The sequence below is a fragment of the Leclercia sp. GLN_9 genome (genome assembly GCF_043105735.1).
In the GTDB taxonomy this organism is placed as follows: Bacteria; Pseudomonadota; Gammaproteobacteria; order Enterobacterales; family Enterobacteriaceae; genus Enterobacter; species Enterobacter adecarboxylatus.
In genome coordinates this window covers 1-115,003 of the sequence record NZ_JBICLV010000016.1, presented here as the reverse complement: position 1 = coordinate 115,003, position 115,003 = coordinate 1, and the positions used below count along the sequence as shown (strand labels likewise).

Genomic DNA, 115,003 nt, shown 5'->3' with positions numbered 1-115,003 from the left:
TGGGGGAACTGATGGCTCAGTCACACGCCTCCATGCGCGATGACTTCGAAATCACCGTGCCGCAAATCGACACCCTGGTAGAGATTGTCAAAGCGGCGATTGGCGAACAGGGCGGCGTGCGCATGACCGGCGGTGGTTTTGGTGGCTGCGTGGTTGCGCTGGTGCCGGAGGCGTTAGTCCCGGTTGTTCAGCAAGCCGTTGAGCAGCAGTACGAAGCCAAAACCGGTATCAAAGAAACTTTCTACGTCTGCAACGCCTCACAAGGAGCTGGCCAGTGTTAAACGAAACCCCTGTTCTCGCCCCGGACGGCCTGCCGTACCGCCTGATTACCTTGCGCAATAGCGCAGGGATGGTGGTGACGCTCATGGATTGGGGCGCCACCTTACTCTCAGCCCGCGTCCCGATGAGTGACGGCAGCGTGCGCGAGACCCTGCTCGGCTGTGCATCGCCTGAGCAATACGTTGAACAAACCGCGTTCCTCGGTGCCTCTGTGGGCCGTTACGCCAACCGTATCGCTAAAAGCCGCTTTGAGCTGGACGGCGTGCCTTATGCGCTGCTGCCTAGTCAGGGTGAAAACCAGCTGCACGGCGGCCCGGACGGCTTTGATAAGCGTCGCTGGCGCATTATCAAACAGAACGATGGCGAAGCGCTACTGTCCCTCGACTCGCCGGATGGCGATCAGGGCTATCCGGGTAATTGTGCGGCGACCGTGCATTACCGCTTAACGGATGATAACCGGATCGCCATTGAGTATCGCGCCACGGTAGATAAACCCTGCCCGGTCAATCTGACCAACCACGCTTACTTCAACCTCGACGGCGACTGTAGCGACGTGCGCAACCACAGACTGCAACTGCTGGCGCAGGCGTATCTGCCGGTGGATGAGATGGGGATCCCGCATGAAGGGTTAAAAGCGGTGGCGGGCACCAGCTTTGATTTCCGCACCACCAAAGCCATCGCCCAGGATTTCCTGGCAGATGACGATCAGCGCAAGGTGAACGGTTACGATCATGCGTTCCTGCTTGATGCAGAGGGCGATGTCAGCCAGCCAGCGGCGCACCTGTGGTCTGCCGATGAGAAGCTGCAGATGACGGTTTATACCACTGCCCCTGCCCTGCAGTTCTACTCCGGGAACTTCCTCGAGGGTACGCCCGCGCGTGAAGACGGAGAGTACCGTGCCTGGCAAGGCCTGGCGCTGGAAAGCGAGTTCCTGCCGGACAGCCCGAACCATGCAGAATGGCCGCAGCCCGACTGTATTCTGCGCCCTGGCGAAGAGTATGTCAGCGTCACGGAATATCACTTTATTGCTCAATAAAAACTGGCCCTCCCCCCGGAGGGCTTTTTTTTGCCCAGCTTGCTGAAAATAGCGCCACTCACCGACAAAATCACAACCCCTCATTCACAAGCATCTTACACTGAGACACTATTTTCGCTATGGTTAGGGTTAAGCGTTGCCCGCGGCTTCCCCGCGGCAATATAATGAGAATTGTTATCATTCAAATAATGCTTGTTCTGGAGGAGTAAAATATGGCTGTAACTAAGCTGGTTCTGGTACGTCATGGCGAAAGCCAGTGGAACAACGAAAACCGCTTTACCGGTTGGTATGATGTTGACCTGTCCGAGAAAGGCGTTGGCGAAGCAAAAGCGGCGGGCAAACTGCTGAAAGACGAAGGCTTCAGCTTCGATTTTGCTTATACCTCCGTGCTGAAACGTGCCATCCACACCCTGTGGAACGTACTGGACGAACTGGATCAGGCCTGGCTGCCGGTTGAGAAATCCTGGAAACTGAACGAGCGTCACTACGGTGCGCTTCAGGGTCTGAACAAAGCCGAAACCGCAGAAAAATACGGTGACGAGCAGGTTAAACAGTGGCGTCGCGGCTTCGCGGTAACCCCACCAGAGCTGACCAAAGATGACGAGCGCTACCCGGGCCACGACCCGCGTTACGCGAAACTGACCGATGCTGAACTGCCACAGACTGAAAGCCTGGCGCTGACCATCGATCGCGTTGTGCCTTACTGGAACGAAACCATCCTGCCACGCCTGAAAAGCGGTGAGCGCGTGATCATCGCGGCTCACGGTAACTCCCTGCGTGCGCTGGTGAAATACCTGGACAACATGGGTGAAGATGAGATCCTCGAACTAAACATCCCTACCGGTGTGCCGCTGGTTTACGAGTTCGACGAAAACTTCAAACCAATCAAGCACTACTATCTGGGTAACGCTGATGAGATCGAGGCTAAAGCTGCGGCCGTTGCGAACCAGGGTAAAGCCAAGTAATAAAAAAGCCCGGTCGCGATGACCGGGCCTTAGATACAGAATGCCGGATGCTAATCCGGCATTTTTTTAGCCGCGACGGGCTTTCACGGCATCAGCCAGCTGGCGCAGGACCGTTTCGGTATCGTCCCAGCCGATGCAGGCATCGGTGACGCTCTTACCGTAAACCAGCGGCTCGCCGCCTTCCAGATTCTGATTGCCTTCCACCAGGTGGCTTTCAATCATCACCCCGATAATCGCCTTTTCACCGCCCGCAATCTGTTGGCAGACATCGGTGCCGACATCCATCTGCTTTTTGAATTGCTTACTGGAGTTAGCATGGCTGAAGTCGATCATGACCTGTGCAGCCAGACCCGCTTTGTCCAGACCCGCCTTCACTTCCGCAACATGTGCCGCGCTATAGTTAGGCTCTTTGCCGCCGCGCAGAATGATATGGCAATCGCCATTTCCGCTGGTGTTAACAATGGCGGAGTGACCCCATTTGGTCACGGAGAGGAAGCAGTGCGGCGCCCCGGCAGCATTGATAGCGTCAATCGCCACTTTGATGGTGCCATCGGTGCCGTTTTTAAAGCCGACCGGGCAGGAAAGCCCTGATGCCAGCTCACGGTGAACCTGAGATTCAGTGGTACGTGCGCCAATGGCACCCCAGCTCATAAGGTCTGCCAGATACTGTGGGGTGATCATGTCGAGGAACTCACCCGCCGCAGGCAAGCCGCTGTCATTGATATCCAGCAGCAGCTTACGGGCAATGCGCAGACCGTCGTTGATCTGGAAGCTGCCGTCCATATGCGGATCGTTGATCAGCCCTTTCCAGCCTACAGTGGTGCGTGGCTTTTCAAAGTAGACGCGCATGACGATTTCCAGCTCATCCTTCAGCGTCTCGCGCAGCGTCAGCAGACGCGCTGCGTACTCTTTCGCCGCTGCGGGATCGTGAATGGAGCATGGCCCGATCACCACCAGCAGACGATCGTCATTACCTTTCAGGATCTTGTGGATCGCTTTGCGGGCATGAGAAACGGTGTTGGCGGCTTTTTCAGTGGCAGGAAACTTCTCAAGGAGTGCGACAGGGGGTAATAACTCGTTGATCTCTTTAATACGTAAATCGTCATTCTGATAATTCATGTTCTTTCCAGCGTTGCCATATTTTTATAAACGAATGCAATCCCTTCAATCTATCTTGTCAGTCAGGAAGTGTAAACTGGCTTTTACACTTCGCACAGATAAATCCTGGAATTCGCTTAAAAAACCCCACAAAGTAGCGAAAAGCAAGATACAACCTAAACTTTTTAACTGTATGCACTGCATTTATTACGTTTATCACGATTCCATACTGATCTAAGTAGGGATCATGGCATCTTTGACCACTGAGCACCGTATCGATTTCGCATATGCACTGTGGAAAGAAGTTATCCAGAACATAACGACCAGAACAGGAGCAGCATGATGAAAATGACTAAACTCGCAACCCTTTTCCTGACCGCTTCCCTCACCATGGCAAGCGGTGCTGCGCTGGCCGCTGATTCTGCCGGCGGCTCTGACAGCAATAACGGCCAGGCGAATGCCGCCGCTGATGCTGGTGCGGTAGCGCCAGATGCACGCCAGAATATTGCGCCAAATAATACCGGCAACAGCCAGATTAATACCGGTTCTGGCACTACGGGTACAACCAGCAGCGGCGGCAGCGGGACTATGTTAAATCCTGACGGTACTAACGCCACCACTAACGGATCAACTACCGGTAGCGGTAACAGTTCTACCACCGGTGGCTCCAATTCCATCATGGGTAATGACGACCCAAGCAAGATGGGCAATGACGGCATGACCAAGGACGATCAGCACAAAAACTCTATGTGTAAAGACGGTAAATGCCCGGATCAGTCCGGTAAAGTGGATTCCGAAAGAACCCCACAAGAGCAGAAAACTGACGGCACTACCCAGTAATTACCGGTAATGCGATGATGATGAAGGAGAGCTAAGGCTCTCCTTTATTTTTTGTGCAAAATGTTAAAAACTCTACACTTACAATAATAATGGACCGGGACATCATTCATGGCGCACACCCACTCACACGCCCCTTCTTCACAGGATGGAAATGCTAAACGCTTAACGCTGGCGTTCGGCGTCACTGCCGCCTTTATGATCATTGAGGTGATTGGCGGCCTGGTTTCCGGCTCGCTGGCGCTACTGGCCGATGCGGGCCATATGTTAACGGACGCGGCGGCACTGCTGTTTGCGCTGCTGGCGGTAGTATTCGCCCGCCGCCCGCCCAGCCATGGACGCACCTTTGGCTGGCTGCGTCTGACGACCCTTGCCGCTTTCGTCAACGCCATCGCACTGGTGTTGATCACCATTTTAATCGTCTGGGAAGCCATTCAGCGTTTCCGCTATCCGCAGCCTGTCGCAGGCGTCACCATGATGGTGGTGGCCGTCGCCGGGCTTATCGCCAATATCCTGGCGTTCTGGATTTTGCATCGCGGCAGTGAGGAGAAAAACCTTAACGTGCGGGCGGCGGCGCTGCACGTGCTGGGGGACCTGCTGGGATCGGTAGGTGCCATCGTCGCGGCGCTGGTGATCCTGTGGACGGGCTGGACACCGATAGATCCGATCCTGTCGATTGTCGTCTCCTGTCTGGTATTGCGCAGTGCCTGGCGATTACTACAGGAGAGTGTGAATGAGCTGCTGGAAGGCGCGCCAGCGACGCTGGATATTCCGGCGCTGAAACGCAACCTGACGCGCTCTATTCCAGAAGTCCGCGACGTGCATCATATTCACGTCTGGATGGTGGGAGAGAAACCGCTGATGACGCTGCATGTTCAGGTCATTCCTCCCCACGATCACGATGCGTTACTGGGGCGTATCCAGCATTTTCTGGAGCATCATTACGCTATCGCGCATAGCACTATCCAGATGGAGTACACCCCCTGTAACGGGCCGGATTGCCACCTCAATGAGATCGCCTCCGGCCACGCCCATCATCATCACCATTAACGTGCCAGCGCGTGGGAACCTCGTTCCCGCGCGCTGTTAATCCACATCCTGCTGCCGTTGAGGGCAATAAAGGTAAGGATCATATACTCCAGCGACATGGCATAGACGCCCTGCAGGGCAAAGATCACCACGCTTATCACATTAATAATCACCCACAGCAGCCAGTTTTCGACATATTTTCGGGTCATCAGGATCATGGCGGCAATCGACAGAACCATCATGCACGAATCCCAGAACGGGAAGGCGTCAGGCTGTAGATCTGGCATGGTAACGTTCAGTCCGAGGCTGCTCATCACCGATACCGCCACGCGGGTCAGGAAGGCAAACACCGGGTCGATATAGACCGTCATCAGGCCGATAGCGACCACGCAAGCTGCCAGCCAGCCGATGGCTTTAGGCAACGGCAACCAGCGGATCTGCAGTTCCGCCTCCTGCAGGCTGTTCTGCCGCGACCAGGCGTACCAGCCATAGATATTGGCCACGAAGAAGAACAGCTGCAACAGCAGGCTGGCATACAGCTGGATCTGAAAGAAGATAATGGCGAACAGCGTGACGTTCACCAGGCCAAACGCGTAGTTGACGATCTTCTCCAGGCTGGCGAGCCAGATACAGAGCAGACCCGCAATTGTCCCGACGGCTTCAATCCATGACAAGTCATAGCCGCCGGCACCAATCGGTATATGTACCAGAATGTTTTGCGTGCTAAAAAAATCCATCTTTTTCCCTCAGCGTTACGTTACGTTGCTTAAGCACGTAGTGTAGCCGCAAAATCCAGCATCCGGTTAAGCGGAATTAACGCCCCTTCACGCAGCGCCGCATCCACATGGATCTCATGCGCCGCGCCGCCGGACTCCAGCCCTTCGGCAATCGCCTTCAGCCCGTTCATCGCCATCCACGGACAGTGCGCACAGCTGCGGCAGGTTGCCCCCTCGCCCGCCGTTGGCGCTTCCAGCAGCTCTTTCTCCGGCACTGCCTGCTGCATTTTGTAGAAGATGCCGCGATCGGTGGCGACAATAAGCTGACGATGCGGCAGCGTTTTCGCGGCAGCGATGAGCTGGCTGGTTGAACCTACGGCATCCGCCATGTTGACGATCGCCTGCGGTGATTCCGGGTGGACCAGTACGGCGGCCTCCGGGTAGAGACCTTTCATGCGCTCCAGGGCCTGGGTTTTGAACTCGTCATGAACGATACAGGCCCCCTGCCAGCACAGAATATCTGCCCCGGTCTGCTTCTGAACGTAGTTACCAAGATGTTTGTCTGGTGCCCAGATAATTTTCTCGCCCAGGCTGTCGAGATGCTCGATTAACTCAACAGCGATGCTGGAGGTTACCACCCAGTCGGCACGCGCTTTTACCGCGGCAGAGGTGTTAGCGTAAACCACCACCGTTCTGTCGGGATGGGCGTCGCAGAAGGCGGTGAATTCGTCGATCGGGCAGCCTAAATCCAGCGAGCATTCTGCATTCAGGGTTGGCATCAGGATGGTTTTTTCCGGGCTGAGGATTTTTGCCGTCTCGCCCATAAAGCGGACCCCGGCTACCAGCAATGTCGACGCGGGATGTTTTGCACCGAAGCGCGCCATTTCCAGTGAGTCAGAAATGCAGCCGCCGGTCTCTTCTGCCAGCTGCTGGATTTCCGGGTCAGTGTAGTAATGCGCCACCATCACCGCATCGCGTTCTTTGAGCAAGCGCTTGATCTTTTCGCGATAAAACTGCTTTTCGTCGAGGCTCAGCGGGACGGGTTTAGGCGGGAAAGGATAGATGGCGGCTTCAGGATCAAACATCACACTCATTTTGGCTTCTCGTTTTACTGGCTTAACAAGTTTGCCGTTATTTTTTGGTGGAAACCAAAGTAATGGCAATTGTGTTTTATATACTAAACAAGATAGCGGATTTGGGAGTCAAAGTCACACCAAAAGCGTGCCAGTAGCATTTGTGGTTGAGTCGTGCGGTGAATTGCCTTTGTAGGCCTGCTAAGCGAAGCGCCATCAGGCATGTTTTTCAGACGCAGGAATAGCAGATAGCAAAAAGGCGCCTTTAGGGCGCCTTTTTACATTGGTGGGTCGTGCAGGATGACTTGCTCCGCTCGCCCTTAGGGCCGTCGCCTTATGGCTCCGGTGCCTCACTGCGTTCGGCCCGAACCTGCTGCAGGTTCGAATCGTTCATATCGCAGATAGCAAAAAGGCGCCTTTAGGGCGCCTTTTTACATTGGTGGGTCGTGCAGGATTCGAACCTGCGACCAATTGATTAAAAGTCAACTGCTCTACCAACTGAGCTAACGACCCCTTGCGGGATTTACTGCTTATTCTTCGAAGTGGTGGGTCGTGCAGGATTCGAACCTGCGACCAATTGATTAAAAGTCAACTGCTCTACCAACTGAGCTAACGACCCATTCGGGTGCTGACGTCGAAGATAATTTTTACTCGGTACCAATCAAAAGATTGGTGGGTCGTGCAGGATGACTCGGCTTCGCCTCGCCCTTCGGGCTGTTGCTAAAGCAACGTTATCCTTCACGTTTAATATCTGAGTAAGACATTAAAGTGGTGGGTCGTGCAGGATTCGAACCTGCGACCAATTGATTAAAAGTCAACTGCTCTACCAACTGAGCTAACGACCCGAGTGGTGGGTGATGACGGGCTCGAACCGCCGACCCCCTCCGTGTAAAGGAGATGCTCTACCAACTGAGCTAATCACCCACTCTGTACTGCCGGAACTGCTTTAAGTGGTGGGTCGTGCAGGATTCGAACCTGCGACCAATTGATTAAAAGTCAACTGCTCTACCAACTGAGCTAACGACCCACTATTTTGGCTGCTTTTGGGCTGTTTGATATCCCTTGGCAACGGCGGCATATATTACTGATTTAAGAATTCCGCGCAACTAATATTTTGATGAATATCACTTAACTGCTTAGGAAGTATGCGGCAAGACCAGAAAAAACGCGATTTCTGGTCATCCGGCAATCATCCCATCGCAGCAAGACGTTTTTGCGCTTGTTTCGCACCTTCAGTGCCCGGGAATTTAGTGACCACCTGCTGGAAGACGGCCTTCGCTTTCGCGGTGTCGCCTTTGTCCTGCATGATCACCCCGACCTTATACATCGCATCAGGGGCTTTCGGTGATTTTGGGTAATTTTTTACCACGGAAGCAAAATAGAACGCCGCGTCGTCTTTTTTACCCTTGTTGTAATTCAGCTGTCCCAGCCAATAGTTCGCATTAGGCTGATAGGTTGAATCAGGGTATTTCTTCACGAAGTTCTGAAACGCTGCCATCGCGTCGTCCTGGCGTGATTTATCCTGCACCAGGGCAATTGCCGCATTGTAGTCCGTGTTCGCATCACCGCTCTGTACAGGCGCGCCTGCCGAGGCTGAGGCATCAGCCTGAGGCGTTGCCGCTGCACCAGCTGCGCCACTTTGATCGCCTGCGGCGGGTTGCGCTGCTGCGCCGCCATTATTCAGGCTATCCATCTGCAGCAGGATCTGCTTCTGACGCTCCACAACCTGATTGAGCTGATACTGGCTTTCCTGAATCTGTCCGCGCAGTGAGTCAATATCGGTTTGGTTGTCAGAGAGTTGCTGCTGAAGTTGGGTTAAAAGCTGGCTGTGAGCATTAGAAATACGCTCGAGTTGGGTGACCCGGTCTTCTACCGAGCCTGAGCCGACACTACTGATTGGTGCCTGAGCAAAAGCGGCCCAGGGGGCCGCTATACCAACCAGTAACGACAGACTCAACAGATGATGTCTGAAGTTACTGCTCATGCAATTCTCTTAGTAAACCAGTACGGCACGACGGTTTTTGGAGTAAGCCGCTTCGTCGTGGCCCAGTACTGCAGGTTTTTCTTTACCGTAAGAAACGATGGAGATCTGGTCAGCAGAAACGCCTTTACCCTGCAGGTACATTTTAACGGCGTTAGCACGACGCTCACCCAGGGAGATGTTGTACTCAGGAGTACCACGTTCGTCCGCGTGACCTTCTACGGTGACTTTGTAAGACGGGTTGCTACGCAGGAAGTTAGCGTGTGCATCCAGCATTGCAGCGAAGTCAGAACGAATGTCGAACTTGTCCAGATCGAAGTAAACAATGTTGTTCTGCTGCAGCTGCTGCATCTGAAGACGCGCCTGCTCTTCAGAAGACATATTGCCGTTGCCGTTTGCGTCCATACCAGTGCCGGCACCCATCATGCCTTCGCCGCTCTGGTCGTTGCTGGCGTTCTTGTTAGAAGAACACGCTGCGATTGCCATAACAGGCAGAGCGATCATCAGCCCTTTCAGCACTTTGTTCAGTTGCATTTCTATGATTCCTATATTATTCAATTAATTATTATTACAGGTACGGCGACCAGGCAGGTGATTTTACCTGTCCATCAGTTGCCGGAATACGCGCTTTGAAACGCCCATCGGTAGAAACCAGATTCAGCACGGATCCCATCCCCTGAGAAGAGCTGTAGATAACCATAGTGCCGTTAGGTGCCAGACTTGGCGTTTCATCCAGGAAAGTCGACGACAGAACTTGTACGCCGCCCCCGCCCAGATCTTGTTTAGCAATGTGCTGCTGACCACCGGCCGAGCTAACCATTACCATAAACTTACCGTCAGCACTCACGTCTGCGTCCTGGTTCTGAGAACCTTCCCAGGTGATACGCTGCGGAGCACCGCCGTTAATATTGACTTTATAAACCTGTGGACGACCGGCCTGGTCAGAGGTAAAGGCCAGGTTTTGGCTGTCCGGGAACCAGGTTGGTTCGGTGTTGTTGCTACGACCATCGGTCACCTGACGGATCTGGCCGGAGCCGATGTCCATCACGTACAGGTTCAGGCTACCGGTTTTAGACAGCGCAAACGCCAGTTTAGAGCCGTCTGGTGAGAATGCCGGCGCCCCGTTGTGACGCGGGAAGGAAGCCACCTGCCGAACCGCACCGTTAGACAGCGTCTGGATTACCAGTGCTGAACGGCCGCTTTCGAAGGTTACGTAAGCCAGTTTTGAACCGTCCGGCGACCAGGCTGGAGACATCAGCGGCTGCGGTGAACGGTGAACGGTGAACTGGTTGTAGCCATCGTAGTCAGAGACGCGCAGCTCATACGGGAACTGGCCGCCGTTGGTCTGCACGACATAAGCGATACGGGTGCGGAATGCGCCTTTGATGCTGGTCAGCTTCTCAAACACTTCATCACTTGCGGTGTGACCGGCATAACGCAGCCATTGCTTGTTCACTTTATAGGTGTTCTGCGCCAGTACAGTACCCGGTGCGCCACCGGTATCTACCAGCTGGTAAGCAACGGTATATCCACCGTCCGGGTTAGGGGTAACCTGACCCACAACCACTGCATCAATACCCAGTCCAGACCATGCAGCAGGCTGCACTTCCTGCGCGCTGCCCGGCTGCTGCGGCAGACGAGAACGATCTAATGGGTTGAATTTACCGCTGTTGCGCAGGTCAGCGGCAACAATGCCACCAACATCTTCCGGCGCAGCGCCTGGCCCTTTCCACTGGAACGGAACCACACCAATCGGACGTGCCGAGTCCACCCCCTGGGTGATCTCGATACGCACTTCTGCGTGCAGCACCGCTGCCCACAGCACTAAGAAACTCATTGCAACACGTAATGCCTGCTTCATCATATCTCCCATATCCGGGTAACCTTACCCGCGATAATTTAGCAGAATGTTAACAAACCCAAATAAACAAAACTACTAATCCACAGCCTCAAACGTAGACTGTTTTGCTAACTTTAGCGGGAAAATCGCTACAGTTTGAAGTCCAGTTTGGCATCTTTTACTTTTTCATAAACAGCCTGGCTAGGCGGTTTAGGAATTCTGGCAGTTTTTGCCGCCGTCAGGGCAGCCTGACATAAAGCAGGATCACCACCTTCTTCAGTCACGTCCAGCAGCAGACCGTCTGGTGCCAGTTTAATATGTAGCACACAGGACTTACCGGCATACAGATCAGCGCCATATAAGCGGCTCTGAATTGCGTTACGGATTTGCGAAGCATAGGCACTAATATCAGCGCCTGACGCGCCACCATTAGCACCACTTGTTCCGCTATCTTTTGCCGGCTGACCGTTACCTTTTGCTCCACCCGATTTCGGCGCATTCTTACCTGAACTCAGATCGCCGAACAGGTCATCAACGTCCGATGCGGCTGCTTTTTCCGCGGCAGCTTTTTTAGCTGCTGCGGCTTTTGCAGCGGCCGCTTTGTCAGCAGCAGCTTTATCGGCAGCGGCTTTCTTCTCTGCAGCGGCTTTTTTATCAGCGGCGGCTTTTTCTGCGGCGGCGGCCTTCTTCTCAGCAGCCGCTTTTTCTGCGGCAGCAGCTTTCTCTGCGGCAGCCTTTTCAGCAGCAGCCTTTTCAGCTGCGGCGGCTTTTTCTGCTGCAGCGGCCTTTTTAGCTGCTTCGGCAGCCGCTTTCTTCTCGGCTTCCTGAGCTGCTTGTTTGGCAGCTTCAGCTTCCGCTTTTTTCTGTGCGTCGGCAGCAGCTTTCTTCGCGGCTTCAGCTTCTGCTTTTTTCTTCGCATCAGCAGCCGCTTTGGCGGCTTCAGCTTCAGCCTGTTTTTGCGCATCGGCAGCGGCTTTTTTCGCGGCTAATGCAGCGGCATCCGCGGCCTGTTTTGCCGCCTCGGCAGCTTGTTTAGCCTGCGCATCGGCCTGCGCTTTGGCATCGGCTGCGGCTTTGGCTGCCGCCTCTTCTGCCTGCTTCTGCTGCTCTTGCGCTTTCTTCGCTGCGGCTTCAGCCTGTTTCTGCTGCTCCGCCTGCTCTTTCGCCGCTTCCTGCGCCTGCAAACGCTCTTTCTCGAGCTGCTTCAGACGTTCCTGCTCGGCGGCCTGCTTTTCACGCAGCTCTTCCGCTTGCTGTTGCGCCTGCTTTTCGCGTTGCTCTTCAGCACGTTTTGCACTCGCCTGCTGTTGTTGCTGGCGGTTATAGTTTTGCACCACCGCGCCGGGATCGACCATCACGGCATCGATGGATGAACCTCCCCCACCGCCGGCAGCGGTATCGAGATGCTCATCGAACGAACTCCAGATCAGTGCTGCAAAAAGAATGACATGCAGCACCGCCGAGATAATGATCGCCCGCTTAAGCTTATCGTTTTGTTCGGTTGCCTTTGACACTATGGGTTCCCAAAAACTCTGTTGTGTACGCAGATGATCAAATAGGCTGCGTCATCAAGCCGACTGACTTAACGCCCGCGCTATGCAACAGGTTCAGCGCCTTTATTATTTCATCGTAAGGCACGTCTTTCGCCCCACCGATTAAGAAGACCGTTTTCGGATTGGACTGCAGACGTCGTTGCGCTTCGGCAATAACCTGCTCCGGCGGCAGTTGATCAAGACGATCTTTTTCAACCACCACGCTGTACTGCCCAACGCCGGATACCTCAATGATGACCGGTGGATCGTCATTGGTGCTTACAGCCTGAGATTCTGTCGCATCCGGTAGATCAACCTCAACGCTCTGGGTGATGATGGGTGCTGTCGCCATAAAGATCAGCAGCAGCACCAGCAGCACGTCCAGCAGCGGTACAATGTTGATTTCGGACTTCAGTTCGCGACGACCCCGTCCACGCTGTCTGGCCATGGTTTACCCCTTGTTGCTCTCGGTGCTGGTAAACGCCTGGCGGTGCAGAATCGCGGTGAACTCTTCCATGAAGTTGTCGTAGTTCAGTTCCAGTTTGTTCACGCGCTGGTTAAGGCGGTTATACGCCATAACGGCAGGAATAGCGGCGAACAGACCGATAGCGGTCGCAATCAGCGCCTCTGCGATACCCGGCGCAACCATCTGCAGCGTCGCCTGTTTTACCGCGCCCAGGGCGATAAAGGCGTGCATGATCCCCCAGACCGTACCAAACAGACCGATATACGGGCTGATGGAACCCACGGTGCCCAGGAATGGAATGTGCGTTTCCAGCGTTTCCAGTTCACGGTTCATTGAAATGCGCATCGCACGGGATGCCCCTTCAACGACCGCTTCCGGCGCATGGTTGTTAGCGCGGTGCAAACGGGCAAACTCTTTAAAGCCGCTATAGAAAATTTGTTCGGAGCCGGAGAGGGTTTCACGACGCCCCTGGCTTTCCTGATACAAACGGGAGAGTTCAATACCGGACCAGAACTTGTCTTCAAAGGCTTCCGCTTCGCGGCCAGCTGCATTGAGGATACGGGTTCTCTGGATGATGATGGCCCAGGATGCGATTGAAAAACCAATCAAAATCAACATGATAAGTTTAACCAGAAGGCTTGCCTTCAGGAACAAATCAAGGATATTCATGTCAGTCACTGCTTAAACTCCGCGACAATAGACTTAGGAAGCGCACGAGGCTTCATGATGAGTGGATCAACACAGACAATCAGGACTTCAGCTTCGTTCAGTACCGTATTCTCTGCATTGACGATCCGCTGCGTGAAAACCAGTGAGGTTCCGCGCATTGATGTTATTTCTGTTTGGACTTCGAGCATATCGTCGAGTCTGGCAGGCGCAAAATACTCCAGCGTCATCTTGCGTACCACGAAGGCAACTCGCTCCGCCAGCAAGACCTGCTGGCTAAAGTGATGATGGCGCAGCATTTCAGTGCGTGCTCGTTCATAAAAGGCAACGTAGCTGGCATGGTAAACCACACCACCGGCATCCGTATCTTCGTAGTAGACACGAACCGGCCATCGAAACAGCGTTGTATTCACTTTACATCCCGGTAATACAAAAAGAGTTAGAGCTTTTAAACTTCGCTACTATACGCGCGGGAATGGTGCTTTGGAATGGGGGAAAGTAAACGGAGAGTAAATATTTATGGGCCAGGGTAAGCCCATAATATTAACGGATAGTTCTTATTCAGCTGAAAAAGAAAATCAGGCCCACAAGAAGGACCACATCAGCGATCAGGGGGCAGAAGATGCCCTGCCAGAGAACGGCTTTAGGGCGAAAGCCAACGCCGTGGATCACACCGGCACATACCGCCCACATGATGAGAAAACCGTGCCAGATTTCAAGCTCGCTGGTCTTCGCCGCAAAACGCGACGGGTCCCAGAAGATGCAACCCGCCAGCAGTAACGCCATCACTAAGGAAAGCGCCCTGAGCGGGCGCTTGTCCATGATCCCGTAAAGATACGCGATCATCAGTGCTTTTCTTCACCGGCTTTGGTCGCTTCAACGTGCTCAAGCGCCAGGGCGGTAATCACACCAAATGCACAGGCAAGAAGCGTTCCTAAAATCCATGCGAAATACCACATATTCAGCTCCTTCCTTAATACATAGAGTGAGTGTTGCTTTCGATATGTTCTTTCGTGATACGACCGTACATTTTCCAGTAACACCAGGTGGTGTAAGCCAGAATAAGCGGGACGAACACGGCAGCCACAAACGTCATCAGGTTCAGCGTCATCTGACTGGAGGTGGAATCCCACATCGTCAGGCTAGCATTCATCATGGTGCTGGATGGCATCACGAACGGGAACATCGCGATACCGGCCGTCAGGATGATGCACGCCAGCGTCAGCGAAGAGAAGACGAATGCCCATGCGCCTTTTTCCATGCGGGAAGTCAGCAGGGTCAGCAGCGGCAGCACCACACCCAGCGCCGGGATAGCCCACAGAACCGGCGTATTATTGAAGTTCACCAGCCAGGCACCGGCCTGACGTGCAACTTCTTTGGTCAGCGGGTTAGACGGCGCAGTATGGTCAATCGCAGAAGTCACCACGTAACCGTCGATACCGAACATCACCCAGACGCCCGCCAGCGCGAAGCCGACCAGAGTTACCAGCGCCGCAATCTGCGAGACGGCGCGAGAGCGCAGGTGCAGTTCACCTACGGTACGCATCTGCAGGTAAGTCGCCCCCTGGGTCAGGATCATCGCCACGCTGACCACGCCTGCCAGCAGACCGAACGGGTTCAGCAGCTGGAAGAAGTTACCGGTGTAGTACAGACGCATGTATTCATCGAGGTGGAACGGTACGCCCTGCAGCAGGTTGCCGAACGCCACGCCGATCACCAGCGGCGGCACGAAGCTACCGATGAAGATGCCCCAGTCCCACACATTGCGCCAGCGGGTGTCTTCGATCTTCGAGCGGTAGTCAAAACCGACCGGACGGAAGAACAACGATGCCAGCACCAGGATCATCGCCACATAGAAGCCGGAGAACGCAGCCGCGTAGACCATCGGCCAGGCAGCGAACAGCGCGCCGCCTGCGGTGATCAGCCACACCTGGTTACCGTCCCAGTGCGGGGCGATGGAGTTAATCATAATTCGACGCTCGGTATCATTACGACCGAGGAAGCGGGTGAGCATGCCCACCCCCATGTCGAAACCGTCAGTGACCGCAAAACCAATCAGTAAGATCCCGACCAGCAGCCACCAGATAAAACGCAATACTTCATAATCGATCATTTGACGACTCCTGTCTTAGCGTGCCGGCTGAGAAGCGACGGTGGACTGCTCGTAGTGGTAGCGACCCGTTTTCAGGCTGCTTGGACCAAGGCGCGCAAACTTGAACATCAGGAACAGTTCAGCCACCAGGAACAGGGTGTACAGGCCACAAATCAGCAGCATGGAGAAAATCAGGTCCCCAGGGGTCAGGGATGAGTTCGCCACCGCAGTTGGCAACACCTCACCGATAGCCCATGGCTGACGGCCATATTCCGCAACAAACCAGCCGGATTCGATGGCGATCCACGGCAATGGCATGCCGTACAGCGCAGCACGCAGCAGCCATTTACGCTGACCGATACGGTTACGAATGACCGACCAGAAGGAGGCGCCAATGATCAACAGCATGATGATGCCGCAGCCAACCATGATACGGAACGCGAAGTACAGCGGCGCAACGCGTGGAATCGAGTCTTTGGTCGCCAGCTGAATCTGCTCTTCCGTCGCGTCAGAGACGTTCGGGGTATAGCGTTTCAGCAGCAGGCCGTAACCAAGGTCTTTTTTCACGTCGTTGAACTGATCGCGAACGGACTGATCGGTAGAGCCGGAACGCAGCTGCTCCAGCAGGGAGTAAGCTTTCATCCCGTTACGGATACGCTCTTCATGCTGCACCAGCAGATCTTTCAGACCGATAACCGGCGTATCCACGGAGCGGGTGGCAATGATGCCCAACGCATAAGGGATCTGAATAGCAAAGTGGTTTTCCTGTGCATCCTGATCGGGAATACCAAACAGGGTGAAGGCTGCCGGAGCCGGTTGGGTTTCCCACTCTGCTTCGATGGCGGCCAGTTTGGTTTTTTGTACGTCGCCCATCTCGTAACCGGATTCATCACCCAGCACGATAACAGAGAGGATAGCTGCCATACCGAAGCTCGCCGCGATGGCGAAGGAGCGCTTCGCAAAGCCGAAGTCACGACCACGCAGCATATAGTAGGCGCTGATGCCCATGATGAACATTGCACCGCAGACATAGCCAGAAGCCACAGTGTGAACGAATTTCACCTGAGCGACCGGGTTCAGCACCAGCTCGGAGAAGCTGACCATCTCCATGCGCATGGTTTCGAAGTTAAAGTCTGACGCGATAGGGTTCTGCATCCAGCCGTTGGCCACCAGGATCCACAGCGCGGAAAGGTTAGAGCCTAACGCGACGAGCCAGGTTACCGCCATGTGCTGGACTTTGCCCAGACGATCCCAGCCGAAGAAGAACAGACCTACAAAGGTGGATTCGAGGAAGAAGGCCATCAGACCTTCAATAGCCAGCGGCGCACCGAAGATATCCCCAACATAGTGAGAATAATAAGACCAGTTAGTCCCGAACTGGAACTCCATGGTCAGACCGGTTGCCACGCCCAGTGCAAAGTTGATTCCAAACAACTTGCCCCAGAACTTGGTCATATCTTTATAAATCTGTTTGCCGGAAAGAACGTAGACCGTTTCCATAATGGCCAGCAAGAACGCCATACCGAGCGTCAGTGGCACAAACAGGAAATGGTACATAGCGGTCAAGGCAAACTGTAAGCGCGACAGTTCGACTACATCTAACATCATGACTCCTTGCTCATCGCATGAAGACTTCGAGAGTGAAACCTGTTAGATAAGGATTCACACACATGCCCCAAAACAAATTATTCGCATCCTTATCGTCACGCCTGCCTCTGGAAAGAAAAAAGCGAGAGTGAAAGGTTACAAATAGGTTAAGAAAAAAGAAATTGATCCCGCAAATATAATACGCTGCAAACCCCTTACAATAAACAGGTTTTATTGAATCAGATTTACATTTTTCGACGATGATCAATTTATAGCAAAACTACCACTTTTGGTGCGTTTTGATCGCGAACAATTTAGCGCCTTTTGGCGCCTTTTTCCAGGCATTAAACATTGATTTAAATCAAAAACGCGTCTGATTGTTAACGATGTTTAATTGTGGGTTAAATAGTAAAAACCATGTTAATGATATGTATATTCCGAGGTGTTAATGGTTATCGAATTCTGGAAATAATATAAATAAAAGTGATTTTTATTAACGAGGAAGGATGAACCGGTTTTGCTTTAAGAAAAACACCGCCTGTTTATTGCCGCAAAGCGTTATTCATTGCGGGTGTGCAATTTTGCACAATTACATTTACCTTACCTTTATCCACCTTAAAATTAACACCGCGATGTGACTATTTAATGAAACAAAAGGTCACATGCGCTGTGACCTTTTAATTGCTGGAAAGGTTATTTGCCTATTTCGAGACTAAAGGTTCGCGACTGCCCCGGTCGCAAAGCCTCTACAATCTCTTTACCTCCTTGCAGCGACGCCTTTATCACCTCATTCATGTCCGTTTCGCTGCCCCCTTTGATAGCCCGGCTCATGGAGAATGCGACATCACAGGAGTGGGTCTGAGAAGGGTTGAACACACGAAGAACAAGCTCATCACGATCTTCAGCCTTCTTCAGGGCGCTGAGAACACATCCATTCGGTGCGAGCGTTAACAGGCTATAGTGACCAGGGGTTGTGAACGTGGTGCGGTTCAGCTTCATCGCGTCCCACGGGATTTTGTTATAGCACTGCACGGGGGTGAGCCATGACTTCGCCTGCTGGGCAATACCCGCACTCACTGGCGAACCGCTAAAACTCAACAGGCTGAAACGGCAACGCATCTCGCCACGCATTTGGGAATCAGGAACAGGCATTTTGATGCCGGATGGCCGGCCCGGACGCAGGAGTAAATCCTCTTTCCCAAGCAGCCCTACCCCGCGAAGTAAAGTCAGGGCAAACGTTTTTTGGCCCTCCCCCACCACTTCAAATTCACGCAGCCCCTCGGTAAACACCGCCATCCCGTTACGCTTTTCTTGGAGAACTGCGTAATTAAGGAGATTCCAGACCGGCAGTGGCGCTTCCTTCCAGCCCTCCTCCTGCCAGTTTGTCATGGCGTCATCCTGCACAGGGCGCGTCAGCGATCCAAACTGCGTGTCGGATAACACCTCTTCGGTGTTAAACGGCGTGGGGATCAGTACCCGAACCCGGTGGTCGTCGGCCTGATTGTCCAGCCGCACCGCCACGTCGATGCGTCTGCTATTGTGGCTAAGCGTCACCTCAATCTCGGCCTCAAGAGAGCCATGTTGTTGGCGCGCCGAGCGTTCGGCCAGATTCGCCGGAACGGCCATCCGATGCCGGATAACCGCCCTGCTCTGCCAGCCTTCATGAATCACCTCGACGTCATGCTCTCCTTGCGCTGAAGTGAGTCGCCACTCTTCGCGTGAAGGGGAGTAGTCGTACTCATCGCCATCATCAGAACTCTCTTCAATTTCCAGCACCCGGTCATAGACCAGGCCGGACTCTTTGTCGCGCAAACGCAGCGTGCCGTCGCGGTTCAGATCGATTTGCCAGAACGTATTTTCCAGCAACACCCCGGTAGCTTTCACCGATGGCAGTATCTTACCGGCGACATGCGGCTCAATGTAGAGCGTGCAATAGCCCATCGACGGCAGGATCTGGCGGAACTGAATATCAAATTCCATAAAAGGGTCGTAATTCCCGTAATGCACGATCTGCCGGTCAATCAGTCCGGGGTCGATTTCACGGGCGTGACGGATAAAACAGGGGATCGTATTGCCCTTATCGTCCAGCAAACGGAACTGACTGGCGCGCAGACGGATGGTGGTGTTAACCACTTCTTCACGTGGCCAGGGCATCAGATTGAACATCACCAGCTTGTCTTCATCGCTTTGTGGCATGTTGTCGACAATCTTACGCATATAAAAAAGAGTCAGGTTGTCGGCCATGTCTTCAGCCAGTTCGAACCGGGAGACAATCTCGCGATGAACCTTGTCGCTACAGCAGCAGCCGATGCTGTCGTGGGCATGGTTTTTGAGGATCTCTTTCCACATTTTTTCCAGCAGACCGTGGTGATACTCAAAACCCAGCGTCCAGGCGAGCGTCGCCAGCGGCTCAAGGATGTTGACGATTTTATTCTCAATACGGGCGTGGGCAATTTTGATATCCATGCGCGTGGAGCCAATTGTCCGGTGCACACGCATGTATTTGCCGTCGATAAACTCCCCTTTCAGCGTCGCCAGTTCATCACGGTGCGCATCAATGTGCCGGAACACCTCCTCGAACCGGCTCATTACAAATTTACGCTGCGGGTAAATTTCACGAAGCTTATCCATCACCGCGAAAATGTTCTGCTGCAACGGCATCTGGTCATGCCCGTTGGGCAGCAAAATCTCTTTGGTCACAGAGGCGTTTTCCAGCACCTCAAAGTAATTGTCGAGTCGTTTACGTAGCCCGGCTTCGTCCTCCGGTAAGTACTTACCAATTGCGTAACCCAGCGGCAGCACCTGTGCCGTTACTTCGCTGCCGTCCATGCTCTGCCACAGGAATTCGGTTTTATCGGTGCCGTGACGTTCGGAGCAGCCGCGCCAGAACATCGTGCGCGTAATACCGAAACCGTTATAAATGTGGGGGAGCTGCGCGGACATCCCAAAGGAGTCCGGCAGGTAGCCAATTTTCATTGGCTCGCCAAACGCCATGCAGTCACGAATGCCGTACATCAGGTTACGTACAATCGACTCGCCGGAGACGATAGTGGTATCGGTCTGGGTATACCAGGGGCCGATAATCAGCTTACCGGCTTCTACCATCGCCTTTACGCGGGGCCGGTTTTCCGGCTTCACCGCGAAGTAGTCTTCCAGCACCGCCGTCTGGCCATCGAGAACGTAATATTTATACTCCTCATCTTGTTCGAGGCGGGTGAGGATCTCCTCCATATTATTGACCAGTAGAATACGTGACGCTTCGGTGGTGAAGTACCACTCACGGTCCCAGTGCATATGTGGCGTGATATGAACGCGAGATACAGCTTTCATCTTCGTTTCCTGTTAGTGAGGGTTTATGGCGTAACGTCTTCAGTGAGGTAGTTGCCCTTCTTCACCGCCTGGCGTCGCCAGAGCAGTAAAATGAGCGTGGAGATGGCAGTGCCCACCAGCGCCGCACCAAACCAGCCCGCCGCAGCGGTCATGCCGCCCATGCCAGCATCATGAAGTAAAAAGAGGGAGAAAATGCCTGCCCCCGGCGTGGACAAACCAATGCCCATCGCGCCCACAATCGCGCCTGTTGCCATCGAGCCGAGAACAAACGAGCCAATCACCCGCAGCGGATCTTCGATCGCCATCGGAATCGCCCCTTCGGTGATACCCGCCAGCCCCAGCAGCCACGTTGATTTGCCGGTTTCAATTTCAAACTGCTTAAAGAGATGCGGGGCCAGCATTGTTGACGCGGTAACGGTAAAGGCCGACACCATTTTGACGGAGGCAAAAATTGCATAGGGACCGTACACGCCGTTCGCCATTGCCCCCAGGCAGAACGCATAAGAGGCTTTGTTGACCGGCCCACCCAAATCGAATGAGCACATGAACCCGAGGATCGCCCCCAGGAGCAGGGCATTTGCGCCGGAAAGACCGTTAAGCCAGGCGGTGAGCGTGTTATTAAGCCAGGCCACCGGTTCGCCGATGACAAACAGCATCAGGCTGCCCGCGCCCAGCACGCCAATGACCGGATAGAGATAAAAGGTTAGAAAGCCGTTGAAGCGGCTGTTCAGGCGGATGTGACTTTTCACCCAGCGCATCAGGTAGCCCGCAATCAGCCCACCGATGATCGCGCCCAGAAAACCGGAGCCAATCATATTGGCTGCAAGACCGGCCGCAAAGCCCGGCGTCAGTGCGGGTTTATCTGCCAGCGAGTAAGCGGTATAGGCCGCAAGGACAGGCACCATCAGGATGCCAAGCATGCCGCCGCCGAGCTTGCGATACATCCACAGCCACGAGTTTTCCTGGTCGAACAGGTGCTGCAGGCCCAGGATTTGCGCCAGCAGTACCGACACGGCCAGCACCGTACCGCCGGCAACGATCAGCGGCACCGCAAAAGAGATACCGCTAAGGAGCGCCTGCTTGAGCTCGGTTTTAACGCTCTTTTTCGTTTCGGTATCGCCATGCGCATGACGCGCATCGGTTGAGGGCTTGAGCGCCAACGCGCGCTCGATGAGTGCTTCAGCATGGCGCAGCGGTTCCGCAACCGGTACGGAAATGGCGGGGATCCCCTGAAAACGCTCATGCTCTTTGATGGCCACCTCCGCCGCAAAGATGCACGCTTTGGCCTCCTGTAACTGCTGCGCGGTGAGACGCCCCTCAATGCCGTTCGCCCCCTGCTTCTCGACCACCACGTTGACGCCGAGCTTCCGCCCTGCTTTTTCCAGGTATTCAGCCGCCATATAGGTATGGGCGATCCCCGCTGGACAGGCGGTCACACAGACCACGGTTGGCGCATCCACCAACGCTGTAGCCTCTTCTGCCTGGGGGACATCGTCCAGCGCAGCCAGCAGAGCATCTGCCGTGGTAGCTGCCATCACTCTTGCTCGCAGGGCATCATCAGCCAGTCTGGACGTCAGCTCCGTCAACAGCTGAATGTGTGTTGAACCTGCTTCGGCAGGCGGAATGGCGAGCAGAAAAATTAGCTCTACGTCCTCCGGGCCATCCACGCCCTCCCATGTAAGCGGCGTGCTTAAGGTGGCTACGGCGAAGGCCGCCTCTTTCACGGCAGACGATTTGCCATGGGGCACCGCCAGTCCTTCGCCCAACGCGGTGGGGCCAAGCGATTCACGTTGCAGCACTTCTGTTAAAAATGCCTCCCCGTCGGTAATTTTGCCCAAATCCAGTAGCCGCAGGGTGAGCTGGCGTATGGCTTCATCGCGGTTGGCATAGTGCGCCTGCACGCAGATGGCGTTCGGGTGGGTCAGGGTCGTCAGGTTCATCAAGATCCTCACATGGATGTTGTTATTGTCTGCGGGGAATTGTGGCAGACCAAATAATATATTTATGTGATCACTTTCACTAACGACGATAATTTGTATCTAATTTGTATTATTTACAATTTAGATGCTGAAGGCATAATTCGATGAAAAGGTATTAAACGGGCACTGCAAATGGGTAATAAACCGATGTACCGGCAGATAGCCGATGCGCTACGTGAGAAAATTAACACCGGTGTTTTACAGCCTGGAGACGCGTTGCCAACGGAATCCACGCTACAGGAGGCGTTCAGCGTCAGCCGGGTGACGGTTCGCCAGGCGCTAAAACTGCTGACCGAAGAGCAGATTATTGAAAGCATTCAGGGCAGCGGCTCTTACGTCAAAGAAGAGCGCGTCAATTATGATATCTACCAGCTCACCGGCTTTTACGAGAAGCTCGCCGACAGAAACGTGGATACGCATAGCGATGTAAAAATTTTTGAAGTGGTAAAAGCCGACACCAAGCTGGCAGAAAAACTGGATATCAATCCCGATGACAACGTCTGGCATGTCAAACGGGTGCGCTTTATTAAGCGAAAACCGGTGAATCTGGAAGAAACGTGGATGCCGCTGGCCATGTTCTCTGACCTCACCTGGGAAGTGATGGAAAACTCCAAATATCACTACATCGAGCAGATTAAAAAGATGACGATCGATCGCAGCGAGCAGGAGCTGGTGCCGATCATGCCATCGCAGGAGGCGATCGCCGCGCTGGCGCTCGATCCGGCAAAACCGATCCTGGAAAAGGTGTCGCGCGGATTTTTAAAAGACGGTCGCGTGTTTGAATACAGCCGCAACGTGTTTAACAGCGACGATTATAAATTCACGCTGGTTGCCAAACGCAGGCAATAAAAAAGGCCGCTGTGTAGCGGCCAACCATGTCGAAACAGACATTTTATTATGTCAAAGCTCCCCACTCGGGGAGCAGAGAGGATTTACTTGATGATGGACTTCAGCGCTTCGCCGATGTCAGCCAGGCTGCGAACGGTTTTCACGCCTGCTGCTTCCAGCGCCGCGAATTTCTCATCCGCAGTACCTTTGCCGCCCGCGATGATGGCGCCCGCGTGGCCCATACGCTTGCCTTTCGGCGCAGTCACACCCGCGATGTAGCCAACAACTGGCTTAGTCACGTGGTCTTTGATGTAAGCAGCCGCTTCTTCTTCCGCGCTGCCGCCGATTTCACCGATCATCACGATCGCTTCAGTCTGCGGGTCTTCCTGGAACAGCTTCAGGATGTCGATGAAGTTAGAACCCGGGATTGGGTCACCGCCGATGCCCACACAGGTGGACTGGCCGAAACCGTAGTCGGTGGTCTGCTTAACCGCTTCATAGGTCAGCGTACCAGAGCGGGAAACGATACCCACTTTGCCTGGCTTGTGAATGTGGCCCGGCATAATGCCGATTTTGCATTCGCCTGGGGTGATCACGCCCGGGCAGTTTGGCCCGATCATGCGCACGCCGGCTTCGTCCAGCTTCACTTTCACGGTCAGCATATCCAGGGTCGGGATGCCTTCGGTGATGGTGATGATCAGTTTGATGCCTGCGTCGATGGCTTCCAGAATGGAGTCTTTGCAGAACGGCGCCGGAACGTAGATCACGGTGGCGGTTGCGCCGGTCGCTTCTACCGCTTCACGTACGGTGTTGAACACCGGCAGGCCCAGATGGGTGGTGCCGCCTTTACCTGGCGTCACGCCGCCAACCATCTGCGTACCGTAGGCAATCGCCTGCTCAGAGTGGAATGAACCCTGGCTACCGGTGAAGCCCTGGCAGATGACTTTGGTATCTTTATTAATTAAAACGGACATTATTTCCCCTCCACTGCGGCAACTACCTGCTGAGCGGCATCCGTCAGACTTTTCGCTGCAATAATATTCAGGCCGCTGTCAGCCAGTTTTTTCGCGCCGAGTTCAGCGTTGTTCCCTTCCAGACGCACAACCACCGGGACGTTCACGCCCACTTCTTCTACCGCACCGATGATGCCGTCAGCGATCAGGTCGCAACGTACGATGCCGCCGAAGATGTTCACCAGAACCGCTTTCACGTTGTCGTCAGAGAGGATGATTTTGAAGGCTTCGGTCACGCGCTCTTTGGTTGCGCCGCCGCCCACATCGAGGAAGTTTGCCGGCTCGCCGCCGTGCAGCTTAACGATGTCCATGGTACCCATTGCCAGGCCCGCACCGTTAACCATGCAACCGATGTTGCCATCGAGTGCCACGTAGTTCAGTTCCCACTGTGCAGCCTGCGCTTCACGTGGATCTTCCTGAGACTGGTCGCGCATTTCGCGCAGATCCGCCTGGCGGAAGAGTGCGTTGCCGTCAGCGCCCAGTTTGCCGTCGAGGCAGATCAGATCGCCCTGTTTGGTGATAACCAGCGGGTTGATTTCGATCAGCGCCAGGTCGCGCTCCAGGAAGATGGTCGCCAGGCCCATGAAGATCTTGGTGAATTGCTGCACCAGTTTGCCTTCCAGACCCAGTTTGAATGCCAGCTCACGTCCCTGGTAAGGCATTGGGCCTGCCAGCGGATCGATAGCGACTTTGTGGATCAGGTGCGGGGTCTCTTCCGCTACTTTCTCGATTTCCACGCCGCCTTCGGTAGAGGCCATAAACACCACGCGACGGGAGCTACGGTCTACCACTGCGCCGAGGTACAATTCTTTTGCAATGTCGGTCGCCGCTTCAACCAGGATCTGGTTAACCGGCTGGCCGCCTGCGTCTGTCTGGTAGGTCACCAGACGTTTGCCGAGCCAATGTTCAGCAAAGGCGCGGATCTCTTCTTTACTGTTAACAACTTTCACACCGCCCGCTTTACCGCGGCCGCCAGCGTGAACCTGACATTTCACTACCCAAGGACCGGCGCCGATTTTAGATGCGGCTTCTTCTGCTTCACGAGGGGTATTGCAGGCATAACCCACCGGAGCCGGCAAGCCATACCGGGCAAACAGCTGTTTTGCCTGATATTCATGTAAGTTCATGTGTTCTATCCATCCTTCAGGGTAATCGTTAGGTCATGCTTTTGTAGGCCCGGCAGTCAAAGTGCCGCCGGGCAGTACGGCTAAAAACTAAACGTCCAGCAGCAGACGGGTTGGATCTTCCAGCAGCTCTTTAATCGCCACCAGGAAGCCCACAGACTCGCGGCCGTCGATCAGACGGTGATCGTAGGAGAGCGCCAGGTACATCATCGGCAGGATCTCGACTTTACCGTCAACCGCCATAGGACGATCTTTGATGGCATGCATGCCCAGGATCGCGCTCTGTGGTGGGTTAATGATCGGGGTAGACATCAGCGAGCCGAATACGCCGCCGTTGGTAATGGTGAAGTTACCGCCGGTCAGGTCTTCTACGGTCAGCTTGCCGTCACGGCCTTTCACAGCCAGTTCTTTGATTTTTTTCTCGATGTCAGCCATGCCCAGGGTGTCTACATCACGCAGAACCGGGGTCACCAGGCCACGTGGGGTAGAAACGGCCATGCTGACGTCGAAGTAGTTGTGATAAACCACATCATCGCCATCGATGGAGGCGTTCACTTCCGGGAAGCGTTTCAGGGCTTCAACAACGGCTTTCACGTAGAAGGACATAAAGCCCAGACGGATACCGTGACGTTTTTCAAACGCGTCACCGTACTGCTTACGCAGGTCCATGATTGGCTTCATGTTCACTTCGTTGAAGGTGGTCAGCATCGCGGTGGAGTTTTTCGCTTCCAGCAGACGCTCGGCCACACGCTTACGCAGGCGAGTCATCGGCACGCGTTTTTCGCTGCGAGCGCCCAGTGCAGGCTGTGCTGCTGGTGCGGCTGCCGGTGCTTTCGCTTCTGCTTTTGCATCAGAAGGCGCTTTCGCCAGGTGTTTTTCAATGTCTTCACGGGTCAGACGACCACCCACACCGGTGCCTTTAATGGCAGCCGCGTCGAGGGTGTGCTCTGCCAGCAGGCGACGGATCGCCGGGCTGAGTGCGTCGTTCGTCTGCTCTTCCAGAGAAGCCTGCTGGCGCTGGGCCGGTGTAGAGGCTTTCTCTTCAGATTTGGCGCTGGACTCTTTGCCCGCGCTGTTGCCTTCACGCAGGCGACCCAGCAGCTGACGAGAGGTCACAGTCGTGCCTTCATCTTCCAGCACTGCATCCAGAATGCCGTCCGCTGAAGCCGGTACTTCCAGTACCACTTTGTCAGTTTCGATTTCTACCAGCACTTCATCGCGTTTTACCGCGTCGCCTGGTTTTTTATGCCAGGTTGCAACGGTCGCATCAGCGACGGATTCAGGCAGGTCGGGAACAAGAATATCTACGCTACTCATTATTTATCCTTTAATTAATCGACGTTCAGCGCGTCATTAACCAGATCTTGTTGCTGCTTCTGGTGAACGGACATATACCCTACTGCCGGAGAGGCAGAGGCCGGGCGACCTGCGTAACGCAGAGCAGACCCAAATGGAATCACTTCACGGAAATGATGCTGGCTGCAGTACCATGCGCCCTGGTTGAGCGGCTCTTCCTGGCACCAGACAAAATCATGTACGTGAGCATAAGGTTTTAACGCTTCCTGCATCGCCTGATGCGGGAACGGATAAAGCTGTTCGATACGCACGATGGCGACATCTTTCTGATCGTTCTTACGGCGCTGTTCCAGCAGGTCGTAATAAACCTTACCAGAACACATCACGACGCGCTTAACGCCCTGCGGATCCAGGTCGTCAATTTCACCGATGGCCGGCAGGAAAGTGCCATTTGCCAGTTCATCCAGTGAAGAGACCGCCAGCGGGTGACGCAGCAGCGATTTCGGCGACATCACCACCAGCGGACGACGCATCCCGCGCAGCGCCTGACGACGCAGCATGTGGTAGACCTGAGCCGGGGTAGACGGCACGCAGACCTGCATGTTCTGCTCGGCGCAGAGTTGCAGATAACGCTCCAGACGCGCGGAGGAGTGCTCCGGGCCTTGCCCTTCGTAACCGTGCGGCAGCAGCATCACCAGGCCACACATACGGCCCCACTTCTGCTCGCCGGAGCTGATGAACTGGTCGATAACAACCTGCGCACCGTTGGCGAAGTCACCGAACTGCGCTTCCCAGATGGTCAGGGTGCGTGGTTCTGCCGTGGCGTAACCGTATTCAAACGCCAGAACCGCTTCTTCAGAGAGCACGGAGTCCCAGACCTTGAACTGGCCCTGACCGTTATGCACGTGCTGCAGCGGGGTGTAGGTGGAACCGTTAGTCTGGTTATGGATCACCGCATGGCGGTGGAAGAAGGTGCCGCGGCCCGCATCTTCACCGGACAGACGCACAGGAATACCTTCGTCAACCAGGGTCGCGTAGGCCAGGTTCTCTGCACCGCCCCAGTCGAACAGCTTCTCACCTGACGCCATTGATTGACGGTCAGCGTAAATCTTCTGCACGCGGGACTGCATTTCGATAGCTTCTGGTACGGTGCTGATGCGTTTTGCCAGCTCCTGCAGACGCTTCATCTCGACCTTGTTCGGGTAGCTCTCATCCCACTCGTGGTTGAGGTACGGCGACCAGGTGAAGGAGTGCATGTTCATTGGACGCAGCTCTTTCACCACGCATTCGCCCGCATCCAGCGCATCGCGGTAGAGGTTGACCATCTCGGTCGCATCTTCCAGCGTCACAACCTTGTCCGCTTCCAGCTTGTCAGCGTAGATTTTGCGCGGGGTCGGATGCTTTTTGATTTTCTGGTACATCAGCGGCTGGGTTGCGCTTGGCTCATCTGCTTCGTTATGGCCATGACGGCGGTAGCAGAACAGGTCGATCAGCACATCGCGTTTAAAGGTATTACGGAAGTCCAGCGCCAGACGGGTCACGAAAGCAACGGCTTCCGGGTCATCCGCGTTCACGTGGAAAATTGGCGCCTGAACCATCTTGCCGATGTCGGTGCAGTATGGGGTAGAACGCGCATCCAGTGGGTTAGAGGTGGTGAAGCCCACCTGGTTGTTGATCACGATGCGAACGGTACCGCCCACTTCGTAACCACGCGCTTTAGACATGTTCAGGGTTTCCTGAACCACGCCCTGACCGGTAATGGCCGCATCGCCGTGAATGGTGATTGGCAGCACTTTGTTGCTGCTCGGCTCGTCCAGACGATCCAGACGGGCGCGCACGGAACCGATAACCACCGGGCTAACGATCTCAAGGTGCGACGGGTTGAACGCCAGCGCCATGTGAACCAGGCCGCCGTTGGTTTCGATATCCGATGAGAAGCCCATGTGGTACTTCACGTCACCGGTACCGAGGTGTTCTTTATGTTTGCCTGCGAATTCGTCGAACAGATCCTGTGGTTTTTTACCCAGCACGTTGATCAGTACGTTCAGACGACCACGGTGGGCCATGCCCAGTACCACTTCGCGAGTGCCGCTATTACCTGCATGGCGGATCAGCTCTTTCAGCATTGGCACCAGCGCATCGCCGCCTTCCAGCGAGAAGCGTTTTGCACCCGGGAATTTGGCACCGAGGTAGCGCTCCAGCCCTTCTGCTGCGGTCAGTTCGCTAAGGAAGCGTTTTTTCTCTTCCGCATTGAAGGTGGATTTACCGGCAACCGATTCAATACGCTGCTGGATCCAGCGTTTTTCTTCGGTGGAGGTGATGTGCATATATTCCGCACCGATAGAGCCGCAGTAGGTTTGCTTCAGCGCCTCCAGCAGATCGCCCAGCTTCATCGTGTCTTTGCCGATAGCGAAAGAACCCACGTTAAAGGTTTCCTGGAAATCAGCTTCGGTCAGATCGTGATAAGCCGGGTCGAGATCTGCCACACGCTCCTGCTGCCACAGCCCCAGCGGATCCAGATTCGCATGCTGGTGGCCACGGAAACGGTAGGCGTTAATCAGCTGCAGGACTTTAACCTGCTTTGCATTGGTGTCAGGATCGGAGATGGCGGAAGAGTAACGTGAGGCATCCTTCGCCAGACGACGGAAATAATCACGTGTTTTGGAATGAAATTGATCCGGTTTGACTCCTGTTCCAGGTAACTGCTGGAACATCGAACGCCAGTTAGCGTCCACTGAGTCAGGGTCGGTTAAGAAGTCTTCATAGAGCTGTTCAATCCAGCTCTGGTTCGCACCAGAGAGGAATGAAGAGTCCAGCCAGGCTTTCATTGCGCCGTTCTGCATCGTGATCCCTTAAGCATTTTTATGCTTACTTTCGCCGTAGAAACTACCACGCACACCACGTGTACGTGCCGGGGTTCACCTGCGAGCTCTTTTCATTTGGCTCGCGAAGGAACCTTTAGAAACTGTCTAAATAATCTTCGTCGTTCCGGCTGCGATTGCGTTGCGGCTTTCACTCACCCCATTCACATAGTCACTATGCTCTGGGGATTCATTCAACCGCGCCTTGTCTCGCGCTGAACGTCTCGATTATTTATTCATCTGGCAGTTTTTAAAGGTTTCTGCAATCTATCCCTTCTCCCCTGTGGGGAGAGGGTTAGGGTGAGGGGAACCGCGTTCCCCTCTTATGACTTACGCACTGCGCTGCAGCAGCATCGACTTGATGTGGCCGATAGCGCGCGTCGGGTTCAGTCCCTTAGGACATACACTGACGCAGTTCATGATGCTGTGGCAGCGGAATACGCTGAAAGCGTCACTCAGCCCTTCCAGGCGGTTGTCAGTTTCGGTATCACGGCTGTCAATCAGGAAGCGGTACGCTGCCAGCAGGCCAGCCGGGCCGATAAACTTGTCCGGGTTCCACCAGAACGACGGGCAAGAGGTCGAACAACATGCACAGAGAATACACTCATACAGGCCATCGAGTTTTTCACGCTGCTCTGGCGACTGTAAATGCTCGCGAGCGGGTGGATTTTGCCCATTATTCAATAAGTAAGGCTTAATCTTCTCATATTGTGCATAGAATTGCCCCATGTCCACCACCAAATCACGAACAACCGGCAGACCTGGCAGAGGCCGGATCACAATCTTCTGTCCCGCACGCTGGAGCGCAGAGATAGGGGTGATACAGGCCAGACCGTTTTTGCCGTTCATGTTCAGGCCGTCGGAGCCACACACGCCTTCACGGCAGGAACGACGGAATGACAGTGTCGGATCTTTTTCTTTCAGCTGCATTAACGCATCAAGCAGCATCATGTCCCGGCCTTCTTCCGCTTCCAGGGTGTAATCCTGCATATGCGGAGCGTCATCAACATCCGGGTTATAACGATAAACTGAGAATTCGAGTTTCATTGTCCTGTCTCCGCATTAATAAGTACGAATCTTCGGCGGGAACGCCGGACGCAGTTTCGGTTCCATATTGACGCTACGACGTGTCATGGATTCCGACTCTGGCAGGTACAGGGAATGGCACAGCCAGTTTTCGTCGTCACGATCCGGGAAGTCGAAGCGGCTATGCGCGCCACGGCTTTCGGTACGGAAGTTTGCAGAGACCGCAGTCGCGTAAGCGGTTTCCATCAGGTTATCCAGCTCCAGACACTCTACGCGCTGGGTGTTGAACTCGCTGGAAGTATCGTCCAGACGGGCATTTTTCAGACGCTCGCGGATCGCTTTCAGCTGCTCAAGCCCTTTCGCCATCGCATCGCCTTCACGGAATACCGAGAAGTTGTGCTGCATGCACTCCTGCAGCGCCTTACGAATCTCTACCGGATCTTCGCCGTTGCGGTTACCGTTCCAGCGATTCAGACGTTCCAGAGAGGCGTCGATATTCGCGTCGGTGGCATCACGCAGCGGCCCCTGCTCAGCAATAGACTCTTGCAGATGCAGACCCACCGCACGACCAAACACCACCAGGTCGAGAAGCGAGTTGCCGCCCAGACGGTTGGCGCCGTGTACGGATACGCAGGCAATTTCGCCTACCGCGAACAGGCCCGGGATCACTACGTCTTCGCCCTGCTCGTTCACGGTCAGCGCCTGGCCGGTCACTTTGGTCGGAATACCGCCCATCATGTAGTGGCAGGTTGGGATAACCGGGATCGGCTCTTTAACCGGGTCGACGTGAGCAAAGGTACGGGACAGCTCCAGGATGCCTGGCAGACGTGATTCCAGAACCTCTTTACCCAGGTGGTCAAGTTTCAGCTTCGCGTGCGGCCCCCACGGACCGTCGCAGCCACGACCTTCACGGATTTCGATCATGATGGAACGCGCCACCACGTCACGACCCGCCAGATCTTTCGCATTCGGGGCATAACGCTCCATGAAGCGCTCGCCATGTTTGTTCAGCAGGTAGCCACCTTCACCGCGGCAGCCTTCTGTAACCAGCACGCCCGCACCGGCGATACCGGTTGGGTGGAACTGCCACATCTCCATATCCTGCACCGGCACGCCAGCGCGGATCGCCATACCGACGCCGTCACCGGTGTTGATATGGGCGTTAGTGGTGGACTGGTAAATACGGCCTGCACCGCCGGTTGCCAGCACGGTTGCGCGGGCTTTGAAGTAGACGACTTCACCGGTTTCGATGCACAGCGCGGTACACCCTACGATCGCGCCATCTTCGTTTTTCACCAGATCCAGGGCATACCACTCGGAGAAGATGGTAGTTTTGTTCTTCAGGTTCTGCTGATACAGGGTATGCAGAAGCGCGTGACCGGTACGGTCGGCCGCTGCTGCGGTACGGGCCGCCTGCTCGCCGCCGAAGTCCTTCGACTGGCCGCCAAACGGACGTTGATAGATGGTACCGTTCTCCAGGCGGGAGAAAGGCAGACCCATATGGTCCAGCTCCAGAATCGCTTCCGGGCCGGTTTTACACATATATTCAATGGCGTCCTGGTCACCGATGTAATCGGAGCCTTTCACCGTGTCGTACATATGCCATTCCCAGTTATCATCATGGGTATTACCGAGCGCGACGGTGATGCCACCCTGCGCAGATACGGTATGGGAACGGGTCGGGAAGACTTTAGAGAGCAGCGCACAGCTCTGGCCGCTCTGGGAAATTTGCAGCGCCGCGCGCATACCTGCGCCACCGGCTCCAATCACTACAGCATCAAATTCTCTGACTGGCAGTTTCATTACACACCCCATACCACAACGAATCCATAAATAACGTAAACCGCCAGGGCAACCACGATTGCCAGCTGCAGCGTCAGACGAATCGCCACGGGTTTAACGTAATCGGTCAATACCTGCCACATGCCAATCCACGCATGGATAAGGATGGAGGCCAACGCCAGCAGGGTGAAGACTTTGGTGAATGCCGAACCGAAGAAACCGGTCCAGATTTCCCACGTCAGGTCGCCGCTGGTGGCAAAGAAACCGATCATGTAGATGATGTAGAGGGTGAGAACGATAGCGGTAGCACGGACCAGAATGAAGTCATGTACGCCGTTGCGTCCCAATGCGGAGGCGTTGCTTACCATACGAGGACTCCTGCGAGAAGTGAAAGCACGACAGTGATGACAAATGAAATGTTAGCGGTGCGTTTGCCGGATTCGAAGGTCTCTTCCAGGTAACCAACGTCCATCAGCATATGGCGAACACCGCCGACGACGTGATAGGCCAGCGCGGTCAGGATGCCCCACATGATAAATTTCACGAAGAAACCGTTCATGATGTCGGAGGCCTGCTGGAATCCTGCTGGAGACGAGAGGCTGGTACCCAGCAACCATAACAGGATACCCACCGCGACAAACGTGATCACACCGGATACACGATGAAGGATGGACGCTATTGCCGTTACAGGGAATCGGATCGTTTTCAGATCCAGATTGACAGGTCTTTGTTTTTTCACATTTCTTATCATGAATAACGCCCACATGCTGTTCTTATAGTTTCCTTCCTCCGGACTGCGATGCGGGTCAGACAGCGTGCCTTTTATATAACTGTGCGTCATGCAAAACATTGCTTCCAGATGCTCAAATGACACGTTACAACGCTGGTTGGCTCGGGATTGCAGGGTTTTCCGGAGACCTGGCGGCAGTATAGGCCGTTCACAAAATCATTACAATTAACCTACATACAGTTTGTCTGGTTTTATGCGGAACAGTGATCAGGGTCACGATAACAACATCTTTTTAATTTTTAATCATCTGATTTGACAAATGTTAAACATTATTGTTACAAACATCACCAGAAAAGGCATATAATGCGCAAAAGTTATGAGGTCTCTCTTTCACCTGAGAATAAGTTATGTAACAGTGTGATGGTATTGACCGAAGTTATCAGGACAGTTATTAGTGATATACAGGTTTGAATAATTCGGACTGCACAAACACTGATTTGCTGTTATTTCTCTGGTTTCTCATTTGTTTACCTGCTAGCGCCATTGCTCTGTACCCTGGTTTCTCCTCGTGAGCTGAGCGGCGAGCCAAATAACAAACTGGTAACAATGATAAATCAGCTGAATGCAAATCCGGTTAAGGGCAGTCTTAAGCAATAAGGCGCTAAGGAGACCGTAAATGGCTGATACTAAGGCAAAAATCACCCTGAATGGTGATGATGCTATCGAACTGGATGTGCTAAAAGGCACGCTCGGTCAGGATGTTATTGATATCCGTAGTCTTGGTTCAAAAGGTATGTTTACCTTTGACCCTGGTTTTACCTCCACCGCATCTTGCGAATCCAAAATCACCTATATCGACGGTGACGAAGGTATCCTGCTGCACCGCGGTTTCCCCATCGATCAGTTAGCCACTGAATCCAACTATCTGGAAGTGTGCTACATCCTGTTGAACGGCGAAAAGCCGACTCAGGAACAGTACGATGAGTTCAAAACCACCGTTACCCGCCACACCATGATTCATGAGCAGATCACCCGTCTGTTCCATGCGTTCCGTCGTGATTCCCATCCGATGGCGGTCATGTGTGGGATCACCGGTGCGCTGGCTGCGTTCTACCATGACTCGCTGGATGTAAATAATCAGCGTCATCGCGATATCGCTGCATTCCGTCTGCTGTCCAAAATGCCAACCATGGCTGCGATGTGTTACAAATACTCCATCGGACAGCCGTTTGTTTATCCACGCAACGACCTCTCCTACGCCGGTAACTTCCTGCGCATGATGTTCGCCACGCCGTGTGAAGAGTATGAAGTGAACCCAGTTCTGGAACGCGCCATGGATCGTATTCTGATCCTGCACGCTGACCACGAGCAGAACGCCTCCACCTCTACCGTGCGTACCGCTGGCTCCTCTGGCGCCAACCCGTTCGCCTGTATCGCAGCAGGTATTGCCTCCCTGTGGGGACCGGCACACGGCGGCGCGAACGAAGCGGCACTGAAGATGCTGGAAGAGATCAGCTCCGTTGAGCACATTCCTGAGTTCGTGCGTCGCGCGAAAGACAAGAATGACTCCTTCCGTCTGATGGGCTTCGGTCACCGTGTTTACAAAAACTACGATCCGCGTGCAACCGTGATGCGTGAAACCTGCCATGAAGTGCTGAAAGAGCTGGGCACTAAAGATGACCTGCTGCAGGTGGCGATGGAGCTGGAACACATCGCGCTGAACGACCCGTACTTCATCGAGAAGAAACTCTACCCGAACGTCGACTTCTACTCCGGTATCATCCTGAAAGCGATGGGTATTCCGTCTTCCATGTTTACCGTGATCTTCGCGATGGCGCGTACCGTGGGCTGGATTGCGCACTGGAACGAAATGCACACCGAAGGGATGAAAATTGCGCGTCCACGTCAGCTGTACACCGGCTACGAGCAGCGTAATTTCGAAACGGCGATCACCAAACGCTAAACGCATGAGGGCAGCCTGATGCCCTCCCCCTCTCTTACAGGGAGAGGATGCAAAATAAAAAACGGTAACCCAAGGGTTACCGTTTTATTTTTACCTTCGCCACCCGGCTTTTATACCTGGCACCCAGGGCACCAGTAAAAGGGTCGTGAAGAGAGCGTGGTCTTCTCTATCTTCCCGCCGCACCGTTCACACTTTTTCCCTGCGCGATGAAACACCTTAAAACGGAATAACGCCCCGTGATGCTTATTGTCATTCACCACGCCGCGAGTGTTGTACGACAGGCGCGGGATCGCCAACAGCGCGTGCGCCAGCACGTCGAGCTGTAGGTCAGTTAGCTGTGACGCCTTGTGCTGGGGTGCCAGCCCTACCTCCCACAGGATCTCGACCCGCAGATAATTCCCTAACCCCGCCAGAAACGCCTGATCCAGCAATAGCCCGGAGAACTGGCGATTGCGGAATTTTGCTGATAGTAACCGCGCTTTGACATCTTCTGCCGTTAGGCTTAAATCCAGCACATCCGGCCCCACCCGCTGCAGGAAGGAATGGGTGGCAAGCTGCTCCGGCATCAGCATCTCGATATCCGAAGCGCTGTAAAGCAGGATGGTTTTCTCGGCGGTCTGTAACTTAACGCGCAGCACCCGCGTGGTCTGCGGCTCCTGGCCGGTTTCCACCACCCGCCAGACGCCGTAAAGCTGGTTATGGCTGTAGAGCGTCAGCTGGTTAGAGAAGTGGGTAAGAAGCGTTTTGCCCCGCGTCTCCACATGCGTAACCCTTTCCCCGATAAGCCGGGATTCAAAGGGTTTTAGCTGAGGAAAAGCAAACCACACGTCGGTGAGCGGTTTGCCTTTTATCGCCGCCTCAAGGCTGTCCGCCGCGCGGCGGATCTCCGGTCCTTCTGGCATCGTAATGTCCTGTGTTAGTGCGTTGCGCCGCCAACCACCTTGATGTCGTGCGCTTGTCGCAACGCCACCGTAATGGCAATCTCCAGCGCCTGCTTCACGGTTTGCGCGGCCATGCTCGGGGCGCCAGGATGCGCCGCGGCCTGCTCGGGCAGGTAAGGAATATGGATAAATCCGCCTTTTACTTCCGGCCAGTCCGCCAGCTTGTGCAGCACGCCATACATCACATGGTTGCAGACGAATGTGCCAGCCGTTTGCGAAACCGAAGCAGGAATACCGGCCTCGCGGAGCGCCGCCACCATCGCTTTGATCGGCAGGGTGCTAAACCAGGCCGCCGGACCATCCGGTACGATAGCAACGTCCACCGGCTGCTGCCCACGGTTATCCGGGATACGGGCATCATCGACGTTGATCGCCACCCGTTCCACCGTCACATCCACGCGCCCACCGGCCTGGCCTATCGCCAGCACTACTGACGGCTGCAGGGCATCAATGGCCGCATTCAGAACTTCTAACGACTCGCCGAACACGCAGGGCAACTGCCGCGCCACTACGCGGCAGTCGTCAATAATGGTCCCATCCAGCAGCTTTACCACTTCCCATGACGGGTTAACGGTTTCGCCGCCAAAGGGTTCAAATCCCGTGATTAATACGGTTTGCATCATTTCTCCTTACAGGAACATCAGGAAGTAGAGCAGGAAAACATTGGCAATCAGCAGCAGCACCCCGGTAGGCACCTGCGCTTTGATAACCGCATTTTTATCCGGCAACTCCAGCAGGGCGGCGGGCACAATGTTGAAGTTGGCTGCCATTGGCGTCATCAGCGTACCGCAGTAGCCGGAGAACATGCCAATCGCCGCCATCACCGCCGGGTTGCCGCCGTGCTGCAACACCAGAATCGGAATGCCGATCCCGGCCGTGACAATCGGGAAAGCGGCAAAGGCGTTACCCATCACCATGGTCAGGAGCGCCATACCGATGGCATAGACCGCCACCGCGATAAACCGGCTATCGACCGCCAGATACGTCTGGGTAAGATACGAAATCCCCTCCCCGACCCCGGCGGCGGTAAACAGCAGGCCAAGGGTGGCGAGGATCTGCGGCAGAATAAAGGCCCAACCGATGGAGTCGAGCAGACGGCGAGCCTCCTGCAGCGGCTGATGCACGTTTTCGTGGGTCATTTTGATCGCCATCGCCAGACCTATCAGCGAACCGACCGTCATCGAGAAGAGCGTCACCAGCGTTGCGTGGTTGCCCGGCCCGAACAGGGTTTCCTGGAGGCCCGGAATGTGGTTAAACATCAGCACGCCCACCACCGTCACTACCGGAATGGCCAGCGCCGGTAAGAACAGGCGATTACCCAGACGCTTCGCGCTGCTCTCACGCTCTTCCGCCGTGCGCTGGTGATAGCTGCCCAGACGCACGCCACCAAAACCGGCAATCAGCGCCAGCACGACAACCGCCACCCCTACCGCGATATGAACGGTTCGCTTGTCACCCACCAGATCGTAAGTCCAGGTGCCGAGCAGGAACAGCAGACCGTAAATGCCCCAGAACAGGCCGGTTGTGATGCGTCGCGGGTTGGCTTTATCGCGAAACGACATCAGCGCCACGATCAGCAGGATCAGCCCTGCCAGCCAGTAGAGATAACTTTGCTGGAAATTCATTTCACTTCTCCCTGCACTTTGGCCAGCTCACGCTCCAGATGCTTATCCAGGCGGTACAGGCGGGTCGCGTGGATCGCAAAGGCGCAGAGCGCGGTCGGGATCCCCCACAGGGCAATATGCAGCGGTTCCGTCTGGATCCCGCCGGATTCGAGCATAAAGTTATGCATAAAGATGATGGCGCCAAAGGCGACAAAGATATCTTCGCCAAAGAACAGCCCGACGTTATCGGTGGCCGCCGACATCGCCCGCAGGCGATAACGCACCGCGCCCGGCAGTTCGCCATACTTCTTCTCTGCTGCCCCTTCCGCCATCGGTGCCAGCAAAGGGCGCACCATCTGCGGGTGACCGCCGAGACTGGTCAGCCCCATCGCCGCCGAGGCTTCGCGGACAAACAGATAGACGATCAGCAGACGACCGGCGGTGGCGCTGTGGATCTTCGCGATCCACGCCTGCGCCCGCTCTTTCAGGCCGTGACGCTCCAGCAGGCCGATAACCGCCAGCGGGATCAGCAGGATAAAGGGCAGGTTGCGGGTATTCAGGAACCCTTCACCCAGTTTTTCCAGAATGGTGGCAATCGGCATATGCGCCGCAAGGCCGGTGACGATCCCGGCGACAATGACCACCAGCACCGGGTTAAAGCGTAAAAGAAACCCGACCACAATCACCGCGATACCGATGAGTGGCCAGAGGGATAGCGTCTCTGCCATGTTCTCTTTCCTGTTGTTGTGTTTGCAAATGTGCGTTATGCACTGATTTTTATATTATTTGCTTCAAATTCTGTACGCAGGCGACGGGCAAAGGCCAGCGCGTGTTCCCCGTCACCGTGGATGCACACCGTCTGCGCGTGCACGGTTGCCCATTCACCGGTAATACTTTTCACCCGTCCGTGCTGGAGCATCTCCAGGGTTTGCGCCAGGGCCTGATCTTCATCAGCGATCAGCGCTCCGGCCTGGGTGCGCGGCACCAGGCTGCCGTCAGCCTGATAACCCCGATCGGCAAAAACCTCCTCGCGTGTAATCAGGCCAAAGCGCGTCCCCGCCCGGATCAGCTCGCTGCCCGCCAGCCCCACCAGAATTAAATCCGGGTCGATGGTAACGGTAGCACGGGCAATGGCATCGGCCAGCTCACGATCTTTTGCCGCCTGGTTATAGAGCATGCCGTGCGGTTTCACATGACGCAGCTGCCCCCCTTCGGCGCGAACAATCGCCGCCAGGGCGCCAATCTGGTACAGCATTTGCGCGTAGACCGTATCCGGCGGCAGGGTCATGGCCGTGCGGCCAAAGTTTTCCCGGTCCGGGAAGCTGGGGTGCGCCCCAATGGCCACGCCGTTTGTCAGCGCCTCACGCACGCAGGCCAGCATGGTCCGGGCATCACCAGCGTGAAAGCCGCAGGCAATGTTCGCAGACGATACCAGCTTTAACAGCGCAGCATCGCTGCCGCAGCCTTCGCCTAAATCAGCATTTAAATCAATCGCGATCATGTAACCTCCATGCCATTTGTTCGATGTATTGCTTCTGGATCCGCCGCGCGTCGAGCGCCTCTTCCAGCGTACAGGGGACAAAGTGGATCGGCTGCCCGAGTGGGGCCTGTGCCAGGTGGTACATATCGGCCTCGATGATGCAGGCGATCCGTGGATACCCCCCGGTGGTCTGCGCATCGTTCATCAGCACGATCGGCTGCCCGTTGTGCGGCACCTGAATGACGCCCGGCAGCAGACCGTGCGACAGCATTTCACGCTCGGTATTGCGCACCAGCTTCTGCCCCTGCAGGCGATACCCCATACGGTTACTTTGCGGGCTGAGCTGCCACGGCAGGCGCCAGAGTGCATCCTGCGAGGCCTTATCAAACTCGTGATACTCCGGCCCCGGCAAGATGCGCACGCGGTTATCCCACAGCAGTTGTTTTACCCCCTGGGCTTCGATGAACGCCCGCGCGCCAGGCCGAACGGCCAGGCGATCGCCATCTTTCAGCAGGCGTCCCTCGTGACCACCCAGCCCCACTTTCAGGTCGGTGCTGAGAGAGTTCATGACCGATGGCACGTCGATACCGCCCGCAATCGCCAGATAGCTGCGCATGCCACGGCGGGGACGATTCAGGGTGAGCTGTTGCCCGGCTTTCACCGGCAGACGCCAGCCGGTCCAGACCGCTGCGCCGTCAAGGTGGGCGTCGCAGCCCGCCCCGGTCAGGGCGAACCAGCCGTCTTGCTCAAATTCGAAAGTACACTGCCCGAGGGTGATCTCCAGCGCAGCATCGTCCGGGTCATTCCCCACCAGCAGATTGCCGATCTGTAATGCCGGTTTATCCAGCGCGCCACAGTAGCTGATCCCTGACTGACGAAAACCGATACGTCCGCCATCCTGCACCGAGGTATATAACCCTGCGCGAATAATTTTTAGCATACCCCCTCCTTCTGCGGGATAAACCGCACGGTATCGCCCGGTCGCAACAGCACCGGCTCGTCACGATGGGGATCAAACAGCGGCAGCGGAGTGTGTCCAATCAGCTGCCAGCCGCCAGGGGTGGCTAACGGATAAATGCCGGTTTGCGCCCCGCCAATCCCCACCGAGCCAGCCGGAACCAGCAGCCGGGGCTCATCCCGGCGCGGCGTCGCCAGCTGCTCGGGCAACCCGCCCAAATAAGGAAAGCCCGGCTGAAAACCTAAAAACCAGACCACATAATCAACGGAGGCGTGAAGCTCCACGACCTGTTTCTCGGTCAGCCCGGCGTGCCGGGCCACCTCGCCCAGATCGGGGCCTGCTGCGGTGCCATAGACGACGGGAATGTCGATATTGCGGGACTCAGGTTCCAGCGCCTCGCTCTCCTCCCACCAGCGCTGCAGACGCTCAATCGCATCCAGCGCCAGCGAGTGAGGATTGCGCAACACCACGGTGATGTTATTCATCCCCGGAATGGCTTCCACCACTTCGGGGATCTCCCCCAGCCGCTGGGTCAGGCGCCAGATCCGTTTTTGCGTCGCCAGCGTGACCGGCGGCTCCAGTTCCAGCACTACGGCGGTTTCGCCTAACAGATAACAACGTGCTCGCTGCACTTATACACCTCTCATCAGGCTGGATTAGGGATATCCACAAAGGTGACATCCAGGTCAGTCGTTTCCGTCAACCATTCGCTGAGGGCACGGATGCCGCCGCGTTCCGTGGCATGGTGTCCCGCGGCATAAAAATGCAGCCCCTGCTCCCGGGCAGAGTGAATGGTTTGCTCCGACACTTCGCCGGTAATAAAGGCATCGACGCCAAAGCGCGCCGCGCTGTCAATAAAGCTCTGCCCGCCGCCAGTACACCAGGCGACGCGCTGTACGTTGTCCGGCCCGGTGTCGCCGCTCCACAGCGGACGACGCCCCAGACGGGCTTCAATCCAGGAGGCCAGTTCCAGGCCCGGTACCGGCATGGATAGCTCGCCCCAGGGCACCAGCGGCTCGATTTCGCCCATGACGGTAATGCCGAGCAGCGCCGCCAGCTGGGCGTTGTTCCCCAGCTGCGGGTGAGCGTCCAGCGGCAGATGCCAGCCGTAGAGGTTGATGTCGTTTTCCAACAGCGTTTTCAGGCGATTGCGCTTCATACCGCGGATCACCGGGGATTCGCCTTTCCAGAAATAGCCGTGGTGGACAATTACCGCATCGGCTTTCTGGCGCACTGCTTCATCGATCAGCGCCTGACTTGCGGTCACCCCGGTTACAATCTTCTGCACCTGCTCACGCCCTTCTACCTGCAGGCCGTTCGGCGCATAGTCACTAAAGCTGCTGCTGTTCAGCTTGTCGTTAATCAGTTTTTCCAGTTCACTGTTTTTCATTGTTGCTCCCTTACGCTTTTCGGGCGGCTTCATACGCTGCCAGCGTGGCTACGCGCGCCTGTTTATGATCGACAACCGGGCGCGGATAATCGAGGGTGATCCCCTGCTTGTCTGCCCAGGTCCAGGGGTCATGGATGGCCTTGTCCGGCACGGCGGCCAGCTCCGGCAGCCAGCGGCGGATAAACACGCCGTCGGAATCGAACTTCTGCCCCTGGGTTGTCGGGTTAAAAATACGAAAATAAGGGGCCGCGTCGGTGCCGGTTGACGCCGCCCACTGCCAGCCGCCGTTGTTGGCGGCCAGGTCGCCATCAATCAACTGCGAAATAAAGTAACGTTCCCCGGCTCGCCAGTCGATCAGCAGATCTTTCACCAGAAAACTGGCGGTAATCATACGTAGGCGGTTATGCATCCAGCCTGTTTCATTCATCTGGCGCATGGCGGCATCGACGATCGGGTAGCCGGTCTGTCCATATTGCCAGGCCCGCAACTGAGTCTCGTCTGCCTGCCACTGAACGTTATCAGTCCAACGAATGAAGGGTCGATATTTACACAAATCAGGGTGATACGTCATCAGGTGGCGATAAAACTCTCGCCAGATCAGTTCATTTAGCCATACCGAACCCGGGCCGCCTTCCAGGGCCTGGGGTTGCTCGGCGAGCAATCTGTGCAGGCACTGGCGGGGGGAAAGCACCCCCAGTGCCAGACAGGCGGAGAGACGGCTGGTGCCTTCGATAGCCGGGAAATCACGCTGTGTCTCGTAGTCGCCCGCGCTCTGCTGGCAGAACTGGCGCAGCCGGGCAATCGCCTCTTTCTCGCTCGCCGGAAACAGGTCTGCATCGAACGCCTGCTGCGGGTAGTCGAACTCCAGCGTCTCCAGCGTAACTTTTTCGCCCTCGCGCCCGGCAGGTGCCGCCGCACACTCAGGTAGCCCCTCTTTCAGTCGCCGCAGCCAGGCGTTTTTGAAGGGCGTAAACACTTTGTACATCTCGTGATTACCGGTCATGACGCTGCCGGGAGGCAGGATAACGCTGTCATCAAATCCCTGACACGTCACGTCCTCCAGCGCGCGCTCCAGCTGGCGATCGCGCTGTTGCTCGTTCAGTTCGTACTGATAGTTATAAAAAAGTTGGGTGACGTCATGCTCGGCGCAAATCTGCGCCACTTTCTCTGCTTGTGCCGCAAAATCATCGACCTGAGCGTACAGCAGCGGAATGCCTTTATCGGCCAGCTGCTGCTGTAAGCCGTTGAGATGGGCGTGAAGAAACGCGGCCTGGCGCTGTGCCATCGCGTGCTGCTGCCACTGTTGCGGCGTAGCGATGAAAAGCGCCAGTACGCGGGCATTTTTGTTGCGACAGGCGGCGGCAAGCGCCAGGTTGTCGTGGATGCGCAGATCGGCGCGAAACCAGACCAGATGGGTGGCCATAACACTCCAGTGATTATCGTCTGTAACATCTACAAGTCACCGAGGATACTTCGCTTTAACAAGTGTAGCCATATTGGAATAAAAAAGGCCGCCCTGATGGCGGCCTTAACGCTATTTGTCCTGCATGTACGCGGTAAGGGCAACGGATACGACAGACTCGTCACTTCTTACCACGAATACGCTGGTAACAATGAACGCAATACAAAGATAGCGTTTCATTATGCGGTCCCTGCATATAAACCGCTCCACCGTTCACCACCGGTGATAATCCGGCAGACACAAGCTCTGGAAGATCCTGATTTACGGTTGTGAATGCACCTTTCCCGGGACCGATGCCCATGTGCGAGATGGCAGAAAGGGACGACACATCATAGTAACATCCTGGCTCATAGGCAGACCGCCACAGGCCTTTCCGAATTCATTTAGATTGATTACATTTCCCCTGAGAGCGGTTAAGGATAAGATAGTCTTCTCTGGAAGAGCCTGATAGCTCCACCCAACGGACCGCGAATCCCGAGGGATAAAAAAAACCGCCACATTGCTGTGGCGGTTTTTTGTTGGTGCAAGTGCTGTGTGTAGTCTTTCTGAATGCTTAATAAAAATCACAAATGGCTTTTTCGGCCTGATCCATCCACACCGGTTTATCGCTGGTTTTAGCCCAGACGCGATGCAGATAGCTATAAAAACGAGAACGCTCTTTCCAGAAAAGCATCACTGGTAACGCCAGAACACCCGCTAAAACAGCGAAAGTGCGGCGAATAAAAACGATATGTGCCGGATACGCTTTGTAAGATTCCATCATTTTCTCCCCTTTTTCTGGCCGGAAACCCTCTCCGGAAAATTGAAATTGCTTAACTGAGGAAAATAATAACGCTTTGGTTGTAATTTTACTACTCATCCGACCACTTTTTTGGTGAATAAGAAGGTACTTTACAATTCATACCGTAATTAAGTTACATAAAAGTTAAATTTATACTAACCATTAGTTAAATTAGGGTCTTATCCCTCTTTATACTTTTTTTACACCTCCCCCTCCGATTTTTGCGAAATCTTTGCGCCCGAAATTTTAGCCTTTGCACCAAGACTAATGTCACCCGGAGGTGAATTGTGAGTGCAGGTGTAATCGCGGGCATCGTGCTGGTGTTCCTGTTACTGGGGTATCTGATTTATGCCCTGTTGAACGCGGAGGCATTCTGATGGCCGCACAAGGATTTCTGCTTATTGCCGGCTTTCTGCTGGTGCTCCTGGTGCTCGCCCGCCCGCTGGGGATGTGGCTGGCGCGGATGATCAACGGCCTGCCGTTGCCGGGGGTGCAAGCCCTTGACGCCGGGTTACTGCGAATGCTCGGGATCCGCACCGGCGAGATGGACTGGCGTCACTATCTGCTGGCGATCCTGTTGCTGAATGGGGTGGGTCTGGCGGTGCTGTTCGCCATGCTGATGCTACAGGGTTATCTGCCGCTTAATCCTCAGCAGCTTCCGGGCCTCTCCTGGTATCTGGCGCTGAACACTGCGGTCAGCTTTGTCAGTAATACCAACTGGCAGTCCTATGCCGGAGAGACCACCCTGAGCTATTTCAGCCAGATGGCGGGCCTGACGGTACAAAATTTCCTTTCGGCCGCCAGCGGCATTGCGGTAATTTTTGCCCTCATCCGCGCCTTTGCTCGCCAGAATGTCACCACACTCGGCAACGCCTGGGTCGACCTGACCCGCATCACCCTGTGGGTGTTGCTGCCGCTGTCGCTGGTCATCGCCTTGCTGTTTATCCAGCAGGGGGGGTTGCAAAACCTGCTGCCTTATCAGCCCTTCACCTCGCTGGAGGGGGCAAAGCAGCTGCTGCCGATGGGGCCGGTGGCCTCGCAGGAGGCGATAAAAATACTTGGCACCAACGGGGGCGGCTTCTTCAATGCGAACTCTGCACATCCGTTTGAGAACCCCACGGCACTGACGAACGTCGTGCAGATGCTGGCGATCTTCCTGATCCCCGCCGCGCTGTGCTTTGCCTTTGGCGAGGCGGTCAGCGAGCGTCGCCAGGGGCACGCGATCCTCTGGACCATGTCCATCATCTTTGCGATCTGCGCAGCGCTGGTGATGTGGGCGGAATGGCAAGGCAACAGCCACTTCATGCTGCTGGGGGCAGACAGCAACAGCAATATGGAGGGCAAAGAGAGCCGCTTTGGCATTCTTGCCAGCAGCCTGTACGCCGTGGTCACGACTGCGGCCTCCTGCGGGGCGGTTAACGCCATGCACGACTCTTTCACCGCGCTGGGCGGGATGATCCCGCTGTGGCTGATGCAGATTGGTGAAGTGGTGTTTGGCGGCGTCGGATCGGGTCTGTACGGCATGCTGCTGTTTGTGCTGCTGGCGGTGTTTATCGCCGGGTTGATGATTGGCCGCACCCCGGAATATTTGGGCAAGAAAATCGACGTGCGGGAGATGAAGCTGACCGCGCTGGCGATCCTCGTCACCCCGACGCTGGTGCTGCTTGGCACCGCACTGGCGCTGATGACTGACGCCGGACGCAGCGGCATCTTCAACCCCGGCATCCACGGGTTCAGCGAGGTGCTGTACGCGGTGTCGTCGGCGTCCAACAACAACGGCAGCGCTTTCGCGGGCCTGAGCGCCAACTCGCCATTCTGGAACTGCCTGCTGGCGTTCTGCATGTTAGTGGGTCGCTTTGGGGTGATTATACCGGTTATGGCTATCGCCGGATCGCTGGTGAATAAGACTCGCCAGCCCGCCTCTGGCGGCACGCTCCCGACCCACGGCGCGCTTTTTGTTGGCCTGCTGATCGGCACCATCCTGCTGGTGGGCGCCCTCACCTTTATTCCCGCCCTCGCCTTAGGCCCGGTCGCGGAACATCTCTCTTTACGCTGATTTTGCGGAGTATTGGTCATGAGTCGTAAGCAACTGGCCCTGCTCGAACCCTCGCTGGTTCGTCAGGCGCTGATGGATGCGGTTAAAAAAGTCGACCCGCGCGTGCAGTGGCGCAATCCGGTAATGTTTATTGTCTGGCTGGGCAGCCTGCTGACCACCCTGTTGGCCCTGGCCATGGCGGGCGGATTACTGGCAGGCAGCGCCACCTTTACCGCAGCGATCAGCCTGTGGCTGTGGTTCACCGTGCTGTTTGCCAACGTCGCCGAAGCCCTGGCAGAAGGACGCAGCAAAGCGCAGGCCAACAGCCTCAAAGGGGTACAGAAAACGGCTTTCGCCCGTAAGCTGCGCGAAGCCCGGTACGGTGCCGCAACGGACAAGGTTCCGGCGGATACGCTGCGCAAAGGCGACATCGTGCTGGTAGAGGCCGGAGACATTATCCCCTGCGACGGGGAGGTGATCGAAGGGGGTGCCTCGGTGGATGAGAGCGCCATCACCGGCGAATCCGCGCCGGTGATCCGTGAGTCCGGCGGCGACTTTGCCTCGGTCACCGGCGGGACGCGCATTCTTTCAGACTGGCTGGTGATCCAGTGCAGTGTTAACCCCGGTGAGACCTTCCTCGACAGGATGATCGCCATGGTGGAAGGCGCGCAGCGGCGCAAAACCCCGAACGAAATTGCCCTGACCATTCTGCTGGTGGCGCTGACCATTGTCTTCCTGCTGGCGACTGCCACCCTGTGGCCCTTCTCGTCATATGGCGGCACGGCGGTAAGCGTCACCGTGCTGGTTGCCCTGCTGGTCTGTCTGATCCCAACCACCATCGGCGGCCTGCTGTCGGCCATCGGCGTGGCGGGCATGAGTCGGATGCTGGCGGCCAACGTCATTGCCACCAGCGGCCGGGCAGTAGAAGCAGCCGGTGATGTCGACGTGCTGCTGCTGGATAAAACCGGCACCATCACCCTGGGTAATCGTCAGGCATCCGAGTTTCTGCCTGCCCCAGGCGTGGATGAGAAAACGCTGGCCGATGCTGCCCAACTGGCCTCACTGGCGGATGAAACCCCGGAAGGCCGCAGCATCGTGATCCTCGCCAAACAGCGCTTTAATCTGCGCCAGCGCGACGTACAGAGCCTGCATGCCACCTTTGTGCCCTTTACGGCACAAACACGGATGAGCGGAATTAACTTCCAGGATCGGTTGATTCGCAAAGGCTCGGTGGATGCTATTCGCCGTCACATTACCGCCAACAACGGTCACTTCCCGCCGCAGGTCGATACCCTGGTGGAGAACGTCGCCCGTCAGGGAGCCACGCCGCTGGTGGTTGCGGAAGGCTCGACTGTGCTGGGGGTGATCGCCCTGAAGGACATCGTTAAAGGCGGCATCAAGGAGCGTTTTGCCCAGCTGCGTAAAATGGGCATTAAAACGGTGATGATCACCGGCGATAACCGTCTGACCGCCGCGGCCATTGCCGCCGAAGCAGGCGTGGATGATTTTCTCTCCGAGGCCACGCCAGAGGCCAAACTGGCGTTGATCCGGCAGTATCAGGCCGAAGGACGGCTGGTGGCGATGACCGGGGATGGCACCAACGACGCCCCGGCGCTCGCCCAGGCAGATGTGGCGGTGGCGATGAACTCCGGTACCCAGGCGGCAAAAGAGGCGGGCAACATGGTCGACCTTGACTCCAACCCGACCAAGCTGATTGAGGTGGTGCATATCGGCAAACAGATGCTGATGACCCGCGGCTCCCTGACCACTTTCAGTATCGCCAACGACGTGGCGAAATATTTCGCCATCATCCCGGCGGCATTTGCGGCGACCTATCCGCAGCTAAACGCCCTGAACGTGATGCATCTGCACTCCCCCGCCTCGGCAATCCTGAGCGCGGTGATCTTTAACGCGCTGATCATTGTCTTTCTGATCCCGCTGGCGCTGAAGGGGGTGAGCTACAAGCCGCTCACCGCCGCCGCCATGCTGCGCCGCAATCTGTGGATTTACGGTCTGGGTGGGCTGGTGGTGCCTTTTATCGGCATTAAAGCCATTGACCTGGTGCTTACGCTGTTCGGGCTGGTTTAAGAGGAAAATCAAATGGCTATGTTACGTCCCGCTATACTGTTGTTTATTCTGCTGGCCCTGGTCACCGGCGGCGTTTACCCGCTGGTCACCACCGCCCTGGGTCAGTGGTGGTTTGCCGACCAGGCCAACGGATCCCTTATCCGTCAGGAGGGGGAGATCCGCGGCTCACGTCTGATTGGACAAGACTTTACCGCGCCGGGATACTTTCACGGTCGTCCTTCTGCCACGGCAGAAAGCCCGTATAATCCGCTGGCCTCAGGCGGCAGTAACCTGGCAGGCAGCAATCCTGAACTGGATAATGCCGTTCGCGCCCGCATAGCGGCATTACGCGTCGCCAACCCGCAGGCCAGCCAGGCGGTGCCGGTGGAGCTGGTGACCGCCTCCGGTAGCGGGCTGGACTACAGTCTGACGCCGCAGGCCGTCGCCTGGCAGATCCCCCGCGTGGCACAGGCGCGTCAGCTCACGCCTGCGCAGCTCAGCCAGCTGGTGGCCGAACATACGCAAAAACCGCTGTTCAGCGCGATGGGCGGCACGGTGGTCAACATTGTTGAATTGAATCTGGCGCTGGACGCACTAAGGAAAAACTAAATGATCGACGAGCCTCAGCGCCCGGACCCGGACAAACTGCTGGAGCAGGCTGCCACCCCCCATCGCGGCAAGCTGAAAATCTTTTTCGGCGCCTGCGCGGGGGTCGGCAAGACCTTCGCCATGCTCAGTGAAGCGCAGCGTCTGCGCGCCCAGGGGCTTGATATTTTGATCGGCGTGGCGGAAACCCACGGTCGCCAGGAGACCGCCGCCCTGCTGGCCGGGCTGGCGACCCAGCCTTCCCGGCGTATTCATCATCGTGGTCGTCTGGTGACGGAATTCGATCTGGACGCCGCCCTCGCCCGCCGTCCGGCATTGATCCTGATGGACGAACTGGCGCACAGCAACGCCCCCGGCTCGCGTCACCCTAAACGCTGGCAGGACGTTGAAGAGCTGCTGGAAGCGGGCATTGATGTCTTTACCACCGTCAACGTGCAGCATCTGGAAAGCCTGAATGATGTAGTCAGCGGCGTCACTGGCATCCAGGTGCGGGAGACGGTCCCGGATCCCTTCTTCGACGCGGCAGATGAAGTGGTGCTGGTGGATCTGCCCCCGGACGATCTGCGCCAGCGCTTGCACGAAGGTAAGGTTTACATCGCCGGGCAGGCCGAGCGGGCAATCGAGCACTTCTTCCGTAAAGGCAATTTGATCGCCCTGCGCGAGCTGGCCCTGCGCCGTACCGCCGACCGGGTGGACGATCAGATGCGGGCCTGGCGCGACCGTCAGGGCGAGGAGAAGGTGTGGCATACCCGCGACGCCATCCTGCTCTGCATCGGCCACGGCAGCGGTAACGAGAAACTGGTGCGCACCGCCGCGCGTCTGGCTGCGAAGTTCGGCAGCGTCTGGCACGCTGTCTACGTCGAGACGCCGCAGCTGCACCGTCTGCCGGAGAATCAGCGCCGCGCCATTCTCAGCGCCCTGCGTCTGGCGCAGGAGCTGGGGGCCGAAACCGCCACCCTGGCCGAACAGGCGGAAGATAAAGCCATCCTGCGCTACGCCCGGGAGCATAACCTGGGCAAAATTGTCATCGGCAGGCGTTCTCATCGCCGGTGGTTCAACCGGGACACCTTTGCCGACAGGCTGGCGCAGCGCGCGCCCGACCTCGACCTGTTGATCGTCGCCCTTGACGACAAGCCCGCCGCCCTGCCCGCAAAAACGCCGGATAACCGGACGTTCACCGAAAAATGGCGCATCCAGCTGCGCGGTTGTCTGGTGGCGGTATTGCTGTGCGCCCTGATCACCTTTATTGCCAACCAGTGGCTACCCGACTTTGATGCCGCCAACCTGGTGATGATCTACCTGCTTGGGGTGGTGATCGTGGCGCTGTTTTATGGCCGCTGGCCCTCGGTCCTGGCGACGGTAATCAACGTGGTCAGCTTCGATCTCTTTTTCATCGCCCCACGCGGTACCCTGGCGGTATCGGATGTGCAGTACGTGCTGACCTTCGCCGTAATGCTGGCGGTGGGCTTGCTGATCGGTAACCTGACGGCGGGGGTGCGCTATCAGGCGCGGATCGCCCGCTACCGCGAGCAGCGCACCCGCCATCTGTATGAGATGTCGAAGGCGCTGGCGGTGGGCCGCACGCCGCAGGATATCGCCCACACCAGCCAGCAGTTTATTCACTCGACCTTTCACGCCCGCAGCCTGATCCTGAGCCCGGATCGCGAGGGCGCGCTGCGCCCATTGACCCCGGTCTCGGGAATGACGCCCTGGGATGAGGCCATTGCCCGCTGGAGCTTTGACAAGGGCCAGCCCGCCGGGGCAGGCACCGACACCCTGCCTGGGGTGCCCTACCTTATCCTGCCGCTCCAGCATCAGGGGGTGGCGATCGTTGAGCCGTCTAACCTGCGCCAGCTGATGATCCCCGAGCAGCAGCGCCTGCTGGAGACCTTTACCCTGCTGGTCGCCAATGCCCTTGAGCGGCTGGCCCTGACCGCCAGCGAAGAGCAGGCGCGGTTAGCCAGTGAGCGGGAGAGCATTCGCAATTCGCTGCTGGCGGCACTCTCCCATGACCTGCGCACGCCGCTGACGGTGCTGTTCGGCCAGTCGGAAATTTTGACCCTCGACCTGGCGGCAGAAGGCTCCCGCCATGCCCCGCAGGCCAGTGAGATCCGCCAGCACGTGCTGAATACCACCCGGCTGGTGAATAACCTGCTGGACATGGCGCGGATCCAGTCCGGCGGTTTTAACCTGAAAAAAGAGTGGCTGACGCTGGAAGAGGTGATCGGCAGTGCCTTAAAAACGCTGGAGCCGGGGCTGGGTGGGCGACATATCGCGCTCGATATGCCCGATCCCCTGGCGTTAATCTACGTGGATGGTCCTTTGTTCGAGCGGGTGTTGATTAACCTGCTGGAGAACGCTGGCAAATACGCGGGCCGCAGAGCGCAGATCGGCATTCATGCCAGCGTCACCCCGGAACAGCTCCAACTGGAGGTGTGGGATACTGGCCCCGGCATCCCGGCGGGTCAGGAACAGGCTATCTTTGATAAGTTCGCCCGGGGTAATAAGGAGTCGGCCATTCCCGGCGTCGGGCTGGGGCTGGCCATCTGCCAGGCGATTGTTGAGGTACACGGCGGCACCATCACGGCCCATAACCGCCCTGAAGGGGGGGCCAGATTCTGTGTTACACTGCCGCGCGATACGCCACCCGAACTGAATGAATTGCCAGAGGATTTGTGATTAACGTCCTGATTGTTGAAGATGAACTCGCTATCAGCCGTTTTCTGCGCGCCGCGCTGGAAGGTGAAGGGCTGCGCGTACACGATGCCGGGACGTTGCAGCGGGGCCTGATTGAAGCCGCGACCCGCAAACCGGATCTGGTGATCCTCGATCTGGGCCTGCCCGACGGCGACGGCCTCGACTTTATCCGGGAAGTGCGCCAGTGGAGCCAGATGCCCATCATTGTGCTCTCGGCGCGTCTGGAAGAGACCGACAAAATCGCCGCGCTCGATGCCGGTGCCGACGATTATCTCAGCAAGCCGTTTGGCATTGGCGAACTGCAGGCGCGGCTGCGCGTTGCCCTGCGCCGCCACGCAACCACCTCTCCTGTCGACCCGGTGTACACCTTCTCTGATATTCGCGTCGATCTGGCGTCACGACGCATTCAGCGGGGAGAGGCAGAAATCCATCTGACCCCTATCGAGTTCCGCCTGCTGGCGGTCCTGCTCAACAATCATGGCAAAGTGCTCACCCAGCGCCAGCTGTTAAGCCAGGTCTGGGGGCCGAATGCGGTGGAGCATAGTCACTATCTGCGCATCTATATGGGCCACCTTCGGCAGAAGCTCGAAGTGGATCCCGCGCGCCCGCGCCACCTGTTAACCGAAACCGGCATTGGCTATCGGTTTATGCTTTGAGAGAAAGCAAAACGGCAACCCTGAGGTTGCCGTTTTTAGAGGTTCCAGGCCGGGCAATCGCCTTGCCGCCCGGCACACAAACCGCACTTACGCGTTCTTCAATACTTCACTCACAATCTCAACCGCTTCTTTCTCAATCAGCTGACGGTGCTCGTCGCCGAGGAAGCTTTCACAGTAGATTTTGTACGCATCTTCCGTACCGGATGGACGCGCAGCGAACCAGCCGTTCTCGGTCATCACCTTCAGGCCGCCAATCGACGCGCCATTACCTGGTGCTGCCGTCAGACGGGCCGTGATCGGATCACCTGCCAGGGTGCTGGCGCTGACCATTTCTGGTGACAGCTTAGACAGCGCCGCTTTCTGTGCGGAAGTGGCAGACGCCTGCAGGCGGTTGTAGCTCGGGGCACCAAAACGGGCTGCCAGCTCGTTGTAGTGCTCCTGCGGGTTCTTACCGGTAACGGCAGTGATTTCCGCCGCCAGCAGGCACATGATGATGCCATCTTTATCGGTAGACCACGGCGTACCGTTGAAGCGCAGGAAGGACGCCCCCGCGCTCTCTTCGCCGCCAAAGCCGAAGCTGCCATCGAACAGACCATCAACAAACCATTTAAAGCCAACCGGCACTTCCACCAGCTTGCGGCCCAGGTCGTTGACCACACGGTCGATCATGGCGGAGGAGACCAGCGTTTTACCTACTGCAACCTCTTTGCCCCACTGCGGACGGTGCTGGAACAGGTAGTTGATCGCAACCGCCAGATAATGGTTCGGGTTCATCAGCCCTGCCGGGGTGACAATGCCGTGACGGTCATAATCCGGGTCATTTGCGAAGGCAAGGTCAAACTTGTCGCGCAGCGCCAGCAGGCCAGCCATCGCGCACTCGGAGGAGCAGTCCATGCGGATCGCGCCGTCTTTATCCAGGTGCATAAAGCGGAAGGTCTGATCGACATGGTCGTTAACGATGGTCAGATCCAGCTTGTAGTGCTCTGCAATACGTTTCCAGTATTCGATACCGGAACCACCGAGCGGATCAACGCCCAGCTTCAGACCGGCTTTCTGGATCGCCGCCATATCGACGATATCCGCCAGCCCTTCAATGAACGGCTGCACCAGATCCTGCTCTTTCACGTGGCCGGAGGCCATCGCCTCGTCCAGGGAAATGCGCTTCACACCGTTCAGACCGGCAGCCAGCAGGGCGTTGGCACGATCTTCCACCACTTTGGTGACGTTGGTGTCAGCCGGGCCACCATTCGGTGGGTTGTATTTGATGCCGCCATCTTCCGGCGGGTTGTGGGATGGCGTGATCACAATGCCATCGGCCTGTGCGCCGCCTTTCTGGTTGTGCACCAAAATTGCGTTAGAGACCGCAGGGGTCGGCGTATAGCCGTTGTTTTCCTGAATCACGACGTCCACGCCGTTGGCCGCCAACACTTCCAGTACGGAAATAAATGCAGGCTCTGACAGGGCGTGAGTATCTTTACCCACGTAGCACGGACCGGTGATACCGTTTTTGGCGCGCTCTTCGGCGATAGCCTGAGCAATGGCCAGAATATGTGGCTCGTTAAAGCTGTGGCGTACCGCACTGCCGCGGTGCCCGGATGTACCAAACTTCACTGCATGTTCTGCGTTACCCACTTCCGGCTTCAGCACGTAGTACTGCGCGGTAAGTTGGGCGACGTTAATCAAATCGCTCTGTTGTGCAGGTTGACCCGCACGCTCATGATTTGCCATTGCCTGGTCCTTCTGATGCAAGGGTTAGATAGTGCCGCAAACCTTATCAGTCAATTCCGCCGGAAACTGCATGGATTGCATGATGTGTTCGATCATGCTGCGCTTGCGTCCGGTATTGGTATTGGTGATCACCCAGTACGGCGTACCGGGCAGGTGCTTGGGCTTAGTTTGATTGCCATTCTGTAACAGCGTTTGCTCATCCGCCGCGAAATAGACGCGGGTACGACCGTGAAGTGACTCTGTCGCGTCGGCAAATGCGTTGTTATCCAGTGAATAGAGTGTAGTCAGCACCAGCATAAAGCGGTTAACTGCTTTCTTCTGCTCAGCGTATTCGTCAGAAAGCAGCAATTCGCGCATCGCACGCACTTTGTCTTTAACCGGTGACAGCGGCTTCTCCTGCACGACAGCCGCGGGCTGGCGCGTTTCTTTGATGGCCGGAGCGGCAGACTGCGAGGCGGCGGCGATTTTCAGCATGCGCCGTAAAATGTCGGACGCGCTCTCACCGATATGCCGCGTCTGGCTGGCGATATACTGATAAAGCTCGTCATCAACTTCGATTGTTTTCATCTTAATCCAGTGCGATATCTTATCTGAATACAATTCGTTGGGAGTATAAGGTCAAAACCCAACAGCGGATAGCGTCAAGCCAGAATGGCGGCAAAAGTCAGAATTAACTGTTTCCTTGCAGCCGGGCGGCAGAATGGTCAACATGATACCCTAACCTGACATACGTAAAAAAAGAACTTTGCCATGAAATTGAATACCCGAGCGCAATCTGCACAATCGCCGCACAATAATTCTCCCATCGTCCTGGTGCATGGCCTGTTTGGCAGCCTTGATAACCTTGGCGTGCTGGCGCGGGATCTGGTGACCGACCACGCGCTGCTCCAGGTGGATATGCGCAACCACGGTCTGTCGCCGCGCTCGGCGCAGATGACCTATGCCGATATGGCCCAGGATCTGCTGGATACGCTGGATGAACACCATATCGAAAAGGCGATCCTGATTGGCCACTCGATGGGCGGCAAAGCGGTGATGGCGCTGACGGCGTTAGCGCCGGAGCGGATTGCCGGGCTGGTGGTGATCGACGTCGCGCCTGTGGATTACGACGTGCGTCGCCACGATGAGATCTTCGCCGCCATCAATGCCGTGACCGACGCAGGCGTCAGTACCCGCCAGCAGGCCGCAGCGCTGATGCGTGAACATCTGGACGAAGAGGGTGTGGTGCAGTTCCTGCTGAAATCCTTTGTTGACGGCGAGTGGCGCTTCAACGTGCCGGCGCTGTGGGACCAATATGACCAGATCGTTGGCTGGCAGTCGGTGCCCGCCTGGCCGCACCCTACTCTGTTTATTACCGGCGGCAGTTCACCCTATGTGACCGAGGCGTACCGTGACGCGCTGCTGGCGCAATTTCCTCAGGCCCGTGCGCATGTGATTGCCGGGGCCGGACACTGGGTTCATGCCGAAAAACCGGACGCCGTGCTGCGCGCTATCCGCCGTTACCTCGCTGACATCGAAAATTGATTAAAAAGAGAGCGACTGGTCGCCTGCAGGCCTCCAGTCGTTGGCGTGCCGTTTTCGGTGATGTATGATGGCGCGCTTATCGCCCGGGCATTAGCAGGGTGTCTTGTTTCCCCCGAAGTCTCAAAATCATGGCCAAAGAACACACGGACCGCACGACATTAGATCTGTTCGCGAATGAGCGTCGCCCGGGACGACCGAAAACCAATCCGCTTTCGCGTGATGAACAGCTGCGCATCAATAAGCGCAATCAGCTTAAACGCGATAAAAGTCGTGGGCTCAAACGCGTCGAGCTGAAACTGAATGCTGAAGCCGTCGATGCGCTGAATGAGCTGGCGAACGCCCGTGAGATCAGCCGCAGTGAGCTTATCGAAGAGATGCTGATTTCTCAGCTCGAGAAATGGCACGGCAAAGCGTAAGTCAGAAAACTCCCCTTCTTGTTGTTTTCATGTAGCACAGAGTGCAGTCCTGCGTGATAGCAGTTTCCGCAGGCTTCTCTGTTCTGCTATGATTGCCCTTATCCGTGGCTAAATTGCGCCACCATACCATTAAGTATCAAGAGGTTATTTTACTCATGGCAATCATCGGCATTTTTTTCGGCAGCGACACGGGTAACACCGAAAATATCGCAAAAAACATTCAAAAACAGTTAGGTAAAGACGTTGCCGATGTGCATGACATTGCGAAAAGCAGCAAAGAAGATATCGAAGGTTACGATATTCTGCTGCTGGGCATCCCGACCTGGTATTACGGTGAAGCGCAGTGTGACTGGGACGATTTCTTCCCGTCTCTGGAAGAGATCGACTTCAACGGCAAACTGGTCGCCCTCTTCGGTTGTGGCGATCAGGAAGACTACGCAGAGTACTTCTGCGATGCCCTCGGCACGATCCGCGACATCATTGAGCCACGCGGCGCAGTGATTGTTGGTCACTGGCCAACTGCCGGTTACCACTTCGAAGCCTCTAAAGGCCTTGCCGATGACAATAACTTTGTTGGTCTCGCCATCGATGAAGATCGCCAGCCGGAGCTGACCGCTGAGCGCGTGGACAAATGGGTTAAACAAATTCGCGAAGAGCTGCATCTCGACGCCATTCTGAATGCCTGATGATATCGCGGCGCAACGTTACAGTTGCGCCGCATCAATAGGCAAAACCAATCAAAATAATTACTACAAATTTTTAACTTTTGCTGCCATACCTGTACAATGATCCAGGAGTAAACGCGGAACCTTGTAACAACTTTGTTGGCGGTACCACGTTTTTATAAGCATACTTTACTTGAGACTTGCAGTTTTCATTAGGTCATGGCAGTTCTATAATGAGACGCATTATCCCAGGTGCATTTTCTGTCACTTCTTCTTTAGAAGTGAATCGTTTAGCAACAGGACAGATTCCGCATGACTGACAACAACACCGCATTAAAGAAGGCCGGACTGAAAGTCACGCTTCCACGGTTAAAAATCCTGGAAGTGCTTCAGGGTCCGGATAACCATCATGTCAGTGCGGAAGACTTATACAAGCGTCTGATCGACATGGGCGAAGAGATTGGTCTGGCTACCGTTTACCGTGTACTGAACCAGTTCGACGATGCAGGCATCGTTACGCGTCATAATTTCGAAGGCGGTAAATCCGTGTTTGAACTGACGCAGCAGCATCACCACGATCACCTGATTTGCCTCGACTGCGGCAAAGTGATCGAATTCAGCGATGATTCCATCGAATTACGCCAGCGCGAAATTGCCGCACGTCATGGCATTCGTCTGACCAACCACAGTCTGTACCTGTATGGCCACTGTGCCGAAGGCGACTGCCGCGAAGATGACCACGCGCACGACACCAAGTAATCTTTGCATCAACTCTGAGCCAACCTGACGGTTGGCTTTTTTTTTGCCTGTCATCATGCAAAAAGCCCGGTGGCGCTGCGCTTACCGGACCTTAGGGGATTTCCCTCTTCAGGCTGTGTAAACGTAGCGCCACCGGGCGTGGCAAACAGCAGATTACTTCGCGTTGTTAGTGCGGATCTCCTGCCAAATCTTATCGCAGTTTTTAGTGACTTCCTGATTGTTACCCGTTTTCCGCGCCTGAATACAGGCCTGGTAATCCGCCACCCTGACGGTCTCCTGAGTTGCAAACTGTTCGTGCGCCTTCTCCTTACGCAGCACGTCGAGCACGCTTTGGCAGGCTTCGATCTTCTCTGGCGAACCTTCAGCGGTATTGATGCAGGCGCTGTAGGCCTCTTTCAGACGGGTATCTTCTTTCTGGGTCTGGGGCTGCGCGCAGGCGGCCAGTCCTGATGCCAGCACCGCAACCACTACGATTTTTTTCAGCATAACGCTCTCCAGTCAGGCGGGGATCGTCCCCGCCCGGATTGTCATCAGAAGATGGTGAACGGGGCGATAACCATAAACTTCACGTCACGCTCATCCTGGAAGATGTTGCCGTAGCCGCCGCCGTAGCTTGGGATATCGGAGTGGTTGTCATACTGCGTGAAGTGCAGTTTGAACATGGTTCCTTTCGCGCGGCCGTCCTGCAGGGTGTAGCTCGCATCCAGGCTATAGGCCGATTCTTTGATCTTGTTAGAGGCGATATCCTCACGCTGACCGGCGCTGTTGATTAGCCAGTCTGCCGGTTTCGCATCCCAGGCGTAGACATAAGACGCACCAACGCTCCAGCCCGCCAGGTTCCAGTTGCTCAGGTCATACATGGCACCAAAGAAGACCGCTTTTTCACCGTTGGCGTTAAAGTCAGAGCGGTTATCCCACCATACGTCCAGACGACCGTTGGAGGAGGCGTAAGTTGGGGTCATACGTTGCAGGAAATACCCCTGCTGCCCTTCGGCCTTGACGTAAGTCCCTTCCAGACGTAAATCCACCTGGCCAACTTTGTAGCCCAGGGTGAGCGCCTGCAGCCATGCCGTACCGTCATAAATATCATTCACGGTGCCGCTGTCGGCTTTATCACGCGTGCCGTAGAACTGATAGGTGGTAGACAGCGGGCCGCCCACGATATCGAGCTTGTAGCTGGCTTTAGCAAAGTACTGATCGATAAAACCTTCAGCCTGGCCAAAAGCGGCTTCCAGAATCAGGTCATTTTTGAAATCGTACTTCGCACCAAAGGAGTGGAGATAATCGACGCGGGTTTTGCGGTCATTCTGATAAAACTTGTCCATCTCGAGATGCCACGGCGCTTTATACTCGTTGGTCCACATGTAAGAGAAACTCAACTCACCGCTATCGCCGTAGTCAAATTTTGCCCCGGCTTCGGCCCCCTGATAGGTACCCGGCATAAAGCTCCAGTGCGGTGCTAACAAAGTTTGACCGGTTGGCTGCAGCCAGCCACCGCGCGCCCAGACCGGGCCGTATTTAAATTTTGCAGCCGCTTTGTACAGGCTGATCCCGCTCTTATCACCGGACCAGTCCTCTTTATAGGCTTTGTTGCTGGAGGAGAAGGCAATTTCGTTCGGGTGGCCGCTGTCGCCATTTTCGGCCATTTCGATGGCAGTAAAGGCTGCCAGATCAAGACCAAACATATCGGCGGCATAGCCGGACTGGAAATCAAGGTTGGCGTTCCAGGTGGAATGAGCCAGGTTAGTTTTATATTTATCTGACTCAACATCTTTACGGTCACGTTCACGCTGCCAGTAATAGACACCGCCCGTGAGGGTTGAATCATCAATAAAACCTTCGGCCTGAGCTTTTGGAGAAACCATCAAGCCTGACATTGCTGTAACACCGGCGATAGCCAGCGCAAGCGCACTACGTTTGCCACTAAACGCACGCATAATTAATCCTCTTTGACGTATTAAAAGCGCCTTAAACGGCGAAAAACAAAAAAGTAAAAAGTGGAGGTAACCGGCAATAGCCACTTACATCTCCTGCCCTTAGACTATTTTTCGCGACGCGAATTATCAACGCTTTTCAGCGATCAAAAGTCAGGATTATGACAAAGCGCACATATTTGGTTGCTGTTTGTAACAAAAGAAATGAGGGAGAATTTTTGCTTAAAATAATATTAAGAATGAGCCATTTATTTTTATTAAATTAAATTTAATTATCCCATCTGGTAGTAATAACGGTTAATTTGCGTGAAGGAAGAGAAAGCGAACCGTTTTAAGAAACAGGATTAATTCGCAACGCGAAGATTTAAATGGCCAGGCTGCGATCGACAGGTAAAAAAAACGCCGCAGTACGCGGCGTTTTTAAGAGGAGAAAGAGGTTATTCGCCCGCTTTCGCCCAGGTATCACGCAGACCAACGGTACGGTTAAATACCAGTTTGTCGGCGGTAGCATAGCGGCTGTCGAGGCAGAAGTAGCCTTCGCGCTCGAACTGATAAGCGTGACCGGCAACGGCATCTTTCAGGGATGGCTCAGCAAAGCCCTGCTTGATCACCAGTGAATCCTGGTTAATCACCTGCAGGAAGTCCTCTGCGGCACCCGGGTTTGGCACGCTGAACAGACGATCGTACAAACGGATTTCAACCGGCAGCGCATGAGCCGCGCTCACCCAGTGGATAACGCCCTTCACTTTGCGACCGTCGGCCGGGTCTTTGCTCAGGGTCTCGGCATCGTAGGTGCAGAAGATGGTCGTGATGTTGCCTTCTGCATCTTTCTCGACACGCTCGGCTTTGATCACGTAGGCATTACGCAGACGCACTTCTTTGCCCATCACCAGACGTTTGTACTGCTTGTTGGCTTCTTCACGGAAGTCGGCGCGATCGATCCAGATTTCTGCGCTGAACGGCACGTCACGGCTGCCCATCTCCGGCTTGCTCGGATGATTCGGCATGGTCACCAGCTCGCTTTCGCCCTGCGGATAGTTTTCGATAACCAGTTTTACCGGATCGATAACAGCCATGGCGCGCGGCGCATTGTCATTCAAATCTTCGCGGATGCAGGATTCCAGCGACGCCATCTCGATGGTGTTGTCCTGCTTGGTTACACCGATGCGTTTGCAGAACTCACGGATAGAGGCAGCGGTATAGCCACGGCGACGCAGACCAGAGATGGTCGGCATACGCGGGTCATCCCAGCCTTCAACGTGCTTGTCGGTCACCAGCAGGTTCAGCTTGCGCTTGGACATCACGGTGTATTCCAGATTCAGACGAGAGAACTCGTACTGACGCGGATGCACCGGAATAGAGATGTTATCCAGCACCCAGTCGTACAGACGACGGTTGTCCTGGAACTCCAGCGTACACAGGGAGTGAGTAATGCCTTCCAGCGCATCGCTGATGCAGTGGGTGAAGTCGTACATCGGGTAGATGCACCACTTGCTGCCGGTCTGGTGGTGATCGGCAAACTTAATGCGGTACAGCACCGGGTCGCGCATCACGATAAACGGCGAAGCCATATCAATTTTGGCGCGCAGACAGGCTTTGCCCTCTTCGAAGCCACCGGCACGCATTTTTTCAAACAGCGCCAGGTTCTCTTCCACGCTGCGATCGCGATACGGGCTGTTTTTACCCGGCGCGGTCAGCGAGCCGCGGTATTCGCGGATTTCGTCCGCAGAAAGCTCATCAACGTAGGCCAGGCCTTTGTTGATCAGCTCAACGGCGTAGGCATACAGCTGGTCAAAATAGTCAGAGGAGTAGCAGATGTCGCCAGACCAGTTGAAGCCCAACCATTGCACGTCGTTCTTAATGGACTCTACGTATTCGATATCTTCTTTCACCGGGTTGGTGTCATCGAAACGCAGGTTGCATTGACCCTGGTAGTCCTGCGCGATGCCGAAGTTCAGGCAGATAGATTTCGCGTGACCAATGTGCAGGTAGCCGTTCGGCTCCGGCGGAAAACGGGTATGAACTGTGGTGTGCTTACCAGTGGCCAGATCTTCATCGATGATCTGACGAATAAAGTTGCTTGGGCGGGCTTCAGCCTCACTCATCGTGGATTCCTCAAAGCGTAAACGACGTATAACGGCATATGATCTTATAAGCCGGGCGTAGTGACAACCTTTAGTTACACGAAAAAGGTCTCTGGAGAGAATAATCGGGGCGATTGCTGCAAAAAAAAGCGGCGGGGATATCCCCGCCGCTCAGGCATTAACGCTAACTCAGGAGCACTTATTTGCCTTTAATTTCATACAGTGGCGTCTGACCAGCAACAACCTGACCCTGCGCCTTAATCACCAGGCCGCTAAAGTCGTCGATGTTGCTGCAGACAACCGGGCTGATCATGGAGCGCGCATTGGCGTTCAGGTACGCAAGATCCATTTCCAGAATCGGCTGACCTGCCACCACTTCTGCGCCCTCTTCAACCAGGCGTTTGAAGCCCTGTCCTCCCAGCGCGACGGTATCGATACCCATGTGGACAACGATCTCCGCACCTTTCTCCGTTTCCAGACAGAACGCGTGGTTAGTATTGAAGATTTTAACGATGGTGCCCGCTGCCGGAGAAACGACGGTTTTATCCGTTGGTTTCACCGCCACGCCATCACCGACAGCTTTGCTGGCGAAGGCTTCATCAGGCACCTGTTCCAGGGCAACCACTTCACCGGTCACTGGTGAAACCAGCGCCGCGATGGTGGTGGTGGCATTGGCAACAGCCTGTGGCTTAACAGCAGCAGGTGCGGCAGCGGCTGCAGGTGCAGTTTCAGCAGCGGCAACCGGGCCGGTAGTTTTCATTGCGTTAGCGATCTTCTCAGCCACAAAGCCGACGATGATCTGCACGCTGGTTTTGTTCAGGCGGATGACGCCAGAAGCACCCAGGCGTTTCGCCAGCGCTTCGTTAACCAGGGAAGAATCTTTCACGTTCAGACGCAGACGGGTGATGCAGGCATCAATACCGGTCAGGTTGTCTGAACCGCCGACTGCCGCGATGTACTGACGCGCCAGACCGGAAACATCTTCAGTCCCTGCGCCGCTCACGTTCACATCCTGGCCATCCGCTTCACTACCGGCAACGGCCAGCTCGCGACCCGGAGTCATCAGGTTGAATTTGGTGATGGTGAAGCGGAACACCACATAGTAGATCACGAAGAACGCCAGACCCTGCAGGATCAGCATGTACCAGTGAACCGCCAGCGGGTTACGGGAAGACAGCACCATATCCACCAGGCCCGCACTGAAGCCGAAGCCAGCAATCCACTGCATGGATGCAGCGATGAACACGGAGATACCGGTCAGCACAGCGTGGATCACGTACAGTACCGGGGCAACGAACATGAAGGAGAATTCCAGCGGCTCGGTGATACCGGTGAAGAAGGCCGCGAAGGCGCCCGCCATCATGATGCCCAGCACTTTTGCTTTGTTCTCTGGACGCGCGCAGTGGTAGATAGCCAGCGCAGCACCCGGCAGACCGAACATCATAATCGGGAAGAAGCCCGCCTGGTAACGACCGGTGATACCAACAACCGCTTTACCTGCTTCGATGGACTGTGCGCCGCCGAGGAAGTTAGGGATATCGTTAATACCTGCAACGTCAAACCAGAACACGGAGTTCAGCGCGTGGTGCAGACCAACCGGGATCAGCAGACGGTTGAAGAACGCATAGACGCCCGCACCGACGGAACCCAGCTTCTGGATATGCTCACCGAAGTTTACCAGACCGTCGAAGATCACCGGCCAGATGTACATCAGGATGAAAGCGACAACGATCATGACGAAGGAGGTCAGGATCGGCACCAGACGACGGCCGCTGAAGAAGGAGAGTGCTTTTGGCAACTCAACGCTACTGAAGCGGTTGTACAGTTCAGCGGAGATGATACCCACCATAATACCCACGAACTGGTTGCTGATCTTGCCGAACGCTGCCGGAACCTGGTCCGCAGGGATCTTCTGAATCATGGAAACCGCAGCCGGGGAGCAGAGCGTGGTCAACACAAGGAAGCCCACGAAGCCGGTCAGTGCCGCAGCACCGTCTTTATCTTTGGACATACCATAAGCCACACCAATGGCAAACAGTACGGACATGTTATCAATAATGGCAGAACCGGACTTAATGAAGAACGCCGCTAACGCGTTGTCTCCACCCCAACCCACCGGGTCAATCCAGTAACCGACACCCATCAGTATTGCTGCCGCTGGCAGCGTGGCGACCGGCACCATTAAGGCGCGGCCAACCTTTTGTAAGTAACCTAAAATGCTCAATTTGTTCCCCCTATGAGACCCCGTTAACGGTGTGTTCTCAGCTGTGTTTTTTTTGTGTCACTAACTTATAAATACAGTTGATGATTCACTGGCTGATTGAGTGTGTGGAAAATTAATTCGTATCGCAAATTAAACGCGTACTTTTTGTGATTTTTGTCACCAAATATTGTTTATCATCCTCCCCTGCACTGGCAAACCGCCAAAACTTATTTTATGATACGAAAAATCAAGACGGATTACCCCCTCTCGGTGTGAACCAGGTTAGTCTTAATCATACCCGGACATGCAATCCGCCAACTTTTATGAAAACTTCAGAGGTGAATAATGAGACTGATCCCCCTGGCAACTGCAGAACAAGTCGGTAAGTGGGCTGCCCGCCATATCGTAAACCGTATCAATGCGTTCAAACCGACTGCCGATCGTCCTTTCGTGCTCGGCCTGCCAACCGGTGGCACACCTCTTACCGCCTATAAAGCTTTGGTTGAGATGCATAAAGCGGGCCAGGTAAGTTTCGAACATGTTGTCACCTTCAACATGGATGAATACGTTGGCCTGCCAAAAGATCACCCGGAAAGCTACCATAGCTTTATGCACCGTAACTTCTTTGACCATGTTGATATTCAGCTGGGAAATATAAACCTGCTGGATGGAAATGCACCTGATATCGAAGCTGAGTGCCGTCATTATGAAGAAAAAATCCGCGCTTATGGCAAAATCCACCTGTTCATGGGTGGCGTAGGCAACGATGGTCATATCGCGTTTAACGAACCGGCCTCTTCTCTGGCGTCCCGTACCCGTATCAAAACCCTGACTCATGACACCCGTGTGGCAAACTCCCGCTTCTTTGATGGCGACGTTAACCAGGTGCCAAAATACGCTCTGACCGTTGGCGTGGGTACGCTGCTGGATGCAGAAGAAGTGATGATTCTGGTGCTGGGTGGCGTGAAAGCACAGGCGCTTCAGGCCGCCGTTGAAGGCAACGTCAACCACATGTGGACCATCAGCTGCCTGCAGCTGCACCCGAAAGCGGTGGTCGTGTGTGATGAGCCGTCCACGATGGAACTGAAAGTGAAGACGTTGAAATATTTCAACGAATTAGAAGCAGAAAACATCAAAGGTCTGTAATGTAACGCCGCCTCTGTTTGCAGAGGCGGGATGCTATTTTTAAACCGGGGGTCGTTATGTACGCTTTAACCCACGGTCGGATTTATACCGGCCATGAAATTCTGGATGACCATGCGATTGTGATCGCAAATGGCCTGATTGAACGTGTCTGCCCACTGGCCGAACTGCCGGCGGAAATAGAACAACGCTCGCTCAATGGGGCAGTCATCTCCCCCGGTTTTATCGACGTACAGCTTAACGGCTGTGGCGGCGTGCAGTTCAACGATACTGCGGAAGCCGTCACGGTTGAGACGCTGGAGATCATGCAGCACGCCAACGAAAGATCGGGCTGCACCAGCTACCTGCCGACGCTTATCACCACCAGCGACGATCTGATGAAACAGGGCATCCGCGTGATGCGCGAATACCTGGCGAAATACCCGCATCAGGCCCTGGGCCTGCATCTTGAAGGACCGTGGCTAAATATCGTCAAGAAAGGCACCCATAACCCGGACTTCGTGCGTAAACCTGACGGCGGGCTGGTCGATTTTCTGTGCGCCAACGCTGATGTGATCACCAAAGTGACCCTGGCACCAGAGATGGTCGAGCCGGACGTTATCCGCAAACTGGCGGATGCGGGGATTGTGGTTTCTGCCGGGCACTCCAACGCCACGCTGAAAGAGGCCAAAGTGGGCTTCCGCGCCGGTATCACCTTCGCTACCCATCTTTATAATGCCATGCCGTATATTACCGGACGTGAGCCGGGTCTGGCCGGGGCGATCTTTGATGAGCCGGACGTTTACTGCGGCATTATTGCTGACGGGTTACACGTTGATTATGCCAACGTGCGTAACGCCAAACGCCTGAAAGGCGACAAGCTGTGTCTGGTCACGGATGCAACCGCACCTGCGGGGGCAAATATTGAACAGTTCATTTTTGCTGGTAAAACAATATACTACCGGAATGGACTGTGTGTGGATGAAAACGGAACCTTAAGCGGTTCGGCGCTGACCATGATTGAAGGCGTGCGCAATCTGGTGGAACATTGCAGTATTGCCCTGGATGAAGTGCTGCGTATGGCAACCCTTTATCCGGCTCGCGCAATTGGCGTGGACAAACAGCTGGGCAGCATTGCTCCGGGCATGGTGGCTAACCTCACCGCATTCACACACGATTATAAAATCATCAAGACCATCGTTAATGGTAACGAGGTCGTCACAGAGTAAGTAAACGTATGACACCTGGCGGACAAGCTCAAATTGGTAACGTTGATCTGGTAAAGCAGCTGAACAGTGCTGCGGTGTATCGACTGATTGACCAGCATGGACCCATCTCGCGGATCCAGATTGCAGAACAGAGCCAGCTTGCCCCCGCCAGCGTGACGAAAATTACCCGTCAGCTCATTGAGCGCGGGTTAATTAAAGAAGTGGATCAGCAGGCCTCTACCGGAGGCCGTCGCGCCATTTCCATTGTCACCGAAACCCGCCATTTTCACGCCATTGGCGTACGCCTTGGCCGTCATGACGCCACCCTGACGCTGTACGATCTGAGCAGCAAAGCGGTTGCCGAAGAGCACTACTCCCTGCCGGAACGTACGCAAGAGACGCTTGAGCATGCCCTGCTCAATGCCATTGAAGAGTTCATCGAATCCTGCCAGCGCAAAATCCGCGAGCTGATCGCTATTTCAGTGATCCTGCCCGGGCTTGTCGACCCTGAAAGCGGCGTGATCCGCTATATGCCGCACATTCAGGTCGAAAACTGGGGGCTGATTGATGCTCTGGAAAAACGCTTCGCCGTTACCTGCTTTGTCGGTCACGATATCCGCAGTCTGGCGCTGGCTGAGCACTACTTTGGTGCGAGTCAGGACTGTGAAGACTCTATCCTGGTGCGCGTACACCGCGGTACGGGGGCCGGGATCATCTCCAACGGACGCATTTTTATTGGCCGAAACGGCAACGTTGGGGAGATTGGCCATATCCAGGTCGATCCGCTGGGCGAGCGCTGCCACTGCGGCAACTTTGGCTGTCTGGAAACGGTGGCCGCCAACGCCGCGATAGAGCAGCGCGTGCGTCATCTCCTTGAGCAGGGTTATCAGAGTCGTATTACGCTGGATGACTGTAAAATTAACGCCATCTGCAAAGCCGCTAATAAGGGCGACGCGCTGGCCAGCGAAGTGATCGAACAGGTTGGCCGCCATCTTGGCAAAACTATTGCCATCGCCATCAACCTGTTTAACCCGCAAAAAGTGGTGATCGCGGGCGAAATTACCGAAGCCGAAAAGGTCCTGCTGCCTGCCATCGAAGGATGCATCAATACGCAGGCGCTGAAGGCGTTTCGCCAGAATCTGCCGGTGGTTCGATCCGCGCTGAACGATCGCTCCGCCATTGGTGCCTTTGCGCTGGTAAAACGCGCCATGCTTAACGGTATCCTGTTGCAGCGTTTGCTGGAAAGCTGACAGCGCTTTATAGTGTCGCCTTCTTTTTTTGATGCCGGGAAGTCCATGACTATTAAGAACGTTATTTGTGATATCGACGGCGTGCTGATGCACGACAACGTTGCCGTGCCGGGCGCAGCCGAATTTCTTAACCGCATCATGGAACAAGGCATGCCGCTGGTTCTGCTCACCAACTTCCCGTCCCAGACCGGGCAGGATCTGGCGAACCGCTTTGCCACTGCCGGTATCGATGTGCCTGACAGCGTGTTCTACACCTCGGCGATGGCTACCGCCGACTTCCTGAAGCGTCAGGAAGGCAAAAAAGCCTATGTGGTGGGCGAAGGTGCGCTGATCCATGAGCTATACAAAGCAGGCTTTACCATCACCGATGTGAATCCCGATTTTGTGATCGTCGGTGAAACGCGCTCCTATAACTGGGAGATGATGCACAAGGCGGCGTTCTTTGTTGCCAGCGGCGCTCGCTTCATTGCCACCAATCCAGATACCCACGGCCGCGGCTTTTATCCGGCCTGTGGCGCGCTCTGTGCCGGTATTGAGAAAATGACCGGCCGCACGCCGTTTTATGTGGGTAAGCCCAGCCCGTGGATCATTCGCGCGGCCCTCAACAAAATGCAGGCCCACTCCGAAGATACTGTGATCGTAGGCGACAACCTGCGCACCGATATTCTGGCTGGCTTCCAGGCGGGTCTGGAGACCGTCCTGGTGCTGTCGGGGGTATCGACCCTCGATGATATTGATTCGATGCCTTTCCGCCCGAGCTGGATTTACCCCTCGGTCGCGGAAATCGATATTCTGTAACCCGAAACCACGTCCCCGGACGTGGTTTTTTCATTTTGTCGTGGCAAAAACAAAGACGTATTTAATTAAAACCGTCATTCATTGAATAATCATCAATAAATAAACCCAGTACATACGCTTTTTTCAACATTCGGCAATGACCGTTGCACTTTTTATCTTTTACCCGGCAAAACGCTTGCCGCCCCTCCCCTTTTGCGGCATTTTCATAAGCAAGCAACATCACACTGCAACAGGGTTAATGGAGAAGGTTATGTGTTCAATTTTCGGCGTACTGGATATTAAAACTGACGCAGGCGAACTGCGTAAAAAAGCACTGGAATTGTCCCGTCTGATGCGCCATCGCGGCCCGGACTGGTCCGGTGTTTACGCCAGCGATAAAGCCATTCTGGCTCATGAGCGTCTGTCGATTGTTGACGTCAATGCCGGTGCCCAGCCGTTATATAACGAGAAAAAAACCCATGCGCTGGCGGTCAACGGTGAAATCTACAACCATCAGGCGCTGCGTGCGGAATACGGCGATCGTTATGCCTTCCAGACTGGTTCTGACTGTGAAGTGATCCTGGCGCTGTATCAGGAAAAAGGCCCGGAATTCCTCGATGAGCTGCAGGGGATGTTCGCCTTCGCCCTGTACGACAGTGAAAAAGATGCGTATTTGATTGGTCGCGACCATATCGGGATTATCCCGCTGTATATGGGCCACGACGAATTCGGCAACTTCTATGTTGCATCCGAGATGAAAGCCCTGGTGCCGGTGTGCCGCACCATTAAAGAGTTCCCGGCCGGGAGCTTCCTGTGGAGCACAGATGGCGAGATCCGCTCTTACTATCAACGCGACTGGTTCGATTACGATGCCGTTAAAGACAACGTGACTGACAAAGTTGAGCTGACGCAGGCTCTGGAAGAGGCGGTAAAAAGCCACCTGATGTCAGACGTGCCGTACGGCGTGCTGCTCTCTGGCGGTCTGGACTCGTCTGTTATCTCGGCGATCACCAAAAAATACGCTGCCCGCCGCGTGGAAGATCAGGAGCGCTCCGAAGCCTGGTGGCCGCAGCTGCACTCCTTCGCCGTTGGTCTGGAAGGCTCCCCGGATCTGAAAGCCGCGCAGGAAGTGGCTAACCACCTTGGTACCGTGCACCACGAAATTCACTTTACCGTGCAGGAAGGCCTGGATGCGATCCGTGACGTTATCTATCACATTGAAACCTATGATGTGACCACCATTCGTGCCTCGACGCCGATGTACCTGATGTCGCGTAAAATTAAAGCGATGGGCATCAAAATGGTGCTGTCAGGTGAAGGGTCTGACGAAGTGTTTGGCGGTTATCTGTACTTCCATAAAGCGCCAAACGCCAAAGAGCTGCACGAAGAGACAGTACGTAAGCTGCAGGCGCTGCACATGTTCGACTGCGCCCGTGCCAACAAAGCGATGTCTGCCTGGGGCGTGGAAGCGCGCGTGCCGTTCCTGGATAAGAAGTTCCTTGACGTTGCCATGCGTATCAACCCGCAGGACAAGATGTGCGGCAACGGCAAAATGGAAAAACATATCCTGCGCGAATGTTTTGAATCTTACCTGCCGGCAAGTGTGGCCTGGCGTCAGAAAGAGCAGTTCTCGGACGGCGTAGGTTATAGCTGGATCGACACCCTGAAAGAGGTGGCCGCGAAGCAGATTTCCGATCAACAACTGGAAACAGCCAGCTTCCGCTTCCCGTACAACACACCGGGTTCGAAAGAAGCCTATCTGTACCGTGAGATCTTTGAAGAGCTGTTCCCGCTGCCAAGCGCAGCAGAGTGTGTCCCGGGTGGCCCATCCGTCGCCTGCTCCTCTGCAAAAGCCATTGAATGGGATGAAGCGTTCAAAACCATGAACGATCCGTCAGGTCGTGCCGTGGGTGTCCACCAGTCTGCTTATAAATAAGCAACAAGCGTCGCCATGAGGTCCTTCGGGGCCTCTTTTTTTGCCTCGCGTTTCGCTGGACAAAAACGATTAATAACCAATAATTGCCGAATATTCGGTCACGCTGTTCGCAACCTAACCAAACAGTCACATTCCAGACATTTTCGTTGAAAAAGGTGTTGACGCTGCAAGGGTCTATACGCATAATGCGCCCCGCAACGCCGATAAGGTAACGCGAAAAAAAGATGGCTACGTAGCTCAGTTGGTTAGAGCACATCACTCATAATGATGGGGTCACAGGTTCGAATCCCGTCGTAGCCACCATCTTTTTTGCGGGAGTGGCGAAATTGGTAGACGCACCAGATTTAGGTTCTGGCGCCGCAAGGTGTGCGAGTTCAAGTCTCGCCTCCCGCACCATTCCCAGGAAAGCGTTGCACGGATGGGGTATCGCCAAGCGGTAAGGCACCGGTTTTTGATACCGGCATTCCCTGGTTCGAATCCAGGTACCCCAGCCATATTTCTTCGATTTGCGGTTCTCCGCGGTTATTGGGGTATCGCCAAGCGGTAAGGCACCGGTTTTTGATACCGGCATTCCCTGGTTCGAATCCAGGTACCCCAGCCATCGAAGAAAGCAGTTTGGCTACGTAGCTCAGTTGGTTAGAGCACATCACTCATAATGATGGGGTCACAGGTTCGAATCCCGTCGTAGCCACCAAATTAGTCATTTACCGATTATTTCGGTAAACTAGAAAAAATTGTTGGGGTATCGCCAAGCGGTAAGGCTCTGGTTTCTGATACCAGCATTCCGAGGTTCGAATCCTCGTACCCCAGCCAATTTAAAAAAGTCGTTAGATGTTTTTTGTTTAACGCAATTGGGGTGTCGCCAAGCGGTAAGGCTCTGGTTTCTGATACCAGCATTCCGGGGTTCGAATCCCTGCACCCCAGCCACTTAGTTACAAAAAAGCCCGCTCTGCGGGCTTTTTTGTTTTTGTCATCTGATGCGGTTCGATGCCTTCACTCTGGCCCTCTCCCACCGGGAGAGGGAAAAAGATTAAAGACCCAGAGCGTACTTGAGTGCCTGGCGTTTCAACCCACCTGCTCGCTGCGCCGCCATCAATCCCACGTTACGCAGAACGCGTAGCGGCCCAATATCGTTGCTGAATCCGGCATAAAACAGATCCATCCCGGACTGCATAATGAAGTTGTCCGCCATCCGTCGCATCTGATAACGCTTCAGCACCTGATGGCTTGCCCAGGCCTCACCCTGGTTGCGGGCGCTGCATAACACCTCTATCAACGCGTCAACATCGCGATAGCCAAGGTTGACCCCCTGCCCCGCCAGCGGATGAATGGTGTGCGCCGCATCGCCTACCAGTGCCAGGCCTTCCTGCGCATAGTTCAGCGCATGGCGACGAGTCAGAGGAAATGCCCCTGCGGCAACCGGTGTGACTGTGCCCAGGCGGGCCGGAAACTCGCGGGCAATCTCCCGCTGTAGCTGTTCCATGGGCATTCCCTGCAACTGCCGAATACGCGCAGGCGTGTCGTACCACACCAGTGAGGCCCAGCGGTCGAACAGCGGTAAAAAGGCGTGCGGGCCATGCGGGGTGAAGTGTTGCCAGGTACTGTCGCCCGGATCATTTTCACAGGCAACGGTAATCAACATACAGGATTGCTGATACTGCCAGGCGTGAATACCGATCCCCGCCAGCTCGCGTACCCGGGAATTCGCCCCGTCGGCACCAATCAGCAGTTTTACCGCCAGTTGCTCACCGTTATCCAGTTCAATCAGGTGCTGCTCGTTGTGGCGGTGCAAATGTTTCACCGACGCAGGGACCCGCAGCGTGACCTGAGAATGTGCCTCCAGCGCCTGCCAGAGCGCCTGCTGCAGCACCGTATTTTCAACCATATACCCCAACAGCGGCAGTTTGAGCTCCGCGGCGTCAAACATCACATGGGCGTTTTCCCACTCCCAGGTCTCCAGGCGGCGATACGGGTGCGCACGCATCCCCAGGATCGTGTCCCATACACCCAGCCCGCGGAGCAGATCAACCGAGGCGGCGCTGATGGCAGAGATACGTACATCCGGTTGTGCAGAATCGTCAAAGGCAGGCGGCGGCGCCTGTTCGATAACCGTTACGTCGAACCCGTGTTGCGCCAGCCCCAGCGCCAGCGCCCCGCCGACCATACCGCCGCCGACAATGGCGATCCCGGTTTGTTGGATAGTCATGGTCATTTGTCCTTATTTGAGAATCCCTTAAGTTTACCGGATTTTTTCACCTTGAGTCCGGGAACCTTCATACTGGTCACAACCGCACCAAAGCATTACAATACGCGCCCTGCAATCCTGAGCACGAGCAAGTCGATGACAAAAAAACTCCATATTAAAACCTGGGGCTGTCAGATGAACGAATACGATTCATCAAAGATGGCCGATCTGCTGGATGCCACCCATGGGTATCAACTCACCGACGTGGCGGAAGAAGCAGACGTGTTGCTGCTGAACACCTGCTCAATCCGTGAGAAGGCGCAGGAAAAAGTCTTTCACCAGTTAGGTCGCTGGAAGCTGATCAAACAAAAAAGGCCGGACGTGATCATCGGCGTTGGCGGCTGTGTTGCTTCGCAGGAAGGTAAGCTGATTCGTCAGCGCGCCCACTATGTCGATATTATTTTTGGCCCACAGACCCTGCATCGTCTGCCGGAGATGATCAACTCCGTGCGCGGGAGCGGTAATCGCAAAGCGATCATCGACGTCAGCTTCCCGGAAATCGAAAAATTCGACCGTCTGCCGGAACCGCGTGCGGATGGCCCGACCGCCTTCGTCTCTATCATGGAAGGCTGCAACAAATACTGTACTTACTGCGTGGTGCCTTACACGCGTGGTGAGGAAGTCAGCCGTCCTTGCGACGACATTCTCTTTGAAATTGCACAGCTCGCGGCGCAGGGTGTGCGTGAAGTGAACCTGCTCGGGCAGAACGTAAACGCCTGGCGCGGCGAGAACTACGACGGCAGCACCGGCACCTTTGCGGAACTGCTGCGCCTGGTGGCGGCCATCGACGGCATCGACCGTATTCGCTTCACCACCAGCCACCCGATTGAGTTCACTGATGACATCATCGATGTCTATCGCGACACGCCGGAGCTGGTGAGCTTCCTGCACCTGCCGATTCAGTGTGGCTCTGACCGCGTGCTGAACCTCATGGGCCGTACCCATACCGCGCTGGAATATAAAGCAATTATCCGCAAGCTGCGTGAAGCGCGCCCGGATATTCAGATTAGCTCGGACTTCATTGTCGGCTTCCCGGGTGAAACGGACGAAGACTTTGAACGCACGATGAAGGTTATCGGCGACGTGAACTTCGACGTAAGCTATAGCTTCATCTTCTCGGCCCGCCCGGGTACGCCTGCCGCCGATATGGTTGACGACGTGCCGGACGAGGTGAAAAAGCAGCGTCTTTATATCCTGCAGGATCGCATCAACCAGCAGGCTAACGCCTGGAGCCGTCGGATGCTCGGCACCGTGCAGCGCGTGCTGGTAGAAGGCACCTCCCGTAAGAGCATCATGCAGTTGTCAGGCCGTACGGAGAACAACCGCGTCGTGAACTTCGAAGGTACGCCAGATCTGGTGGGCAAGTTCGTTGATATCGAGATCCTTGAAGTGCTGACCAACTCCCTGCGCGGAAAACTGGTCCGCACCGAAGACGAAATGGGTCTGCGTATCGCCGAATCACCCGAATCGGTGATTGCCCGTACCCGTAAAGAAAGCGATCTGGGCGTCGGCGTTTATCAGCCATAATTCCTCTGGCCTGCTATTTTGGCAGGCCTTGTTTTCCCCTGTTCTTTCCCCCATATCCTTCGCAATGCTTGCGCCTTTATCCTGGGGCGTGAATACTTTCATAAGACAGAAACACTGCCTTCTGACACCCGAGACATTAAGAGGACCGGTTTGAATATAGACACACGTGAAATTACCCTTGAGCCAGCAGACAACGCTCGCCTGCTGAGCCTGTGCGGGCCGTTTGATGACAACATCAAACATCTGGAGCGACGTCTGGGTATTGAGATTAATCGTCGCGATAACCAGTTCAAACTCACCGGACGCGCAATTTGCGTCAATGCCGCTGCGGATATCCTCCGCAACCTGTACGTCGATACCGCCCCGATGCGCGGTGAAACGCAGGATATTGAGCCGGAACAGATCCATCTGGCGATCAAAGAATCGCGGGTACTGGAGCAGAGTGCGGAGAGCGTGCCGGATTTCGGCAAAGCTATCCACATCCAGACCAAACGTGGCGTCATCAAGCCACGCACGCCAAACCAGGCGCAGTATATCGCCAATATTCTCGATCATGACATCACCTTCGGCGTTGGCCCGGCGGGTACCGGTAAAACCTACCTTGCGGTGGCCGCTGCCGTGGATGCTCTGGAGCGCCAGGAGATCCGCCGTATTCTGCTCACCCGTCCGGCCGTTGAAGCGGGCGAGAAGCTGGGCTTCCTGCCTGGCGACCTGAGCCAGAAAGTCGATCCTTACCTGCGCCCGCTTTACGATGCGCTGTTTGAGATGCTCGGTTTTGAGAAGGTCGAAAAACTGATTGAACGTAACGTCATCGAAGTGGCTCCGCTGGCCTATATGCGCGGTCGTACGCTGAACGATGCGTTCATCATCCTGGATGAGAGCCAGAACACCACCATCGAGCAGATGAAGATGTTCCTGACCCGTATTGGCTTTAACTCCAAAGCGGTGATCACCGGTGATATCACCCAGGTCGACCTGCCGCGCAGCACCAAATCAGGTCTGCGTCACGCCATTGAAGTCCTGTCCGAAGTGGACGAAATCAGCTTTAACTTCTTCCACAGTGAAGACGTGGTGCGCCACCCGGTGGTTGCCCGCATCGTCACGGCGTATGAAGCATGGGAAGCAGCAGATCAAAAACGTAGAGCAGAACAGGCCGCGGAACGTAAACGCGAAGCCCAGGAGCAAGAGCAGAAATGAGTCAGGTGATCCTCGATTTACAGCTGGCCTGTGAAGATAATTCCGGCCTGCCGGAAGAGAGCCAGTTCCAGGCGTGGTTGAACGCCGTCATCCCTCAGTTTCAGGAAGAGTCAGAGGTCACGATTCGCCTGGTGGATGAAGCCGAAAGCCACGACCTGAACCTGACCTATCGCGGGAAAGATAAGCCGACCAACGTGCTCTCCTTCCCGTTTGAAGCCCCACCGGGCATCGAACTGCCGCTGCTGGGTGATTTAATCATCTGTCGGCAGGTGGTCGAGCAAGAGGCGCAGGAGCAGCAAAAGCCGCTCGAAGCACACTGGGCGCACATGGTGGTACACGGTAGCCTGCATCTGCTGGGCTACGACCATATTGAAGATGAAGAAGCGGAAGAGATGGAATCCCTCGAGACAGAGATAATGCTTGCTCTGGGCTATGAGGATCCGTACATTGCCGAGAAAGAGTAGTCTGTTCGGCGCTTTTGCGCCGGACTGACATAATGTGCCGTCGTGTCAGACACAGGTCCGCGACGGCTGTTTTATATCAACATGAGAACCCTTAACAAACGCCATGAGCGACGACAATTCACACAGTAGCGACACACCAACCAGCAAAAAGGGATTTTTCTCCCTCATTCTGAGCCAGCTGTTCCACGGTGAACCCAAAAACCGTGACGAACTGCTTGAGCTGATCCGTGACTCCGGGCAGAACGATCTTATCGATGAAGATACGCGCGAGATGCTCGAAGGGGTAATGGATATCGCCGACCAGCGCGTTCGCGATATCATGATCCCCCGCTCGCAGATGATCACCCTGAAACGCAACCAGACTTTAGATGAGTGCCTCGACGTTATCATCGAGTCTGCCCACTCGCGTTTCCCGGTCATCAGCGAGGATAAAGATCACATCGAAGGGATTTTGATGGCGAAAGATCTGCTGCCGTTTATGCGCAGCGATGCCGAAGCCTTCAGCATGGAAAAAGTGTTGCGCCCGGCGGTCGTTGTCCCGGAAAGCAAGCGGGTAGACCGCATGCTGAAAGAGTTTCGCTCTCAGCGCTACCACATGGCGATTGTTATCGATGAATTTGGCGGTGTTTCGGGCCTGGTCACCATCGAAGATATTCTCGAACTGATTGTGGGTGAAATCGAAGACGAGTATGACGAAGAAGAGGATATCGACTTCCGTCAGCTGAGCCGCCACACCTGGACCGTACGTGCGCTGGCGCCGATCGAAGATTTTAATGACACCTTTGGCACGCACTTCAGCGATGAAGAGGTGGATACCATCGGCGGGCTGGTGATGCAGGCATTTGGTCACCTTCCGGCGCGCGGTGAGACCGTGGAAATAGATGGTTACCAGTTCAAGGTCGCGATGGCCGACAGTCGACGTATTATTCAGGTTCATGTAAGAATGCCGGACGATGCTCCGCAACCCACACTGGATGATTGATTTAAATGGCATTTGCCCCACTGTTTGAACGCCAGCGCGTACGTCTGCTGCTGGCGCTAATCCTCGGAGCCAGCGGTACGCTGGCTTTTTCCCCTTATGACTTCTGGCCCGCCGCGCTCCTCTCTCTGATGGGGCTTCAGGGGCTGACGCTGAACCGCCGGCCCGTACAGGCCGCGGCCATTGGTTATGTCTGGGGGCTGGGCCTGTTTGGTTCCGGCATTAACTGGGTTTACGTCAGTATTGCGCAGTTTGGCGGTATGCCGGGACCAGTGAATGTCTTCCTCGTCGTGCTGCTGGCGGCCTACCTCTCGCTCTATACCGGTCTGTTTGCCGGTATTTTGTCGCGCCTGTGGCCGAAAACCAGCTGGCTGCGGGTGGCCATTGCCGCCCCGGTAGTCTGGCAAATTAGCGAATTCCTGCGCGGCTGGGTGCTGACCGGCTTCCCGTGGCTGCAGTTCGGCTACAGCCAGATCGACGGCCCGCTGAAAGGGCTGGCCCCGGTAATGGGCGTCGAGGCCATCAACTTCCTGCTGATGGTTGTGAGCGGCCTGCTGGTCCTGGCATTGGTGCAGCGTAACTGGCGACCGCTGGTTGCAGGGCTGATCCTCTTTGCGCTGCCCTTCCCGCTGCGCTACATCCAGTGGTTTACCCTTGAGCCTGAGCGCGCCACCCAGGTGTCGATGGTGCAGGGTAATATTCCCCAGTCGCTGAAATGGGATGAGGGTCAGCTGGTCAACACCCTGAAAATTTATCTGGATGCCACGCAGAAAGAGATGGGCAAATCCCAGTTAATTATCTGGCCGGAGTCAGCAATCCCGGATCTGGAGATCAACCAGCAGCGTTTTCTCGCCATGATGGACGATCTGCTGCGCGCCCGTGACACTACCCTGATCACCGGGATTGTGGATGCACGTCTGAACAAGCAAAACCGGTACGATACCTACAACACCATCATTACGTTGGGGAAAGACAATCCGTACAGCTACGAGTCGGCTAACCGTTACAACAAAAACCACCTCGTGCCGTTTGGTGAGTTCGTGCCGCTGGAGTCAATTCTGCGTCCGCTGGCGCCGTTCTTCGATTTACCGATGTCCTCGTTTAGCCGGGGTCCGTACATCCAGCCTCAGCTCAGCGCCCACGGCTTTTTACTGACCGCTGCCATTTGCTACGAGATCATTCTGGGTGAGCAGGTGCGCGATAATTTCCGCCCGAACACCGACTATCTGCTGACGATCTCTAACGATGCGTGGTTTGGTAAGTCGATTGGTCCGTGGCAGCACTTCCAGATGGCGCGGATGCGCTCGCTGGAGCTGGCGCGCCCACTGCTGCGCAGCACCAACAATGGCATCACAGCCGTAATTGGTCCGCAGGGCGAAATTCAGGCCATGCTCCCGCAGTTTACCCGCGATGTGCTGACCGCCAAGGTCACGCCAACTACCGGGCTGACGCCTTATGCCCGCACCGGCAACTGGCCGCTGTGGATCCTGACCGCGCTGTTCGGCTTTGGCGCAGTGCTGATGAGCCTTCGTCAGCGTCGTAAGTAATCCCCTTCCTTTTTGCCCGGCGGCGCTACGCTTGCCGGGCTTACCGTTTTTAAGCCGGGTAAGGCGCAGCCGCAACCGGGCAATTCCCTCCATTCGACAACTCTGGCACGTCTATTGCTTTGTTTATTCACGCAAACGCGATTTGGCTTAACGTGCAACCGGGTCGCACCAGCATAGTTCGTCGGTAGCACCGAAACGGTGCAACGGGAGATTTATGCCTCTGAATGGTGCGGCGCGCTTCGCAAAAATAAACAATAACGCAGCAAAATCTTTACATTAAGCCAAACTAAATGTTAACAAACATGTATAACACTGCACTCGTATCGCGCGAGCTATAACAACATCACACCGAATATCAATGCGCCCCTGACGCTGATAAAAAAGGAGTTGGATATGCAATTACGTAAACTGGCCACAGCAATGCTGGTGATGGGATTGTCTGCAGGCGTTGTTCACGCCGAAGATGCTGCACCAGCAGCGGGCGGCACCCTGGAAAAAATCGCTAAAAACGGCGTGATTGTGGTCGGCCACCGTGAATCCTCCGTTCCATTCTCATACTACGACAACACGCAAAAAGTCGTGGGTTACTCTCAGGCTTACTCCAACGCCATCGTGGACGCGGTGAAGAAGAAGCTGAACAAACCGGATCTGCAAGTGAAGCTGATCCCAATCACTTCACAAAACCGTATCCCGCTGCTGCAAAACGGCACCTTTGATTTTGAGTGCGGCTCCACCACCAACAACCTTGAGCGTCAGAAACAGGCTGCCTTCTCCGACACCATTTTCGTGGTTGGTACCCGTCTGCTGACCAAAAAAGGCGGCGATATTAAAGACTTCGCTGACCTGAAAGGCAAAGCAGTAGTCGTCACCTCCGGTACCACGTCTGAAGTGCTGCTGCACAAGCTGAACGAAGAGAAGAAAATGGACATGCGCATCATCAGCGCCAAAGACCACGGTGACTCCTTCCGTACGCTGGAAAGCGGTCGCGCCGTTGCGTTCATGATGGATGATGCATTGCTGGCCGGTGAGCGCGCTAAAGCGAAGAAACCGGACAACTGGGAAATCGTCGGTACCGCGCAGTCTAAAGAAGCGTATGGCTGCATGATGCGCAAAGACGATGCGGAATTTAAGAAACTGGTCGATGACACCATCGCTCAGGTTCAGACCTCCGGCGACGCGGAGAAATGGTTCGATAAGTGGTTCAAGAACCCAATCCCACCAAAAAATCTGAACATGAACTTTGAACTGTCTGACGACATGAAAGCCCTGTTTAAAGAACCGAACGACAAAGCACTTAACTAATTAGAACCACTAAGGGGCGGGATCTCCTGCCCTCTCGATTGTCGGGAAGCGCGGACAGACTAAACGTTGAGGGGTCGTTCCCCACTCAGCGCGACGATTAAAGCTTCTCACCAATCTTCGAGGGTAGCGCTGCTACCCTTTTTTTTCTGGAGTTTATTATGTCAATCGACTGGAACTGGGGCATTTTCCTGCAGCAAGCCCCGTTCGGCAACACCACCTATCTTGGCTGGCTGTGGAGCGGTTTTCAGGTCACGGTCGCACTGTCGATCACCGCCTGGATCATCGCTTTCCTTGTCGGCTCGCTGTTCGGTATTTTGCGTACCGTCCCGAATCGCTTTCTCTCCTCGCTGGGAACCTGCTACGTCGAACTGTTCCGTAACGTTCCGTTAATCGTGCAGTTTTTTACCTGGTATTTGGTTATTCCCGAACTGCTGCCGGAAGATCTCGGCATGTGGTTCAAATCAAAGCTGGATCCTAACGTTCAGTTCTTTGTCTCCTCCATGCTCTGCCTGGGTCTGTTTACTGCCGCCCGCGTGTGTGAGCAGGTGCGTGCAGCGATTCAGTCTCTGCCACGCGGGCAGAAAAATGCTGCGCTGGCGATGGGCCTGACCTTACCGCAAGCCTACCGTTACGTTCTGCTGCCCAATGCCTATCGCGTGATCGTACCGCCGATGACCTCGGAAATGATGAACCTGGTGAAAAACTCGGCCATCGCGTCCACCATCGGTCTGGTGGATATGGCGGCGCAGGCGGGCAAACTGCTGGATTACTCTGCCCATGCGTGGGAATCCTTTACCGCCATTACCCTGGCGTATGTTCTGATTAACGCGGTGATTATGTTGGTAATGAACCTTGTCGAACGTAAAGTTCGCCTGCCGGGCAACCTGGGGGGCAAATAATGTACGAATTTGACTGGAGTTCCATTGTTCCTTCCCTTCCCTATCTGATGGATGGCCTGATCATTACCCTCAAGATCACCCTGACGGCGGTCGTGGTCGGGATAATCTGGGGTACGCTGCTGGCGGTAATGCGCCTGTCGAGCTTTAAGCCTGTCGCCTGGTTTGCAACGGCTTACGTTAACGTGTTTCGCTCCATCCCGCTGGTGATGGTGCTGCTGTGGTTCTATCTCATTGTGCCTGGCCTGCTGCAGGATGTCCTCGGCCTGTCGCCGAAAAATGACATCCGTTTGATCTCGGCGATGGTGGCCTTCTCGATGTTTGAGGCGGCGTACTATTCAGAGATTATCCGTGCCGGGATCCAGAGCATCTCCCGCGGGCAATCGAGTGCCGCGCTGGCGTTAGGCATGACCCACTGGCAGTCGATGAAGCTCATCATTCTGCCGCAGGCGTTCCGCGCCATGGTTCCGCTGCTGCTGACCCAGGGCATCGTGCTGTTCCAGGACACCTCTCTGGTGTATGTATTGAGCCTGGCAGACTTCTTCCGTACCGCTTCTACCATCGGCGAGCGCGATGGTACTCAGGTCGAAATGATCCTGTTCGCAGGTGCGGTCTATTTTGTTATTAGTTTAAGCGCGTCGCTGTTGGTCAGCTGGCTGAAGAAAAGGACAGTGTAATGATTTCCCTGAAAAATGTTTCTAAATGGTATGGGCACTTTCAGGTGCTGACCGACTGCTCCACGGAAGTGAAAAAAGGCGAGGTTGTGGTGGTGTGCGGGCCGTCCGGCTCGGGTAAATCAACGCTGATCAAAACCGTGAATGGCCTGGAGCCTGTGCAGCAGGGCGAGATTATCGTCAATGGCACCAAAGTGAATGACAAGAAAACCAACCTGGCGAAGCTGCGTTCTAACGTTGGGATGGTATTCCAGCATTTTGAGCTGTTCCCGCATCTGTCGATTATCGAGAATCTGACTCTCGCGCAGGTGAAAGTCCTCAAACGCGATAAGGCGCTAGCCCGTGACAAAGCGTTGAAGCTGCTGGAACGTGTCGGACTTACTGCCCATGCCGATAAATTCCCGGCACAGTTGTCCGGTGGCCAACAGCAGCGTGTAGCGATCGCCCGTGCGTTGTGTATGGATCCGGTAGCCATGCTGTTTGATGAGCCGACTTCTGCGCTTGACCCGGAAATGATCAACGAAGTGCTGGACGTCATGGTGCAGCTGGCACAGGAAGGCATGACCATGATGGTGGTTACCCACGAAATGGGCTTTGCGCGTAAAGTGGCGAACCGCGTGATCTTTATGGATGAAGGGAAAATCGTGGAGGACTCAGCCAAAGAGGAGTTCTTTGCCAACCCACAGTCCGATCGCGCGAAAGATTTCCTCGCCAAAATTCTGCATTAATCTTCCCGGTGCGCAATCGCAGGATTGCGCACTGCTTCACGCTTTTCATCTCTTTTTCTCGTATGCACATTTCTTCAGCGTTAGCCTTGTCACAAAACAACACTGAGAAATGGAGAATTCTATGGCACTGCCCATTATCCTCGATTGCGATCCGGGTCATGATGACGCGATAGCTCTCGTGCTTGCCCTCGCCTCGCCAGAGCTAGAAGTCAAAGCCGTTACCTCCTCTGCCGGTAACCAGACACCGGACAAAACCCTGCGTAATGTTCTGCGGATGCTGACGCTGTTAAAGCGCAGCGATATTCCGGTTGCCGGAGGCGCGGTTAAACCCCTGATGCGCGACCTGATCATTGCCGATAACGTCCACGGAGAAACCGGTCTTGATGGCCCCGCCCTGCCCGAGCCGGGTTTTGCCCCACAGAATTGCACCGCTGTAGAGCTGATGGCAAACGTGCTGCGCGAAAGCCCTGAACCGGTGACGCTGGTCGCAACCGGCCCGCAGACCAACGTCGCCCTGCTGCTGAACAGCCATCCTGAATTGCATGCAAAAATCGCCCGGATAGTGATCATGGGCGGCGCCATGGGGCTGGGGAACTGGACGCCAGCCGCGGAATTCAATATTTATGTCGATCCTGAAGCGGCAGAAATTGTCTTCCAGTCCGGCATTCCGGTGGTTATGGCCGGTCTTGACGTGACGCATCGGGCGCAGATTATGGCGGACGATATTGAGCGTTTTCGCGCCATCAATAACCCCGTAGCCCGGACCGTAGCGGAGCTGCTCGATTTCTTTATGGAGTATCACAAGACGGAGAAATGGGGTTTCCAGGGCGCGCCGCTGCACGATCCCTGCACCATCGCCTGGCTGTTGAAACCGGAGATATTCACTACCGCCAGACGCTGGGTCGGCGTAGAAACGCAGGGGAAATATACGCAGGGCATGACGGTGGTCGATTATTTCATGCTCAGTGGCAACGAACCCAACACCGACATCATGCTGGATATCGATCGCCAGGCCTTCGTTGATTTACTGGCAGAACGCCTCGCGTTTTATCAGTAGTAATCTGATGTCACCACGATGCATCATCGGACGCATCGTGGTGGTCTCTGTTAAGGTTCAAACGGGCGACGCTGGAACTGGTCATGACCGCATTTGGGGCACAATGGCAGGAGATCCGGGGTGTAAACGGCCAGATGGAAGTGACATTTTTCGCAGACCAGATTTCCCAGCCCAACGACCTCTCCACTGTGGTATACGCCATGATGGTTCAGATCCTGAAACACCTCACGCCACTCCAGCTGCGTTTTATCGGTGATATCTGCCAGCTCCTGCCACACACTCTCTTTAATCACCCGCATAAAGACGCTATCGGCAACCTCATCCTGGCTCTCCTCATAGCTACGGGCAAACTCTTCCAGATCGCGGCGAACCGCGCGGGTCACCTCTTCCACTTCGGTACGTGTTAACTCACCCGTCTGCATCACCCTCAGGCGAGCCTGGTCGACGAGCGCGTCAATATCCCGCTCACCATTACGCAGACGTTCGGTCAAGGTGGCGACCAGTTCACGGTAAAATTGAGCAACCTTGTTCATCATTTTCCTCCCGGGTAAGTAACTCTCTCTAATGATAGACCTTATTTGCGCCCCGCTTTGTCAGCTCATCCACACTCTGCGTAAATTCCTGCAAGAGCCTTTTCAGCTAAAGGCTGTTTTGACGCAGGCGTTTGGGCTATGCTATGCGGATCTGAAATACCACATCCTTTGGCTACGTTTGTAGCTGTAATAAACACAGGACCACTGGCTGCCATGCAAGAGCAATACCGCCCGGAAGAGATAGAATCGAAAGTCCAGCAACACTGGGACGAGAAGCGCACTTTTGAAGTCACCGAAGACGAGAGCAAAGAGAAGTATTACTGCCTGTCGATGCTTCCCTATCCTTCTGGCCGACTACACATGGGCCACGTGCGTAACTACACCATCGGTGATGTGATCGCCCGTTACCAGCGTATGCTGGGCAAAAACGTTCTGCAGCCGATCGGCTGGGATGCGTTTGGTCTGCCTGCGGAAGGTGCTGCGGTAAAAAACAATACTGCCCCTGCGCCCTGGACCTACGACAACATCGCCTACATGAAAAACCAGCTCAAGATGCTGGGCTTTGGCTATGACTGGAGCCGCGAACTGGCGACCTGTACCCCGGAATATTACCGCTGGGAACAGAAGTTCTTCACCGAGCTGTACAAAAAAGGGCTGGTCTACAAAAAAACATCCGCCGTTAACTGGTGCCCGAACGACCAGACCGTTCTGGCAAACGAACAGGTCATCGACGGCTGCTGCTGGCGCTGCGACACTAAAGTTGAGCGTAAAGAGATCCCACAGTGGTTTATCAAAATCACCGCTTACGCCGACGAACTGCTGAGCGATCTGGATAATCTGGATCACTGGCCAGATACCGTTAAAACCATGCAGCGCAACTGGATCGGCCGTTCTGAAGGGGTGGAAATCACCTTCAACGTGGAAAATTACGATCAGAAGCTGACCGTTTACACCACCCGCCCGGACACCTTCATGGGTGCCACCTACCTGGCCGTGGCGGCAGGTCACCCGCTGGCGCAGAAAGCGGCAGAGAACAATCCAGAACTGGCTGCCTTTATCGACGAATGCCGCAACACCAAAGTGGCCGAAGCCGACATGGCGACCATGGAGAAGAAAGGCGTTGCTACCGGTTTCTACGCCACGCACCCGCTGACTGGCGAAGCGATCCCTGTCTGGGCAGCCAACTTCGTGCTGATGGAGTACGGTACGGGCGCAGTCATGGCCGTTCCGGGTCACGACCAGCGCGACTACGAATTTGCCACTAAATACCACCTGGCGATCAAGCCAGTTATCCTCGCGGCAGACGGCTCTGAGCCGGACCTGTCCGAACAGGCGCTGACCGAAAAAGGCACCCTGTTCAACTCTGGCGAATTCAGCGGCCTGAGCTTCGAAGAGGGCTTCAACGCCATTGCCGACAAACTGGCCTCGCTGGGCGTTGGCGAGCGTAAAGTTAACTACCGTCTGCGCGACTGGGGTGTTTCCCGTCAGCGTTACTGGGGCGCACCAATTCCTATGGTCACCCTGGAAGATGGCACCGTCATGCCAACCCCGGAAGATCAGCTCCCGGTGATCCTGCCGGAAGATGTGGTCATGGATGGCATCACCAGCCCGATTAAAGCCGATCCTGAGTGGGCAAAAACCACCGTGAACGGCATGCCTGCGCTGCGTGAAACCGACACCTTCGACACCTTTATGGAGTCCTCCTGGTACTACGCGCGTTATACCTGCCCGCAGTATCAGGAAGGCATGCTGGATTCCGACGCGGCAAACTACTGGCTGCCGGTCGATATCTACATTGGCGGGATTGAACACGCCATCATGCACCTGCTCTACTTCCGCTTCTTCCATAAACTGATGCGCGACGCAGGCCTGGTGACCTCCAATGAACCTGCCAAACAGCTGCTGTGTCAGGGCATGGTGCTGGCAGATGCCTTCTATTACGTGGGCGCGAACGGCGAGCGTAACTGGGTCTCCCCGGTTGATGCCATCGTTGAGCGCGACGAGAAAGGCCGCATCGTTAAAGCGAAAGATGCCGCTGGCCATGAGCTGGTGTATACCGGCATGAGCAAAATGTCGAAGTCTAAAAACAACGGCATTGACCCGCAGGTGATGGTTGAGCGTTACGGTGCGGATACCGTGCGTCTGTTCATGATGTTTGCTTCTCCGGCGGATATGACCCTGGAGTGGCAAGAATCCGGCGTTGAAGGGGCTAACCGCTTCCTGAAACGTGTCTGGAAACTGGTTTACGAGCACACCTCCCAGGGCGCAGCACCTGCACTGGATACCGCGGCACTGACGGAAGATCAGCAAGCGCTGCGTCGTGATGTTCATAAAACTATTGCTAAAGTGACCGATGATATTGGTCGCCGTCAGACCTTCAATACCGCAATTGCGGCTATTATGGAATTGATGAACAAGCTGGCGAAAGCCCCGCAGGAAGGCGAGCAGGATCGTGCCTTGATGCGTGAAGCGCTGCTGGCGGTTGTCCGTATGCTGAACCCGTTCACCCCTCACGCCAGCTTTACGCTGTGGCAGGAGCTGAACGGTGAAGGCGATATCGATAATGCACCGTGGCCGGTGGCGGATGAATCCGCAATGGTGGAAAACACCACGCTGGTTGTTGTTCAGGTTAACGGTAAAGTGCGCGGTAAGATTACTGTTCCGGTTGATGCAACCGAAGAGCAGGTCCGCGAACGTGCCGGCCAGGAACATCTGGTGGCGAAGTATCTTGATGGCGTTACCGTACGTAAAGTGATCTACGTGCCCGGTAAACTGCTGAACCTGGTCGTTGGCTAAGCGCGGGAGGAAGCGTGCGACAACTGGCAACATTACTGTTATCGCTGGCGGTGTTAGTCACCGCCGGCTGTGGCTGGCACCTGCGTAATACCACACAGGTGCCGGAACAGATGAAAACGATGATTTTCGATTCGGGCGATCCTAATGGTCCGCTGAGCCGTGCCATTCGCAATCAGCTGCGTCTTAACGGCGTTGATCTGATCGAACAAGGAACGCTGCGCCAGGATATACCGTCATTCCGCGTATTAAGCTCTACCCTGAGCCAGGATACCGCGTCCATCTTCCAGGATGGCCGTACTGCGGAATACCAGATGGTGATGGAAGTCCATGCCGCGGTTCTGATCCCAGGTAGCGATATTTACCCTATCAGCACCAAGGTCTACCGTTCGTTCTTCGATAACCCGCAGACTGCGCTGGCGAAAGATGCTGAGCAGACCATTATCATTAACGAAATGTATGACAAGGCAGCGGAGCAGCTGATCCGTAAGCTGCCGAGCGTCCACACTGCTGAAAAAGAGAATGCCCTGAAAGCTCAGCCTGGTACTCAACCAGCGGCATCCTCACCACGCGTCTCCACGACGCTGGGTCAGTAATGCTCAGGTTGTACCCTGAACAACTCCGCGCGCAGCTCAATGAAGGGCTGCGCGCGGCGTATCTGCTTCTCGGAAACGATCCGCTGTTGCTGCAGGAGAGCCAGGATGCCGTACGTCAGCTTGCGGCGACCCAGGGCTTTGAGGAGCACCACAGTTTCACGCTGGATAACAGCACCGACTGGCAGGAGATTTTCTCCCTCTGTCAGGCGATGAGCCTGTTTGCCGCCCGGCAAACCCTGCTTATTCAGTTACCGGAAAACGGCCCTAATGCGGGCATCAACGAACAGCTGGCCACGCTGGTCAGTTTGCTGCATAGCGATCTTCTGCTGATTGTTCGCGGCAATAAACTCACCAAAGCCCAGGAAAATGCCGCCTGGTTTACTGCACTGGCAAACCATTCGGTGCTGGTGACCTGCCAGACCCCGGAGCAGGCCCACCTGCCAAAATGGGTCGCGGCCCGGGCTAAGCAGAACAATTTGCAACTGGATGACGCTGCGAATCAGCTGCTCTGTTACTGTTATGAAGGCAATCTGCTGGCTCTGGCCCAGGCCCTTGAGCGGCTGTCTCTGCTCTGGCCGGATGGCAAGCTGACCCTGCCGCGCGTCGAACAGGCGGTTAACGACGCCGCCCATTTCACCCCTTTCCACTGGGTCGATGCCCTGCTCTCTGCGAAGAGCAAGCGCGCCCTGCACATCCTGCAACAGCTGCGTCTTGAAGGCAGTGAGCCGGTGATCCTGCTCAGAACCCTGCAGCGTGAACTGCTGCTGCTCCTGACCCTGAAACGTCAGTCGGCGCACTCCCCCCTGCGTGCGCTGTTTGATAAACACCGGGTCTGGCAGAACCGTCGCGGCATGACCACCGAGGCCCTGAATCGCCTCAGCCCGGATCAGCTGCGCCAGGCCGTTCAACTGCTGACACGCACCGAGCTGACCCTGAAGCAGGATTACGGCCAGTCGATCTGGTCAGAGCTGGAAAGCCTCTCGCTGCTCCTGTGCCACAAAGCGCTGGCCGATATTTTTATAGAAGGTTGAGATGCACTCTCTACAGGCTCTGTTTGGTGGCACCTTTGATCCGATCCACTACGGGCATCTGAAACCGGTCGAAATTCTGGCAAACCAGATTGGCCTGCAGCGCGTCACTATTATGCCGAATAATGTGCCGCCGCACCGTCCACAGCCGGAGGCCAGCGCCGCACAGCGTAAAATGATGCTGGAACTGGCGATTGCCGATAAGCCGCTGTTTCAACTGGATGAGCGTGAGCTGCGCCGGGACAGCCCGTCGTATACCGCGCAGACGTTGCAGGAGTGGCGCGCCGAACAGGGGCCGGAGACACCGCTGGCCTTTATCATCGGCCAGGACTCGCTGCTCACGTTCCCGGGGTGGTATCAGTATCAAACGATCCTCGAAAATAGCCATGTGATCGTTTGTCGCCGCCCGGGCTATGCTCTGAGGATGAAAGAGGAGCAGCATCAGCAGTGGCTTGAGGCGCACCTGACGTATCAGGTTGAAGATCTGCATACCCTGCCTGCCGGTAAAATTTTCCTGGCGGAAACGCCGTGGTTTGATATTTCGGCCACGCTGATCCGCCAGCGTCTGCAACAGGGGCTGCCCTGCGATGAGATGTTACCCCTGCCGGTTTTGCGTTACATTCAACAGCAGGGTCTGTATCAGAAAAGCAGCAACTGACTGGGCGCCGGGAGAAAAAGCGCGCCATTCGCGCTCTCGCCATTGACACCCCCGTCCAGGCTGATATCCTCCGCTGCCAGACTTCCCGCCAGCACTGTTTTACAAAAACTGTTTTACAAAAATGGCGATGCAATCTCCGGCATAGGGTGGGATGATACCCGCCTTCGCAGGCCCGTGCGGTGACATTTGTCCCGACACTGCGGCCAGTTCAGGTATACTGACTGGCTACGAATTTACAGTTACTCAATCTCACTCTCCCAGGGGGAAAACTTGCAGGGTAAAGCACTCCAGGATTTTGTTATCGACAAAATTGATGACCTGAAAGGTCAGGACATCATCGCCATCGACGTTCAGGGCAAATCAAGCATCACCGATTGCATGATTATCTGCACCGGTACCTCCACTCGCCACGTTGCTTCTATCGCTGACCATGTTGTTCAGGAATCCCGCGCTGCCGGTATGCTGCCGCTGGGCGTAGAAGGCGAAGCTACCGCTGACTGGGTCGTCGTTGACCTTGGCGATGTGATTGTCCACGTCATGCAGGAAGAGAGCCGTCGCCTGTATGAGCTGGAAAAACTCTGGGGTTAATGCGTGAAGCTGCAACTGGTAGCCGTCGGCACAAAAATGCCCGATTGGGTACAAACAGGGTTTACCGAATATCTGCGTCGTTTTCCGAAAGATATGCCGTTTGAGCTGGTGGAGATCCCCGCCGGCAAACGCGGCAAAAACGCAGATATCAAACGCATTCTCGATAAAGAGGGTGAACTGATGCTGGCTGCCGCAGGCAAAAACCGCATCGTCACGCTCGATATTCCGGGCAAGCCCTGGGATACACCGCAGCTGGCGCATGAACTGGAGCGCTGGAAGCAGGACGGTCGCGACGTCAGCCTGTTAATTGGCGGTCCAGAGGGATTATCCTCCGCCTGCAAAGCGGCAGCAGAACAGAGTTGGTCTCTCTCCGCGCTGACGCTGCCCCACCCGCTGGTTCGGGTGTTGGTTGCTGAAAGTCTCTATCGCGCGTGGAGCATCACGACTAACCATCCTTATCACCGTGAGTAATGATGACATCCTGGATAAATTAAGCAGCGGATGAAACTACAGAATTCTTTTCGCGACTATACGGCTGAGTCCGCGCTGTTTGTGCGCCGGGCAGTGGTCGCCTTTTTGGGGATTTTGCTGCTGACTGGCGTGCTGATCGCCAACCTCTATAATCTGCAGATTGTCCGTTTTACCGATTACCAGACCCGCTCCAACGAAAACCGCATTAAACTCGTCCCTATCGCCCCAAGCCGCGGCATTATCTACGATCGCAACGGTACGCCACTGGCGTTGAACCGCACGATCTATCAGATTGAAATGATGCCAGAGAAGGTCGATAACGTGCAGCAGACGCTCGAAGCGCTGCGCAGCGTAGTCGATTTGAATGACGACGATATTGCCGCCTTCAAAAAAGAGCGCTCCCGCTCGCATCGCTTCACGTCGATACCGGTAAAAACCAACCTCACCGAGGTGCAGGTAGCCCGTTTCGCCGTGAACCAGTACCGCTTTCCCGGCGTAGAGGTCAAAGGCTACAAGCGCCGCTTCTACCCGTACGGCTCTGCCCTGACGCATGTCATCGGCTATGTCTCGAAAATCAACGATAAAGACGTCGACAGGCTGGACAAAGACGGCAAACTCGCCAACTACGCGGCGACGCACGATATTGGCAAGCTGGGCATTGAGCGCTATTACGAAGAGATTCTCCACGGCCAGACCGGGTATGAAGAGGTTGAAGTCAACAACCGTGGCAGAGTGATCCGTCAGCTGAAAGAGGTGCCACCTCAGGCCGGGCATGACATTTATCTCACCCTGGATCTCAAACTTCAGCAGTATATTGAAACCCTGCTGGCAGGCAGCCGCGCGGCGGTAATTGTGACCGACCCACGTACCGGCAGCATTCTGTCGCTGGTCTCGACGCCGAGCTACGACCCGAATCTGTTCGTCGATGGCATCTCCAGCAAGGACTATTCTGGCCTGCTCAACGACCCTAATACGCCGCTGATCAACCGCGCGACCCAGGGTGTTTATCCCCCGGCCTCGACGGTTAAACCTTATGTGGCCGTGTCGGCGCTCAGCACAGGTGTTATCACCCGTAATACCAGTCTCTTCGACCCGGGTTGGTGGCAGTTGCCTGGCTCGGAAAAACGCTACCGCGACTGGAAGAAGTGGGGCCACGGCCATCTGAACGTCACCAAATCGCTGGAGGAGTCGGCGGATACCTTCTTCTACCAGGTAGCCTATGACATGGGCATTGACCGTCTGTCGGAATGGATGGGCAAATTTGGCTACGGCCACTATACCGGTATCGACCTGTCAGAAGAGCGTTCCGGTAACATGCCAACCCGGGAATGGAAGCAGAAGCGCTTTAAAAAACCGTGGTATCAGGGTGACACAATTCCGGTAGGGATCGGTCAGGGCTACTGGACCGCCACCCCCATCCAGATGAGCAAAGCGCTGATGATCCTTATCAACGACGGGGTGGTAAAAGTGCCGCACCTGCTGATGAGCACCGTTGAAGACGGCAAAAAAGTGCCCTGGGCGCAGCCGCACGAGCCGCCAGTGGGCGATATCCATTCCGGTTACTGGGAAATCGCCAAAGACGGGATGTATGGCGTAGCCAACCGTGCAAACGGTACGGCACACAAATACTTTGCCGGCGCGCCCTATAAAATCGCGGCAAAATCCGGTACCGCCCAGGTGTTTGGCCTGAAAGCCAATGAAACCTATAACGCGCATAAAATTGCTGAACGTCTGCGTGACCATAAGCTGATGATTGCGTTTGCACCATACGAAAACCCGCAGGTCGCCGTGTCGATTATTCTGGAAAACGGCGGTGCAGGCCCGGCGGTCGGTACCATCATGCGCCAGATCCTTGACCACCTCATGCTGGGTGACAACAACACTGACTTGCCGAGTGAAAACCCGGCTACCGCCGGCGCGGAGGACCAATAATCGTGACGGATAATCCGAATAAAAAATCGCTGTGGGACAAGATCCACATCGACCCGGCCATGCTGCTGATCCTGCTGGCGCTGCTGGTTTACAGTGCCCTGGTTATCTGGAGCGCCAGCGGCCAGGATCTCGGCATGACGGAGCGTAAGATCGGCCAGATCACCATGGGTCTGGTCGTCATGGTGGTGATGGCGCAGATCCCACCCCGCGTGTACGAAGGCTGGGCACCCTATCTCTATATCTTCTGCATCATTCTCCTGGTTGCGGTAGACGCCTTTGGTGCCATCTCGAAAGGTGCGCAGCGCTGGCTCGACCTCGGCATCGTCCGTTTCCAGCCCTCGGAGATTGCGAAAATCGCCGTTCCACTGATGGTGGCGCGCTTCATCAACCGTGATGTCTGCCCACCGTCGCTGAAAAACACCGCTATCGCACTGGTGCTGATCTTCCTGCCTACGCTGCTGGTGGCCGCGCAGCCGGACCTCGGGACCTCGATTCTGATCGCCCTCTCCGGCCTGTTCGTTCTGTTCCTCTCTGGGCTGAGCTGGCGACTTATCGGGATTGCCGTGGTATTAGTGGCGGCCTTTATACCGATTCTGTGGTTCTTCCTGATGCACGATTATCAGCGCCAGCGCGTAATGATGTTGTTGGATCCAGAGAGCGACCCGCTCGGAGCAGGCTATCATATTATACAGTCGAAGATTGCAATCGGCTCTGGCGGCCTGCGCGGCAAAGGCTGGCTGCACGGTACGCAGTCGCAGCTTGAGTTTCTGCCCGAACGCCATACCGACTTTATCTTTGCGGTTCTGGCTGAAGAGTTAGGGCTGGTCGGAATTTTAATCCTGCTCGCGCTGTACCTGCTGTTAATCATGCGCGGATTGTGGATTGCCGCCCGGGCACAAACCACCTTTGGCCGCGTTATGGCCGGTGGCTTGATGTTGATTTTATTCGTTTATGTTTTCGTAAATATTGGTATGGTGAGCGGTATTCTGCCGGTGGTAGGCGTACCGCTTCCGCTGGTGAGTTACGGAGGCTCGGCCCTGATCGTTCTGATGGCCGGGTTCGGGATCGTCATGTCGATCCACACACACAGAAAAATGTTGTCAAAAAGCGTATAAGGGGCACGCAATGCGTAAGCAGTGGTCTGGGATCTGCATCGCAGTGAGTTTACTGGCAGCCTGTACAAGTGACGATGGTCAGCAGCAAGCGACCGTCGCACCGCCGCAGCCGGCAGTATGTAATGGTCCGGTGGTTGAGATCAGCGGAGCCGATCCGCGTTTTGAACCCCTGAGCGCCACGGCTAATCAGGATTACGAGCGCGACGGAAAAAGCTACAAAATTGTTCAGGATCCTTCCCGCTTTAGTCAGGCTGGTCTGGCGGCTATTTATGACGCCGAGCCGGGAAGCAACCTGACCGCAAGCGGTGAAGCGTTCGATCCTATGCAGCTCACCGCTGCGCACCCGACGCTGCCGATCCCAAGCTACGCGCGTATCACCAACCTGGCGAATGGCCGAATGATTGTGGTACGTATCAACGATCGTGGCCCTTACGGCAATGACCGCGCGATCTCGCTGTCACGCGCCGCGGCCGACCGTCTGAATACCTCCAACAACACAAAAGTGCGTATCGACCCGATTATTGTTGCTCAGGACGGTTCGCTCTCCGGCCCCGGTATGGCCTGTACCACCGTGGCTAAACAGACTTATGCCCTGCCCGCACGTCCCGATTTGAGTGGCGGTATGGGCAGCGCGTCGTCCGTTTCTGAACCTGCGCCGCAGGGTGACGTACATGCCATCAGTAACGACACGCTGAAAAGCGAAGACACTATGGGCGCACCGGTCAGCAGCGGTGGTTTCCTTGGCGCGCCTACTACCCTCGCCTCCGGCGTGCTGGAAGGCAGCGAACCGCCTGCACCTCAGCCAGTCGTCACCGCGCCGGTGAACCAGACGGCACCGGTCACAGCACCTGTATCTGCTCCGACTCAGGCTCCGGTTACGGCACCTGGTTCTGCTCAGACTCCGGTTACGGCGCCTGTTTCCGCACCCGCACAGGCAGGCGGTTATGTTGTTCAGGTTGGCGCGGTCAGCGATCAGGCCCGTGCCCAACAGTATCAGCAGCGCCTCGGCCAGCAGTTTGCCGTGCCGGGCCGCGTAGAGCAAAATGGTGCGGTATGGCGTATTCAGCTCGGCCCGTTTGCCAGTAAATCTGAGGCCGCAGCCTTGCAGCAACGTCTGCAGAATGAAGCGCAGTTACAGTCATTTATCGCTGTTGCAAAATGATTAATAGGCGGTATCCGAATTGTCAGTTTTTGTCATGATGATTCACACTCTCATGCTTAAAGTCGGATGCCTGCCTGTATAGCATTTGCTATAGTAAGGCACTTTTTTTAATTCCATCACGGATGTCGTTTTTCTGACCATGAAGACCACTTTCTCCGCTCGTTTTATGCAGCGCATGGCGCTCACTACGGCGCTTTGTGCAGCCACGCTCTCTGTTGCTCACGCCGATGACCTGAATATCAAGACCATGATCCCGGGCGTTCCGCAGATCGACGCGGAATCCTACATCCTGATCGATTACAACTCCGGTAAGGTGTTGGCTGAACAGAATGCTGACGCACGACGCGATCCGGCCAGTCTGACTAAAATGATGACCAGCTACGTCATCGGTCAGGCCATGAAAGCAGGTAAATTCAAAGAAACCGACCTGGTAACCATCGGTAACGATGCGTGGGCCACCGGCAACCCGGTATTTAAAGGGTCATCCTTGATGTTCCTGAAACCCGGCATGCAGGTTCCCGTCTCCCAGCTGATCCGTGGCATCAACCTCCAGTCCGGTAACGATGCCTGCGTGGCGATGGCAGACTTTGCCGCCGGCAGCCAGGACGCTTTTGTTGGCCTGATGAACAGCTACGTTTCCGCACTGGGTCTGAAAAACAGCCACTTCCAGACCGTACACGGCCTGGATGCTGACGGTCAGTACTCCTCTGCGCGCGATATGGCGCTGATTGGCCAGGCGCTGATCCGTGACGTACCGAACGAATACACCATCTATAAAGAGAAAGAATTTACCTTTAACGGTATCCGTCAGACCAACCGTAACGGCCTGCTGTGGGATAACAGCCTGAACGTTGACGGCATCAAAACCGGGCATACCGATAAAGCCGGTTACAACCTGGTGGCTTCTGCCACTGAAGGCCAGATGCGTCTGATCTCTGCGGTAATGGGTGGTCGTACTTTCAAAGGGCGTGAAACCGAGAGCAAGAAGCTGCTGACCTGGGGCTTCCGCTTCTTCGAAACGGTAAACCCACTGAAAGCGGGCAAAGAATTCGCCTCTGAACCGGTCTGGTTTGGTGATAACGACCGCGCCTCTCTGGGCGTCGATAAAGATCTCTACCTGACCATCCCACGCGGTCGCATGAAAGATCTGAAAGCCAGCTATGTGCTGACCGCCAGCGAACTGCACGCTCCGCTGAAGAAAAATCAGGTTGTGGGCACCATCAACTTCCAGCTTGATGGCAAAACCATCGACCAGCGTCCGCTGGTGGTGTTGGATGAAATCCCGGAAGGCAATTTCTTTGGCAAAATCATTGATTACATTAAATTGATGTTCCATCACTGGTTTGGTTAAAAATTGAACACTTGAAAGTGTGATTTCCATCCCCATATACTATGTAACCTGATAACTCCCACCCGACGTGGGAGTTATTCTTTTTTTGACGTACTGCCGGAGTTGACATGAAAACCAAACTTAACGAACTGCTTGAATTCCCTACTCCTTTTACTTACAAAGTAATGGGGCAGGCGTTGCCTGAGCTGGTTGATCAGGTGGTTGAAGTGGTACAGCGCCATGCGCCAGGCGACTACTCTCCGACGGTGAAACCAAGCAGCAAAGGCAACTACCATTCCGTGTCTATCACCATCACGGCGACGCATATCGAACAAGTTGAGACGCTCTACGAAGAGCTGGGTAACATCGATATCGTTCGCATGGTGCTGTAACACCTTTCGGTTACCCGCATCGCCGGGTAACCTGTTTCTCCTCTGTGATATACTCCCCGCTACAGTTTGTCCCTTCGTTCGGAGATATCGTTTTGTACCAGGATACCATTCTCGTCCGCCAGCTTGGGCTGCAGCCCTATGAACCTGTCTCCCAGGCTATGCATGATTTCACTGACACACGCGACGAGAACACGCCGGATGAGATCTGGCTGGTAGAGCATCTACCGGTGTTTACCCAGGGTCAGGCCGGAAAAGCGGAGCATCTGTTAATGCCCGGCGATATCCCGGTTATCCAGAGCGATCGTGGGGGCCAGATCACCTACCACGGGCCGGGACAACAGGTCATGTATGTCCTGCTTAACCTGAAGCGCAGAAAGCTCGGGGTACGCGAACTGGTGACGCTGCTTGAACAAACGGTAGTCAATACGCTGGCGGAATTTGATATTGATGCGCACCCGCGGGCAGATGCACCCGGCGTCTATGTTGGCGAAATGAAAATATGTTCTCTTGGTCTGCGGATTCGTAAAGGGTGCTCTTTCCACGGCCTTGCTTTGAATATCAATATGGATCTTTCACCTTTCCAGCGGATCAATCCTTGCGGTTATGCGGGTATGGAAATGGCCCAAATGCGCCAGTGGGTAGAGAACATTACACCGGAAATTGCACGTCCGCATTTGCTTAATGCTTTTTTAGCGCTGCTAAACAATCCACCCCATAAATATATTACTGCTTAATTATCCCGGCAATTTGGCTCATTATTTGATGAGCCATTCTTATTTCAAGGCTTTAAGCTTTACAACAATCCGTACTTTCTATATTTTCAAAATACCTGCAACGCGCTTGCGTATTAGCATTTACCCGTTATCTACTCAGCCAGGGCCAACCGACTGGTATGAATATCGCCTGCGCAAAAATTAGACAAGATGATGAATTTACTTAGAAATGTTGATTATCAAAACTAGTTTAACCACAACAATAAGCACATTATTTAAATTCAACTATTATTTATATTGTGAATAATTAGGGAGAGATCGCGTGGATAATAATAATTCACCAGATAAGCGCTTGAGTGATCCTGGCAGTGAAACAAAACCACAGGTTTTTCGGACTTTACGCAATATTGACCTTAATTTATTGACGATTTTTGAGGCCGTGTATGTCCACAAAGGGATCGTCAATGCTGCGAAAATTCTGAATCTCACTCCCTCAGCAATAAGTCAGTCCATCCAAAAATTACGCTCAATTTTCCCCGATCCGCTGTTCATACGTAAAGGCCAGGGCGTGACGCCGACCGCCTACGCCACGCATCTGCATGAATATATAAGCCAGGGTCTGGAGTCAATTCTTGGGGCGCTGGATTTAACCGGCACCTATGATAAGCAACGCACCATCACTATTGGTACTACCCCGACCGTAGGCGCGCTGGTTTTGCCGCAGATTTACCAGGCCGTGAGAACCCATGCCCCGCATCTGATGCTGCGCAATATTTCGGTCAATGATGCCGAAACCCAGCTAGGCCAGTTTCAGACCGACCTGATCGTGGACAGCAACGCCCTGAATGCCCGCGCCCTAAGCCACAACGTGCTGTTCGCTGACAAACTTCTACTGATCTGCCGTAAAAACCATCCGGCGCTAAGCCAGGCAGCCACGGTAGATAATCTGGGGAACTACGAACAAACGTTGCTAATGCTAGAGGGCCAAAACCTCAACGGATTACGCCAACTATCAACGACATTTTCCCTGAACGTCTGGTGCACTTCAGCAGTTACAATCTCTTTACGATTGCCGCCCTGATCGGCAGCAGCGATCTGATTGGCATCATCCCCGAGCGCCTGTTTAATCTGGTACGTCACTGCTGGCCGCTGGAACAGATCCCCTTCGCCCCGCTCAATGCCGAATGCGTTGAAATCTCGCTGTATTACAACAAACTGAGCCTGCGCGATCCGGTGCTAGAAAATTTGATAAACGTCATCCGCCAGGCCTTCTGATCAGGGGGTATTTCCCTTAAAGCCGCGCAGCCCCACATAAAAGGCACTAAACAACAACTATTTTACAATTTGGCGACCGGGCAGGCTGCTTTATCGTCCGTATCAATGATATACTGCCTGTCGTTCGTTCAAAAATAGTTGATAAATACAACATTCCCTTGAATTGAAACGCTTTCCTTCGATTTTCGCAACTGGAAGACGCACGCTATGAGTAAACCCATTGTGATGGAACGCGGTGTTAAATACCGTGATGCCGATAAAATGGCCCTAATCCCGGTTAAAAACGTGGCTACGGAGCGCGAAGCGCTGTTAAGAAAACCGGCCTGGATGAAGATTAAACTTCCGGCGGACTCTTCGCGTATTCAGGGAATTAAAGCAGCGATGCGCAAAAACGGTCTTCACTCCGTTTGCGAAGAGGCCTCCTGCCCGAACCTTGCTGAATGTTTTAACCACGGCACTGCGACTTTCATGATCCTCGGCGCGATTTGTACCCGCCGCTGCCCATTCTGTGACGTTGCCCACGGTCGCCCTGTTACGCCTGACGCTAACGAACCACAGAAACTGGCACAGACTATTGCTGACATGGCCCTGCGCTATGTGGTTATCACCTCTGTTGACCGCGACGATCTGCGCGACGGTGGTGCCCAGCACTTTGCTGACTGTATCTCTGCCATTCGTGAAAAGAGCCCGTCCATCAAAATCGAGACGCTGGTTCCCGACTTCCGTGGCCGTATGGATCGCGCGCTGGATATCCTCAACGCCACGCCACCAGACGTGTTTAACCACAACCTGGAAAACGTACCGCGTCTCTATCGTCAGGTTCGTCCGGGCGCCGATTACAACTGGTCTCTGAAACTGCTGGAGCGTTTTAAAGAAGCGCATCCTGAGATCCCAACCAAATCTGGCCTGATGGTGGGTCTGGGTGAAACCAACGAAGAGATCATTGAAGTCATGCGCGACCTGCGTCGCCATGGCGTCACCATGCTGACGCTGGGCCAGTATCTGCAGCCAAGCCGTCACCACCTGCCGGTGCAGCGCTACGTAAGCCCTGAAGAGTTTGACGAAATGAAAGCTGAAGCGATGGCGATGGGCTTCACCCATGCAGCCTGCGGCCCGTTCGTTCGTTCGTCCTATCACGCCGATATGCAGGCGAAAGGCGAAGAAGTGAAGTAAACCCGTCACAAACGTTTACAGTTCACCCATAAAAAAACCGGCTTTAGCCGGTTTTTTTCTATCGCAAGCCATTAAGGCGTAGCCGTTACTCTTTGTGGGAGAGTTTTTCGGCAGTGATATCCGCATCAGCGCTTTTCTTCGCCATAGCGTCATCGTCGTTCATCGCCTTTTTAAAGCCTTTGATAGCAGCACCCAGGTCTCCGCCCAGCGTACGTAATTTCTTGGTACCAAACAGCAGGACAACCAGCGCGGCTACCACCAGCAGTTTGGTAATACTAATCTCACCCATAGATACCTTCTTGACGTAAACAGGCTGCGTTTCGCGCCTTAAAAACCCGACCTTATTAACGGTCATTTGACGCCCGCACACAATAGCAATCTGTAACAAGGTGAATCAAGCGTTGTTTAAAAAACGTCACAACAATTGCGGGGGCGCGAAGCGTCGGTTGCGTAGCACCGGCAACTGCTGACGCGCCAGCGTAATGCGCTGCTGGCTGATCTCCGCTATTAACAGGGCTGGCCCTTCTGCCGCGGCCGCAATGGTTACGCCAAGGGGGTCGATAATGCGGCTCTGACCGATATTCTTGTTACCACACTCCCCTGCTGCCACCACATAGCAGGTGGTATCCAGCGCCCTGGCTGCCAGCAGCGTTGACCAGTGGTGCTCCTTGAGCGGCCCCCTGACCCATGCCGCAGGCAGAACCAAAACCTCTGCTCCCGCCAGCGCCAGATTCAACGCCATCTCCGGGAAGCGCAAATCGTAGCAGGTCATCAACCCCAGACGGATACCCTCAATTTCAATCAGCGGCGGCACTCTCGTTCCCGCATCCACCAGCCTGGATTCCTGAATATTGAACGCATCGTAAAGATGCAGCTTGGCATACTGCTCAACGATCCTGCCGCCACGCAGGGCGACGAGGGTATTGATCGCCCTGCCCGCGGTGGAGGGGACATGCACCGTCAGCACCGTAGTCAGTTCATTACGGGCGCTCTCTGCCAGTAGCATCGTCAAAAAGCCGCCGTCCAGCGGCTGGGCCGACTTTACGGACAGGTCGGGATCGTTATCATCGCGGGCGAGTAACGCTTCGGGCAGCACCAGCAGCGATGCCCCCTGCGCGGCCGCCTGTGCCATCAGCGAAACGCAAGTTTCGGCATTTTTTTGCCAGTTCGCCGTTACTGCAAATTGTCCAACCGCAACGTACATATTTTCCCCTTGCCGCAAACGGCGTTACACTCTGGATCCTTACACATCAAATAGCAGGTATTGTTCGTGTTTCAACTTCTTTTAGCCGTTTTTATCGGCGGGGGCACAGGAAGCGTGGCGCGCTGGTTGTTGAGCATGCGGTTTAACCCTCTGCATCAGCAAATCCCGTTCGGAACGCTAACGGCCAACCTTATCGGTGCCTTTATCATTGGGCTGGGGCTGGCGTGGTTCAACCGCATGCCCCATCTCGATCCGGTGTGGAAGCTGCTGATCACCACCGGCTTTTGCGGCGGATTGACGACCTTCTCGACGTTCTCGGCCGAGGTGGTGTTTTTGTTGCAGGATGGACGGGCAGCCTGGGCGCTGCTGAACATTGCGGTCAATCTTCTGGGTTCGTTAATGATGACCGCGCTCGCATTTTGGTTAATCTCTGCGGTAAATGCTCACTAAAAGAGACGACCTTAATGTTGGCTTAATTTTTCTCGGGCACCCTGTCAGTACATACACTGAGGGTGCCGCAATGAAAGAGAAAATAACAAATGTGGGGATGGTTGTACTGAGCATGGCAATCGTTGTCAGTTTTTTGCGGCTGTACCTGCTCAGCTAAGCCAGAACGAAAAAAACCCGCTCAGGGAGCGGGTTTTGAAATTCTTGCTGGTCTCGTCTGAATTACAGAGCGATGACGTTAGCAGCAGAAGGGCCTTTGGCACCGTTAGTGATTTCAAACTCAACGCGCTGACCTTCAGCCAGGGTTTTGAAACCATTGCTCTGGATTGCAGAGAAGTGTACGAACACGTCTTTGCTGCCATCTTCCGGAGTAATGAAACCGAATCCTTTGGATTCATTAAACCACTTAACGTTACCTTTAATCTTAGACATCAAAATTACCTTTACATGAAAATTGGACACAAATGCTGTGTCGGGTATCAGTACAACAATTGTGAGCGGTTTTGTCCAGCGCCTTTTTGAAGAAAAGTGACAAAAGTCGCGTTAATTTTCTCGCCCCAATTTTTATCCTTTACACGTCAACAAGTGGCTATTAAATCACCAGTATGTAAAGTTTTTTCAGCTAAAACTGAAAGCGCATCCAGGCGAAGTAGACGTTGCCATTGTTATAGGTTCCCGGGATATAGGTCATCTGAAAAGTGGCCGGGCCGTAGCCCACAGAGGCCAGCGGCAGCACCAGCGGAATGGGGATGTAGTTCCAGTTATCGCGCGCCGTCACAGCAGCGGTAAAACCGAGACCCAGATGGAGGTTATCATCAGCCAGCGGACGCCAGGTTTTTTCCCAGCCGTAACCCGCGATCGGCTCCCATTTATTATAGGAATCTTTAAACGCCATGGCGTACAGGCCATGCCAGTTACCTTTCTCATCCCAGCGTGACTGACCAAAGCCCGCGCCCCACGGTCGCTCATTGTAGCGGTCGGTCTTCTCTTTATCGTAAGCGAAGCGGGCATGCCATGTAATGGCGGGCACATAGAGATCGTAATGCTGGGGGGCTTCCCAGGTCTCAACCATATCGTTATGGATAGTTTTGACCCAGGCTCTCAGGGGAGGGACATCTTTAGCCATTGCTACAGTCGAAAAAGAGAACTGAGCAAAAATAAAAGGAAATACAATGAAAAACTTATTAATAATTGTCACAACTTTATTACCACTTTACTTTTCGCAGCGTGTTCTTGCCCAGAATAGTGGAATGGCAGCCTGACGGCATGGGTGTTTATCTTAATTATTAACGGCAAAAGATAAGAATTCTCCTGGTAAAAGAGCGCGCGCCGAAAAATACCTCATGAACAATAAACAAAACCTATACTGATGCAATAATTTATGCAGCGCATGAATAAATAATACAGATATCATCGTCAACCTGACCCTCCCGCCTGCCAGCTGCACAACAATGCGCTACATCATCTCTGCACTGCCCTTCCCGCCTCGCATCCCCGGCAGCATTCGGGCCACGATGGCGACAACGGCCATCACTTTAATAAGGATCGCACTTTCGTAAAACGCCACAATAAACACTTTATTTTAGCCGTCATGATCGCGAACTTAATATATTCACATCCCGCGTAATATAAAGCACAATAATAATATCAAACCTTGCCAACACACCTGACACAACACTATTTCCCACCGATAAATCATATTCCAGAAACCATAACAACCAGATATCAATAATAAGTCAAAAAGGTAATATCCCCATGAGGATAAGCCCCTCAGGAATAAAGTTAAAAGTCAGCCTGAGCAGCGTCTGGCGCTGGCAAAAGAGACTGGAACATACGCGGGGAAACGCCTGAGACAGAAGCCGTTTTCGATTTATTTCGTTTTGTGCGGTGACTGGCTCTCTACAACCCGTGCAGAACTAACCCACGCTCATCAGCGTTGCGGCAGTAGCATAATCGGCCTGAATACTTCTTTAGTAGGCGTTTTATTGATTTTGGTCAGCGAGGCCGGTCCATTATTTCGGCACATTTTGTCACCTTAACTTTATTGCTAATTATCCTTTCGCTCTGGGGGCGTCGGGACACTGAGGGATCCATGCTAACGTTTATCGAGTTACTGATTGGAGTGGTGGTCATTGTCGGCGTCGCACGCTACATCATCAAAGGCTACTCCGCCACCGGCGTGCTGTTTGTGGGCGGCCTTGTCTTACTGATTGTCAGCGCCCTGATGGGCCATAAAGTGCTGCCATCCAGCGCCACCAGCACCGGTTACACCGCAACCGACATTGTTGAGTACATCAAAATCCTGCTGATGAGCCGCGGTGGCGATCTGGGGATGATGATCATGATGCTCTGTGGGTTTGCCGCCTATATGACGCACATTGGCGCCAACGATATGGTGGTTAAGCTGGCCTCAAAGCCGCTGAGCTATATTAACTCCCCTTACCTGCTGATGATCGCCGCCTATTTCGTCGCCTGTCTGATGTCGCTGGCCGTGTCGTCGGCAACCGGCCTGGGCGTGCTGCTGATGGCCACCCTGTTCCCGGTGATGGTCAACGTGGGGATCAGTCGTGGCGCGGCGGCGGCTATCTGCGCCTCTCCGGCAGCGATTATTCTCTCTCCGACCTCCGGTGACGTGGTGCTGGCCGCCAAAGCCGCCGAGATGCCGCTGATCGATTTCGCCTTTAAAACCACTCTGCCGATCTCCATCGCAGCCATTCTCGGCATGGCGGTTGCGCACTTCTTCTGGCAGCGTTACCTCGATAAAAAAGAGAACATCTCCCACGAAAGACTCGACGTCAGCGAAATCACCACCACCGCCCCTTCGTTCTACGCCATCCTGCCGTTTACGCCCATCGTTGGGGTGCTGATTTTCGATGGCAAATGGGGGCCGGAGTTGCACATCATCACTATTCTGGTGATCTGCATGCTGCTGGCGGCGGTGCTGGAGTTTGTTCGCGGCTTCAATACCCAGAAGGTATTTAGCGGCCTGGAAGTGGCGTATCGCGGCATGGCGGATGCCTTCGCTGGCGTGGTGATGCTGCTGGTGGCGGCCGGGGTCTTTGCCCAGGGGCTTAGCACCATCGGCTTTATCCAGAGCCTGATCTCCATCGCCACTTCGTTCGGTTCCGCAAGCATTATCCTGATGATGGTGCTGGTGGTGCTAACCATGCTGGCGGCGATGACCACCGGTTCCGGTAACGCGCCTTTCTACGCCTTCGTGGAGATGATCCCGAAACTGGCGCACTCCTCCGGTATTAACCCGGCCTATCTCACCATCCCAATGCTGCAGGCTTCCAACCTGGGCCGTACCATCTCCCCGGTCTCCGGCGTGGTCGTGGCCGTCGCCGGGATGGCAAAAATCTCGCCTTTCGAAGTGGTAAAACGCACATCCGTGCCGGTCCTCGTGGGCCTGGTCATCGTCATTATCGCCACAGAGGTATTGGTGCCAGGCACCGCTGTGGGTTAAGGCACACTACAGCATAAAGCGCCTACGGGCGCTTTTTGTGCTTTAATAATCCCCAGCAATATTTTGCTTTCAATCATCAGGAATAGACATGTTCAGAAAGGATCTCGTTTTGCCTGCCAGCGCAGCCGCCGTGGTGCTGTGCGCCTTTGCGGCGCAGGCTGCCCCGCTTCAGGCAACACAATATGCGGATTTTGATCGCTACGTGCTGGCGCTCTCATGGCAGTCCGGCTTTTGCCAGAGCCTGCACGATCGCAACCGCGACGCGCCCGACGAATGTCGACTGCAAAAAGAGCGTGACGATAAAACAACGATCCTCACCGTTCATGGTCTGTGGCCGGGCTTACCAAAATCCATCGCCGCACGCGGAGTCGACGATCGCCGCTGGATGCGCTATGGCTGCGCAACCCGCCCCATTCCCAATATGCCGGAGGCAAAAGCCAGCCGTAAATGCGATGCCGCAGAGACCGGATTATCGCTGACGGGTGCCGCGAAGCTGAACGAGGTGATGCCTGGCGCAGGTGGCAATTCCTGCCTGGAACGTTATGAATATGCCAAACACGGCGTCTGCTTCGGCTTCGATCCCGACGCCTATTTCAGCACTATGGTGCGGATGAATCAGGAAGTGAAGGCCAGCCCGCTTGGGCAGTTCCTGGCGGCAAATTACGGCAAAACCGTCAGCCGAAGCGCGTTCGACGCCGCGGTAGCCAAAAGCTGGGGGCCGGAGACGGTGAAAGCCGTTAAACTCAGCTGTAGCGGCAAGCCAGCCTATCTTACCGAAGTGCAGCTCACGCTCACCGCTGCCAGCATCAACGCCCCGCTGGCGACCCCCTCGTTCATTGCCCAACCGCATCCGGGTAACTGCGGCAAGCAATTTGTGATCGACAAGATCGGCTACTGAGGTTGGCTCACCCTTTTCGGGCGTCCGGGCGTACCAGATCAAAACGCTGATCCTCACCGATGGCGAAGTACGCCGTCGGCCCCCCGGCGCGCAGGACCGGCTGCGCTTTCGCCGTCTGGTAAATGCCGTCCTGCAGCAGGCTTTCATCAATGTGGATCCCGACCACCTCCCCCAGCACCAGCCAGGTATCGATCGAATCGCCGTTCGCCGCCGTCAGCTGGATGCACTGCGACAGGCGGCACTCAAAGTTGACCGGGCTTTGCGCCACGCGCGGGACTTTCACCACCCGGCTTTCGGCTTTGGTCAGCCTGGCACGTAAAAACTCATCCTCGCCGTGGGGCAGGCTGGCGGAGGTTTCATTCATGGCGCTGGCCAGTTCCCGGGTGGTGAGATTCCAGACAAACTCCCCGGTCTCGACAATATTGCGCACGCTGTCTTTCCAGCCCGTGCTGGCGAAACCGATAATGGGCGGATGGTAGTTAAAGCAGTTGAAGAAGCTATACGGCGCCAGGTTAGGGCGTCCTTCAGTATCGCAGGAGGCAATCCAGCCAATCGGGCGGGGTCCAACAATCGCGTTTAATGGATCATGCGGCAGGCCGTGTCCCTGGGAAGGTTGATAAAAATACATAACGCTCTCTGGAAATTGAGGAATAAAAATCGGCAGGCACGGATTACGCTTCGCTCATCCCCCTACCCCAAGAGGATCAGCGTAACGCAATCCGTAGAAAAGTAAGACTGAATAAAGTGCGACAGTCTTCGTTGTTCTGCTGTTATGGGTGTTTCACGCGACATAACTTGCGCCTTAAAAGAATAATCCAGATTGACGAAGATTCACCTTTTTCGCCTGAATTTCATACTAACGACCCAGTAATGGCCGTTGGATTAAATCCACGCCATGAATGTGACAAGCATCACTTCAAACTGGGGCACAGACTCAGTATTATCAGACAGAGTTGAACCCTCGCTACCGGATGGCGAGGGTTTTCTTTTGGCATCTCTTCTGCGGTTGTCGCAGCATTAACGACATGGAGTAAATAATGTCCAGACCCACAATCATCATTAACGAACTCGATGCTGAGCGTATTGACCGCCTGCTGGAGCAGCCGGCCTTTGCCTCGCTGCCTATCGCCAGCGCCCTGAACGACGAGCTGGATCGCGCGCAGATGTGTGCGCCGCAGGACATGCCCGCTAACGTGGTGACCATGAACAGTCAGGTAAAATTTCGCGATTTGACCACCGGCGAGGTGCGCACCCGCACGCTGGTCTATCCGGCGCAGATGACCGACAGCAGTACACAACTGTCGGTTATGGCACCGGTAGGTGCTGCGCTGATTGGCCTGCGTACTGGCGATACCATCCACTGGGAACTGCCGGGCGGTACCGCCACGCATCTGGAAGTGCTGGAACTGATCTGGCAGCCTGAAGCGGCGGGCGAATACCTGCGCTAATCCCATCTGAACAAGCGTTAACCCGCTTTGCCCAGAGGATGCCAGGGCATCCTCTTTCCGCGTTTTCTACTGTCAGATAACGCCGCCCGGTACAGGGTTGACCAGCCCGGTAACCCGCTCTTTTGCCACTTCTGCGCTTTGCGCGCCGGGTACCAGGATAATTTTTCGGCAATCTTCCTGACGTTTCTCAAAGATTTCGTAGCCACGAGCCGCCTCTTCAAACGGCATATAGTGGGTCACGATCTCCTCCGGTTTAAGCAGCCCCTGTTCAATCAACGGCAACAGTTCGCCGAGCCAGGCGTGAACGTTGGTCTGCCCCATTTTAAAGGTGAGTCCTTTGTCGAAGGCATCGCCAAACAGGAAACCGTGAATAAACCCAGCATAGACGCCGGGGACGCTGACAATACCCCCGCGCCTTACCGCGGCGATACACTGCCGCAGGGCTTTACCGCTGCTGCCTTCGAGCTTGAGGTTTGTCAGCACCGTTTCGGTCGTGCTCCCTTTCGCCTCAAAGCCGACCGCATCAATCACCGCGTCCACCCCACGCTGGCCACGGGTCTGCTCGATAATTTTTTCTGCGGCATCGTCGTCGCGGTCAAAATTGATTGGGATCGCGCCGTAACGGTCCTGGGCAAAACGCAGCCGGTAGTCGTGATGATCGACAATAAAAATCTGCTCAGCCCCGAGATAGCGTGCGCAGGCGACGGTCAAAAGCCCCACCGGCCCGGCACCGAACACCGCGACGCTGCTGCCCTGGGTAATCTGGGCATTTTTGGCCGCCTGCCAGGCGGTAGGCAGGATGTCCGAGAGGAACAGCGCTTTATCATCTGACAACACCGGCGGCACCTTAAAAGGCCCGACATTGCCTTTTGGCACGCGAACATATTCCGCCTGGCCGCCGGGTACGCCACCGTACAGATGGCTGTAACCAAAGAGCGCAGCCGGAGGTGGGATCTGTTTTTTATTCAGGGTCGCGCCGCGCCCAGTGTTGGTACTTTCGCAGGCGGCATATTGCTGCATCCGGCAGAAAAAGCAGTCGCCGCAGGCAATGACAAAGGGGATCACCACCCGGTCGCCTTTCGCGAGATTTTTCACGTCGCGCCCGGTCTCCACCACTTCGCCCATAAACTCATGGCCGAAGATATCACCATGTTCAACCTTAGGTATCTTCCCGCGATAAAGATGCAAATCAGAACCGCAGATCGCAGTTGCTGTGATGCGCAGAATGATATCGTCAGCTTGCTCGATGGCCGGATCGGGTACTGTTTCAACCTTAACGCTGTGTGGTCCGTGATACGTCAATGCTTTCATTCGACCTCCGGTTTCAGAGAAAAAAATGCGGGTTTACCTTAAAAGGGTAGCCATCAGCGGGGATATACCGGGGAATTGTGAGGCTTTGAGATTAATCCTGGATGTAAAGCGTAACGGCAAAAGGCCGACAAACGAGGCGATATAAAAAAGTGTCAGCGAGCTATCAGAATCCAAATATATTTTGTGTTTGAATGGATTAAGCGTAAATAAACAAGGAGAAACGGTTATGTACCAGACAATTATCATGCCGGTGGATGTTTTCGAGATGGAATTGAGCGATAAGGCGATCCGCCACGCTGAATTCCTGGCCCAGCAGGATGGCATTATTCACTTACTGCACGTTTTACCTGGCTCTTCCAGCTTTGGTTTGCATCGCTTCGCCGCCGATATGCGCCGCTTCGAGGATCATATTCAACACGAGGCACAAACCCGGCTGAAGACCATGGTGAGCCATTTCAGCATCGACCCGTCGCGGATCAGAACCCATGTCAGTTTTGGTAACGTCCGTGACGTGGTAAATGAGGTGGCCAGCGAGCTGAAAGCCGATATCGTGGTGATCGGGTCGCGTAACCCGTCTATCTCCACTCACCTGCTTGGCTCCAACGCCTCCAGCGTGATCCGCCACGCTTATATTCCGGTGCTGGTGGTGAGATAAAAAAGAGGGTTGCGTAATCCGCCCTTCTCCACCCATCAGCCTGGCACCAACGCCGCCAGCGCGATCCGCCACGCTTACAGCCCGGTGCGGGTGGTGAGATAAAAAAGAGGGCCACGCAACCCGTCCCTCTCCACCCATCGGCCTGGCGCCAACGCCGCCAGCGCGATCCGCCACGCTTACAGTCCGGTGCTGGTGGTGAGATAAAAAAAGAGGCTACCGTCAGGTAGCCTCTGTGTTTTGCAGGTGTAGTCTTACGTTCTTATGCTTTGGTGCGAATCAGATGATCGAAGGCGCTCAGGGAGGCTTTCGCCCCTTCGCCGGTCGCGATGATAATCTGTTTGTACGGTACGGTGGTGCAGTCGCCCGCCGCAAACACGCCCTTCACGCTGGTTTCACATTTGGCATCGATGATGATCTCGCCCATGCGGTTACGCTCAATTGCGCCTTCCAGCCAGGTGGTGTTTGGCAGCAGACCAATCTGAACGAAGATCCCGGCCAACGCGACGCTGTGTACATCGCCACTCACGCGGTCACGGTACTCAAGACCGGTCACTTTGCTGCCGTCGCCTTTCACTTCGGTAGTCTGCGCATTCAGGATGATATCGACGTTTTTCAAGCTGCGCACTTTATCCTGCAGAACCTGGTCGGCCTTCATCTCTGGCGCGAATTCCAGCAACGTAACGTGTTCAACAATGCCCGCCAGGTCAATTGCCGCTTCCACACCGGAGTTACCGCCGCCAATCACCGCAACGCGCTTGCCTTTAAACAGCGGGCCGTCGCAGTGCGGGCAGTAGGTCACACCTTTGGTGCGATACTGATCTTCACCTGGCACGTTCATGTTGCGCCACTTGGCACCGGTAGCAATGATGATGCTGCGCGCTTTCAGCACCGCGCCAGAGGCGGTTTCAATCTCATGGAAGCCGCCTTCCTGCGCCGCAGGCACCAGCTTGCTGGCGCTCTGGCTGTCGATCACATCCACTTCATAGTCATTGACGTGCGCTTTCAGCGCGCCAGCCAGTTTTTGACCTTCGGTTTTTGGCACGGAGATATAGTTTTCGATATCGACAGTATCCAGCACCTGGCCGCCGAAACGTTCGCCCATCAGACCGGTACGAATGCCTTTACGGGCAGAGTAAACTGCCGCCGCCGCACCCGCCGGGCCGGAGCCAACGATCAGCACATCATAGGCATCACGCTTGTTCAGCTCTTCAGCAGCGCGTTTTTCAGCGCCGGTGTCCACTTTGGCAACGATCTCTGTCAGTGTCATACGACCCTGACCAAACTCTTTGCCGTTCACAAACACGGCCGGAACGCCCATCACGTTGCGATCGGTGATTTCGTTCTGGAACACGCCGCCGTCAATCGCGGTATGTTTGATGCGTGGGTTCAGCACCGCCATCAGGTTCAGGGCCTGCACCACGTCCGGGCAGTTATGGCAGGCGAGCGAGTAGTAAGTTTCAAATTCAAAATCACCCTCGATATCGCGGATCTGCTCCAGCAACGCCTGCGCCTCTTTCGACGGATGACCACCGGTCCACAGCAGCGCCAGCACCAGTGAAGTAAATTCGTGTCCCAACGGGGAACCGGCAAAGCGCGGACCCTGAGTAGAACCTGGGTTGGTGATCAGGAAGGACGGCTTGCGCACCGGCAGGCTGTTATCTTCCTTGAAGGTCACTTTCTCAGACAGTTCGGCAATTTCTGCCAGCAGTTCCTTGATTTCTGCCGATTTAGCGCTGTCGTCCAGCGTGGCAATCAGCTCAACAGGTTTGGTCAGCTTCTCAAGGTAGGCTTTGAGCTGGGTTTTCATATTTGTGTCGAGCATTATTCATCTCCTGCTTAAAAAACATCATCATGCAAGCGGCCTTATCCGGGCTGCCTGAATGCAACTTGCATCATGGTGCTGGAATGAAATGGGCGCAGATGCGCCCATTGATACCGGGTGGCACGTCGTTTACCCGGCCTACGGTTGTGTAGGCCCGTGCAAGCCGAGCGCCGCCGGGCATTGCAGACGAATTTCCAAGGTGGTTCGCGTCAGCGCAAGGCGGCTAGCCTGTGAGTCCCCGGCGCTTACAGAAGTAAGTGACCGGGGCGAGCAGGCGACGCCAACACCGCTATGGCGCGAAATACGACGGAAATTTAGATTTTGCCGACCAGGTCCAGAGATGGAGCCAGAGTCGCGTCGCCTTCTTTCCATTTCGCCGGGCACACTTCGCCTGGGTGAGAAGCAACATACTGAGCCGCTTTGATTTTGCGCAGCAGGTCGGATGCGTCACGGCCAATACCTTCAGCGGTAACTTCGATGGCCTGGATGATGCCCTGCGGGTCAACGATAAAGGTGCCACGGTCGGCCAGACCTTCGTCTTCACGCATGTTTTCAAAGTTACGGGTCAGGGCGCCAGTCGGGTCACCGATCATCGCGTATTTGATTTTCGCGATGGTTTCAGAGCTGCTGTGCCATGCTTTGTGGGTGAAGTGGGTGTCAGTAGAGACAGAGTAAACGTCTACGCCCAGCTTCTGCAGTTCTTCGTAGTGATCTGCAACGTCACCCAGTTCGGTCGGGCAGACGAAAGTGAAGTCAGCCGGATAGAAGAAGAACACGCTCCAGCGGCCTTCGGTATCTTTCTCAGTGATCTCTACGAAGTCACCGTTTTTGAACGCCTGGTTTTTGAAAGGTTTAATCTTGGTATTAATTAAAGACATCTGTACTTCCTCCGTGTTTTCGTTGAAAGCTAAGGTAACGAACTTTTCATAAACGGGCTAATGCGTTTGCTTTATCAAATCAATCAGCAATACCTAACAACGTCTGACGCATAATGGGATTAACAAAAGTAAAAAGGCCACCTTAACGGCGGCCCTGTTACCTGAAAGACCCGGGGGTCTCTTCAGTGCCAGCCAAGGCTGGCGATGCGTTGCGCTCTACATTACCTTTCGCAAGGTCGTAACAGCGTCATCGATTACACCACCCACCCCGATAAAGGGCAATTAGCAAAGACGTTGTAATACCTATGATTGCGATAGGTTTTATCTAACCCCTTTGTTGTCATTGATTCAGATAGCAGGCATACCAGGATGCGGTTGGGGAAAATGCCGATCGGCGTGCCGCCCTGTTTAAAATGCAGAAAGCTCATCAGTCAGGCACGGTACGCCAGGAATAACCAGATTGAATTACATCAGGTTGTTAGATTAACGGACAGAGACCAACTTAATATGATGATGAGTGCGTCTTAATACTGTAGTGGCGGCAGAATATCAACTATTCCGCACGCTTTTTTCAGATAAAAATCATCCCACCAAAGGCTACGCGTTTATTTCATTAATCTGCATCCATGATATATTAAGATTGAATTTAAATTCAGTTAAGTTATTCAATCCATTGGATGGTGAATGGCTGACTAACTTCTATAATTATTGTGTATAAGAATGCGGTAACAGCACAGCTTATCAGGATGAACAATGGCTAATCTTTACGATCTGAAAAAATTCGACCTTAACCTGCTGGTCATTTTTGAATGTATTTACCAGCACCTCAGTATCAGCAAAGCGGCGGAAACGCTTTTTATTACCCCTTCCGCGGTGAGTCAGTCTCTGCAACGATTACGTAATCAGCTTAACGACCCGCTGTTTATCCGCTCCGGGAAAGGGATCACGCCGACCACAGTAGGGACCAATCTGCACATTCATCTGGAACAAAACCTGAACCAGCTGGAGCAAACCATCAATATTATGCATGGCAGTAAACTGACAAAGAACTTTGTTATCTACTGTCCGCAGTTGGTCACACCCCAGGTGATGCTCGAGCCAATGAAGCGCCTGATGGACCTGCATAATTATGAAATTGAGCTGCACGATCTCCTGCTTGCGCCGGACTCCACAGAGAGCCTGCTGGCCTACCGTAAGGCAGATTTAGTGTTCTCCTTTGCACCGGTTCAGAATCGTTCTATCGTCTGCACCCCGTTCAAAACCCTGCCGTTCACCCTTGTCTGCCGTAATGACCATCCGCGCATAAACGGCAAAATTGAAATCGAGGACCTGCTACAGGAAAAGTTCACTGCATTCTTGAGTGAGGAACCTGGCGTAAAAGATTACCAGCAAAAAATGAATCATAAATTGTCGGAAAGAAATATCGTGTTCAGAAGCGACTCTTTTATGTCAATCCTGGCCATGATAAGCGCCTCAGATTTAGTGGGTGTTGCACCTGAAACAACCTTTGAACAATTTGGCAAAGTGCTGAATTTAAAACGCGTCGAGGTCGATTATAAATTGCCTCCCGTTGAAATTTACATGATGTATAACCGCTCCGCGTTAAACAGTCCGGTATTTGCAGATTTTATTGAAAACAGCCTGGCGTAAAAAAGCCCGTATTTCGTGTTTAAAATAACGGGCCACTGTAAAGCGAGCCTGATGACTCACTGCTTAAATCAAATTGCCGCCAGGCGCTCGGCTGCCGCCCGCAGCGTAGCCTCCTGTTTGGCGAAGCAGAGACGTATCAGTTTGTGGGGGAACGGGTCGGCACAAAATACCGATAACGGTATTGCCGCCACGCCTACCTCTTTGGTGAGCCACTGGCAAAAACTGACATCATCCAGATCGGAAATGGCGCTGTAGTCAGCCAGCAGGAAATAGGTGCCCTCGCAGGGTAAAATTTTCAGCCGGCTGGCGCTCAGCGCGTCGATAAACAGATCCCGACGGGCGCGGTAAAAGTCCGGCAGCTCACGGTAATGTTCCGGCTGGTTACGCAGCATATCGGCAATCGCCAGCTGAGCCGGGGTGTTGACCGCAAAGGTCAGGAACTGATGCACCTTGCGCAGCTCGGCGCTGATCGCCGCCGGTGCCACACAGTACCCCACCTTCCAGCCGGTCATGTGGAAGGTTTTACCAAAGGATGAGACGGCAATCGCCCGCTCACGCAGCTGAGGATGAGCCAGCACGCTGGCATGTCCCGCGTCGGCAAAACAGATGTGCTCGTACACTTCATCGCTCAGGACATAGATTTCACGCTCCGCAATAGCCTGCCACAGCGCAGCAAAATCCTCTTTCTGCCAGACCGTTGCCGACGGGTTATGCGGCGTATTCAAAATCACCAGCCGGGTTTTATCGCTCAGCAGCCCTGCAAAATCCTGCCAGTACGGGCGGAAATGCGGTGGCTGGAGCGCCACGCGCTTCACCACGCCACCGGACAATTCAATCGCCGGGGCATAGCTGTCGTAGCTCGGGTCAAAGCAGATCACCTCATCGCCGGTACGCACCAGAGCAGTAATCGCCGCATACAGCGCTTCGGTCGCCCCTGCGGTGACGGTGATCTCACTGTTTGCATCCGGTTGATAGCCATACAACTCTGCGGTTTTGTCGGCAATCGCCTCGCGCAGCGGCTGCGCCCCGGTCATCGGTGCATACTGGTTCGCGCCGTTTGCCACATGGTAAGCCAGCCGTTGTTGCAGATAATCCGGGCCATCGAAATCGGGAAAACCTTGCGACAGATTAATCGCCTTATGCTGCTGCGCCAGGGCACTCATCTGCGTGAAGATGGTGGTGCCGAGACCGGGTAGTTTACTCTGTGGAATCAATGGGTTATTGCTCATTTCAACGGACCTGTATGTAATACATATGTTGCTGCCACTATAACACGATGTTAGTATTTGGCAATCAAGACGCTTAGACGTCTAAACCATAATGATATTCCTGGCCGAAGAGGTAAGAAGGATGACAGACAACCTGCAACTCACATCCCTGGTCGATGCCTGCCATTGGATCGGCGCAAAAGGCTGGGCACCCGCCACCGGCGGCAACATGTCCGTGCGTCAGGACGATAACTGGTGCTGGCTCAGCGAATCCGGTAAAGACAAAGGTAGCCTGACGCCCGATGACTTCCTGCAGGTTGAAATTGCCACCAACCGCGCCCCCTCCGGGCGAAAACCTTCCGCAGAAACCGGCCTGCACACGCTGGTTTATCGCCTCTTCCCCACGGCGAACGCGGTGCTGCATGTCCATACGGTAAACGCGACGGTGCTGTCGCGACTGGTCAAAGAGCCGGAGCTACACCTCAGCGGCTTTGAGATGCAAAAGTCACTCAGCGGCCAGACCAGCCACCTTGATACCGTGCCCATTGCCGTGTTCGATAACGACCAGGACATTGACGCCCTCGCCTCCCGAATCGCCGATTACGCCCGGCAACGTCCGCTTAATTATGGTTTTCTTCTGCGCGGTCATGGCTTAACCTGCTGGGGACGCGACGTGGCAGAAGCCCGGCGTCACCTTGAAGGCCTCGAATTCCTGTTCGAGTGCGAGATGCGTTTACGACAACTGGAGAGAGTATGATTCGCGCGATTGTGACGGATATTGAAGGCACCACCAGCGATATCCGTTTTGTCCACAATGTCCTGTTCCCTTATGCACGCGAGCGGCTGGCGGCTTTTGTCAGCGCGCAGCAGTATGCCGAACCGGTCAACACCATTCTGGACAATCTGCGCGAAGAGATTGCTCAGCCGCAGGCCAGCACCAACGACCTGATCGCCACCCTGTTCGCCTTTATGGATGAGGATCGCAAATCAACGGCGCTGAAAGCCCTGCAAGGGATCATCTGGCAGGATGGCTACGTCAACGGTGATTTCACCGGCCATCTCTACCCGGACGTGCTGCCCGCGCTGGAAAAATGGAAGTCGCAGGGCATTGATCTCTATGTTTATTCCTCGGGATCGGTGGCGGCGCAAAAACTGTTATTTGGCTACAGCGACGAAGGTGATATTACTCATCTGTTCAGCGGCTATTTCGATACCCATATTGGCGCCAAGCGCGACGTGCAGTCTTATCAGAATATTGCGGCACAGATTAACCTTGCCCCCTCGCAGATCCTGTTCCTGTCAGATATTCATCAGGAGCTGGACGCCGCTGAGCAGGCCGGTTTTCGCACCCTGCAACTGATTCGCGGCGATGACGACGGCGCCAGCCATCATCATCAGGTGCACCAGTTCGACGACATCAACCCGGAGCAGATCCCTTCATGAGCGCATTGACCATTTTTTCCGATAAAGAGGCCAGCGAGCCGCAGTGGCACAGCACCGACCCAGAGGCGATCCAGCAGCAGCTGAATGCCCGTGGCGTTCGCTTTGAACGCTGGGAAGCCGACCGCGACTTAGGCCAGGATCCGGCAGCCGACACGGTGATTAATGCCTACCAGCACGCCATCGACAAGCTGGTGGCAGAAAAAGGCTACCAGAGCTGGGACGTGATCAGCCTGCGTGCGGATAACCCACAAAAAGAGGCCCTGCGCGCGAAGTTTCTCAATGAACATACGCATGGCGAAGATGAAGTGCGTTTCTTTGTCGAAGGCGCCGGGCTGTTCTGCCTGCACATCAATGACCAGGTGTATCAGGTTCTGTGCGAGAAAAACGATCTGATCTCCGTACCCGCCGGCACACCGCACTGGTTTGATATGGGTTCGGAGCCGAACTTCACCGCCATCCGTATTTTCGATAACCCGGAAGGCTGGGTGGCGCAGTTCACCGGCGATGCGATCGCGGATGCGTATCCAAGATTGCCTTAACGTTTTTCCCTCTCCCCTTTGCTGAGGGATCCCCACAAAAAATAGGCACGGTCGGCTCCTTCTCCTGATATTGGCACGGTCGGCCCCCTCTCCCGATATTGGCACGGTCGGCCCCTCTCCCGATATTGGCACGGTCGGCCCCCTCTCCCGATATTGGCACGGTCGGCCCCCTCTCCCGATATTGGCACGGTCGGCCCCCTCTCCCCTTTGGGGAGAGGGCTGGGGTGAGGGGTACATGCGGCTCAGG

General features: G+C 55.1%; 105 protein-coding genes, 12 tRNA genes and 1 pseudogene (1 of these 118 cut by a window edge). 62 read left to right on the top strand and 56 right to left on the bottom strand.

The features are described from left to right. The 3 genes from galK to gpmA form a co-directional block, all read left to right on the top strand. Positions 1-281, top strand: the 3' portion of a protein-coding gene (gene galK, locus ACF8PE_RS10480) for a galactokinase (protein ID WP_059308486.1). Its footprint begins 868 nt before the window's first position; the window shows 281 of its 1,149 coding nt (coding positions 869-1,149); the start codon falls outside the window, past its left edge; its stop codon occupies positions 279-281. Continuing rightward, a complete protein-coding gene (galM, locus tag ACF8PE_RS10475; RefSeq protein WP_059308487.1) occupies positions 275-1,315 on the top strand; it encodes a galactose-1-epimerase in 1,041 nt (346 codons plus the stop codon). Before galK ends, galM begins: the two co-directional genes overlap by 7 nt. 212 nt (positions 1,316-1,527) lie before the next feature. Further along, positions 1,528-2,280: a 2,3-diphosphoglycerate-dependent phosphoglycerate mutase gene (gene gpmA, locus ACF8PE_RS10470; protein WP_392494822.1), complete on the top strand. Its 753-nt coding sequence runs from the start codon at positions 1,528-1,530 to the stop codon at positions 2,278-2,280. Positions 2,281-2,346: 66 nt separating this feature from the next. Here gpmA and aroG read toward each other — a convergent pair whose 3' ends face one another. After that, positions 2,347-3,399: a 3-deoxy-7-phosphoheptulonate synthase AroG gene (gene aroG, locus ACF8PE_RS10465; RefSeq protein WP_032617104.1), complete on the bottom strand. Its 1,053-nt coding sequence runs from the start codon at positions 3,397-3,399 to the stop codon at positions 2,347-2,349. Between the two features lie 321 nt (positions 3,400-3,720). Between aroG and ACF8PE_RS10460 the strand changes: the two genes are divergently transcribed. Further along, positions 3,721-4,218, top strand: a complete 498-nt coding sequence (locus tag ACF8PE_RS10460; RefSeq protein ID WP_032617103.1) for a protein YbgS — start codon at positions 3,721-3,723, stop codon at positions 4,216-4,218. A gap of 108 nt (positions 4,219-4,326) precedes the next feature. Beyond that, entirely contained in the window at positions 4,327-5,265 is a 939-nt protein-coding gene (gene zitB, locus ACF8PE_RS10455) for a CDF family zinc transporter ZitB (RefSeq protein WP_032617102.1), read from the top strand. Here zitB and pnuC read toward each other — a convergent pair. The 20 genes from pnuC to mngA form a co-directional block, all read right to left on the bottom strand. Then, on the bottom strand, positions 5,262-5,981 hold the full coding sequence (pnuC, locus tag ACF8PE_RS10450; protein ID WP_392494821.1) for a nicotinamide riboside transporter PnuC: 720 nt from the start codon (positions 5,979-5,981) through the stop codon (positions 5,262-5,264). The two genes, zitB and pnuC, sit on opposite strands and share 4 nt — an antisense overlap. A gap of 29 nt (positions 5,982-6,010) precedes the next feature. Continuing rightward, positions 6,011-7,054: a quinolinate synthase NadA gene (gene nadA, locus ACF8PE_RS10445; RefSeq protein WP_059308491.1), complete on the bottom strand. Its 1,044-nt coding sequence runs from the start codon at positions 7,052-7,054 to the stop codon at positions 6,011-6,013. Between the two features lie 416 nt (positions 7,055-7,470). Continuing rightward, positions 7,471-7,546, bottom strand: a tRNA-Lys gene (locus ACF8PE_RS10440). Between the two features lie 30 nt (positions 7,547-7,576). Beyond that, a tRNA-Lys gene (locus tag ACF8PE_RS10435) sits at positions 7,577-7,652 on the bottom strand. A 150-nt stretch (positions 7,653-7,802) separates the two neighbouring features. Further along, positions 7,803-7,878: transfer RNA gene (locus ACF8PE_RS10430), tRNA-Lys, on the bottom strand. 3 nt (positions 7,879-7,881) lie between these two features. Continuing rightward, positions 7,882-7,957 (bottom strand) — tRNA-Val (locus ACF8PE_RS10425). Between the two features lie 27 nt (positions 7,958-7,984). Next, positions 7,985-8,060: transfer RNA gene (locus ACF8PE_RS10420), tRNA-Lys, on the bottom strand. 162 nt (positions 8,061-8,222) lie between these two features. Beyond that, complete coding sequence (gene cpoB / locus ACF8PE_RS10415; RefSeq protein ID WP_285125336.1) at positions 8,223-9,017, bottom strand: cell division protein CpoB; 795 nt, start codon at positions 9,015-9,017, stop codon at positions 8,223-8,225. Positions 9,018-9,026: 9 nt separating this feature from the next. Continuing rightward, a complete protein-coding gene (pal, locus tag ACF8PE_RS10410) occupies positions 9,027-9,548 on the bottom strand; it encodes a peptidoglycan-associated lipoprotein Pal (RefSeq protein WP_032617096.1) in 522 nt (173 codons plus the stop codon). Positions 9,549-9,582: 34 nt separating this feature from the next. Continuing rightward, positions 9,583-10,875: a Tol-Pal system beta propeller repeat protein TolB gene (gene tolB, locus ACF8PE_RS10405; RefSeq protein ID WP_032617137.1), complete on the bottom strand. Its 1,293-nt coding sequence runs from the start codon at positions 10,873-10,875 to the stop codon at positions 9,583-9,585. Positions 10,876-11,003: 128 nt separating this feature from the next. Next, positions 11,004-12,368: a cell envelope integrity protein TolA gene (gene tolA, locus ACF8PE_RS10400; protein ID WP_032617095.1), complete on the bottom strand. Its 1,365-nt coding sequence runs from the start codon at positions 12,366-12,368 to the stop codon at positions 11,004-11,006. A 37-nt stretch (positions 12,369-12,405) separates the two neighbouring features. Next, positions 12,406-12,834, bottom strand: a complete 429-nt coding sequence (tolR, locus tag ACF8PE_RS10395; protein ID WP_032617094.1) for a colicin uptake protein TolR — start codon at positions 12,832-12,834, stop codon at positions 12,406-12,408. A gap of 3 nt (positions 12,835-12,837) precedes the next feature. Continuing rightward, entirely contained in the window at positions 12,838-13,530 is a 693-nt protein-coding gene (tolQ, locus tag ACF8PE_RS10390; protein ID WP_071886480.1) for a Tol-Pal system protein TolQ, read from the bottom strand. Continuing rightward, positions 13,527-13,931, bottom strand: a complete 405-nt coding sequence (gene ybgC / locus ACF8PE_RS10385; protein ID WP_032617092.1) for a tol-pal system-associated acyl-CoA thioesterase — start codon at positions 13,929-13,931, stop codon at positions 13,527-13,529. Before ybgC ends, tolQ begins: the two co-directional genes overlap by 4 nt. Before the next feature lie 148 nt (positions 13,932-14,079). Beyond that, positions 14,080-14,364, bottom strand: coding sequence for a cyd operon protein YbgE (gene ybgE / locus ACF8PE_RS10380; protein ID WP_032617091.1), 285 nt, complete (start codon positions 14,362-14,364; stop codon positions 14,080-14,082). After that, positions 14,364-14,477 (bottom strand): cytochrome bd-I oxidase subunit CydX, encoded by a 114-nt coding sequence (cydX, locus tag ACF8PE_RS10375; RefSeq protein ID WP_003858598.1) that lies wholly within the window; start codon positions 14,475-14,477, stop codon positions 14,364-14,366. The genes ybgE and cydX overlap by 1 nt, the downstream gene beginning before the upstream one ends. A 14-nt stretch (positions 14,478-14,491) precedes the next feature. Next, positions 14,492-15,631 (bottom strand): cytochrome d ubiquinol oxidase subunit II, encoded by a 1,140-nt coding sequence (cydB, locus tag ACF8PE_RS10370; RefSeq protein WP_032617090.1) that lies wholly within the window; start codon positions 15,629-15,631, stop codon positions 14,492-14,494. Between the two features lie 15 nt (positions 15,632-15,646). Continuing rightward, complete coding sequence (gene cydA, locus ACF8PE_RS10365; protein WP_032617089.1) at positions 15,647-17,215, bottom strand: cytochrome ubiquinol oxidase subunit I; 1,569 nt, start codon at positions 17,213-17,215, stop codon at positions 15,647-15,649. Positions 17,216-17,890: 675 nt separating this feature from the next. Continuing rightward, a complete protein-coding gene (gene mngB, locus ACF8PE_RS10360; protein ID WP_392494820.1) occupies positions 17,891-20,527 on the bottom strand; it encodes a mannosylglycerate hydrolase in 2,637 nt (878 codons plus the stop codon). A gap of 23 nt (positions 20,528-20,550) precedes the next feature. Beyond that, complete coding sequence (gene mngA, locus ACF8PE_RS10355; protein WP_392494819.1) at positions 20,551-22,467, bottom strand: PTS 2-O-a-mannosyl-D-glycerate transporter subunit IIABC; 1,917 nt, start codon at positions 22,465-22,467, stop codon at positions 20,551-20,553. A gap of 171 nt (positions 22,468-22,638) precedes the next feature. Here mngA and ACF8PE_RS10350 point away from each other — a divergent pair, with 171 nt between their 5' ends. Further along, positions 22,639-23,355: a GntR family transcriptional regulator gene (locus ACF8PE_RS10350; protein WP_032617086.1), complete on the top strand. Its 717-nt coding sequence runs from the start codon at positions 22,639-22,641 to the stop codon at positions 23,353-23,355. Positions 23,356-23,438: 83 nt separating this feature from the next. Here the strand turns inward: ACF8PE_RS10350 and sucD are convergent, their stop codons facing one another. The 8 genes from sucD to sdhC all read right to left on the bottom strand — a co-directional run bounded on the left by sucD (position 23,439) and on the right by sdhC (position 33,202). Then, a complete protein-coding gene (gene sucD / locus ACF8PE_RS10345; RefSeq protein WP_032617085.1) occupies positions 23,439-24,308 on the bottom strand; it encodes a succinate--CoA ligase subunit alpha in 870 nt (289 codons plus the stop codon). Further along, positions 24,308-25,474 carry an ADP-forming succinate--CoA ligase subunit beta gene (gene sucC / locus ACF8PE_RS10340; RefSeq protein ID WP_032617084.1) on the bottom strand — a complete coding sequence of 389 codons (1,167 nt, stop codon included), beginning with the start codon at positions 25,472-25,474 and terminating at the stop codon, positions 24,308-24,310. Before sucC ends, sucD begins: the two co-directional genes overlap by 1 nt. An 87-nt stretch (positions 25,475-25,561) precedes the next feature. Continuing rightward, the gene (gene odhB / locus ACF8PE_RS10335; RefSeq protein ID WP_032617083.1) at positions 25,562-26,788 is read right to left on the bottom strand and encodes a 2-oxoglutarate dehydrogenase complex dihydrolipoyllysine-residue succinyltransferase; all 1,227 of its coding nucleotides are present in this window, start codon (positions 26,786-26,788) and stop codon (positions 25,562-25,564) included. Between the two features lie 14 nt (positions 26,789-26,802). Next, the gene (gene sucA / locus ACF8PE_RS10330) at positions 26,803-29,610 is read right to left on the bottom strand and encodes a 2-oxoglutarate dehydrogenase E1 component (protein WP_059308497.1); all 2,808 of its coding nucleotides are present in this window, start codon (positions 29,608-29,610) and stop codon (positions 26,803-26,805) included. Between the two features lie 348 nt (positions 29,611-29,958). Then, positions 29,959-30,675: a succinate dehydrogenase iron-sulfur subunit gene (locus ACF8PE_RS10325; protein WP_032617081.1), complete on the bottom strand. Its 717-nt coding sequence runs from the start codon at positions 30,673-30,675 to the stop codon at positions 29,959-29,961. A 15-nt stretch (positions 30,676-30,690) separates the two neighbouring features. Next, positions 30,691-32,457 (bottom strand): succinate dehydrogenase flavoprotein subunit, encoded by a 1,767-nt coding sequence (gene sdhA, locus ACF8PE_RS10320; protein ID WP_059308498.1) that lies wholly within the window; start codon positions 32,455-32,457, stop codon positions 30,691-30,693. Next, positions 32,457-32,804 carry a succinate dehydrogenase membrane anchor subunit gene (sdhD, locus tag ACF8PE_RS10315; RefSeq protein ID WP_032617079.1) on the bottom strand — a complete coding sequence of 116 codons (348 nt, stop codon included), beginning with the start codon at positions 32,802-32,804 and terminating at the stop codon, positions 32,457-32,459. The genes sdhA and sdhD overlap by 1 nt, the downstream gene beginning before the upstream one ends. After that, positions 32,798-33,202, bottom strand: a complete 405-nt coding sequence (gene sdhC / locus ACF8PE_RS10310) for a succinate dehydrogenase cytochrome b556 subunit (RefSeq protein ID WP_032617136.1) — start codon at positions 33,200-33,202, stop codon at positions 32,798-32,800. The genes sdhD and sdhC overlap by 7 nt, the downstream gene beginning before the upstream one ends. A 640-nt stretch (positions 33,203-33,842) precedes the next feature. Here sdhC and ACF8PE_RS10305 point away from each other — a divergent pair. After that, entirely contained in the window at positions 33,843-35,129 is a 1,287-nt protein-coding gene (locus ACF8PE_RS10305; RefSeq protein ID WP_032617078.1) for a citrate synthase, read from the top strand. A gap of 110 nt (positions 35,130-35,239) precedes the next feature. Here the strand turns inward: ACF8PE_RS10305 and nei are convergent, their stop codons facing one another. The 10 genes from nei to ACF8PE_RS10255 form a co-directional block, all read right to left on the bottom strand. Next, positions 35,240-36,031 carry an endonuclease VIII gene (gene nei / locus ACF8PE_RS10300; protein ID WP_392494818.1) on the bottom strand — a complete coding sequence of 264 codons (792 nt, stop codon included), beginning with the start codon at positions 36,029-36,031 and terminating at the stop codon, positions 35,240-35,242. A gap of 14 nt (positions 36,032-36,045) precedes the next feature. Then, positions 36,046-36,690: a pyroglutamyl-peptidase I gene (gene pcp / locus ACF8PE_RS10295; RefSeq protein WP_032617075.1), complete on the bottom strand. Its 645-nt coding sequence runs from the start codon at positions 36,688-36,690 to the stop codon at positions 36,046-36,048. Positions 36,691-36,699: 9 nt separating this feature from the next. Beyond that, positions 36,700-37,695: a DUF979 domain-containing protein gene (locus ACF8PE_RS10290; protein WP_032617074.1), complete on the bottom strand. Its 996-nt coding sequence runs from the start codon at positions 37,693-37,695 to the stop codon at positions 36,700-36,702. Further along, entirely contained in the window at positions 37,692-38,402 is a 711-nt protein-coding gene (locus tag ACF8PE_RS10285; RefSeq protein ID WP_032617073.1) for a DUF969 domain-containing protein, read from the bottom strand. Before ACF8PE_RS10285 ends, ACF8PE_RS10290 begins: the two co-directional genes overlap by 4 nt. 35 nt (positions 38,403-38,437) lie before the next feature. Continuing rightward, a complete protein-coding gene (pxpA, locus tag ACF8PE_RS10280) occupies positions 38,438-39,172 on the bottom strand; it encodes a 5-oxoprolinase subunit PxpA (protein ID WP_392494832.1) in 735 nt (244 codons plus the stop codon). Continuing rightward, positions 39,162-40,094: a 5-oxoprolinase subunit PxpC gene (gene pxpC / locus ACF8PE_RS10275; RefSeq protein WP_392494817.1), complete on the bottom strand. Its 933-nt coding sequence runs from the start codon at positions 40,092-40,094 to the stop codon at positions 39,162-39,164. Before pxpC ends, pxpA begins: the two co-directional genes overlap by 11 nt. Continuing rightward, positions 40,088-40,744, bottom strand: a complete 657-nt coding sequence (gene pxpB, locus ACF8PE_RS10270; protein WP_032617070.1) for a 5-oxoprolinase subunit PxpB — start codon at positions 40,742-40,744, stop codon at positions 40,088-40,090. Before pxpB ends, pxpC begins: the two co-directional genes overlap by 7 nt. A 14-nt stretch (positions 40,745-40,758) precedes the next feature. Beyond that, a complete protein-coding gene (locus tag ACF8PE_RS10265) occupies positions 40,759-41,502 on the bottom strand; it encodes a type 2 GTP cyclohydrolase I (protein ID WP_077227898.1) in 744 nt (247 codons plus the stop codon). Between the two features lie 10 nt (positions 41,503-41,512). Next, positions 41,513-42,925 (bottom strand): deoxyribodipyrimidine photo-lyase, encoded by a 1,413-nt coding sequence (gene phrB / locus ACF8PE_RS10260; protein WP_336994768.1) that lies wholly within the window; start codon positions 42,923-42,925, stop codon positions 41,513-41,515. Between the two features lie 592 nt (positions 42,926-43,517). Then, the gene (locus tag ACF8PE_RS10255; RefSeq protein ID WP_032617134.1) at positions 43,518-43,724 is read right to left on the bottom strand and encodes a YbfA family protein; all 207 of its coding nucleotides are present in this window, start codon (positions 43,722-43,724) and stop codon (positions 43,518-43,520) included. A gap of 308 nt (positions 43,725-44,032) precedes the next feature. On the opposite strand from ACF8PE_RS10255, the gene kdpF reads away from it, so the two are divergent. The 6 genes from kdpF to kdpE are packed head-to-tail and all read left to right on the top strand — an operon-like array spanning position 44,033 to position 51,806. Next, positions 44,033-44,122: a K(+)-transporting ATPase subunit F gene (gene kdpF / locus ACF8PE_RS10250; protein WP_071886481.1), complete on the top strand. Its 90-nt coding sequence runs from the start codon at positions 44,033-44,035 to the stop codon at positions 44,120-44,122. Further along, entirely contained in the window at positions 44,122-45,801 is a 1,680-nt protein-coding gene (kdpA, locus tag ACF8PE_RS10245; RefSeq protein ID WP_392494816.1) for a potassium-transporting ATPase subunit KdpA, read from the top strand. Before kdpF ends, kdpA begins: the two co-directional genes overlap by 1 nt. Before the next feature lie 18 nt (positions 45,802-45,819). After that, complete coding sequence (kdpB, locus tag ACF8PE_RS10240) at positions 45,820-47,868, top strand: potassium-transporting ATPase subunit KdpB (RefSeq protein WP_059308505.1); 2,049 nt, start codon at positions 45,820-45,822, stop codon at positions 47,866-47,868. Between the two features lie 12 nt (positions 47,869-47,880). After that, positions 47,881-48,456 (top strand): potassium-transporting ATPase subunit KdpC, encoded by a 576-nt coding sequence (gene kdpC / locus ACF8PE_RS10235; protein ID WP_032617064.1) that lies wholly within the window; start codon positions 47,881-47,883, stop codon positions 48,454-48,456. Further along, positions 48,457-51,132 carry a two-component system sensor histidine kinase KdpD gene (gene kdpD, locus ACF8PE_RS10230; RefSeq protein ID WP_392494815.1) on the top strand — a complete coding sequence of 892 codons (2,676 nt, stop codon included), beginning with the start codon at positions 48,457-48,459 and terminating at the stop codon, positions 51,130-51,132. It abuts the gene before it with no gap. After that, positions 51,129-51,806: a two-component system response regulator KdpE gene (gene kdpE, locus ACF8PE_RS10225; protein ID WP_032617062.1), complete on the top strand. Its 678-nt coding sequence runs from the start codon at positions 51,129-51,131 to the stop codon at positions 51,804-51,806. Before kdpD ends, kdpE begins: the two co-directional genes overlap by 4 nt. Positions 51,807-51,893: 87 nt before the next feature. Here kdpE and pgm read toward each other — a convergent pair whose 3' ends face one another. Further along, positions 51,894-53,534, bottom strand: a complete 1,641-nt coding sequence (gene pgm / locus ACF8PE_RS10220) for a phosphoglucomutase (alpha-D-glucose-1,6-bisphosphate-dependent) (RefSeq protein ID WP_059308509.1) — start codon at positions 53,532-53,534, stop codon at positions 51,894-51,896. Between the two features lie 24 nt (positions 53,535-53,558). Beyond that, entirely contained in the window at positions 53,559-54,101 is a 543-nt protein-coding gene (gene seqA / locus ACF8PE_RS10215; RefSeq protein ID WP_032617060.1) for a replication initiation negative regulator SeqA, read from the bottom strand. A gap of 183 nt (positions 54,102-54,284) precedes the next feature. Between seqA and ybfF the strand changes: the two genes are divergently transcribed. The 4 genes from ybfF to fur all read left to right on the top strand — a co-directional run bounded on the left by ybfF (position 54,285) and on the right by fur (position 56,898). Further along, on the top strand, positions 54,285-55,058 hold the full coding sequence (gene ybfF / locus ACF8PE_RS10210; RefSeq protein ID WP_032617059.1) for an esterase: 774 nt from the start codon (positions 54,285-54,287) through the stop codon (positions 55,056-55,058). 128 nt (positions 55,059-55,186) lie between these two features. After that, positions 55,187-55,474 (top strand): LexA regulated protein, encoded by a 288-nt coding sequence (ybfE, locus tag ACF8PE_RS10205; RefSeq protein ID WP_032617058.1) that lies wholly within the window; start codon positions 55,187-55,189, stop codon positions 55,472-55,474. 155 nt (positions 55,475-55,629) lie between these two features. Then, positions 55,630-56,160, top strand: a complete 531-nt coding sequence (gene fldA / locus ACF8PE_RS10200) for a flavodoxin FldA (protein ID WP_032617056.1) — start codon at positions 55,630-55,632, stop codon at positions 56,158-56,160. Positions 56,161-56,451: 291 nt separating this feature from the next. Then, positions 56,452-56,898: a ferric iron uptake transcriptional regulator gene (gene fur / locus ACF8PE_RS10195; RefSeq protein ID WP_032617055.1), complete on the top strand. Its 447-nt coding sequence runs from the start codon at positions 56,452-56,454 to the stop codon at positions 56,896-56,898. Positions 56,899-57,051: 153 nt separating this feature from the next. Here the strand turns inward: fur and chiQ are convergent, their stop codons facing one another. The 4 genes from chiQ to nagE all read right to left on the bottom strand — a co-directional run bounded on the left by chiQ (position 57,052) and on the right by nagE (position 63,140). Beyond that, positions 57,052-57,384 (bottom strand): ChiQ/YbfN family lipoprotein, encoded by a 333-nt coding sequence (gene chiQ / locus ACF8PE_RS10190; RefSeq protein WP_175637280.1) that lies wholly within the window; start codon positions 57,382-57,384, stop codon positions 57,052-57,054. 44 nt (positions 57,385-57,428) lie between these two features. After that, positions 57,429-58,835, bottom strand: a complete 1,407-nt coding sequence (gene chiP / locus ACF8PE_RS10185; protein ID WP_032617054.1) for a chitoporin — start codon at positions 58,833-58,835, stop codon at positions 57,429-57,431. A gap of 434 nt (positions 58,836-59,269) precedes the next feature. Beyond that, positions 59,270-60,937 (bottom strand): glutamine--tRNA ligase, encoded by a 1,668-nt coding sequence (gene glnS / locus ACF8PE_RS10180; protein WP_032617053.1) that lies wholly within the window; start codon positions 60,935-60,937, stop codon positions 59,270-59,272. 178 nt (positions 60,938-61,115) lie between these two features. Next, entirely contained in the window at positions 61,116-63,140 is a 2,025-nt protein-coding gene (gene nagE / locus ACF8PE_RS10175; protein WP_071886482.1) for an N-acetylglucosamine-specific PTS transporter subunit IIBC, read from the bottom strand. Between the two features lie 324 nt (positions 63,141-63,464). Here nagE and nagB point away from each other — a divergent pair, with 324 nt between their 5' ends. The 12 genes from nagB (at position 63,465) to ACF8PE_RS10115 (ending at position 70,339) form a co-directional block, all read left to right on the top strand. Then, positions 63,465-64,265, top strand: coding sequence for a glucosamine-6-phosphate deaminase (nagB, locus tag ACF8PE_RS10170; protein ID WP_191153048.1), 801 nt, complete (start codon positions 63,465-63,467; stop codon positions 64,263-64,265). A gap of 56 nt (positions 64,266-64,321) precedes the next feature. Next, complete coding sequence (nagA, locus tag ACF8PE_RS10165) at positions 64,322-65,470, top strand: N-acetylglucosamine-6-phosphate deacetylase (RefSeq protein WP_059308511.1); 1,149 nt, start codon at positions 64,322-64,324, stop codon at positions 65,468-65,470. Positions 65,471-65,478: 8 nt separating this feature from the next. Beyond that, positions 65,479-66,699 (top strand): N-acetylglucosamine repressor, encoded by a 1,221-nt coding sequence (locus tag ACF8PE_RS10160; protein ID WP_032617048.1) that lies wholly within the window; start codon positions 65,479-65,481, stop codon positions 66,697-66,699. Positions 66,700-66,744: 45 nt separating this feature from the next. Further along, positions 66,745-67,497, top strand: a complete 753-nt coding sequence (locus tag ACF8PE_RS10155; protein WP_032617047.1) for an HAD-IIA family hydrolase — start codon at positions 66,745-66,747, stop codon at positions 67,495-67,497. Between the two features lie 250 nt (positions 67,498-67,747). Next, positions 67,748-69,412 (top strand): asparagine synthase B, encoded by a 1,665-nt coding sequence (gene asnB, locus ACF8PE_RS10150; RefSeq protein ID WP_392494814.1) that lies wholly within the window; start codon positions 67,748-67,750, stop codon positions 69,410-69,412. Between the two features lie 226 nt (positions 69,413-69,638). Then, positions 69,639-69,715, top strand: a tRNA-Met gene (locus tag ACF8PE_RS10145). A gap of 8 nt (positions 69,716-69,723) precedes the next feature. Next, positions 69,724-69,808 (top strand) — tRNA-Leu (locus tag ACF8PE_RS10140). Between the two features lie 23 nt (positions 69,809-69,831). After that, positions 69,832-69,906 (top strand) — tRNA-Gln (locus ACF8PE_RS10135). Positions 69,907-69,938: 32 nt separating this feature from the next. Further along, positions 69,939-70,013, top strand: a tRNA-Gln gene (locus tag ACF8PE_RS10130). Between the two features lie 16 nt (positions 70,014-70,029). After that, positions 70,030-70,106 (top strand) — tRNA-Met (locus tag ACF8PE_RS10125). A 44-nt stretch (positions 70,107-70,150) separates the two neighbouring features. Next, positions 70,151-70,225, top strand: a tRNA-Gln gene (locus ACF8PE_RS10120). 39 nt (positions 70,226-70,264) lie between these two features. Then, positions 70,265-70,339, top strand: a tRNA-Gln gene (locus tag ACF8PE_RS10115). 103 nt (positions 70,340-70,442) lie between these two features. Here ACF8PE_RS10115 and ubiF read toward each other — a convergent pair. Then, positions 70,443-71,618 (bottom strand): 3-demethoxyubiquinol 3-hydroxylase, encoded by a 1,176-nt coding sequence (ubiF, locus tag ACF8PE_RS10110; protein ID WP_155166438.1) that lies wholly within the window; start codon positions 71,616-71,618, stop codon positions 70,443-70,445. A gap of 135 nt (positions 71,619-71,753) precedes the next feature. Between ubiF and miaB the strand changes: the two genes are divergently transcribed. The 10 genes from miaB to rihA all read left to right on the top strand — a co-directional run bounded on the left by miaB (position 71,754) and on the right by rihA (position 82,028). Beyond that, entirely contained in the window at positions 71,754-73,184 is a 1,431-nt protein-coding gene (miaB, locus tag ACF8PE_RS10105; RefSeq protein ID WP_032617043.1) for a tRNA (N6-isopentenyl adenosine(37)-C2)-methylthiotransferase MiaB, read from the top strand. A gap of 150 nt (positions 73,185-73,334) precedes the next feature. After that, entirely contained in the window at positions 73,335-74,381 is a 1,047-nt protein-coding gene (locus ACF8PE_RS10100; RefSeq protein WP_032617042.1) for a PhoH family protein, read from the top strand. Then, the gene (gene ybeY / locus ACF8PE_RS10095; protein ID WP_032617041.1) at positions 74,378-74,845 is read left to right on the top strand and encodes an rRNA maturation RNase YbeY; all 468 of its coding nucleotides are present in this window, start codon (positions 74,378-74,380) and stop codon (positions 74,843-74,845) included. The genes ACF8PE_RS10100 and ybeY overlap by 4 nt, the downstream gene beginning before the upstream one ends. 103 nt (positions 74,846-74,948) lie before the next feature. Continuing rightward, complete coding sequence (gene corC / locus ACF8PE_RS10090) at positions 74,949-75,827, top strand: CNNM family magnesium/cobalt transport protein CorC (RefSeq protein WP_032617040.1); 879 nt, start codon at positions 74,949-74,951, stop codon at positions 75,825-75,827. Between the two features lie 5 nt (positions 75,828-75,832). Next, positions 75,833-77,371 carry an apolipoprotein N-acyltransferase gene (gene lnt, locus ACF8PE_RS10085; protein WP_130589165.1) on the top strand — a complete coding sequence of 513 codons (1,539 nt, stop codon included), beginning with the start codon at positions 75,833-75,835 and terminating at the stop codon, positions 77,369-77,371. Positions 77,372-77,764: 393 nt separating this feature from the next. After that, positions 77,765-78,673, top strand: a complete 909-nt coding sequence (locus ACF8PE_RS10080; RefSeq protein WP_032617038.1) for an amino acid ABC transporter substrate-binding protein — start codon at positions 77,765-77,767, stop codon at positions 78,671-78,673. 158 nt (positions 78,674-78,831) lie between these two features. Then, the gene (locus ACF8PE_RS10075; RefSeq protein WP_392494813.1) at positions 78,832-79,572 is read left to right on the top strand and encodes an amino acid ABC transporter permease; all 741 of its coding nucleotides are present in this window, start codon (positions 78,832-78,834) and stop codon (positions 79,570-79,572) included. After that, complete coding sequence (gltK, locus tag ACF8PE_RS10070; protein WP_032617036.1) at positions 79,572-80,246, top strand: glutamate/aspartate ABC transporter permease GltK; 675 nt, start codon at positions 79,572-79,574, stop codon at positions 80,244-80,246. The genes ACF8PE_RS10075 and gltK overlap by 1 nt, the downstream gene beginning before the upstream one ends. Further along, entirely contained in the window at positions 80,246-80,971 is a 726-nt protein-coding gene (locus tag ACF8PE_RS10065) for an amino acid ABC transporter ATP-binding protein (protein WP_059308513.1), read from the top strand. The genes gltK and ACF8PE_RS10065 overlap by 1 nt, the downstream gene beginning before the upstream one ends. Positions 80,972-81,092: 121 nt before the next feature. Next, a complete protein-coding gene (gene rihA / locus ACF8PE_RS10060) occupies positions 81,093-82,028 on the top strand; it encodes a pyrimidine-specific ribonucleoside hydrolase RihA (protein WP_392494812.1) in 936 nt (311 codons plus the stop codon). A gap of 50 nt (positions 82,029-82,078) precedes the next feature. On the opposite strand, the gene ACF8PE_RS10055 is transcribed toward rihA, so the two are convergent. Beyond that, positions 82,079-82,561 (bottom strand): zinc ribbon-containing protein, encoded by a 483-nt coding sequence (locus ACF8PE_RS10055; RefSeq protein WP_032617044.1) that lies wholly within the window; start codon positions 82,559-82,561, stop codon positions 82,079-82,081. Between the two features lie 213 nt (positions 82,562-82,774). On the opposite strand from ACF8PE_RS10055, the gene leuS reads away from it, so the two are divergent. The 14 genes and pseudogenes from leuS (at position 82,775) to lipA (ending at position 97,787) form a co-directional block, all read left to right on the top strand. Further along, positions 82,775-85,357 (top strand): leucine--tRNA ligase, encoded by a 2,583-nt coding sequence (gene leuS, locus ACF8PE_RS10050; protein WP_032617033.1) that lies wholly within the window; start codon positions 82,775-82,777, stop codon positions 85,355-85,357. A 14-nt stretch (positions 85,358-85,371) separates the two neighbouring features. Beyond that, entirely contained in the window at positions 85,372-85,950 is a 579-nt protein-coding gene (lptE, locus tag ACF8PE_RS10045) for an LPS assembly lipoprotein LptE (protein WP_032617032.1), read from the top strand. Further along, entirely contained in the window at positions 85,950-86,981 is a 1,032-nt protein-coding gene (gene holA / locus ACF8PE_RS10040) for a DNA polymerase III subunit delta (protein WP_032617031.1), read from the top strand. Before lptE ends, holA begins: the two co-directional genes overlap by 1 nt. A gap of 1 nt (position 86,982) precedes the next feature. Continuing rightward, positions 86,983-87,636 (top strand): nicotinate-nucleotide adenylyltransferase, encoded by a 654-nt coding sequence (gene nadD, locus ACF8PE_RS10035; RefSeq protein WP_103791903.1) that lies wholly within the window; start codon positions 86,983-86,985, stop codon positions 87,634-87,636. A gap of 270 nt (positions 87,637-87,906) precedes the next feature. Next, complete coding sequence (rsfS, locus tag ACF8PE_RS10030) at positions 87,907-88,224, top strand: ribosome silencing factor (RefSeq protein WP_032617029.1); 318 nt, start codon at positions 87,907-87,909, stop codon at positions 88,222-88,224. Positions 88,225-88,227: 3 nt separating this feature from the next. Beyond that, on the top strand, positions 88,228-88,695 hold the full coding sequence (gene rlmH, locus ACF8PE_RS10025; protein ID WP_064325297.1) for a 23S rRNA (pseudouridine(1915)-N(3))-methyltransferase RlmH: 468 nt from the start codon (positions 88,228-88,230) through the stop codon (positions 88,693-88,695). 30 nt (positions 88,696-88,725) lie between these two features. Beyond that, the gene (gene mrdA, locus ACF8PE_RS10020; RefSeq protein ID WP_032617028.1) at positions 88,726-90,627 is read left to right on the top strand and encodes a peptidoglycan DD-transpeptidase MrdA; all 1,902 of its coding nucleotides are present in this window, start codon (positions 88,726-88,728) and stop codon (positions 90,625-90,627) included. A gap of 2 nt (positions 90,628-90,629) precedes the next feature. Then, the gene (gene mrdB / locus ACF8PE_RS10015; protein ID WP_032617027.1) at positions 90,630-91,742 is read left to right on the top strand and encodes a peptidoglycan glycosyltransferase MrdB; all 1,113 of its coding nucleotides are present in this window, start codon (positions 90,630-90,632) and stop codon (positions 91,740-91,742) included. Positions 91,743-91,752: 10 nt separating this feature from the next. Then, entirely contained in the window at positions 91,753-92,904 is a 1,152-nt protein-coding gene (gene rlpA / locus ACF8PE_RS10010; RefSeq protein ID WP_032617025.1) for an endolytic peptidoglycan transglycosylase RlpA, read from the top strand. Positions 92,905-93,043: 139 nt separating this feature from the next. Next, positions 93,044-94,255 (top strand): D-alanyl-D-alanine carboxypeptidase DacA, encoded by a 1,212-nt coding sequence (gene dacA, locus ACF8PE_RS10005; protein WP_032617024.1) that lies wholly within the window; start codon positions 93,044-93,046, stop codon positions 94,253-94,255. Positions 94,256-94,362: 107 nt separating this feature from the next. Next, complete coding sequence (gene ybeD / locus ACF8PE_RS10000; RefSeq protein ID WP_003022706.1) at positions 94,363-94,626, top strand: DUF493 family protein YbeD; 264 nt, start codon at positions 94,363-94,365, stop codon at positions 94,624-94,626. A 92-nt stretch (positions 94,627-94,718) separates the two neighbouring features. Continuing rightward, entirely contained in the window at positions 94,719-95,360 is a 642-nt protein-coding gene (lipB, locus tag ACF8PE_RS09995; protein WP_144839794.1) for a lipoyl(octanoyl) transferase LipB, read from the top strand. A 301-nt stretch (positions 95,361-95,661) separates the two neighbouring features. Then, positions 95,662-96,614 (top strand): annotated as a pseudogene (locus tag ACF8PE_RS09990) (YbeF family transcriptional regulator). 207 nt (positions 96,615-96,821) lie between these two features. Beyond that, positions 96,822-97,787 (top strand): lipoyl synthase, encoded by a 966-nt coding sequence (gene lipA / locus ACF8PE_RS09985; RefSeq protein WP_032617021.1) that lies wholly within the window; start codon positions 96,822-96,824, stop codon positions 97,785-97,787. 85 nt (positions 97,788-97,872) lie between these two features. Here the strand turns inward: lipA and tatE are convergent, their stop codons facing one another. Together tatE and ACF8PE_RS09975 are read right to left on the bottom strand one after the other, a co-directional pair. Then, positions 97,873-98,076 (bottom strand): twin-arginine translocase subunit TatE, encoded by a 204-nt coding sequence (tatE, locus tag ACF8PE_RS09980; RefSeq protein WP_059308519.1) that lies wholly within the window; start codon positions 98,074-98,076, stop codon positions 97,873-97,875. 126 nt (positions 98,077-98,202) lie between these two features. Next, positions 98,203-98,991 (bottom strand): deaminated glutathione amidase, encoded by a 789-nt coding sequence (locus ACF8PE_RS09975; protein ID WP_077226191.1) that lies wholly within the window; start codon positions 98,989-98,991, stop codon positions 98,203-98,205. Between the two features lie 66 nt (positions 98,992-99,057). On the opposite strand from ACF8PE_RS09975, the gene crcB reads away from it, so the two are divergent. Beyond that, complete coding sequence (gene crcB / locus ACF8PE_RS09970; RefSeq protein WP_032617018.1) at positions 99,058-99,441, top strand: fluoride efflux transporter CrcB; 384 nt, start codon at positions 99,058-99,060, stop codon at positions 99,439-99,441. A 219-nt stretch (positions 99,442-99,660) separates the two neighbouring features. On the opposite strand, the gene cspE is transcribed toward crcB, so the two are convergent. Together cspE and pagP are read right to left on the bottom strand one after the other, a co-directional pair. After that, positions 99,661-99,870, bottom strand: a complete 210-nt coding sequence (gene cspE, locus ACF8PE_RS09965; protein ID WP_002439184.1) for a transcription antiterminator/RNA stability regulator CspE — start codon at positions 99,868-99,870, stop codon at positions 99,661-99,663. Between the two features lie 190 nt (positions 99,871-100,060). Then, positions 100,061-100,636, bottom strand: coding sequence for a lipid IV(A) palmitoyltransferase PagP (gene pagP, locus ACF8PE_RS09960; protein ID WP_032617017.1), 576 nt, complete (start codon positions 100,634-100,636; stop codon positions 100,061-100,063). Positions 100,637-101,530: 894 nt separating this feature from the next. Between pagP and dcuC the strand changes: the two genes are divergently transcribed. Continuing rightward, positions 101,531-102,904 carry an anaerobic C4-dicarboxylate transporter DcuC gene (gene dcuC / locus ACF8PE_RS09955; RefSeq protein ID WP_032617015.1) on the top strand — a complete coding sequence of 458 codons (1,374 nt, stop codon included), beginning with the start codon at positions 101,531-101,533 and terminating at the stop codon, positions 102,902-102,904. Positions 102,905-102,992: 88 nt separating this feature from the next. Next, a complete protein-coding gene (gene rna / locus ACF8PE_RS09950; protein WP_151583738.1) occupies positions 102,993-103,802 on the top strand; it encodes a ribonuclease I in 810 nt (269 codons plus the stop codon). Positions 103,803-103,809: 7 nt separating this feature from the next. Here rna and ACF8PE_RS09945 read toward each other — a convergent pair whose 3' ends face one another. Beyond that, a complete protein-coding gene (locus ACF8PE_RS09945) occupies positions 103,810-104,430 on the bottom strand; it encodes a flavin reductase family protein (RefSeq protein ID WP_204231066.1) in 621 nt (206 codons plus the stop codon). A 409-nt stretch (positions 104,431-104,839) separates the two neighbouring features. On the opposite strand from ACF8PE_RS09945, the gene rnk reads away from it, so the two are divergent. Further along, positions 104,840-105,250, top strand: a complete 411-nt coding sequence (gene rnk, locus ACF8PE_RS09940) for a nucleoside diphosphate kinase regulator (RefSeq protein ID WP_059308523.1) — start codon at positions 104,840-104,842, stop codon at positions 105,248-105,250. A gap of 72 nt (positions 105,251-105,322) precedes the next feature. Here the strand turns inward: rnk and ACF8PE_RS09935 are convergent, their stop codons facing one another. Next, the gene (locus ACF8PE_RS09935; RefSeq protein ID WP_032617011.1) at positions 105,323-106,561 is read right to left on the bottom strand and encodes a zinc-dependent alcohol dehydrogenase; all 1,239 of its coding nucleotides are present in this window, start codon (positions 106,559-106,561) and stop codon (positions 105,323-105,325) included. A gap of 226 nt (positions 106,562-106,787) precedes the next feature. Between ACF8PE_RS09935 and uspG the strand changes: the two genes are divergently transcribed. After that, positions 106,788-107,216, top strand: a complete 429-nt coding sequence (gene uspG / locus ACF8PE_RS09930; protein WP_032617010.1) for a universal stress protein UspG — start codon at positions 106,788-106,790, stop codon at positions 107,214-107,216. Positions 107,217-107,475: 259 nt separating this feature from the next. Here uspG and ahpF read toward each other — a convergent pair whose 3' ends face one another. Then, positions 107,476-109,038, bottom strand: a complete 1,563-nt coding sequence (gene ahpF, locus ACF8PE_RS09925; RefSeq protein WP_392494811.1) for an alkyl hydroperoxide reductase subunit F — start codon at positions 109,036-109,038, stop codon at positions 107,476-107,478. Between the two features lie 314 nt (positions 109,039-109,352). After that, complete coding sequence (gene ahpC / locus ACF8PE_RS09920; RefSeq protein WP_032617008.1) at positions 109,353-109,916, bottom strand: alkyl hydroperoxide reductase subunit C; 564 nt, start codon at positions 109,914-109,916, stop codon at positions 109,353-109,355. Positions 109,917-110,669: 753 nt separating this feature from the next. Between ahpC and ACF8PE_RS09915 the strand changes: the two genes are divergently transcribed. Further along, positions 110,670-111,566, top strand: a complete 897-nt coding sequence (locus ACF8PE_RS09915) for a LysR family transcriptional regulator (protein ID WP_032617007.1) — start codon at positions 110,670-110,672, stop codon at positions 111,564-111,566. 68 nt (positions 111,567-111,634) lie between these two features. On the opposite strand, the gene ACF8PE_RS09910 is transcribed toward ACF8PE_RS09915, so the two are convergent. Continuing rightward, on the bottom strand, positions 111,635-112,795 hold the full coding sequence (locus ACF8PE_RS09910) for a pyridoxal phosphate-dependent aminotransferase (protein ID WP_392494810.1): 1,161 nt from the start codon (positions 112,793-112,795) through the stop codon (positions 111,635-111,637). Positions 112,796-112,916: 121 nt separating this feature from the next. Here ACF8PE_RS09910 and ACF8PE_RS09905 point away from each other — a divergent pair, with 121 nt between their 5' ends. The 3 genes from ACF8PE_RS09905 to ACF8PE_RS09895 are packed head-to-tail and all read left to right on the top strand — an operon-like array spanning position 112,917 to position 114,756. Beyond that, positions 112,917-113,531: a methylthioribulose 1-phosphate dehydratase gene (locus ACF8PE_RS09905; protein ID WP_130589170.1), complete on the top strand. Its 615-nt coding sequence runs from the start codon at positions 112,917-112,919 to the stop codon at positions 113,529-113,531. Beyond that, complete coding sequence (gene mtnC, locus ACF8PE_RS09900) at positions 113,528-114,217, top strand: acireductone synthase (protein ID WP_032617004.1); 690 nt, start codon at positions 113,528-113,530, stop codon at positions 114,215-114,217. Before ACF8PE_RS09905 ends, mtnC begins: the two co-directional genes overlap by 4 nt. Continuing rightward, the gene (locus tag ACF8PE_RS09895; protein ID WP_285125303.1) at positions 114,214-114,756 is read left to right on the top strand and encodes an acireductone dioxygenase; all 543 of its coding nucleotides are present in this window, start codon (positions 114,214-114,216) and stop codon (positions 114,754-114,756) included. The genes mtnC and ACF8PE_RS09895 overlap by 4 nt, the downstream gene beginning before the upstream one ends. Positions 114,757-115,003: the final 247 nt, after the last annotated feature.

What these genes read in the sequence shown, in the direction of transcription:
- mrdA (WP_032617028.1), top strand. Translation starts at nt 88,726, where the DNA reads ATGAAACTACAGAATTCTTTTCGCGACTATACGGCTGAGTCCGCGCTG.
- ACF8PE_RS10265 (WP_077227898.1), bottom strand. Translation starts at nt 41,502, where the DNA reads ATGAAAAACAGTGAACTGGAAAAACTGATTAACGACAAGCTGAACAGC.
- ybeD (WP_003022706.1), top strand. Translation starts at nt 94,363, where the DNA reads ATGAAAACCAAACTTAACGAACTGCTTGAATTCCCTACTCCTTTTACT.
- ACF8PE_RS09945 (WP_204231066.1), bottom strand. Translation starts at nt 104,430, where the DNA reads ATGTATTTTTATCAACCTTCCCAGGGACACGGCCTGCCGCATGATCCA.
- fur (WP_032617055.1), top strand. Translation starts at nt 56,452, where the DNA reads ATGACTGACAACAACACCGCATTAAAGAAGGCCGGACTGAAAGTCACG.
- ACF8PE_RS10055 (WP_032617044.1), bottom strand. Translation starts at nt 82,561, where the DNA reads ATGAACAAGGTTGCTCAATTTTACCGTGAACTGGTCGCCACCTTGACC.
- pcp (WP_032617075.1), bottom strand. Translation starts at nt 36,690, where the DNA reads ATGCAAACCGTATTAATCACGGGATTTGAACCCTTTGGCGGCGAAACC.
- ACF8PE_RS10080 (WP_032617038.1), top strand. Translation starts at nt 77,765, where the DNA reads ATGCAATTACGTAAACTGGCCACAGCAATGCTGGTGATGGGATTGTCT.
- ACF8PE_RS09905 (WP_130589170.1), top strand. Translation starts at nt 112,917, where the DNA reads ATGACAGACAACCTGCAACTCACATCCCTGGTCGATGCCTGCCATTGG.
- gpmA (WP_392494822.1), top strand. Translation starts at nt 1,528, where the DNA reads ATGGCTGTAACTAAGCTGGTTCTGGTACGTCATGGCGAAAGCCAGTGG.
- sucA (WP_059308497.1), bottom strand. Translation starts at nt 29,610, where the DNA reads ATGCAGAACGGCGCAATGAAAGCCTGGCTGGACTCTTCATTCCTCTCT.
- nadD (WP_103791903.1), top strand. Translation starts at nt 86,983, where the DNA reads ATGCACTCTCTACAGGCTCTGTTTGGTGGCACCTTTGATCCGATCCAC.
- ACF8PE_RS10075 (WP_392494813.1), top strand. Translation starts at nt 78,832, where the DNA reads ATGTCAATCGACTGGAACTGGGGCATTTTCCTGCAGCAAGCCCCGTTC.
- ACF8PE_RS09915 (WP_032617007.1), top strand. Translation starts at nt 110,670, where the DNA reads ATGGCTAATCTTTACGATCTGAAAAAATTCGACCTTAACCTGCTGGTC.
- ACF8PE_RS09895 (WP_285125303.1), top strand. Translation starts at nt 114,214, where the DNA reads ATGAGCGCATTGACCATTTTTTCCGATAAAGAGGCCAGCGAGCCGCAG.
- fldA (WP_032617056.1), top strand. Translation starts at nt 55,630, where the DNA reads ATGGCAATCATCGGCATTTTTTTCGGCAGCGACACGGGTAACACCGAA.
- cspE (WP_002439184.1), bottom strand. Translation starts at nt 99,870, where the DNA reads ATGTCTAAGATTAAAGGTAACGTTAAGTGGTTTAATGAATCCAAAGGA.
- seqA (WP_032617060.1), bottom strand. Translation starts at nt 54,101, where the DNA reads ATGAAAACAATCGAAGTTGATGACGAGCTTTATCAGTATATCGCCAGC.
- ybgE (WP_032617091.1), bottom strand. Translation starts at nt 14,364, where the DNA reads ATGATCGCGTATCTTTACGGGATCATGGACAAGCGCCCGCTCAGGGCG.
- rnk (WP_059308523.1), top strand. Translation starts at nt 104,840, where the DNA reads ATGTCCAGACCCACAATCATCATTAACGAACTCGATGCTGAGCGTATT.
- ACF8PE_RS09975 (WP_077226191.1), bottom strand. Translation starts at nt 98,991, where the DNA reads ATGTACGTTGCGGTTGGACAATTTGCAGTAACGGCGAACTGGCAAAAA.
- ACF8PE_RS10065 (WP_059308513.1), top strand. Translation starts at nt 80,246, where the DNA reads ATGATTTCCCTGAAAAATGTTTCTAAATGGTATGGGCACTTTCAGGTG.
- mngB (WP_392494820.1), bottom strand. Translation starts at nt 20,527, where the DNA reads ATGAAAGCTGTATCTCGCGTTCATATCACGCCACATATGCACTGGGAC.
- rlpA (WP_032617025.1), top strand. Translation starts at nt 91,753, where the DNA reads ATGCGTAAGCAGTGGTCTGGGATCTGCATCGCAGTGAGTTTACTGGCA.
- sdhC (WP_032617136.1), bottom strand. Translation starts at nt 33,202, where the DNA reads ATGTGGGCGTTATTCATGATAAGAAATGTGAAAAAACAAAGACCTGTC.
- lipA (WP_032617021.1), top strand. Translation starts at nt 96,822, where the DNA reads ATGAGTAAACCCATTGTGATGGAACGCGGTGTTAAATACCGTGATGCC.
- rihA (WP_392494812.1), top strand. Translation starts at nt 81,093, where the DNA reads ATGGCACTGCCCATTATCCTCGATTGCGATCCGGGTCATGATGACGCG.
- ACF8PE_RS10305 (WP_032617078.1), top strand. Translation starts at nt 33,843, where the DNA reads ATGGCTGATACTAAGGCAAAAATCACCCTGAATGGTGATGATGCTATC.
- mngA (WP_392494819.1), bottom strand. Translation starts at nt 22,467, where the DNA reads ATGAACCTGACGACCCTGACCCACCCGAACGCCATCTGCGTGCAGGCG.
- ACF8PE_RS10290 (WP_032617074.1), bottom strand. Translation starts at nt 37,695, where the DNA reads ATGAATTTCCAGCAAAGTTATCTCTACTGGCTGGCAGGGCTGATCCTG.
- tolB (WP_032617137.1), bottom strand. Translation starts at nt 10,875, where the DNA reads ATGAAGCAGGCATTACGTGTTGCAATGAGTTTCTTAGTGCTGTGGGCA.
- ybfF (WP_032617059.1), top strand. Translation starts at nt 54,285, where the DNA reads ATGAAATTGAATACCCGAGCGCAATCTGCACAATCGCCGCACAATAAT.
- phrB (WP_336994768.1), bottom strand. Translation starts at nt 42,925, where the DNA reads ATGGCCACCCATCTGGTCTGGTTTCGCGCCGATCTGCGCATCCACGAC.
- ybeY (WP_032617041.1), top strand. Translation starts at nt 74,378, where the DNA reads ATGAGTCAGGTGATCCTCGATTTACAGCTGGCCTGTGAAGATAATTCC.
- uspG (WP_032617010.1), top strand. Translation starts at nt 106,788, where the DNA reads ATGTACCAGACAATTATCATGCCGGTGGATGTTTTCGAGATGGAATTG.
- nadA (WP_059308491.1), bottom strand. Translation starts at nt 7,054, where the DNA reads ATGAGTGTGATGTTTGATCCTGAAGCCGCCATCTATCCTTTCCCGCCT.
- dcuC (WP_032617015.1), top strand. Translation starts at nt 101,531, where the DNA reads ATGCTAACGTTTATCGAGTTACTGATTGGAGTGGTGGTCATTGTCGGC.
- sdhA (WP_059308498.1), bottom strand. Translation starts at nt 32,457, where the DNA reads ATGAAACTGCCAGTCAGAGAATTTGATGCTGTAGTGATTGGAGCCGGT.
- glnS (WP_032617053.1), bottom strand. Translation starts at nt 60,937, where the DNA reads ATGAGTGAGGCTGAAGCCCGCCCAAGCAACTTTATTCGTCAGATCATC.
- chiP (WP_032617054.1), bottom strand. Translation starts at nt 58,835, where the DNA reads ATGCGTGCGTTTAGTGGCAAACGTAGTGCGCTTGCGCTGGCTATCGCC.
- chiQ (WP_175637280.1), bottom strand. Translation starts at nt 57,384, where the DNA reads ATGCTGAAAAAAATCGTAGTGGTTGCGGTGCTGGCATCAGGACTGGCC.
- rna (WP_151583738.1), top strand. Translation starts at nt 102,993, where the DNA reads ATGTTCAGAAAGGATCTCGTTTTGCCTGCCAGCGCAGCCGCCGTGGTG.
- nagA (WP_059308511.1), top strand. Translation starts at nt 64,322, where the DNA reads ATGTACGCTTTAACCCACGGTCGGATTTATACCGGCCATGAAATTCTG.
- corC (WP_032617040.1), top strand. Translation starts at nt 74,949, where the DNA reads ATGAGCGACGACAATTCACACAGTAGCGACACACCAACCAGCAAAAAG.
- tatE (WP_059308519.1), bottom strand. Translation starts at nt 98,076, where the DNA reads ATGGGTGAGATTAGTATTACCAAACTGCTGGTGGTAGCCGCGCTGGTT.
- cydA (WP_032617089.1), bottom strand. Translation starts at nt 17,215, where the DNA reads ATGTTAGATGTAGTCGAACTGTCGCGCTTACAGTTTGCCTTGACCGCT.
- ubiF (WP_155166438.1), bottom strand. Translation starts at nt 71,618, where the DNA reads ATGACTATCCAACAAACCGGGATCGCCATTGTCGGCGGCGGTATGGTC.
- sdhD (WP_032617079.1), bottom strand. Translation starts at nt 32,804, where the DNA reads ATGGTAAGCAACGCCTCCGCATTGGGACGCAACGGCGTACATGACTTC.
- sucD (WP_032617085.1), bottom strand. Translation starts at nt 24,308, where the DNA reads ATGTCCGTTTTAATTAATAAAGATACCAAAGTCATCTGCCAGGGCTTC.
- leuS (WP_032617033.1), top strand. Translation starts at nt 82,775, where the DNA reads ATGCAAGAGCAATACCGCCCGGAAGAGATAGAATCGAAAGTCCAGCAA.
- kdpC (WP_032617064.1), top strand. Translation starts at nt 47,881, where the DNA reads ATGGCTATGTTACGTCCCGCTATACTGTTGTTTATTCTGCTGGCCCTG.
- cydX (WP_003858598.1), bottom strand. Translation starts at nt 14,477, where the DNA reads ATGTGGTATTTCGCATGGATTTTAGGAACGCTTCTTGCCTGTGCATTT.
- holA (WP_032617031.1), top strand. Translation starts at nt 85,950, where the DNA reads ATGCTCAGGTTGTACCCTGAACAACTCCGCGCGCAGCTCAATGAAGGG.
- ACF8PE_RS10460 (WP_032617103.1), top strand. Translation starts at nt 3,721, where the DNA reads ATGAAAATGACTAAACTCGCAACCCTTTTCCTGACCGCTTCCCTCACC.
- cpoB (WP_285125336.1), bottom strand. Translation starts at nt 9,017, where the DNA reads ATGAGCAGTAACTTCAGACATCATCTGTTGAGTCTGTCGTTACTGGTT.
- ahpF (WP_392494811.1), bottom strand. Translation starts at nt 109,038, where the DNA reads ATGCTCGACACAAATATGAAAACCCAGCTCAAAGCCTACCTTGAGAAG.
- aroG (WP_032617104.1), bottom strand. Translation starts at nt 3,399, where the DNA reads ATGAATTATCAGAATGACGATTTACGTATTAAAGAGATCAACGAGTTA.
- ACF8PE_RS10325 (WP_032617081.1), bottom strand. Translation starts at nt 30,675, where the DNA reads ATGAAACTCGAATTCTCAGTTTATCGTTATAACCCGGATGTTGATGAC.
- dacA (WP_032617024.1), top strand. Translation starts at nt 93,044, where the DNA reads ATGAAGACCACTTTCTCCGCTCGTTTTATGCAGCGCATGGCGCTCACT.
- ACF8PE_RS10285 (WP_032617073.1), bottom strand. Translation starts at nt 38,402, where the DNA reads ATGGCAGAGACGCTATCCCTCTGGCCACTCATCGGTATCGCGGTGATT.
- ahpC (WP_032617008.1), bottom strand. Translation starts at nt 109,916, where the DNA reads ATGTCTTTAATTAATACCAAGATTAAACCTTTCAAAAACCAGGCGTTC.
- ACF8PE_RS09935 (WP_032617011.1), bottom strand. Translation starts at nt 106,561, where the DNA reads ATGAAAGCATTGACGTATCACGGACCACACAGCGTTAAGGTTGAAACA.
- cydB (WP_032617090.1), bottom strand. Translation starts at nt 15,631, where the DNA reads ATGATCGATTATGAAGTATTGCGTTTTATCTGGTGGCTGCTGGTCGGG.
- zitB (WP_032617102.1), top strand. Translation starts at nt 4,327, where the DNA reads ATGGCGCACACCCACTCACACGCCCCTTCTTCACAGGATGGAAATGCT.
- asnB (WP_392494814.1), top strand. Translation starts at nt 67,748, where the DNA reads ATGTGTTCAATTTTCGGCGTACTGGATATTAAAACTGACGCAGGCGAA.
- ACF8PE_RS10255 (WP_032617134.1), bottom strand. Translation starts at nt 43,724, where the DNA reads ATGGAATCTTACAAAGCGTATCCGGCACATATCGTTTTTATTCGCCGC.
- ACF8PE_RS10155 (WP_032617047.1), top strand. Translation starts at nt 66,745, where the DNA reads ATGACTATTAAGAACGTTATTTGTGATATCGACGGCGTGCTGATGCAC.
- kdpB (WP_059308505.1), top strand. Translation starts at nt 45,820, where the DNA reads ATGAGTCGTAAGCAACTGGCCCTGCTCGAACCCTCGCTGGTTCGTCAG.
- nagB (WP_191153048.1), top strand. Translation starts at nt 63,465, where the DNA reads ATGAGACTGATCCCCCTGGCAACTGCAGAACAAGTCGGTAAGTGGGCT.
- miaB (WP_032617043.1), top strand. Translation starts at nt 71,754, where the DNA reads ATGACAAAAAAACTCCATATTAAAACCTGGGGCTGTCAGATGAACGAA.
- kdpD (WP_392494815.1), top strand. Translation starts at nt 48,457, where the DNA reads ATGATCGACGAGCCTCAGCGCCCGGACCCGGACAAACTGCTGGAGCAG.
- ACF8PE_RS10160 (WP_032617048.1), top strand. Translation starts at nt 65,479, where the DNA reads ATGACACCTGGCGGACAAGCTCAAATTGGTAACGTTGATCTGGTAAAG.
- ybfE (WP_032617058.1), top strand. Translation starts at nt 55,187, where the DNA reads ATGGCCAAAGAACACACGGACCGCACGACATTAGATCTGTTCGCGAAT.
- ACF8PE_RS09910 (WP_392494810.1), bottom strand. Translation starts at nt 112,795, where the DNA reads ATGAGCAATAACCCATTGATTCCACAGAGTAAACTACCCGGTCTCGGC.
- sucC (WP_032617084.1), bottom strand. Translation starts at nt 25,474, where the DNA reads ATGAACTTACATGAATATCAGGCAAAACAGCTGTTTGCCCGGTATGGC.
- pal (WP_032617096.1), bottom strand. Translation starts at nt 9,548, where the DNA reads ATGCAACTGAACAAAGTGCTGAAAGGGCTGATGATCGCTCTGCCTGTT.
- tolR (WP_032617094.1), bottom strand. Translation starts at nt 12,834, where the DNA reads ATGGCCAGACAGCGTGGACGGGGTCGTCGCGAACTGAAGTCCGAAATC.
- nei (WP_392494818.1), bottom strand. Translation starts at nt 36,031, where the DNA reads ATGCCAGAAGGACCGGAGATCCGCCGCGCGGCGGACAGCCTTGAGGCG.
- pgm (WP_059308509.1), bottom strand. Translation starts at nt 53,534, where the DNA reads ATGGCAAATCATGAGCGTGCGGGTCAACCTGCACAACAGAGCGATTTG.
- mtnC (WP_032617004.1), top strand. Translation starts at nt 113,528, where the DNA reads ATGATTCGCGCGATTGTGACGGATATTGAAGGCACCACCAGCGATATC.
- odhB (WP_032617083.1), bottom strand. Translation starts at nt 26,788, where the DNA reads ATGAGTAGCGTAGATATTCTTGTTCCCGACCTGCCTGAATCCGTCGCT.
- gltK (WP_032617036.1), top strand. Translation starts at nt 79,572, where the DNA reads ATGTACGAATTTGACTGGAGTTCCATTGTTCCTTCCCTTCCCTATCTG.
- pxpC (WP_392494817.1), bottom strand. Translation starts at nt 40,094, where the DNA reads ATGCTAAAAATTATTCGCGCAGGGTTATATACCTCGGTGCAGGATGGC.
- ACF8PE_RS10350 (WP_032617086.1), top strand. Translation starts at nt 22,639, where the DNA reads ATGGGTAATAAACCGATGTACCGGCAGATAGCCGATGCGCTACGTGAG.
- kdpA (WP_392494816.1), top strand. Translation starts at nt 44,122, where the DNA reads ATGGCCGCACAAGGATTTCTGCTTATTGCCGGCTTTCTGCTGGTGCTC.
- pnuC (WP_392494821.1), bottom strand. Translation starts at nt 5,981, where the DNA reads ATGGATTTTTTTAGCACGCAAAACATTCTGGTACATATACCGATTGGT.
- lnt (WP_130589165.1), top strand. Translation starts at nt 75,833, where the DNA reads ATGGCATTTGCCCCACTGTTTGAACGCCAGCGCGTACGTCTGCTGCTG.